Origin of the sequence: Kitasatospora acidiphila (assembly GCF_006636205.1) — a bacterium.
GTDB classification, from domain to species: domain Bacteria; phylum Actinomycetota; class Actinomycetes; order Streptomycetales; family Streptomycetaceae; genus Kitasatospora; species Kitasatospora acidiphila.
In genome coordinates, this window is record NZ_VIGB01000003.1 from 3152501 (window position 1) to 3267843 (window position 115343).

Sequence of the window (115343 nt, forward strand, 5' to 3'; positions counted from 1 at the left end):
CCGTCCGCGCAGATGCGTGTCCGGTGCTCCCTGCCGAGCGACTAGAGAACAGTACGCCCCGCTCGCGGCTGATGCAAACAGTGCCCGGCCACCGATGCGGCCGACTCCCCGCTCCAGGTTTCCGCGCAGGCTCGCCCCGACCCAACCCTTGAGCGATCGCTCAAACCTCTGCCATAGTGACCGCCAGGCAGTTGAGCAGTCGCTCAAAAGCACTCGGGGAACGGAACTGCCATGCCCAGCACCGTCCGACGACCGAAACCTCTCTACGTCGAGACCCTGATCGCTGCGGACCAGGAACTCGTCTGGAACCTGACCCAGCTCCCGCAGCACCATCAGCGCTGGGACGCGCGCTTCACCCGGATCAGTTACCTCCCGTCCACGGACCCTGCCGCACCGGTGCGCTTCCGCTATGTCCTCGGCCTCCCGGAGAGGGCGAGCAGAACGGCCAGGGCGAACGAACCGATCGAGGGACCGCGCCGCGGGCCGCGGTTGACCGGCGTCGGCATCACGACGGCTGATCGCTGCCGCCCGGACGGCAGCCGGATCAGCGCGCTGCGATTCCGTGCCGACAGCGCGCTGTCACCGCTCGGCGAGGGCGCGGGCTACTGGCGCTACCGGGCCGATCCGGCGGGCGTCAGGTTCAGCACCGGCTACGACTACCGGCCCTGGCCCGGCCGCCTGGGCGCCGCGGCGGACCGATGGTGCGTCCGCCCGCTGGTCGGCTGGCTCACCGCCTGGTCCTTCGACCGGCTGCGGCTCTGGGCCGAGCGCGGCATCCCGCCCGAGCGTTCGCGTCGGCAGGCGACCGCCGAGGTGATGGCCCGGTCATCGGCGGTCGTGCTGGCGGCTCTGCTTCTCGGCCCGGCCGCCGGCCTGCCGCTGCTGGCCCTCGTTCTACTCCTGCCCCCGCTGCCGGACACACCCGCCGCCCGACGGTGCCGGCGGCAGCCGGCAAGCCGCGCCAGCGCCCGGGCTCCGCGCCTGCTCACCACCCTGGAGGATCCGTGACCACGACCACCGGCATGACCACGCCCGTCACCGCGGCCGCCCCGGCCACGGCCACCGAGTCGATCTTCCGCCGAGCGATCGGACCGGCCTTCGAACTCCTGCACCCGCAGATGCAGCGGCGGTTCGGCTTTTCCAGCGAGTCCAAGATCGCCTGCCTCGGTACCGGCCGGATGGAGCAGGTCTGGCACGGCTCGAACCTGCTACGACCGTTCCTGCGCTTGGGTGCGACCCGCAATCTGCTCTTTCCGGAACAGGGCCGGGACATCGACTTCACCATCGCCAACTACGCGTACCGCGACCGGTTCGGTCGGGAGACGGTCACCTTCGTCAGGACCTTCCAGTTCACCCGGCCGCGCCGCTTCGACGCCACCATGGTCGCCTCGGACCGGCACCCGAAGCTGGTGCTCGACTATCTGGGCACCCATCAGCACATCGCCGCCGACCTGCGGTTCCGCGTCACCAGGAGCGGCGGTCTGCTGATCACCTCGCAGGACCAGCGGTTCACCGGCCTGCCCGGCGCACCGCGCTGCCCCGCGATGGTCACCGGCCAGGCCCGCGTCCACGAGTGGTTCGACGACCGGGCCGACTGCTTCCGGATCAACGTGCAGGTGACCAATCCCGTCCTCGGGCCGGTGATCGGCTACGCGGGCTCGTTCCGGGCCGAGTTCATACCGGTGACGGACGCAGCCGCGATCCCGCACCATGTGCGGCCGGTGCGCGAGCAGGCCCGGAGCTGAGGCATGCGCACCTGCCCGAGTCACGCGTGGCCCAGGGTGCCGCCGACCCGGCCGATACCCTGCTCGGCATGAGCGACACACGGGAGCGCCTGATGGCGGCCGCGATCAGCCTGATGAAGCGGCAGGGGATCTCGGGTGTCTCGGCGCGCACGATCGCCGCCGAGTGCGGGGCCAACCAGGCGCTGGTCTTCTACCACTTCAAGACGGTCGAGGGCCTGCTCGCCGCGGCCGCGGTGCGGGAGACCGAGAACCGGCTGGCGCTGTACCGGCCGGCGCTGGCGGCGGCGGGCTCGCTGCGCGAACTGCTGCGGGTCGGCCGTGAGCTGCACGAAACCGAACGGGCCGACGGATCGGTCGCGCTGCTGGGCCAGTTCCTGGCGGGAGCCTCCACCTATCCGCAGTTGGCCGAGGCGAGCGTGGCGGCGCTTCGGTTGTGGACCGATGAGGTGGAGGCGGTGCTGCTGCGGCTCTTCGCGGACCATCCGCTGGCCGAGCTGCTGGACCTGCCGGGGCTGGCCCGTGCGGTGTCGGCCTCGTTCATCGGCCTGGAGCTGTACGAGGGCGTGGACCCGGCGGGTGCGGCAGCGGCCTTCGAGGCGCTGGACCGGTTGGGCGTGCTGGTCGAGGTGGTGGACGGGCTGGGCCCGGTCGCGAACCGCGCGGTCCGGGTAGCGCTGCGGCGCAGCGCTACCCGGACCGCGAACGGCGGCTGAGCCCGGTCAGCTGTTGGTCGGGAACCCGAGGTTGATCCCGCCGTGCGAGGGGTCCAGCCAGCGCTGGGTGACCGCCTTGCCCCGGGTGAAGAACTGCACGCCGTCCGCGCCGTAGGCGTGCGCGTCGCCGAAGAGCGAGGCCTTCCAGCCGCCGAAGGAGTAGTAGGCGACGGGGACCGGGATCGGCACGTTGATGCCGATCATGCCGACCTCGACCTCGTGCTGGAAGCGCCGGGCGGCGCCGCCGTCGTTGGTGAAGACGGCCGTGCCGTTGCCGTAGGGGTTGGCGTTGATCAGCGCCAGGCCCTCCTCGTAGGAGGAGACCCGGACCACCGAGAGGACGGGGCCGAAGATCTCGTCGGTGTAGACGGACATGCCCGGCTTGACGTGGTCGAACAGGGTCGGGCCGAGCCAGAAGCCGTCGGCGGTGGAGTCGCCGTTGGCGTCCTCGGCCGTGATCAGGTGCTTTCGGCCGTCGACGACCAGCTCGGCGCCGTCGGCGAGGCCGGACTCGACATAGGCGGTGACCTTGTCCCGGTGCTGGCCGGTGACCAGCGGGCCCATCTCGGAGTCGCCGTTGCAGCCGGGGCCGACCTTGAGGCCGGCCATCCGCTCCTTGATCCTCTCGACCAGTTCGTCACCGATCGGGTCGACCGCGACCAGCACCGAGACCGCCATGCAGCGCTCACCGGCCGCACCGAAGCCGGCGTTGACCGCGGCGTCGGCGCTCAGCTCCAGGTCGGCGTCGGGGAGCACCAGCATGTGGTTCTTGGCGCCGCCGAGCGCCTGCACCCGCTTGCCGTAGCGCGTGCCGGTCTCGTAGACGTAGCGGGCGATCGGGGTGGAGCCGACGAAGCTGACCGACTTGATGTCGGGGTGCTCCAGCAGCCGGTCGACGGCGACCTTGTCGCCGTGCACCACGTTGAACACCCCGTCCGGCAGCCCGGCCTCCTGCCACAGCCGGGCGAGGAAGTTCGCCGCCGAGGGGTCCTTCTCGGAGGGCTTGAGCACCACGGTGTTGCCGGCCGCGATGGCGATGGGGAAGAACCACATCGGCACCATCGCCGGGAAGTTGAACGGCGAGATGACGGCGACCGGGCCGAGCGGCTGCCGGATCGAGTAGACGTCGATCCCGGTGGAGGCCTGCTCGGTGAAGCCGCCCTTGAGCAACTGCGGGATCCCGCAGGCGTATTCGAGGACCTCCTGGCCGCGGGCGAGCTCGCCGAGCGCGTCCGAGTGGACCTTGCCGTGCTCGGAGACGATCAGCGCGGCCAGTTCGTCCTTGCGGGCGTCGAACAGCTCGCGGAACTTGAACAGCACGGCGGTGCGCCTGGCGAGCGAGGTGTGCCGCCACTCGGCGAACGCGGCGGCAGCGGCGGCCACCGCCTGGTCGACCTCGGCCACCTCGGCGAAGTCCACCTGGCCGGTGGTCCGACCGGTGGCCGGGTCGTAGATGTCGCCGCGGCGGGGCGCCGCGCCGGCGGTCGGCACCGGGGCGCCGCCGATCCAGTGGACGACATGCTTCTCAGCGGGCTTGGTCACGGTGCTCTGCCTCCAGATCGCGGGCTCTCACTCCAGTCTGGCCACCCCGCGCAGGCCACTCAACGAGCACACTGACGGGGATCGCCCTTTTGGCCTTACATCCCGTAGGGCCCATCGGTCTGCCGCCGCCTCACAGATGCTCACCGGACTCGGCGAGCGCGGCGGCCGCCTCGTGCAGCACCAGCTCCAGCAGCATCGGATCGGTCAGCGCCCCCGACCCGTCGGGCGGCACCAACCAGTGCAGCCCCCGCTCGCCACGTCGGGGGTGCGGCACCATGATCCAGCTGCCGTCGCCCGCGGCCCGGACCCCGGTGCCGATCCAGCGGGCCGCCGTGCCGGCCGGTACGAAGAAGGCCACCGTGTCATAGCCCGGATCGAACAGCACGGGGCCGGCACCCGGCAGTCCGTCCAGCAGCCGCTGGGACGGCCGGCCCAGCCGGCCGGGGACGATCAGCACGTCCCAGCACCGGCCGGCGGGCAGCAGCGCGGTGCCGAGCGCCGACCGCTCCCACTCGCGCCGGCAGGCGTCCGGATCCGGTGCGGCGGCGACCAGCCAGGCCACGGCGTCGGCAGGTGGGGTGATGTCCACGGGTCTCCTCGCTCCGCTCGCCGGCGGGCTTCTGGCAGCCGCCGTCACCAGCAGGAGAGCGAGCCGGGCCCCGGCTCTTACACGGGTTCCGGGACCGCGTCAGCCCCGATCGCCGAAGACCGTGCGGTGCCAGTCCTTCCGGGCCACCGCCGTGGTGTCGTACATGACGTGCTTGACCTGGGTGTACTCGTCCAGCGAGTACTGCGACATGTCCTTGCCGTACCCGGAGGCCTTGTAGCCGCCGTGCGGCATCTCGCTGATGATCGGGATGTGGTCGTTCACCCAGACGCACCCGGCCGCCAGCTCCCGGGTGGCGCGCAGCGAGCGGTGCACGTCGCGGGTCCAGGCGGAGGCGGCCAGGCCGTACGGGGTGTCGTTGGCCAGCCGCAGTCCCTCGTCGTCGGCGTCGAAGGGCAGCACCACCAGCACCGGGCCGAAGACCTCGCCCTGCACCACCTCGCTCCGCTGGTCCGCGCCGGTGATCAGGGTGGGCAGGTAGTAGGCGCCGCGGGTCAGGTCGGTGCCGTCGTGGCCGACGCCGGGCCGCTCGCCGCCGGTGACCACGGTGGCGCCGTAGCCGCGGGCCCGCTCGACGAAGCCGGCCACCCGGTCGCGGTGGGCGAACGAGACAAGCGGGCCGAGGTCGGTCCGCGGGTTGTGCGGGTCGCCGAGCCGGATCCGACCGAACAACTCGGCGACGCCGGCCACGAAGTCGTCGTACAGCGGGCGCTGCACATAGGCGCGGGTCGCGGCGGTGCAGTCCTGGCCGCTGTTGATCAGCGCGCCGGCCACCGCTCCGTGCACCGCCGCCTCCAGGTCGGCGTCCTCGAAGACCACGAACGGGGCCTTGCCGCCGAGCTCCAGATGGGTGCGCTTGACGGTGGCGGTGGCCAGCTCGGCGACCCGCTTTCCGACGACGGTGGAACCGGTGAACGAGACCATCGCGACGCCGGGGTGGCCGATCAGGTGCTCGCCGGCGTCCCGACCCGCACCCGTGACCACGTTGACCACGCCGTCCGGGATCCCGGCCGCGGTGCAGGCGCGCGCGAACATCAGCGAGGTGAGCGGGGTGAGCTCGGCGGGCTTCAGCACCACGGTGTTGCCGGCCGCGATGGCCGGCAGGATCTTCCAGGCGGCCATCTGCAGCGGGTAGTTCCAGGGCGCGATGGAGCCGATCACGCCGATCGGCTCGCGCCGCACGTAGGAGGTGTGGTCGCCCGAGTACTCGCCGGCCGCCTTGCCCTCCAGGTTGCGGGCGGCGCCGGCGAAGAAGGCCGTGTTGTCGATGGTGCCGGGCACGTCGAACTCGGTGGACAGCTTGATCGGCTTGCCGGTCTGCGCGGTCTCCACCCGGGCGAAGTCCTCGGCGTGCTCGGCCAGGATCGCGCTCAGTCGCAGCAGTGCCTCGGAGCGGGCACCGGGGGTGGCGCCGGCCCACTCGGGCAGGGCGGCGGTGGCGGCGGCCACGGCGGCGTCCACGTCGTCGGTGGAGGCGAGCCGGATCCGCTGGACGCTGCTGCCATCGGCCGGGTTGACCACGTCGAACGGCTCGTAGCCGCTACCGGCGCCGGCTCTGCCGCCGATGTACTGCGCGCCGTCCTCGAAGTTGCTGAGCTCCATGGGTCGGGTTCTCCTCCATCGGGTTCGTGCCGCCGACCCTGCCCGTCGCCGCCGACCCGGGCAAGGGACACACCGACAGTCGCACCGCGAAGCGGTTTACACGGTGGAAGCCTCCTGACGGAGTGACAGGTCGTCATCCGGATGCATGATTCAGCTGACAACCTGTTTCCCTCGTCAAGGAGGCACCGCCGTGCTGCCCACCGTCGCCCGAGTGCTCGACCTTGATGTGATGCGGCGCGGCCTGCCGCAGGTGGTGGCGGCTGCCGACCGGCTGGACCGTCCGGTGCGCTGGGTGCACGTCAGCGAGCTGCCTGACGTGGCGGGGATGCTGCAGGGCGGGGAGCTGGTGCTGACCACCGGGATCGCGCTGCCCGAGGACCGCGAGGGGCTGGCCCGCTACGTCCGGGAACTGGTGGAGGTGGGCGCGGTCGGTCTGGTGGTCGAGTTCGGCCGCCGCTACTTCGACACGCTGCCCCGGGCCCTGGTGCACGCCGCCGAGCAGCGCGGCCTGCCGCTGGTGGTGCTGCGGCGGGAGATCCGGTTCGTCGCGGTGACCGAGGCGGTGCACGCCCTGGTGGTGAACGCGCAGCTGGAGCAGCTGCGGGCGTCCGAGGCGGTGCACCAGGTCTTCAACGAGCTGGCGGTGGAGGGTGCCGAGCCGACCGAGGTGCTGCGCCAGATCGCCCGGATGGCCGGGCACCCGGTGGTGCTGGAGAACCTCAGCCACCAGGTGCTGGCGCACGACCCGGCCGGGCGCACCGAGGACGAGCTGCTGGAGCACTGGGAGCGCCGCTCGCGGGCGGTCCGGCCGACCGGGCGGACCGGCCATGATCCGCGCAGCGGCTGGCTGGTGACCGCGGTGGGGGCACGCGGCGAGGACTGGGGGCGGCTGGTGCTGGTGGGCGATCCGGGCCCGGTGCCCGGCGAGGCTCCGCACCCGGCCGCGATGCTGCTGGAGCGCGGTGCGGCGACGCTGGCGCTCAACCGGCTGCTGGTGCGGGACCGGGAGAGCCTGGAGCGGCAGACGCATCGCACGCTGCTGTCCGGGATCCTGACCCACGCCCTGACCGTCTCCGAAGTGGCGCTGCGCGCCCAGGCGTTGGGGGTGCCGCTGGAGGGGCGGCGGCTGGTCGGGGTGGTGCTGCGGCGGCGCGGCGGACAACTGCCCGCGGCGCTGGAGGCGCAGGCCAGGCTGCGGGACTTCACCGAGCTCGCGGCCGGCGCGGCCCGTGGCAGCCGGCTTTCGGCGCTGGTCGGGGCGCTGGATGACGAGGGGGTGGGGCTGCTGATCGCGCTGGGCTCGCAGCAGGACGAGCACAGTTCGCTGGAGGCGTTCGCGGCGACGCTGCGCCGGATGGTGGCGGACAGCCGGACGGCCGCGGACGGCGCACGGGAGGCGGCCGGCGGTCGGGAGGCGGCCGCACCGGTGGTGGCGGTGGGCTCCTCGGTGGGGTCGGTGCGGGATGCCCGGCGGACCCTGATGGAGGCCACCCAGGTCGCGGATGCCGCACTGCACGACGCACCGGGGGCGCGCTCGGCCTCCTACTACCGGCTGCCGGACGTCCGGTTGCGCGGCCTGCTGCATCTGCTGCGCGACGATGCCCGGCTGCAGACCTATGTGGAGCGGGAGTTGGGTCCGCTGCTGGCCCATGACGCCGAACACGGCTCGCAGCTGGTGCAGTTGCTGCGGATCTACCTGGAGCAGGGGCGCAACAAGTCGGCCGCGGCAGACGCAGCGCATCTGTCGCGGCCGAGCTTCTACGACCGGCTGCACAAGGTGGAGCGGATCCTGGCGGTCGACCTCGACCAGGTGGAGTCCTGCCTCTCGCTGCACGTCGCCCTGCTGGCACTGGACGCCGTGCGGCGCTGACGGTACGTCAGTTCATGAGTGCGTCGGCCGCGTTTAGCGCCTCGTCCAGCACGGCCAGGCCGGCGCGGGCCTCCTCGGCGGTGACGGTGCACGGGGGCACCACATGGAACCGGTTCATGTTGATGAACGGCCAGAGCCCGCGCTTCTTGCAGGCGGCCGCCAACTCGGCCATCGGCGCGTTGGCGGCGCCGGCCGCGTTGTAGGGGACCAGCGGTTCCCGGGTGGCGCGGTCGCGGACCAGGTCGAGCGCCCAGAAGACGCCGAGCCCGCGCACCTCGCCGACCGACGGGTGGCGCTCGGCCAGTTCGCGCAGACCGGGGCCGAGCACGGTCTCGCCGATCCGCCGGGCGTTCTCCACGATGCCCTCCTCGGCCATCGCGTTGATAGTGGCCACGGCGGAGGCGCAGGCCAGCGGGTGCCCGGAGTAGGTGAGGCCGCCGGGGAACGGGCGGTCGGCGAAGGTGGCGGCGATCTCGGCGCTGATCGCCACGCCGCCCAGCGGCACGTAGCCGGAGTTGACGCCCTTGGCGAAGGTCAGCAGGTCGGGGGTGATCCCCCAGTGGTCGGCGGCGAACCAGGCGCCGGTGCGGCCGAAGCCGGCCATCACCTCGTCCAGGATGAAGACGATGCCGTAGCGGTCGCAGATCTCCCGGACGCCGGCCAGGTAGCCGGGCGGCGGGATCAGGACGCCGGCGGTGCCGACGACGGTCTCCAGGATGATCGCGGCCACGGTGTGCGGGCCCTCGAAGGCGATCACCTGCTCCAGGTGGGCGAGCGCGCGCTCGCACTCCTGTGCCTCGTTCTCGGCGTGGAAGGCGGAGCGGTAGGGGTACGGGCCCCAGAAGTGGACGACGCCCGAGGTGCCGGTCTCGTTGGGCCACCGGCGCGGGTCACCGGTCAGGGCGATCGCGTTGGCGGTGGCGCCGTGGTACGAGCGGTAGGTGGCGAGCACCTTCTGCCGGCCGGTGTGCAGCCGGGCCAGCCGGATCGCGTTCTCGTTGGCCTCGGCGCCGCCGTTGGTGAAGAAGATCTTGTCCAGGTCACCGGGGGTGCGCTCGGCGATCAGCCGGGCCGCCTCGCTGCGGGGCTCGACCGCGAAGCCCGGGGCCATGGTGCACAGCGCGGCCGCCTGCTGCTGGATCGCGGCGACCACCTTGGGGTGCTGGTGGCCGATGTTGGTGTTGACCAGCTGGGAGGAGAAGTCGAGGTAGCGGTTGCCCTCGTAGTCCCAGAAGTACGAGCCCTCGGCGCCGGCCACCGCGAGCGGGGCGATCTGGGCCTGGGCGGACCACGAGTGGAAGACGTGCGCGCGGTCGGCGGCCGTGACGGCCTGCCCGGCGGCGGGGTCGGCGGTGGGGAAGCTCATGTCCGCCAGCCTAGGTAAGCGCCGGTGCGGCGGGCAGCGGCATGGTGTCAGGTGGTCGGCGGAGGGGGCTGACACTGTGCAAAGGGGCCCGGGGGGGTTCGCACCCCCCGGGCCCCAGTGGCTAACCGATCATCAGATCGCGGTCATGCTGCGCCTGATGGTGATGACCCGCTAGATCGCGGTCATCACGTGCTTGACGCGGGTGTAGTCCTCGAACCCGTAGGAGGAGAGGTCCTTGCCGTAGCCGGACTTCTTGAAGCCACCGTGCGGCATCTCGGCGACCAGCGGGATGTGGGTGTTGATCCAGACACAGCCGAAGTCCAGCCGGCGCGACATCCGCATCGCCCGGGCGTGGTCCTTGGTCCACACCGATGAGGCCAGCGCGTACTCGACGCCGTTGGCGTACGACACGGCCTGGTCCTCGTCGGTGAACTTCTGCACCGTGATGACCGGGCCGAAGACCTCCTGCTGGATGATCTCGTCATCCTGCAGCAGGCCGGACACCACGGTCGGGGCGTAGAAGTAGCCGACCTCGCCGACCCGGTGGCCACCGGCCTCCACCTTGGCGTGGGCGGGCAGCCGCTCGATGAAGCCGGAGACCTGGGCGAGCTGGTTGGCGTTGTTCAGCGGACCGTAGAGCACGTCCTCGTCGTCGATCCCGCCGGTCTTGGTCTCTCCCGCGGCCTTGGCCAGCGCGGTGACGAAGGCGTCGTGGATCGACTCGTGGACCAGCACCCGGGTGGCGGCGGTGCAGTCCTGGCCGGCGTTGAAGAAGCCGGCCACCGAGATGCCCTCGACCGCCTCGGCGATGTCGGCGTCCTCGAAGACCACCACCGGGGCCTTGCCGCCGAGCTCCAGGTGGACCCGCTTGACGTCCTTGGCGGCGGACTCGGCCACCTGGATGCCGGCCCGGACCGAGCCGGTGATGGAGGCCATCGCCGGAATCTGGTGCTCGACCATCAGCTTGCCGGTCTCCCGGTCACCGCAGAGCACGTTGAAGATGCCGGCCGGCAGCTCCAGCTCGGCGATCGCGGCGCCGACGATCTCGGCCAGCAGCACGGTGGAGGCCGGGGTGGTGTCGGAGGGCTTGAGCACCACGGCGTTGCCGGCGGCGATGGCCGGGGCGAACTTCCAGACCGCCATCATCATCGGGTAGTTCCACGGCGCCACCTGGGCGCAGACGCCGACCGGCTCGCGGCGGATGATCGAGGTCATACCGTCCATGTACTCACCGGCGGCCTTGCCCTCAAGCAGCCGGGCGGCACCCGCGAAGAACCGGATCTGGTCGACCATCGGGCCGATCTCCTCGGACTTGGTCAGTCCGCGCGGCTTGCCGGTGTTGCGGCACTCGGCGTCCACCAGCTCGTCGGCGCGAGCCTCGACACCGTCGGCGATCTTCAGCAGCAGCTTCTGCCGGGTGGACGGAGTGGCGTCCCGCCAGGTCTCGAAGGCGGCCGCGGCCGAGGCCATCGCCGCGTCCACGTCCGCGGCGCCGGACAGCGGGGAGGTCGCGTACGCCTCACCGGTGGTCGGGTCGACGATCTGCAGGGTGCGGCCGTCGGCCGCGTCGACGAACTCGCCGTTGATGTAGTTGCGCAGCGTACGAAGGTCGCTCACGGGATTCTCCTACGGTCTGGGCCTGCGACGTTGCAGATTCCGCGCCAGGTTACCGCTGGCGTCGGGCCGCCGGGTGCGGATGGGCAGGTCCACTTTCGGGCGTGTGCACGTCGACACGGGTACGCGGCCAGGCTACCTCGCCTACTTCCGTTATCGACAGGGCCCATCGCCAAATGCCACGCAATCCGTTCCCGATCCGCAGTTGCTCGACGAAATCAGCAGGCCAACGGGTTGCGAATGCAGAAACGATCAGGCACAGTGGCCGCGTGGCCAACCGCGACCGGAACAGCAGCGTTCCCCTCGACTCCGTCTCCAAGGCGATCATCGAGCAGCTGCAGGAGGACGGCCGCCGCCCGTACGCGACCATCGGCAAGGCCGTCGGCCTCTCCGAGGCCGCCGTCCGGCAGCGGGTCCAGAAGCTGCTCGACCAAGGCGTGATGCAGATCGTCGCCGTGACCGACCCGCTCACCGTGGGCTTCACCCGCCAGGCGATGGTCGGCGTCACGGTCGAGGGCGACATCGAGCCGATCGCCGACGCCCTGGCCGCCATGGACGAGGTCGACTACGTGGTCTGCACCGCAGGCTCGTTCGACCTGCTGGCCGAGCTGGTGTGCGAGGACGACGAGCACCTGCTCGAAATGATCAACAAGCGCATCCGCGCGCTTCCCGGCGTGCGGAGGACCGAGAGCTTCGTTTACCTGAAGCTCCGGAAACAGACCTACACCTGGGGCACCCGATGAGCGCCGATCCGGCACCGAAGGACCTTTCGAAGGCCGCATACGACCACCTGTGGATGCACTTCACCCGCATGTCGTCGTACGAGAACTCCCCCGTCCCGACCATCGTGCGCGGCGAGGGCACCTACATCTGGGACGACAAGGGCCGCAAGTACATCGACGGCCTGGCCGGCCTCTTCGTGGTCCAGGCGGGCCACGGCCGCACCGAGCTCGCCGAGGTCGCGGCCAAGCAGGCCAAGGAGCTGGCCTTCTTCCCGATCTGGAGCTACGCCCACCCCAAGGCCGTCGAGCTGGCCGAGCGCCTGGCCAACTACGCGCCCGGCGACCTGAACAAGGTGTTCTTCTCCACCGGTGGCGGCGAGGCCGTCGAGACCGCCTGGAAGCTCGCCAAGCAGTACTTCAAGCTGATCGGCAAGCCGACCAAGTACAAGGTCATCTCCCGGGCCATCGCCTACCACGGCACCCCGCAGGGCGCCCTGTCGATCACCGGCCTGCCGGGCCTGAAGGCCCCGTTCGAGCCGCTGGTGCCGGGCACCCACAAGGCCCCGAACACCAACATCTACCGCGCCCCCGAGTACCTGGCGGGCCCGGACGGCACCGTCGACCCCGAGGCCTACGGCCGCTGGTGCGCCGACCAGGTCGAGGAGGCCATCCTCTTCGAGGGCCCGGAGACCGTCGCCGCCGTCTTCGTCGAGCCGGTGCAGAACGCCGGCGGCTGCTTCCCGCCGCCGCCCGGATACTTCCAGCGGCTGCGCGAGATCTGCGACCGCCACGACGTGCTGCTGGTCTCGGACGAGGTCATCTGCGCCTTCGGCCGCCTGGGCACCATGTTCGGCGCCGACAAGTTCGGCTACGTGCCGGACATGATCACCTGCGCCAAGGGCATGACCTCGGGCTACTCCCCGATCGGCGCCACCATCATCTCGGACCGGATCGCCGAGCCGTTCTACAAGGGCGACAACACCTTCCTGCACGGCTACACCTTCGCCGGCCACCCGGTGTCGTCCGCCGTGGCGCTGGCCAACCTCGACATCTTCGAGCGCGAGGGCCTCAACCAGCACGTGCTGGACAACGAGTCCCGCTTCCTGGGCACCCTGAACAAGCTGCGCGACCTGCCGATCGTCGGCGACGTCCGAGGCAACGGGTACTTCTACGGCATCGAGCTGGTGAAGGACAAGGTCACCAAGGAGAGCTTCAACGACGAGGAGACCGAGCGCGTGCTCTACGGCTTCCTCTCGAAGGCGCTCTTCGAGAACGGCCTGTACTGCCGTGCCGACGACCGCGGCGACCCGGTCGTGCAGCTGGCCCCGCCGCTGATCTCCGACCAGTCGACCTTCGACGAGATCGAGCAGATCCTGCGGACCAGCCTCTCCGACGCGTGGGCGAAGATCTGACGGAGCGTCCCTGACGCATCCGCCGTGCTTCTCTGACGCACCCTCCGCCGAAGGGCGGTTCCGCCGGCCACCTCCTCAGGGCCGGCGGGACCGCCCTTCGGTGTCTTCCGTGCTGGCGCGGTGTTTTTCTCAGACGATCGGCTGATGGTTCATCCGGGTATATGAGGATTTTGTGTGGTGTGCCGCAACCGCGCCGCGACCTTGTCGTTCTAATCTGACCACTGTCATCCCCTGCACCGTGCAGAACCCATCCGGACCGGCGGAGGAACACATGTCAGCGGCCCCGCCCGACAACGACGTGCTGTGGGCCCGGGGGATCGTCAAGTCCCACCACGGCACCCCCGCGCTGCGCGAGGTCTCGATCGGCATCCGCGAGGGCGAGGTGCTGGCCATCACCGGGGCCCGCGGCTCCGGCAAGTCCACCCTGCTCGGCTGCCTCTCCGCGCAGCTGCCGGTGGACTCCGGCGAAGTCTGGTTCAACAGCTCCCCGGTGCACACGCTCAGCCGGGCCGGCCGGGAGAAGCTGCGCCGCGACCGGTTCGGCTACGTCGGCTCCGAGCCCCAACTGGTGCCCGAACTGACGGCCCGGGAGAACGTCGCCCTGCCGCTGCTGCTGGCCGGCAGCGGCCACAAGGCCGCGTACCGCGCGGCCGACGACTGGCTGGAGCGACTCGACGTCAGCGACGCCGCCAAGCACCGCCCGATCGAACTGCTCCAGGGTCAGCGCCAGCGGATCGCGGTCGCCCGCGCGCTGGCCCCGCTCCCCGGGTGGTCTTCGCCGACGACCCGACCGCCCCGCTGCACCGCGAGGCCCGGGACCAGGTGCTGCGGATACTCACCAGCGCGGCCCGCTCCCACCGCCTCACCCTGGTCCTGGCCACTCACGATCCGGAGCTGGCCAAGTACGCGGACCGCTCGGTGGCCCTGGTCGACGGCCGCACCCCGGCCCGGCCACGCCGGTCCAACGCCCGGCCGCCACGCCCGCCATCGTTTCGCACTGATCGCTTCACACTGAGGACGCCGGTGTTCTACTTCCGCCTGGTCAGGGGCTACCGGTTGGTCGACCTCGGCCGCCTGCTGCTCACCGCCGCGGCCGCCGCCCTGGTCGCCGGCTTCCTGCTGCGCGCGCTCGGCCGGGCCCTCAGCGACCCGCCCGGCGCGCACCCGGCCATCGAACGGCTGCTCTGGTGCCTGCCCGCGCTGGCCGCGGTCGGCTGGTTCGCGGCGATCGCGGCCCGCGCCCTGCCCGTCCAGCGGCCCGAGCGGACGGCCGGGCTGGCCGCGGCCGGTGCCGGGCCGACCCGGTTGCGGCTGCTGATCGCCGGCGAGCTCGCCCTGGCCTGCGCGCTGGGTGCGGTGGTCACCCTGCTGGTCTTCCTGGTGCTGCGCAATGAGATCGCCGGTCCCTCGCTCGCGCCCGAGCTCGGCATGGGCGTCCCGCTGCCGACGGCCGCGCCGATCGCCCTGGTCACCGTGCTTCCCCTGGTCGGCGGGCTCGCGGCGGCCGTCGCCGTACCGGCGACCCAACCGCTGACGGACCGCCAGGAGCCGCTGCAGGCCCACCGCTTCGGGCTGCTCAGGATCATCGCCGCCGCCCTGCTGACGGTCGGCGGCACCCTCACCGAGCTCTACGCGCTGCGCCCGGCCGCCGCCGACGACCCGCGCCCGCTGCGGCTGCCCGCCGGCCTCGGCCACACCAGTGCCGTGCTGTTGGGCGCCTGGGCCACCGCCGTCCTCGGCGCGGCGCTGCTCACCGGACCGCTACTGGCCGGGTTCGGCCGGCTGCTGGCCCTCGGCCGGCCCACCCCGCGGCGGCTGCTGGCCGGGCGCGGGCTGACCGGCATCGCCCGCCGGCTCAGCGCCCCGCTGGCGGTGCTGGCGTTCACCGTGGCCGTGGTGCTGACCTCGGTGCGGCACTGGGTGGCCCCGGGCGCCGCCGGGACCGGGCCGCTGCCGGCCGCCGAGGCGCTGCTGCTCACCGGGTGCACGGTGGCGGCGGTGCTGGCCCGGCTCGCCGAGATCCGGGCCGCCCGACGCGGGGTGGTCGGCACCCTGCTGCGCCTGGGCGGCTCGCCGCGGCTGCTGTTCAGTGCGGCCCTGCTGCGCTGGTCGGTGGCCGGCCTGGTGCTGCTGGCCACCGGCGGGCTGACGGCGGCGCTGGGCGCCGGGATGCTCAGCCGATAGTCCGGCCGGCTGCTCAGCCGGCGACTTCTCAGCCCGCCGCCGCTCAGCCGGCCGCTACTCAGCCCGCTGCTTTCTCAGCCCGCCGCGGCGAGCTGACCGCAGGCGCCGTCGATCTCCTGACCGCGAGTGTCACGCACCGTGGTCGGCACCCCGTGCGACTCCAGCCTGCGGACGAACTCGCGCTCGTCCTCCGGGCGGGAGGCGGTCCACTTGGAACCGGGGGTCGGGTTGAGCGGGATCAGGTTGACGTGCACCCGGTGGTTCTTGATCAGCCGGCCGAGCAGGTCGGCCCGCCACGCCTGGTCGTTGATGTCCTTGATCAGGGCGTACTCGATGGACACCCGGCGACCGGACTTCTCCGCGTAGTACCAGGCCGCCTCCAGCACCTCGGAGACCTTCCAGCGGGTGTTCACCGGGACCAGTTCGTCGCGCAGCTCGTCGTCCGGCGCGTGCAGCGAGAGCGCGAGGCGGCAGCTCAGGCCCTCGTCGGCGAACTTGTGCATGGCCGGCACCAGGCCGACGGTCGAAACCGTGATGCCGCGCTGCGAGAGGCCGAAGCCGTCCGGCGCGGGATCGGTGAGCCGACGGATCGCGGCCAGCACCCGGTTGTAGTTGGCCAGCGGCTCGCCCATGCCCATGAAGACCACGTTGGACAGCCGAGCTTCGCCACCCGGGATGTCGCCGCTCTTGAGCGCCCGCATCCCGGACGCGATCTGCTCCACGATCTCGGCGGTGGACAGGTTGCGGGTCAGGCCGGCCTGCCCGGTGGCGCAGAACGGGCAGTTCATGCCGCAGCCGGCCTGCGAGCTGATGCACATCGTCACCCGGTCCGGGTAGCGCATCAGCACCGACTCGACCAGGGTGCCGTCGAAGAGCTTCCAGAGCGTCTTGCGGGTGGCGTCGTTGTCGCAGCTGACGTGCCGGACCACCGACATCAGCTCGGGCAGCAGCTGCTCGGTCAGCTTGGCACGGCTGGCCGCCGGGATGTCCGTCCAGCCCGCCGGGTCGTTCGAGAGCCGGCCGAAGTAGTGGTTGGCCAGCTGCTTGGCGCGGAACGGCTGCTCGCCCAGGTCGGCGACGGCCGCCTTGCGCTCGGCGGGGCTGAGGTCGGCGAGGTGTCGCGGGGGCTTGGCGCCGCGCGGCGCGACAAACGTGAGTTCTCCGGGTGCAGGCATGGTCCGTCCAGTGTCGCAGATGCGCGAAGGGTCCCGGACGGCGTGCCGTCCGGGACCCTCTTCCGCGCTGTCGTTCTCGGAACTCAGCCGCCGACGAAGGCGGTCAGCAGCAGCCAGACCACCGGGGCGGTCGGCAGCAGCGAGTCCAGCCGGTCCATGATCCCGCCGTGGCCGGGCAGCAGCGTGCCCATGTCCTTGATGCCCAGATCGCGCTTGATCATCGATTCGGCCAGGTCGCCGATGGTGGCGATCACCGCCGCGCAGCCGCCCAGGATCAGGCCCTGCCACCAGTGGCCGCCGTCGATCAGCCAGGACATCAGCAGCGCTCCGGCCAGCATCGAGAGCCCGATGCCGCCGGCCAGGCCCTCGCGAGTCTTGCCGGGGCTGATCGTCGGCGCCAGCTTGGTCCGGCCGAACTTGTACCCCACCGCGTACGCCCCGGTGTCACTGCAGATGGTGACCACCAGGAAGAGCACGATCCGCTGCGGCCCGTCGTGGGCGGAGAGCATCACGGCCACGAAGGACGCCAGGAACGGGACGTAGAAGGCCGTGAAGACGCCGGCCGTTATGTCCCGCAGGTAGTCCTCCGGCGGCCGGCTCATCCGCCAGATCATCAGTGCCAGTGCGGTCAGCGCCAACGACGCGGCGGCACCCTGCAGACCGATCCAGTAGGCGCTGGTCAGCATCGCCAGGCCGCCGAGCAGCAGCGGGGGCAGCGGAACCTCGATGCCCTTGCGCTCGGCCAGCCGGCTGGTCAGCTCCTTGACCCCGACCGAGGCCGCCGCCACCACGACGATCAGGAACAGCACCTTGACCACGAAGAGCGAGATGATGATCACCACGCCAAGGCTGAGCCCCACCCCTATCGCCGCGGGGAGGTTGCGGCCGCCCCGCTGCTTGGGGGGCTGCTGCGGCTCGGACTGGGCCACCTGACTCTCCTGCGCTCGGGGTCGGGCCCCCGCCGGACCGGCCGACCGCTCGGGGGCGGCCTGCGGCGAGGCGGGGGTCTGCGGGGTTGCGCCCCTGGAGCCTGGGGCGTGCGGGGCGTCGTTCATCAGACTTCGAGAAGCTCGGATTCCTTGTGCTTGAGCAGCTCGTCGATGGCCGCCACGTACTTCGCGGTGAGGTCGTCGAGCTCCTTCTCGGCGCGGCGCACCTCGTCCTCGCCGGCTTCCTTGTCCTTGACAAGCTTGTCCAGCGAGTCCTTGGCCTTGCGGCGGATCGCGCGCATCGAGACCTTGGCGTCCTCGCCCTTGCCCCGCGCCTGCTTGATGTACTCCTTGCGGCGCTCCTCGGTCAGCTGCGGCAGCACCACCCGGATGACGTTGCCGTCGTTGGTCGGGTTGACGCCGAGGTCCGAGTCGCGGATGGCCTGCTCGATGTTGCGCATCGCGCTCTTGTCGAAGGGCGTGATGACCGCCATCCGCGGCTCCGGCACGGCGAAGGAGGCGAGCTGGTTGATCGGGGTGAGCGCGCCGTAGTAGTCGGTGACGATCTTGTTGAACATCGCCGGGTGGACCCGGCCGGTACGGATGGCGGCGAAGTCGTCCTTGGCGACGGCGACGCTCTTCTCCATCTTCTCGTCGGCTTCGAGGAGGATCTCTTCGATCACGGTCTGCTCCCTGTCCGGTTGCCCGTGGCGCTCACCGCCCGTGGCGTACTGATAGGCCCCGCCAGGTCCGACGGGGCTCGGTTGACGACTGCTCAGGCCCGGACGGAATCCTGGCTGATGAGTGTGCCGATCTTCTCACTCCTGACGGCGCGAGCGATATTGCCCTCGGTCAGGAGCTCGAAGACCAGGATCGGCAGGCCGTTGTCCTTGCACAGCGTGATCGCGGTCAGGTCGGCCACCTTGAGATCGCGCGAGATCACCTCGGCGTACTCCAGCGCGTCGAACCGCACCGCGTCCGGGTTGGTCTTGGGGTCGGAGTCGTAGACCCCGTCCACACCGTTCTTGCCCATCAGCAGGACCTCGGCGTGGATCTCCAGGGCGCGCTGCACGGCGGTCGTGTCGGTGGAGAAGTACGGCATGCCCATACCGGCGCCGAAGATCACGACGCGGCCCTTCTCCAGGTGCCGGATGGCCCGCAGCGGCAGGTAGGGCTCGGCGACCTGGCCCATCGTGATGGCGGTCTGGACCCGGGTCTCGATGCCTTCCTTCATCAGGAAGTCCTGCAGGGCGAGGCAGTTCATGACGGTGCCCAGCATGCCCATGTAGTCCGAGCGGGCCCGGTCCATGCCGCGCACCTGCAGCTCGGCGCCGCGGAAGAAGTTGCCGCCGCCGATGACCACCGCGACCTCGGTGCCCTGCCGGACCACCGTGGCGATCTCTCGCGCGATCGCGTGGACGACGTCGGGGTCGACGCCGAGCCCGCCCCCGCCGGCGAACGCCTCGCCGGACAGCTTCAGCAGCACCCGACGGCGGGTGCCGTCCGGCGCGGTCTCCTGCGTCTCCTGCATGGACTTCTCCTTCTGCACCTGCTTGGTCACAGGCCCGGGGGTGCTCAGCTCCTGGCCTGCGTGTACACGAGAGGAGGCCACTGCCGCGGGAACCGGTACGGTCTCCTGCACGGCAATGGCCTCCTCGTCGTTCATGGTGCCGACTCACTGGGTCACAGTGGTGGCGGCGATTCCTACCTTAGGCGGGAACCGGGTGAACGTGGCTCAGGCGCCGACGCGGAAGCGGGCGAAGCGCTTGAGGGCGACGCCGTTCTCCTCCAGGACCTTGGCCACGGTCTTCTTGTTGTCCTTCGCGAAGGCCTGCTCCAGCACGGAGTGCTCCTTGACGAAGCCGGTCACGCGACCCTCGACGATCTTCGGCAGGGCAGCCTCCGGCTTGCCCTCCTCGCGAGCGGTGGCCTCGGCGACGCGGCGCTCGTTCTCCAGGTCCTCGGCCGGGATCTCCTCGCGGGACAGGTACTTCGGCGCGAAGGCGGCGATGTGCTGCGCGACGTCCTTGGCGACCTCGGCGTTCTCCTTGTCCAGCTCGACCAGGACGCCGACGGCCGGCGGCAGGTCGGGGCTGGTCTTGTGCAGGTAGACAGCGACGAAGCCGTCACCGGCGAACTGGGCGAAGCGACGGAAGACGATCTTCTCGCCCAGGTTGGCGTTGGCCTCGTCCACGAACTGCTGGACGGTCTTGCCGGCCTCGATCTCGGAAGCCAGGGCGGCGTCCAGGTCGGCCGGGGCGGTCTTGGCGACGTGCGCGGCGATCGCGTCGGCGACGGCGACGAACTTCTCGCCCTTGGCGACGAAGTCGGTCTCGCAGTTCAGCTCGACGAGGACGCCGGACTTCTTGTCCTCGGCGATCACGGCGGCGACGGCACCGTTGGAGGCGTCGCGGCCCTCGCGCTTGGCAACGCCCTTCTGGCCCTTGATACGGAGCAGCTCGACGGCCTTCTGGACGTCGCCCTCGGCCTCGTCGAGCGCCTTCTTGCAGTCCATCATGCCGGCGCCGGTGAGCTCACGGAGCTTCTTGACGTCCGCGGCGGTGAAGTTCGCCATGGTGTGAATCTCTTCTCGCGTCTCGCGTGTCTGCGGGGTGGGTGCGCCGGGGGCCCTGGTCAGGTCCCGGCACGTGGAGAAAGGGGCACCAGCCGGTCGGTACCGGCCGGCTGATGCCCCTCGCCCTCAGTGCGTCAGGCCTGCTCGGCCTCGGCGGCCGGAGCCTCGGCGGCCGGAGCCTCGGCGGCCGGAGCCTCGGCGGCGGGCGCCTCGGCAGCGGGGGCCTCGGCAGCCGGGGCCTCCTCGGCCTTCTGCTCGCCGGTCTTCAGGAGGTCCTGCTCCCAGTCGGCCAGCGGCTGGTCGGCACCCGGCTCGGCCTTGACGTCGCCCTTGGCGACACCGGCACGGGCCTTCAGGCCCTCGGCGACGGCGTCGGCGATCACACGGGTCAGGCGGGTGACGGAGCGGATCGCGTCGTCGTTGCCCGGGATCTTGTAGTCGACCTCGTCGGGGTCGCAGTTGGTGTCGAGGATGGCGACGACCGGGATGTTGAGCTTGCGGGCCTCGCCGACCGCGATGTGCTCCTTCTTGGTGTCCACGATCCACACCGCGCTCGGGACGCGCTGCATGTCGCGGATACCGCCGAGGGTCTTCTCCAGCTTGTCGTGCTCGCGCTGGAGGACCAGGAGCTCCTTCTTGGTCAGGCCGGAACCGGCCACGTCCGAGAAGTCGATCTCGCCGAGCTCCTTGAGGCGCTGCAGCCGCTTGTAGACGGTGGAGAAGTTGGTCAGCATGCCGCCGAGCCAGCGCTGGTTCACGTAGGGCATGCCCACGCGGGTGGCCTGCTCGGCGATGGCCTCCTGGGCCTGCTTCTTGGTGCCGACGAAGAGGATGCTGCCGCCGTGGGCAACGGTCTCCTTGACGAACTCGAAGGCGCGGTCGATGTAGTTCAGCGACTGCAGGAGGTCGATGATGTAGATGCCGTTGCGCTCCGTGAGGATGAAGCGCTTCATCTTCGGGTTCCAGCGGCGGGTCTGGTGACCGAAGTGGACGCCGCTCTCCAGCAGCTCCCGCATCGTGACGACGGCCATGGCCGTGCTCCTTGGGTGTTACGCCCGGCACACCGTTGCTGCCCCTCGGGCACTCGGCGGCTACCGGGTCTGCTCGGTTGTCCGTGCCGGTCGGGTGACCGCCACGCCTGACGCCCCGACGTGCCGAGCCGACCGGGCCTGCGCGGCGGACCGCGCCGGGCTCGGTGGGACCGAGCGGCACTCGCACGGGTGGGGCGGCTGGGCCGGGATTCCACCAGTGGCGGGGCGTGCGAAGTCGACCCGGGACACACCGGGTCGCGTGTGAAGTGTACGGGACGGCCCGCGTGACCGGCGACTCAACGGGTTTCGGGCGCGCTGGACCGGCCTCCGGAGGCCCCCGCGGCACCGGGTTATCCACGGTTATCCACAGGGGCGGGGTTGTCCACAGGTTCGCGGGTGGGCCTTGGCGGGCGGCGGGGTCGGGCGGAACCTCGGTGCCATGACGAACTGTCACCTTTGCTGGCCGGTGCCGCCGCCTCGGGCGCGGTGGGTGGTGGTGCTGCTGATGCTGCTCTTCGTGGTGCTGCTGCCCGGGAACGCGCCACCGGGTGCGGCGGCGCCCGCGGTGGCGCCGGGGGCGGTGGCGCCGGCGGGGCCTGCGGGGCCGGCTCTGGGGGCGGTGGTGGAGGGTGCGGTGGTGGGGGCCGGGCGGGCCTGGCCGGTCGGCGGGCCCCGTGGTGTGCTGCGCCGGTTCGAGGCGCCGCCGCAGCCGTGGGCGCCCGGGCACCGCGGGGTCGACCTGGCCGCCGAACCGGGCGATCAGGTGCGCGCCGCGCTGGCCGGGGTGGTCGCCTTCGCGGGTGAGGTGGCCGGGCGGCCGCTGGTCACCGTGCTGCACCCGGGCACCGGGGATCCGCCGCTGCGCACCAGCTACCTCCCGGTCGCCGACGGCCCGCCGGTCGGCACCGCGGTAGCGGCCGGCGACCCGATCGGGACGCTGGCGGACGGCGACGACCACTGCGGGGGCGGCTGCCTGCACTGGGGGCTGCTGCGCGGGAAGCGGTATCTGGATCCGCTCGCGCTGCTGGGCACCGGGCGGGCCCGCCTGCTCCCGCTGCGGCCGGGGGCCACCGCGCAGGCGTCAACCTCGGCCAGGCCGCCGGGCCACGCGCAGGCGTCAGCGCCGGTCAAGCCACCGGCGCGGGTGACGGCTCAGACGCCCGCCACGCCGCACCGGGCCAGCGTGACGGCGGCGTCCGCGATCTGCTCGCGCTCCGTGGGCGAGCAGTCCGCCGAGCGCCGGACCGCTGCCTCCACCAGGCCCTGCAGCAGCGCCGCGGTCAGCCGCGGCTCCTGGTGGCCCAGTGCGGCCAGGTCCTCGACGACCAGCTCGGTCAGGGCGCCGTGCGCTGTGCGGATCCGGGCTCGCGCCGCCTCGTCCAGCTCCAGCGTGCCGAGGGCGAGCACGGCGCGGTGCCGGGGGTCGCCGGCCAGCGCGAGCTGCCCGCGCACATAGGCCTCCAGGCGGGCGAGCGGATCGTCGGCGGCCGCCATCGCCGCCTCGATCTCGGCGGCCCAGAGCGGCAGGTCGAGCTCGCAGAGCCGTTCCACCACGTCGGTCCGGGAGCGGAAGTACTCGTACACCGAGGAACGGGCCAGCCCGGTGCGGGCGGCCAGCGCGGGGAAGGTCAGCGCCTCGGGGCCGCCCTCGGTCAGCAGCGCGCGGGCCGCGTCCAGCAGGGCGGTGCGCTGCCGCAGGCGGTGCTCGGCCAGGGTGGCGGCTCGGATCTTCGGCACGCCGCCCACTCTACGGAGGCGGCGGCGCCACTGGTCGGAGCGGGTGTGTCGGGCCGCCCCGAGCCGGCCCGGATCACAGTCAGTGCAGGTCGGAGTCAGTGCAGATCGGAGTCAGCGTAGGTCGGAGAGCTTGGCCCGGAGCTGGAGCACGGACTTGGTGTGGATCTGGCTGACCCGACTCTCCGTCACCCCGAGGACCTGTCCGATCTCGGCGAGGGTGAGGCCCTCGTAGTAGTAGAGCGTCACCACGATCTTCTCCCGGTCCGGCAGGGTGTTGATCGCACCGGCGAGCAGCTTGCGCAGTTCGCGGTCCTCGGCGACCACGACCGGGTTCTCGGCGCCGGTGTCCTCCAGCGTGTCCATCAGGCTCAGCCGCTCGCCACCGTCCCCGGCGGGGTGCAGCAGCTCATCCAGCGCCACCACGTTGGCCAGCGAGAGTTGGCTGAAAATCGCGTGCAGCTCTTCGACCGCGATGCCCATCTCGGCCGCCACTTCGGGCTCGCACGGCGTGCGGCGCAGCCGGGCTTCCAGGGCCGCATAGGTCCGTTCGACCGCCTTGGCCTTCTGCCGGATCGACCGGGGGATCCAGTCCAAGGCGCGCAGCTCGTCGATGATCGCTCCGCGAATGCGGCTGATCGCATAGGTCTCGAATTTGATCGCGCGGTCCGGATCGAATTTCTCGATCGCGTCGATCAGGCCGAACACACCGGAGGACACGAAGTCGGCCTGTTCGACGTTCGCCGGCAGGCCGACACCCACCCGGCCGGCCACGTACTTGACCAGCGGCGAGTAGTGGAGGATCAGCTGCTCGCGCAGCTTGGCGTCACCGCTGGCCTTGTAGGACCGCCACAGCGACTCCAGCGCACTGCGCGGAGGTGACGGGGACGGAGGCGGGGGCGCCGGTGCGGGCAGCCGGGCCGGCGGCGTGGTCGCCGGTTCCGCATGGCGCCGCGCACCCCGGCTCGGCGGCGGGACGGAGACCAGGCCGGTCGACGCAGCCCGCTGCCCCGCACTGCCCGCCCCCTCGGCCGTCGCGGGCTTCGCCGGCTGAACGTCGATGCCGGGACGCGCCTCGGTGCCGGATGCCCCCGGGGGCCGGCCGGCACTGGTCGCCCTGTGTCCGGGAATGTGTGTGGGCATACGTGGGTCTGCGCCGTTCTGCCGAGTCATGTGCTGATAGGGAAGCCATAGCGAGCGTAGCGTGATCAGGTCGATGCGCTGCGCTACCACCACCTGGCCGTCGCCCGATCCGGTGGCGTTCACTCCGTTGACCGAACGCCTGCGCCGCACCCCAGCGGGTGTGCGCACCGAGAAGCAGCGACCAGCGCCTTCCGTCGGACGAACACCTTCCGTTGACGGTGCGCCGGCCGTCAGCGGATCACCCTCCAGTGCGACCCCGCCCGCTGGACGAAGCCCAGCGAGCACAGCTCATAGAGCAGCTTGAGCACCTGATCGGATGTCAATCCGGTGCGCCTGGCCAGCTCCTCGGCCGGGGTGCCGGACGGCCCGGCCGGCATCGCCTCCAGCAGTTCGGCGGCCGGCCCGCGCAGCAGGTCGCGCGGCCGTGCCAGCGCCTGGTGCAGCGGTGCCAGGTCGGCACCGATCGAGCCGATCTGCTCGATCACCTCGGCTGCGCTGGTCACCAGCGTCGCACCGCCGCCGCGGATCAGCGCGTGCACCCCGTTGGAGAGCTCCGAGGTGACCGGCCCGCAGATGCCCATGGTGTGCCGGTTCAGCCCGAGCGCGCGCTGCGCCGTGCTGAGCGCACCACTGCGCTGAGCGGCCTCCACCACCACCGTCCCCCGGGTCAGCGCGGCGAGCACCCGGTTGCGCAGCACGAAGCGGAACCGGTTCGGGTGCTCCCCGGGCGGCAGTTCGCCGACCAGCTGGCCCTGCTCGCGGATCCGCTCGATCAGCCCGCTGTTGCCGCGCGGGTAGCGCACATCCACACCGCAGGCCAGCACCGCGACGGTCATCCCGCCGACCGCCAGCGCACCGCGGTGAGCTGCCGCGTCGATGCCGTAGGCCGCCCCCGAGCAGACCACCCAGCCGCGCTCCGCCAGGTCGGCGGAGAGCTCCGCGGCCACCCGGGCGCCGTACTCGGTGCAGGCGCGCGAGCCCACCACCGCGACCGAGCGCAGCGCGAGCAGCCGCAGCGACCCGCTGCCGAGCACCCACAGCCCGGTCGGCATCGCGTCACCGAGGTCCGCCAGTTGGCCCGGCCACTCCGCGTCCCCCGGTGCCAGGAACCGTCCGCCGAGCTCCCGCACCCGGGCGAGGTCCGCGACCGGGTCGGCCTCTGCCAATCGGCGCTGCAGCATGCCCAACCGCTCGGCGGTGAGCCGCAGTTCGCGGTGGCCCGCGCCAACTCGCAGCACTCGCACCAACTCGACGGCCGAGCGGCGACGCAACCAGCGGCCGACCACCGCGTTGCCCGGCTCCACCACCCGACTGAGTGCGACCCGCGCCAACCGCTCCTCCTCGCAGGCCGGCCCGGCCGAGGCACCGCACTCCAGATCGAGCGCCGCCTGCCCCGCCCCACCGGCGCCGGACACCACGGGCGACGACCCATCAGCAGGCACCGCAGCCACCTGGTCCACCCGCGCCAGGTGTTCCGCCCGGCCCTCCGCCGGCTGCCGACCAGCCGTCACAGCAACCCCCCTAGGCCACGCACCCCGCTGGGGAACCCCCGCCGCAGTGCCAGCGCGGTGCGCAGCTCGGCGACCCCGGGCGCGGCCCGGCCGGCCAGGTCGGCCACCGTCCAGGCGACTCGCAGCACCCGGTCCAGGCCGCGCGCCGTGAGCAGGCCGCGGTCCATCTCGCGCTCCACCTCGGTCAGCGCTCCCTGGTCCGGTCGCCACCGGGTGCGCAGCTCGCGCCCGGGCACCTGGGAGTTGGTCCGCCAGGGCGTGCCGGTGTACCGGTGCGCGGCACGCTCCCGGGCCGCCCTCACCCGCGCCGCCACCACCTCGGTGCGCTCCGCACGCCGGTCCCGCTCCAGCAACTCGCCCTTGGTGACCGGCTCGACCTGCACCCGCAGGTCCACCCGGTCCAACAGCGGCCCGGAGAGCCGCCCTTGGTACCGGCTCACCATCACCGGCGTGCAGTCGCACCCCTCACCGCGGCGCGAATACCGCCCGCAGGGGCAGGGGTTGGCCGCCAGGCAGAGCAGGAAGTTGGCCGGCAGCCGCAGCGACCCGGCGGACCGGGCGATCACCACCTCGCCGGACTCCAGCGGCTGCCGCAGCGCGTCCAGCACCCGGACCGGGAACTCCGGTGCCTCGTCAAGGAACAGCACCCCTCGGTGTGCCAGCGAGACCGCGCCCGGGCGGGGCAGTCCGCTGCCACCGCCGACGATCGCGGGCATGGTGGTGGAATGGTGCGGGGCGCAGTACGGCGGCAGGTCGACCAGCGGGCGACCGGGCGGCAGCAGACCCGCCACCGAGTGCACCGCCGTCACCTCCAGCGCCTCGGTCGTGGTGAGCGGCGGCAGCAGGCCGGGCAGGCGTTCGGCGAGCATGGTCTTGCCGGCGCCCGGCGGCCCCTTGAGGTAGATGTGGTGCCCGCCGGCGGCGGCGATCTCCAGCGCCCGCCGGGCCTCGAACTGCCCGGCGACATCGCCCATGTCGGGGCCGAACTCGGCGTCAGCGGTGCTGCGCCGCACCGCCGCGCCGGGCAGCAGCAGCCCGGCCATCAGCGGATCGGGCCCGCCGACCGCAGCGTCCGGCGGCTCATCGGGCACCGGTGCGTCGGTGAGCAGCGCGATCAGCTGGCGCAGGCTGCGCACCCCGAGCACCGAGACGCCGGGCACCAGGGCGGCCTCGGCGGCGGTCTGCTCGGCGACCACCACCTGCTTGTATCCGGCATCGGCGGCGGCCAGCACCGAGGGCAGAACCCCGCGCACCGGGCGGACCCGGCCGTCCAGCCCCAGCTCCCCGATGATCAGCAGATCGGCGATGGCCGGCGGAGGCAGCCGCTCGGCGGCGGCGAGCACCGCGCAGGCCACCGCGAGGTCGAAGCCGCTGCCGCTCTTGGGGACCGAGGCCGGGCTGAGCCCGACGGTGAGCTTGCGCTGCGGCCAGGACTCGCCGCTGTTGACCACGGCGGCCCGCACCCGATCACGGGCCTCGCTGAGCGCCTTGTCCGGCAGTCCGACCAGGGTGAACGCGGCGACGCCCGGTTCCAGGTCGGCCTGGACCTCGACCACCACGCCGTCCACCCCGACCAGGGCCACCGAGCACGTCCGGGCGAAGGCCATTCAGACCACCCCCCGCAGGTGCTCGACCCGGGCCGCTCCCCGGGCCCGGCTGACCACCGCGACCAGGTCGATCCGCACCCCGCCGGGCGGCAGCGGCGCCGGTCCGGGCACCGCGACCTCGGCCAGCCGGGCGAAGTGGGCCGGCCAGCGCTCGCTGAGCCAGCGCTCGGCGAGCACCCGCAACCGCTCACCGCGAGTCTGGTCCAGCGCCTCTTCGGGCCGTTGGAACCCTTGCTCGGAGCGGGTCTTGACCTCGCAGACGGCTACCGTGTCGCCCTCCAGGGCGACGATGTCCAGCTCGCCCTGGCGACAGCGCCAGTTGCGCTCCAGGATCCGCAGGCCGTCCCGCTCCAGGCGACGGGCGGCCACCTCCTCGCCGTACCGGCCGAGGGCCTGCTGTGCGTTCCGCACGGCGATCACCTCCGCTACGGAGAGTGCCGCGCCGCCCCCTGATGGTCCATCAGCTTCCGCGAAGCTGTGGATAACCCGCCCCCTGTGGACAACCGTGCCGCCGCCCGGAGACAGCGGCCGCAACGGTCCGAGGCCGCCTGACGACCGAAGACGGCTGAAGACGACCGCTGAAGACTACTGAAGACCACTGAAGACCACTGAAGACCGCGACACCCGGAGACAATCGCTGCGCCCAACACAGTCGCCGCGCCCAGAAACCGCACTGCCGCCCGGAGGCGCCCGAGGGCCGGGTCAGCTACCGAACCCCGCGTCGTCCGACGGCAGCTCCAGGTCGCTCTTGGCCAGTTCCTCGATGTTGACGTCCTTGAAGGTCAGCACCCGCACCTTGCGGACGAATCTGGCCGGCCGGTACATGTCCCACACCCAGGCGTCGGCCATCGAGACCTCGAAGAACACCTCGCCCTGCACCGAGTGCACCTGCAGCTCGTAGTCATTGGTGAGGTAGAACCGGCGCTCGGTCTCGATCACGTACTTGAACAGCCCGACGACGTCCTTGTACTCCCGGTAGAGCTTGAGCTCCATCTCGGTCTCGTACTTCTCGAGATCTTCCGCACTCATGCCGGCGTCCCCTCACTCGTCAGGTCCCACCCCATTGTGGCCCACGGCACCCCCGGTCAGAGGGTGACCGGGGCTACTGGTGGTCCCTCATTCAACAACCTTCCCAGCAGCTCCGCGAGCCGCACCGGGTAGACCTGCTCGGTGGTGGCACGCAGTTCGTCCAGCGTCCACCAGCGCGCCTCGGCGAGCTGCGGCCGCTCCTCGGGCTCGCTGCCGGAGGCGTCCAGGTGCACCTCACCGGGGCCGGTGCGGGCCAGGTAGAAGACCTGGTGCTGCCGGTAGTCCTGTCCGGCGTAGCTGAACTCGGCCAGGTCGACGGCGACCTGGGGACCCAGCTCGATCCCGGTGAGCCCGGTCTCCTCGGCCAGCTCGCGCAGCGCCGCCTCGCGCGGCTGCTCCCTGGGCCGCACCCCGCCGCCGGGCGTGAACCACCAGGTGAGGGTCGGCCTGGCCGGGTCGAAGCCGTGGAAGAGCAGCAGCCGGTCCCGTTCGTCGAGCAGCAGCACCCGGGCCGCGTCGCGCCGCCGGATCGGGCCCGCCATCAGCGCCGCCCCGCGATCCGCCGGGCCAGCCCGGCGACCGAACCGATCAGCGAGGTGAGCAGGATCAGCGCGGCACCCGCCACGGCCGCCCAGAACTCGGTCTCCAGCGGCCCGGACCGGCCCGCCGTGGGGCGGCCGAGGGCGGCGAACGCGGTGGTCGGCGCATGCATCCCGATGCGTGACGGCGGCCAGACGGTCGCCTCGACCCTGGCCTGCACCGCGGAGTCCGGCACGGTGCCGGAGGCCAGCCCCAGGTGCACCCGGGAGTCCTGCGAGCCGGTGCGGTTGTCGCCGAGCACGAAGAGCCGGCCGGCCGGGACGGTGACGTTGAACGGGATCTGCGGTGCCAGGCCGGCCGGGGCCAGGTAGGGCTCGTCGATCGGGGTGCCGTTGACGGTGATCCGCTGCTGCGCGTCGCAGCAGACCACGGTGTCGCCGCCGACGCCGACCACTCGCTTGACCAGGGTGTCCTGCTCCCAGGCGGTGTCCTGGAAGACCACCACGTCGCCGCGGCCGACCGCGCTGCCGGAGACCGGCCGACCGGCCAGGGTGTCGCCGGGGTCGATCCCGGGGCGCATCGAGCCGGTGGGCACCTTGAAGAAGTGGTAGGTGACGCCGATCAGGGCCGTGCCGCCGATCATCAGCACCAGGCCGAGCGCCAGTGCGACGCCCTGCAGCACGGCGCCGAGCCGGCGGCGGGCGCTCCGCGGGGCCGGTTTGCGGGCGGCCGTGGTGCCGGGGGCTCCGGCGGCAACGCTGCTCATGCTTGACCGTCCTAGGTGCGAGAGCCGGACACGGCGGCGGGCCGTGGCACGTCCGAGCAGATTACTCGTCGGTACCACGGCCCGCGCAAGAGCCGAGCAGCTACCCGAGCCGGCGGCGCCGCAGCCACCAGGCCGCCGGCACCGCGCCGGCCGCGCCGAGCAGCGGCGGCGCGAACGGCAGGGCCGCCGAGGCCAGGCCCTTCTGGTCGAAGGTGTCGGGCACCGGCAGGGTCGTCCAGTGGCCGATCGGCCAGGCGATCACGAAGGCACGGCCGACCACGTCACTGTCCGGGACGGCACCGCCGCCGGGCTGGTCCATGTGGTACCGCGAGTCCAGCGAGTCGTCGCGGTGGTCGCCCATCACCCAGACGTGGTCCGGGGCCACCTTCACCGGGCCGAACGGCCGGTTGCCGCACGCGCCCAGCTCCGGGTTGCTGTTGTATACGTACGGCTCGTTGAGCGCCACGCCGTTCACCTTCAGCGGCCCGTTGCCCTCGCACTCGACGGTGTCGCCGCCGACCGCGACCACCCGCTTGATCAGGTCCTTCTCATTGGCCGAGGGCATCAGGCCGATGAAGCTCAGCACGTCCTGGATGCCGCGCACCACGGTGTTGGAGCTCTGCGTGGACGGCACCTCGTTCAGCCAGCCGCCCGGGTCGTGGAAGACCACCACGTCACCGCGCTCCGGCTTGGCACCGAACCACGGCGTCAGCTTGTCCACCAGCACCCGGTCGCCGACCTGGAGGGTGTTCTGCATCGACTCCGACGGGATCGAGAAGGCCTGGACGAAGAAGGTCTTGATGACCAGCGCCAGGACCAGCGCGATACCGACCAGGATCGGCAGTTCCTTCCAGAACGAGCGCTGCTTGCGCTCCTTCCGCGGCGGCCCGGTCGTCTCACCGGCCGCCGTCGGCGGAACCGGCAGCTCGCCCGCCGGGTAGTTCGGCTGGTCCGCCGGTTCGCCGTGGCCGCCCGCGCCGTCGGCGGGTTCCGCAGGCCCGCCGGACTCGGTGGACTGGGCCGTACGCCGGCCGGAGCCCTCGGGCTCGCCGGCCCCGCGGGCGCCGATCACCAGATCCCCCACGACTTCTCCTCCCTGCTGTGCGGACGACCTTCGTCCGCGGTCACCAGTGCCGCACAGCGGGCACCACGCCTGCTACTCCTGCACTTCTCTATCACCCCGGGCACCCTCTGCGGGGCTTCCCACACGGCGGGCGAGCGTAGCTGACGGGCCGCAGGCCCGACTCCGCGCCCGCGCCGCAGCACGGCTGGAGCGACGCCCAACAACCCCATAACGAGTGAGCGTTCCCGGGGATCCGGCCCACCGGCCGGAATTTTCGGCGGACCCTGGGCCGCCGGTCCGGAATAACCGGGCCGCGCGATGCCGCCGATCCGGTCGAACGGCCAGGCGATCATGAAGGCCCGTCCGACCACGTCGGAGAGCGGCACGGTGCCCTGGTCCGGCCCGGTCATGTGGTAGCGCGAGTCGGCCGACAGGTCGCGGTGGTCCCCCATCACCCAGAGCCGCCCCGGCGGCACGGTGATCCGGAACGGGATCTGCGAGGCCGGGTTCCCCTGGGCCAGGTAGGGCTCCGCCATCGGCGTGCCGTTGACGGTGATCCGCTGCTGCGCGTCGCAGCACACCACGGTGTCACCGGCGACTCCGATGACCCGCTTGATCAGATCGCCCCCGCCGGCCGAGGGCAGCAGCCCGACGGCGCTGAAGGCGCTCTTCACGCCGCGGGCGAGGGGCCCGTCGGTCTCCGGCTGCCGGTCGTTCTCCAGCCAGCCGCCGGGATCCTTGAACACCACCACGTCGCCGCGCCGGGGAGTGCTGCCGAACCACGGGGTCAGCTTGTCCACCAGCACCCGGTCGCCGATCGCGATGGTCTGCTCCATCGAGCCCGAGGGGATCACGAACACCTGGACGAAGAAGGTCTTCAGGGCCACCGCGATGGCCAGCGCCAGCACGGCGATCAGGGGCAGCTCCCGGAGCAGCGAGCGGCGACCGCGGCGGGTCGCCCGGCGAGCGGTGCGGCGGCGCTCGGCCCGCCCGCGGGCGGCGGGCGCCTCGGCGGACCCCGGCCCGGCGGTGGGCGCCGTCCTACCCCTGAGCCCCATGCGCACCGGTCCCCCCTGCCGCGGCGACGGCGGCGAAGCCGGCCGGACGGTCCAGGCCGTGCCAGCGGCCGAGCGGGAACAACACCAGGTCGGCCCGCCCGATCACCTTGCGCACCGGCACGAACCCGCCGCCCGGATCACCCAGATGGTCCCGGGAGTCCCGGGAGTCGCTGCGGTGGTCGCCGAGCACGAAGAGCTCACCTGGCGGCACCTGCACGTCGAAGCCGACGGTCGAGGGGGCGTCGCCCGGGAACAGGTAGTCGGACTCGGCCAGCGGCACGCCGTTGACGGTCAGGTGCTGGTCGCCGACCCGGTACGTCACCCGGTCGCCACCGACCCCGATCACCCGTTTGACGAAGATCGAGCCGTCGAACGGGCCGACGCCCAGCGTCGCGCCGAGCTTGCGCAGCGCGCCGCCGATCCCGGGCTGGTTGTCACCGCCGGGGACGAAGGAGTCGGTGCCGTCGAAGACCACGACGTCGCCGCGCCGCACGGTGCCGCCGAACTGGTAGGCGAGCTTGTCGACCAGCAGCCGGTCGCCGGGGCGCAGCGCGTTCTCCATCGAGGCGGACGGGACGGAGAAGGGCTGGGCCACGAAGGCGTTCACCAGCATCAGCACGCCGACGCAGACGGCCAGCAGCTTGGCCGCGAAACGCCAGTCCCAACCGGGCTCGGACTGCTCGCCCTCAGGCACCTGCTCGGGCTGCTCGGCCGCCCCCTCCGTCACGGATTCCGAAACGGGCTCCGTGACGGACCCCGCGATGGATTCCGAATCGGGCTCCGAAACGGCCGCGGACCGCGCCGGCTCCCGCGCACCCGGGGGTGCGAGGTCGCCGTCGCGGTCCGCGATCGGTTCGTGGGTGCTCATCGGGGCTGAGCTTAGCGGCCCCTTCTGAGCAGGCTGAACCCCCGGGGAGAACCGGGGGCCACGACTCAGCGCTCCCGCTTCTCCTTGATCTTCGCGGCCTTGCCGCGCAGGTCACGCAGGTAGTACAGCTTGGCGCGACGGACGTCACCGCGGGTGACGACCTCGATCTTCTCGACGACCGGGGTGTGCACCGGGAAGGTGCGCTCCACGCCGACGTTGAAGCTCACCTTGCGGACGGTGAAGGTCTCACCGATGCCCGCACCGTGGCGGCGGATCACGACGCCCTGGAAGACCTGGACACGGGAGCGGTTGCCCTCGATGACCCGGACGTGGACCTTCAGGGTGTCACCGGCGCGGAAGGCCGGGATGTCGGTGCGCAGCGAGGCCGCGTCGACAGCAGCGAGCTTGTTGCTCATGATGCTCTCCATCGCAGGCGCCACGGGCCGCCCACGGAAATTCGTCACAATGGGGTCTGTTGCGGGCCGCTTCGGCTGGCGGCGAATCCCCCGTGGCGGGGACGCCGGTCCACTGGCCCCCTCTCGGGGGTCGGGCGACAGACAACAGCGGCCTATTCTTCCACAGCCTCGGTCACGCCGAGAAATCGACCGGCCGCCTCGTCCCAGCGCAGGCCGAGCACGCTGAGCGCCTCGCGCTCCTTCTTGTCGAATCCGTCCTGCCGCCAGCGCGCCACCAGGTCGGGGCGGTTGGCCATGGTGCGGGCGAAGGCCTGCTCCCGGCGCCACCGGGCGATCTTGCCGTGGTTGCCGCTGAGCAGCACCTCCGGCACCGCGCGGCCGCGCCACTCGGCGGGCTTGGTGTAGACCGGGCCCTCCAGCAGGTCGGCCATCGCGCCGGGGGCGAAGGAGTCGTCCTGGTGCGAGGCGGCGTTGCCGAGCACGCCGGGCAGCAGCCGGGCGATCGCCTCGACCATCACCAGCACCGCGACCTCGCCGCCGGCCAGCACGTAGTCGCCGATCGACGCCTCCACCACCGGCATCCGAGTGGCGGCCTCATCGATCACCCGGCGGTCGATGCCCTCGTAGCGGGCCGGGGCGAACGCCAGCCAGGGCCGCTGGGCCAGCTCCTGGGCCAGCTCCTGGGTGAACGGCACGCCGCTGGGCGTGGGCACCACCAGGGTGGGCAGCTCGCCCTCGGGGCCGGCCGCGAGCACCGCGTCCAGCGCCTCGCCCCAGGGCTCCGGCTTCATCACCATGCCGGGGCCGCCGCCGTACGGGGTGTCGTCCACGGTGCGGTGCACATCGTGGGTCCAGGAGCGCAGGTCGTGCAGGTGCACGTCGAGCTGGCCGCGGGCCCGGGCCTTGCCGACCAGCGAGACGTTCAGCGGCTCCAGGTACTCGGGGAAGATCGTGACGACGTCGATCCGCATGCCGTGCCCGGGACTCTCAGTCATCGGTCCTGCTCCGGGCCGCCGTCGAGCTCGGCCTCGGCGAGGTCGATCAGCCCGGGCGGCGGGTCGATCACGCAGCGCTGGTTCTCGAGGTCGATCTCGGGCACCAGCTCGCTGACGAACGGCACCAGCGCCTCGCTGCCGTCCGGGCGCTTGACGGTCAGCAGGTCCTGGTAGGGCAGGTGGACCACCTCGGTGAGCTCACCGACCGGGGTGCCGTCGGTCAGCACCACGTCCAGGCCGATCAGCTGGTGGTCGTAGTACTCGTCCTCGTCCTCCGGCCGCTCGTCGGGGTCGACCTCCGCGATCAGCATGGTGTTGCGCAGGGCCTCGGCGGCGGTGCGGTCCTTGATCCCGGCGAACCGGATCAGCAGCTTGCCGCTGTGGACCTTGCCGGACTCCACGGTCAGCGGGCCGGTGGCGGCGGGGTCGGTGAGCAGTACCGCACCCGGGCCGAGCCGCAGTTCCGGCTCGTCGGTGCGGACCTCGACGAAGACGTCCCCCCGGATGCCGTGGGCGCGACCGATCCGGCCGACGACGAGCTGCACGGTTCCACTCCTGAATCTTGCTACTGGATCTTGCTGAGAACGGCGAACGGCCGGGACGCGCGAGGCGTCCCGGCCGTTCCGAGCAACGGTGGTGACCGTCAGCGGACGTTGTCCACGTCGACCAGGTCGACGCGGACATTGCGGCCGCCCAGCGCGCCCACCACGGTGCGCAGCGCCCGGGCGGTCCGACCGCCGCGACCGATCACCTTGCCGAGGTCATCGGGGTGCACCCGCACCTCGATGGTGTTCCCGCGACGCAGGTTGCGCGAGCGCACCTGCACGTCGTCGGGGTGCTCGACGATGCCCTTCACCAAGTGGTCCAGGGCGTCCTCGATCACGATCAGGCCTCGGTGGTCTCGGCGTCAGCCTCGACCTTGTCCGACTTCTTGGCCTTCGGGGTGATGGCGACACCGGTGGTGGCGTCCTCGAAGCCGGCGACGGCCTTGGCGAAGAGGTGCGAGAAGTCCTCGGTCTTCGGCTCGGCGACCTTCAGCGGCTCCGGAGCCGGCAGGCCCTTGAACTTCTGCCAGTCGCCGGTCAGCTTGAGGATGGCGAGCACCGGCTCGGTCGGCTGGGCGCCGACGGACAGCCAGTACTGGGCGCGGTCGCCGTCGACCTGGATCTTCGAGGGGTTGTAGGTCGGCTGGTAGATGCCGATCTCCTCGATCGCACGGCCGTCGCGCTTGGTGCGCGAGTCGGCGACGACGATGCGGTAGTGCGGGGAGCGGATCTTGCCGAGACGCTTGAGCTTGATCTTGACTGCCACTGGAGCGGTTCTCCTGGAGTTGACGTGGGTGAGCGACCGCGCGCCGCGTGGGGCTGCGGGGCCGGTCGTTCCGGTGACACGCCAGCCGGAAGGAGAGAGGGTCCTCGGCTGTCGGGTATCAGCTATCGATTGTGCCACATCACGCACGCCTCCCCCGACCGGGGCTCCGGGCCCGGCCGGGGTGAGGGCGACCTACGCGATGGAGCGCTTACGCGATCTTGAAGGGCTGCTGGCAGGCGCCGCAGACGATCGACGCCTGGGCCAGCACCGACGGCACCACCCGGACGTTGCGCCCGCAGCCGCAGACGGCCTTGACCCGGACGCCGCCGCCCGAGGAGCCGTGCCGCGCGGCCGGGCCGCGGAAGGTGCGCAGCACCCCGCCGTCGGCGGAGCCGGCGACGGCCTGCTGGTGGGCGCCGAGGGCGCGCTCGAGCCGCTCGATGGTGGCGGCGTAGCGCTCCTGGGTCTCGGCGAGCATGGTCACCTGGGAGAAGCCGCTGCTGGCGTGCGGCTCCACCGGGTGGGCCAGGCCCAACTCGGAGGCGAGCAACAGGAATCGGCGGTTGTGGTAGCGCCCGGCCCGGGAGGTGTCCCGGATCTCGCGGGCGGCGGCCAGACCGTGGGCGGCCTCGTGCAGCAGCCGCTCGAAACCGAGCGTGGTGCCGCAGGCCGACGATGACTCGCCGATCAGCGCCTCGGGCGAGGCGAGGTCGGGCAGGTCTCGGTGATAGGCCTGGATGTCGCTCCAGGCGGCGGCCAGTTCGGCCGCGAGGACGAGGGGCTGTGTCGTGCTCACGCTATACCAACGAGGGAATCGGTTCCGACGTTCCATTCCTGGGAGCCTGCGGGCAATTCCCCGGAAACTCCCAGCCGGGCGTGACAGTACCCGTGCTGAGTATTCGAATTCTGACGCAAGACCAACCCCCTCCGTTTTCTGCACCCGTCGATCATTCGCCGGGGCGGCCGAATCCAGGGCACAGCAGACGCCGTGCCGCGCTGGACGGCCCGGACCCCGTACTTTTTGACAGGGCCACGGGCCGTACACCGTACCGCTAGTTCGGCCGCGCTGGGAGCTGACTGGCCAGTAGACGGGACACCGTCACCTATTCAGTACGCGCGCGCGACAATCGCGATATTGCCGTCCTGGTCGTAAGAGGACGGGACCGAGCCGTCGGCGGCAACCAGGCAGCGAACCGACACGCCCTGCTCGGCCAGCTTGGCCTCGCCCTCCGGGCCGAGGTCGGCCCAGGAGATCCGGCCCAGCCGGTGGCCGCGGCCTCGACGCACTCGTCGAGGGTCTTGACGTCGACCGTGCGGGCCTCCCGGCGCTCCCGGGACTGACGCAGCAGCAGCGCCTGGTCCTCCTCCAGGATTCCGGGCAGCAGCGCGGCCAGGCCGTCGATCGACACCGGCTCCTTGCCGCCGGGGATCCGGCGGGCCAGCATCGCGGTGCCGGCCTCCAGGTCGCGCGGGCCGACCTCGATGCGCAGCGGTACGCCCTTGAGCTCCCAGTCCACCGCGCGGCGGCCGAACGGGGTGTCGGTGCGGTCGTCCACCACGGTGCGGATGCCGGCGGCCTCCAGCTTGGCGCCGATCTCGCGGACCTTGGCGATCACCGCGTCGTCGCCCTTGATGGCCAGCACCACGGCCTGCACGGCGGCCAGCCGCGGCGGCACCCGCAGACCGTTGTCGTCGCCGTGCGACATGATCAGGCCGCCGACCATGCGGGTGGAGACGCCCCAGGAGGTCTGCCAGACGTACTCGCGCTCGGCGCCCTGCAGCTGGTAAGTGGTGTTGAACGCCTTGGCGAAGTTCTGGCCCAGCTCGTGGCTGGTGCCCATCTGCAGCGCCTTGCCGTCGCCCATCATGCCCTCCAGGGTGAGGGTGTTGATGGCGCCCGCGAACCGCTCCTTGACGGTCTTTCGGCCCAGCACCACGTCGATGCCCAGGACGTTGGTCATGAAGTCGCCGTAGACATCGGTGTGGATCATCGAGGCGTAGTCGCGGGCGTCCTCGTAGCTGGCGTGGGCGGTGTGCCCCTCCTGCCAGAGGAACTCGGTGGTGCGCAGGAAGACCCGCGGGCGCAGCTCCCAACGGACCACGTTGGCCCACTGGTTGATCAGCAGCGGCAGATCGCGGTGGCTCTGCACCCACTTCGAGAAGTACTCGTTGATGATCGTCTCGGAGGTCGGCCGGACCACGACCGGCTCGTCCAGGTCCTTGCCGCCGCCGTGGGTGACCACCGCGAGCTCGGGGGCGAAGCCCTCGACGTGCTCGGCTTCCTTGGTCAGGTAGTGCTGCGGGATGAACATCGGGAAGTAGGCGTTCTGCGCGCCGGCCTTCTTGATCCGGCCGTCCAGCTCCTGCTGCATCCGCTCCCACAGGCCGTAGCCGTACGGTCGGATGACCATGGTGCCGCGCACCGGACCGTTGTCGGCCAGCTCGGCCTTGTTGATCAGATCCTGGTACCAGCGCGGGAAGTCGTCCGCCTGGGGGGTGAGAACGGGAGCCTTAGCCATGCGCCGAATCGTACGGGGTGGGGCGCTTGGAGCGTGAATCGATATCCGCACCCTGGCGCACCACCGGGAGTAGCGACAGCCCGGCGCGCTCCTCTGGACGCGGCGGCCGCACGGCGGTTCGCTAGAGCCGGGGCGCACGACTGCGGAGTTTCGGCACACCGACCCGATTTGGAGGCCCGCCCGATGGCTGTGGCGCACGGTACCGCCCTGGACCCGTCCAGGTCCCGATCCGGCTCGTCGGCCCGAGACTGGGCCGAGATCCAGGAGCGCACCCTGGTGCCGCTCTACGAGGCGGTGCACGAGCGGCTGGGAGTGGGCCCGGCCACCAGCCTGCTGGGGCTCGGCTGCCGCTCCGGGCTGGCCCTGCTGCTGGCCGCCGCCCGCGGCGCCCAGGTGGCCGGCCTGGAGCCGGACGGGCCGCTGCGCGAGCTGGCCCGGGCCCGCCGGCTACCGGTGGCCGCGCACCCCGGTGCCACCCGGACGGCGCATGCCGTGGTCACCCTGTTCGAGCCGCTGCGGCTGGGGTCCGACCCGCGCCGCACGGTCCGCGAGGCGCTGCGCCTCGTGCTGCCCGGCGGGGTGCTGGTGCTGGCCGGTCTGGACCCGGTCGCCACCGGGCGCGCGGCCGATGTGCTGGCGCCGGCCCGGCGGCGGGCCGGCGGGGCCCGGGTGCCGGACCCGCTGGACCCGGTCGGCGATCCGGAGGCGCTGGCCGCGGCGGCCGGTCTGCGCCTGATCGGCCGCGGCCACACCGACTGCCCGTTCGGCTATCCGGACCTGGACAGCGCGGTGCGCGGGCTGCTCTCCACCGGCTGGTACGACGCGGCGGTCGGCTTCGCCGGCGAGCTGCCGGCGGCCAAGGAGCTGGCCGAGGCGCTGCATTCGTTCACCCGGTCGGACGGCTCGGTCTGGCTGCCGGTGGGCGCGCGCTTCGTGCTGGCGGCGCGCGACTGACCCGCGGCCGCCGTCACGCGTTCGGGTCGTCCGCCGGGCGCGGGATGCCCGCGGCCCGGTAGGCCTCCGCCTCGTCCAGCGTCTCGGCCTCCAGCAGCGCCTCGGCCAGCGCGTCCAGCCGCAGGCGGTGCTCCTCCAGCTTGCGCACCGCATCCCGGTAGCACTCGGCGACGATCCGGCGGGCCTCCTCGTCCACCGCGTCCAGGGTGCTGGGCGCGGCGGCCAGGCCGTAGGCGCCCTGCGGGTCGTCGGGGATCGCGGTGAGCCGGCCGACCCGGTCGCTCATCCCCCACCGTCCGGCCATCCCCCGGGCCAGGTTGGTGACCTGCTGCAGGTCGCTCTCCGCGCCGGTGGTGATCACCCGTAGACCACCTGCTCGGCCGCCATGCCGCCGAGCGCCCCGATGATCCGCCCGCGCAGGTACTCCTCGGTGTACGAGTAGCGGTCCGCGTCCGGGGTGGAGAGGGTGACGCCCAGCGCCCGGCCGCGCGGCACGATGGTCACCTTGCGGACCGGGTCGGCCCCGGCTGCAGCATGCCGAGCAGCGCGTGGCCACTCTCGTGGTAGGCGGTGCGGCGGCGCTCCTCCTGCGGCATCACCAGCGGGCGGACGGCGCCCAGTTGGACCTTCTCCAGGGCGTCCGAGAGGTCGCGCTGGCCCACCGCGGCCTGCCGGCGGCGCACCGCCATCAGGGCCGCCTCGTTGACCAGGTTGGCCAGCTCGGCGCCGGTCATCCCGGGGGTGGACTTGGCCACCTCGGCGAGGTTGGTGCCCTCGGCCAGGGGCACCTCCCGGGCGTGGATGGCCAGGATCGCGGTGCGTCCGTCGCGGTCCGGCGGGCTGACGTTGACCACCCGGTCGAACCGGCCGGGGCGCAGCAGCGCCGGGTCCAGCACGTCGGCCCGGTTGGTGGCGGCGATCACCACCACGCCCTCGGAGCCGGAGAAGCCGTCCATCTCGGTGAGGATCTGATTGAGCGTCTGCTCGCGCTCGTCGTGCCCGCCCATGGCGTTGGCGCCGCCGCGTTTGCGGCCGATGGTGTCGATCTCGTCGATGAAGATGATCGCCGGCGCCACCTTGCGGGCCTCGTTGAAGAGTTCGCGGACCCGGCTGGCGCCGACCCCGACGATCATCTCGATGAACTCGGAGGCGGAGGCCGAGAAGAACGGCACCCCGGCCTCCCCCGCCACGGCTCGGGCCAGCAGGGTCTTGCCGGTGCCGGGCGGCCCGGACAGCAGCACCCCGCCGGGCATCTTGGCGCCCAGTCGGCGGTAGGCCTGCGGGTTCTTGAGGAAGTCGACCACCTCGGTCAGCTCGGCCTTGACCTCGTCGATGCCCGCCACGTCGGCGAAGGTGGTCCGCCGGCCCTCCTCGGGACCGACCGGCCGCGGCGGCGCCTTGCGGCCCAGCGGACCGCCCGCGAGTCCGCCGGCCATCCGCCGGGCCAGCAGCACCCAGACCGCGATCAGCAGCAGCATCGGAGCCAGTGAGATCAGCAGGTTGGCCAGGAAGCTGCGCTGCTGCACCACCGGCTGGGCGGTCACCTCGACGCCCTGTGCCTGCAGGGTGTTCCACAGGTTGTCGGCGGCGAACGAGGGCCGCTGGGTGGTGAAGTCGGTGTACGTGCCCTTGCCGTTGTCGGGCTTGGGCTCGGCGGCCTTGAGGTGGCCCTGGATCGCGTCGCCCTTGGCGTAGATCTTGGCGACGTGGCCCTGGTTCAGCTGGTTGATGAACTCGGTGTAGGAGATCGTGGTGCTCTGGCCGGAGCTGAACCGGCTCAGCAGGATGTCGCTGATCACGAAGACCACCAGCGCGGTGAGGACCAGCCCGATCCAGCCGCCCGGCATCTTGCGGCGCGGCGGCGGCGTGGGTGGCGGGGCGGGGCGCCCTCGGACCGCCAGGGCTGGTCCGGGTTCTGGCGCGGCGGCGCGGGTTCGGTCACAAATCGGACCTTACGGTCCTAAAAGCTGACGATCCATCAGCAACGCCGCCCCGTCGCTACTCCTCCTGCGCCCCCAGCGGCCGCCATTCCTCCGCGGTCAGCGCGAACCGCTCGTGGTCGCGCCAGGCGCCGTCCAGGAAGAGCATCCGCGGCGTGAAGCCCTCGTGCCGGAAGCCGAGTCGGCGGGCCAACGCGATCGACCGCTCGTTCTCCGGCTGCACGCTGATCTCCAGCCGGTGCAGCCCCAGCCCGCCGACCAGCTGGTCGGCGAAGCAGCGGTCCACCACCAGCCGCATCCCCTCGGTCATCCGGCCGGTGCCCGCATAGGGCAGGTAACTGTCGTAGCCGAGCGCGGCGTTGCAGAAACGTCCCATCACGATGTTGGAGACGTTGCACTTGCCGACGAAGCCGCCGTCCGCCCTGTCGATGATCAGATAGGTGCGCAGCCCCGGGCCCTGACGCTGCAGCAGGTCCGGCAGGCCGTCCGGCTCCACCGGGTTCCACTGCCCGATGTGGGCGGCCGACCGGCGCACCGTCTCGGCATACTGCTTGACATCGGAGGCCCTGGGCGGGCGGATGGTCACTCGGCTCATCCGAACATCATGGAGCATGCCGATGGCCCGCCAGCGAGCTGACGGGCCATCGGTACGACCGGTGGACCTAGAGCAGGTCCTTGATCTCCTTGGGCAGTTCGAAGTCGGCCGGGCCCTGGCCCGCGCCCAGTCCGAAGGCACCGCCCGGCTCCGCGCCGGCGCCGGGGCCCAGCGCCTTGCGGGCTGCGGCCTCCTGCTCCTGCTGGGCGCGCTTCAGCGGGTTGCCGGACTTGCGCTTGCCCTTGGCCTGCGCGGGCTTCTTGCCGGACTTCTTGCCGCCGCCGCCCATGCCCGGGATCCCCGGCATGCCGGGCACGCCCTTGCCGGAGGCCATCGCGGACATCATCTTGCGGGCGTCGAAGAACCGCTCCACCAGGTTCTTGACCTCGCCTACGCCGACACCGGCGCCCTTGGCGATCCGGGCCCGGCGGGAGCCGTTGATCAGCTCCGGCTCGGTCCGCTCGAGCGGGGTCATCGACTTGATGATCGCGCCGACCCGGTTGACGTCCTTGTCGTCGATGTTGTTGATCTGGTCGCGGATCTGGCCCATGCCCGGGAGCATGCCGAGCAGCTTGGAGATCGAGCCCATCTTCTGGACCTGCTCCAGCTGGGACAGGAAGTCGTCCAGGGTGAAGGCCTTCGGGCCGCCGCGCAGCTTGGCGGCCATCTTCTCGGCCTCGGCCTGCGAGAAGGTCTGCTCGGCCTTCTCGATCAGCGACAGCATGTCGCCCATGCCGAGGATCCGGGAGGCCATCCGGTCCGGGTGGAACGCGTCGAAGTCGTCGACCTTCTCGCCGTTGGAGGCGAACATGATCTGGCGGCCGGTGACGTGCGCCACCGAGAGCGCGGCACCACCACGGGCGTCGCCGTCCAGCTTGGAGAGCACCACGCCGGTGAAGTCGACGCCCTCGAGGAAGGCCTGCGCGGTGGTGACCGCGTCCTGGCCGATCATCGCGTCGACCACGAAGAGGACTTCGTCCGGGTTGATCGCGGCCCGGATGTCGGCGGCCTGCTGCATCAGCTCGGCGTCGATGCCGAGGCGGCCCGCGGTGTCGACGATGACGATGTCGTGCTGCTTCTGCTTCGCGTACTCGATCGAGTCGCGGGCCACCTTGACCGGGTCGCCCACGCCGTTGCCCGGCTCGGGGCCGTAGAAGGCCACCCCGGCGCGCTCGGCCACGATGTTCAGCTGGTTGACGGCGTTGGGGCGCTGCAGGTCGCAGGCGACCAGCAGCGGGGTGTGCTTCTGCTTCTTCAGCCAGTGGCCGAGCTTGCCGGCCAGGGTGGTCTTACCTGCACCCTGCAGACCGGCCAGCATGATCACGGTGGGGCCGGTCTTGGCGAACCGGAGTCGGCGGGTCTCGCCACCGAGGATGTTGATGAGCTCCTCGTTGACGATCTTGATGATCTGCTGGGCCGGGTTGAGCGCGCCAGACACCTCGGAGCCGAGCGCGCGCTCCTTGACCTGCTTGATGAAGGCCCGCACCACCGGCAGCGCGACATCCGCCTCCAGCAGCGCGATCCGGATCTCCCGGGCGGTGGCGTCGATGTCCGCCTCGCTGAGGCGGCCCTTGCCCCTCAGGTTCTTGAACGTCGCTGCGAGGCGGTCGGAAAGAGTGTCGAACACGTCGGTCGCGGGTCCCTTGCGGCATCGGTGTGAGTACGGTCGTCGCCCACCAGGGTATCCGGCCCGCCAGCAAAGGGCCCCAACCCGGTCAGCGCAAGGCCTGCTGCACCTGTTCGGCGAGGGCCCCGGCGGCGTCCGGCGCCAGCGGCCGGCCGGCCGCGTCGGTCAGGTAGAAGGCGTCCACCGCGTCCGCGCCCAGGGTGCTGACATGGGCGGTGCGCACCCGGGCGCCGGCCGCGTCCAGCGCCCGGCCGATCCGGTGCAGCAGCCCCGGGGCGTCGTGCGCCCGCACCTCCAGCACCGTCGCGGTGGCCGACGCGCCGCCGGGCGCCACGGTGACCACCGGCGGCGGCGGGGTGATGCCGCGCCGGCGCGGTGCGGCTGCGTCCCGCTCGGCCAGCCGGCGGCCGGTGTCCAGCGAGCCGTCCAGCGCCCGGCGCAGATCGGAGCGGAGCCGGTCCACCGCCGGCAGCTCGCCGAACTCGGCCGCCACCCGCCAGGAGAGCAGCAGCACCGGGCCGGCGCCGATCGGGTCCAGCTCGCACAGGTTCAGCGAGCGGACCGTCAGCCGGTTCAGCGCCAGCACCCCGGAGACGGTGCCGAGCAGCCCCGGTCGGTCCGGCACCGCCAGCGCCAGCTCCACCCCCATCGGCTCGCCCGCCAGCGGATCGTGCTCGGCGCGCAGCAGCAGCGCCGGCTCCCCGGTGCGGGCCGCCTCCACCGCCAACCGCTCCTCGGCCACGCAGACGGCCGCGGCGGGTCGAGCGGGTTCCGCGCCGGCCAGCACCGCGGCCACCCGGTGCACCAGCCCGGACACCAGCGAGGCCCGCCAGGCGCTCCACGCGGCCGGGCCGGTGGCCAGCGCGTCCGCCTCGGTGAGGGCGTGCAGCAGCTCCAGGTGGGTCGCGGTGCCGACCGTCTTGGCGATCAGCTCCACGGTCGCCGGGTCGTCCGGATCGCGCCGGGTGGCGGTCTCCACCAGGGTCAGGTGGTGGCGGACCAGCAGCGCCAGGGTCTCGGTGTCGTCGTGGTCGAAGCCCATCCGCACCGCCAGGTCGCGGATGATCACCTCGCCCGCCTCCGAGTGGTCGCCCGGCCAGCCCTTGCCGATGTCGTGCAGCAGCGCCGCCACCAGCAGCAGGTCGGGCCGGGCCACCCGGCGGGTCAGCGCGGCCGCCCGCACCGCCGTCTCGACCAGGTGGCGGTCCACCGTCCAGGTGTGCACCGCGTTGCGCTGCGGCCGGCAGCGCACCCGTTCCCAGTCCGGCAGCAGCCGGTCGATCAGTCCCTCCGCGTCCAGCGCCTCCCAGACCGGCAGGCCGGCCCGCCCCGCGCCGAGCAGGGTGACCAGCTGCTCCCGGGCCTCGGTGGGCCACGGCACCGGCAGCGCCCGGCACTCGGCGGCCAGCCGGCGCACCGTGGCGTGCGAGATGGGCAGCCCGTTCTGCGCGGCCGCGGCGGCGGCCCGCAGCGGCAGCACCGGATCGTCGGCCGGGCGGGCGGCCTGGGCCAGCACGGCCTCGCCGTCCTGCGCCACCACGCCCTCGGCCAGCGGCTCGCGCCCCGCCGCGACCCGGGCGCCGCCGCCGAACGGGCGCAGCAGGGCGCGCCGGCCGCGCGACCGGCGGCCGGCCAGCAACCGGTCCACGGACCACCAGGTCACCTCGCCCGCGTAGGCGATGGTCCGAGCCGCCCGGTAGACCTCGCGCAGCAGCGTGTCGGCGTCCAACACCCCGAGTTCGGCCGCCACTTGGTCCTGGTCCTGGAGCGCGAGCCGCTCGGTGGCCCGCCCGGTGGCCAGGTGCAGCGCGTCGCGCACGTCGCTGAGCCGCTGCCGGGCGGCGGCCAGTCCCTCGCGGGGTGCGTCGGCCAGCCAGGAGGCGGCGATGGCGTCCAGCTCCACCACGTCCCGCAGGCCGCCTCGGGCCTCCTTGAGGTCCGGCTCCAGCAGGAACGACAGCTCGCCGTGCCGCTCGGCCCGGGCCAGGCCGAGCTCGCGCAGCTCGGGCAGCCGTCTGGCCGCCGTGGCCCGCCAGTCGGCCAGCACCGCCGAGCGCAGCGCCGCGGTCAGGTCGGCCTCGCCGGCCAGGTGCCGGGCGTCCAGCAGGCCGAGTTGGGCCTTGAGGTCGGCGGCGGCCACCGACCGGGCTTCGGCGAGCTTGCGCACCGAGTGGTCGAGCTTCACCCCGCTGTCCCAGACCGGGTACCAGAGCCGCTCGGCGAGTTCGCCGACCGCGGCCCCGTCGTGCAGCAGCACCAGGTCGAGGTCGCTGCGCGGCGAGAGCTCGCCGCGGCCGTAGCCGCCGACCGCGACCAGTGCGGTGCCGGGCGGCGGGTCGGCCCGCTGGAACAGCGCGGCCAGCCAGTCGTCGGTGAGCCGGGCCAGTGCGGTGCGGCGGGCCTGTCCGGTCAGCTCCGGGTCGGCCAGCAGGGCGGACCTGGCCCGCTGGTGGGCGGCGGGGTCGGCGGGGTCGGTGGTCGTCACTGGGCCTCCCGGGTGGTGAACGCCGTCAGCGGACCCGCGAGTTGGTCGCGGGTCCGCTCAAGGAGCTTGGGGGAACGGTCGGTTACAGGGCGTCGGGGCCGCGTTCGCCGGTCCGGACCCGGACCAGGGTCTCCACCGGCACGCTCCAGACCTTGCCGTCGCCGATCTTGCCGGTGCGGGCCGCCGTCACCAGCACGTCGATCACGTCGTCGGCGTCGGCGTCCTCGACCACGACCTCTATCCGCACCTTCGGGACCAGGTCGACGGTATACTCGGCGCCCCGGTAGACCTCGGTGTGGCCGCGCTGCCGGCCGTAGCCGCTGGCCTCGGTGACGGTCAGTCCGTGCACGCCGAAGGACTGCAGCGCGTCCTTCACCGACTCGAGCCGGTGCGGCTTGACGATGGCGGTGATCAGCTTCATCAGGCGTCGACCTCGGTCTTCTCGGTGCTCTTGGACTTGGGCCCGGCGCCGGCGGCGACCGGGGAGCCGACGGTGCGGGCCAGCGCGGCGCCGACCGAGCTGAAGTCGTAGGCGGATTCGGCGTGTTCGGCCTGGTCGATGCCGGCCACCTCGACGTCCTCCGAGACCCGGAAGCCGATGGTCTTCTGGATCGCCTGGCCGATCAGCCAGGAGAGCACGAAGGAGTAGGCCGCGACCACGGCCACGCCCATGGCCTGCTTGCCGAGTTGACCGAAGCCGCCGCCGTAGAGCAGCCCCTTGGCACTCTGGCCGACGTGCCCGGTGGCGAACAGGCCGATCAGCAGCGAGCCGATCGCCCCGCCGACCGCGTGCACACCCACCACGTCGAGCGAATCGTCGAAGCCCAGGCGGTACTTGAGGCTGATCGCGGCGGCGCAGACGGCTCCCGCGATCAGGCCGATGGCCAGCGCGCCGAGCATCGAGACCGAGCCGCAGGCCGGGGTGATGGCGACCAGGCCGGCCACCGCGCCGGAGGCCGCGCCGAGCGAGGTGAAGGCGCCGTGCCTGAGCTTCTCGTAGGCCAGCCAGCCGAGCATCGCGGCGGCGGTGGCGATCTGGGTGTTCATGAAGGCCATGCCGGCCACGCCGTTGGCGGCCAGCGCCGAGCCGGCGTTGAAGCCGAACCAGCCGAACCAGAGCAGCCCGGAGCCGAGCATCACCAGCGGCAGGCTGTGCGGGCGCATCGGGTCCTTCTTGAAGCCGACCCGCTTGCCGAGCACCAGGCACAGCGCCAGGCCCGCGACACCGGCGTTGATGTGCACCGCGGTGCCGCCGGCGAAGTCGATCACGCCCTGCCGGTCACCCAGCCAGCCGCCGTGCCCGTTGTCGAAGAAGAACACCCAGTGCGCGACCGGGAAGTAGACGATGGTGACCCAGACCGCGATGAACAGCGCCCAGGCGCCGAACTTGGCGCGGTCCGCGATCGCGCCGCTGATCAGCGCCGGCGTGATCACCGCGAACATCAGCTGGAAGGCGGCGAACACGGTGACCGGGATCGAGCCGTTCAGCTCGTTCATCCCGATGCCGCGCATCCCCAGGTGGTCCAGGTTGCCGATCAGGCCGTGGAAGGCGTCGGTGCCGAAGCTGAGCGTGTAGCCGTAGAGCACCCACAGCACGCTGACGATCCCCAGCGCGATGAAGCTCATGACCAGCATGTTCAGCGTGCTCTTGACCCGGACCATGCCGCCGTAGAAGAAGGCCAGCCGGGGGTCATCAACATGACCAGGGCCGCACTGATGAGTACGAAGGCGGTATCGCCGCCGCTGAAGCCGTCCGGCATCGGCGTCTCCTCGTGGTGATGGCCGTGCCACCCGAGGGATTCCGTCCCATGTGATCCCGGGGTGTCGGCGATGAAGAGGAGAGTGCCGAAGACGGGTTTCGGTCAGTGCGGCTCGGTGTTTCGCGGCCGTGACACGGTTGACGGCCGCGTTACGGACGCGTGAACTGCGCCGGTCGCGGCCGCCTTGACCGATCAGACCGCCTCGTACTCGGGGATCTGCTCCACCACCAGATCGGCCAGCCGGTTGACGGCCGGGACGGAGCCGTAGTCCCGGGTGGCCGCCTCGGTGGTCTTGCGGACCCGGGTGTTCAGCCGCTCCGAGCGCACCTTGCCGGCGATCTCCACCGCCTGCTCCGTTATCACCGCGGCCTGCTCGGGCTCGCCCTGCAGCAGGTGGACGCTGGCCATGCCGACCAGGTTGAAGGCGTAGGTGCGGGTGTGGTTCTCCATGTCCTGGCGGAACAGGTTGACCGCGGTCTCCATGTGCGGGGCGGCCAGCGAGGCGTAGCGCGGGCTGCGGCTGGAGTGGTAGGCGAGGTCGCGGAACGAGTGGGCGTTCTCCGCGTACAGCTCGGCCTCGGAGAAGAACCGCAGCCAGTCCGGGGCCCGCTCGACCGGGCCGGCGTCGGTGAAGGTGTCCTCGGCCAGCCGGACCGCCCGGGCGCAGCGGTTGACCTCGCCGATGTTGGAGTAGGCGCGGGCCTCCATGGCGTAGAGCAGCGCCTGCTGGCGCGGGGTGGCGGTGTCCCGGCTGCCGTACTGGGCGAGGTGGATCAGCTCCAGGGCGTCCTCGCCGCGGTTCAGGTGGATCATCTGGCGGCTCATGTCGGTGAGGATCAGCGCGCCGAACGGCCGGTCGCCGGCCTCCTTGGCCGCGTGCAGCGCCAGCACGTAGTACTTCTGGGCGCTGGGGTGCATGCCCACGTCGTACGACATCCAGCCGGCCAGGTGGGCGAGTTCGGCGGTGAGCCGGAAGAGCCGCTGGGTGACGGCCGGCGGGTAGGTCTCCTGCAGCAGGTCCGTGACCTCGTGCAGCTGGCCGACCACGGCCTTGCGGCGCAGCCCGCCGCCGTTCTGCGCGTCCCACTGGCGGAACATCACCGTGGTCTGCTCCAGCAGTTGCAGCTCCGGCTCGGAGAGCCGCCCGGTGTACTGCTCACCGCCGTTGGCCGCGGTCAGGATCGGGGTCGGGTTGCCGTTCGGGCCGGGAGTGAGCCAGCGCTGCATCGGCTCGATCAGCGCCGCACCGGCCGTCAGGGCCAGCGAAGTGCCCAGGAAGCCACGGCGGTTGAGCATCAGGTCGCTGCGCGAGTACTCGCTGATCAGCTGCACCGTCTGCGGGCCGCTCCAGGGCAGGTCGACCCCGCCGCCGGCCACCGTGGAGACCGGCACGGCCACCCGCAGGCCCAGGTCCTCCTCGGAGACCACCGAGCCGAACCGCTCCGAGAACAGGTCGGACATGATCTTCGGGATCGGCTCGCGCGGCTGCTCGCCGTCCAGCCAGCGGCGCACCCGCGAGGTGTCGGTGCTGACGTGGTGGGCACCGAGCTGGCGAGCCTGCCGGTTCACCTGCCGGGCGAACTCGCCCTTCGACCACCCGCTGCGCGTGAACCACGCGGTGAGCTTCTCGTTGGGCTGTTTCTCTGCCATTGGGTCCACCTGTCCCGCCCGACCCCGCCGGGGTCCCCATTCTCGTTTCCCGCTCGGCACCGCACCCCTGCCGGGGCGTGATCCGAACGTAGCCCGCCGTGGGCCGTCCGGGGGATGCTTCCCCGAGAAACGCCACCATTCGCCACCCCCAGGAGTGAAGCGACGAACCGTCAGCGGCGCTTCACTGGAAGGCGGCCCTCCGCTCGGGGCTGCCCGCGCCACCCGGCGCACACCATCATCCGCGCGCCGCCCACCGTGAGGTCACGCCTGGGGGCAGAATTTTGACACAACGTCACGATCCCGTAACCGCCGGCAACCGAAATCTGTTGGGGAGGCATGGACAACCTGTTCGGCGATCTGAGGTTCGGCGTCCGCCGCCGCAGCCGCGCCACCGCGTGCCGGGCCGCGGCCGAGTACGCCGGCCGCTGGGGCTGGGCGGTGGCGCTCGGCGGACCCGCCCGGGTGCCGGCCGGACCGTGCCGCTGCGGCCGGCCGCACTGCGCCGCCCCCGGACTGCACCCGCTGCCCGGCGAGCCGGCCCGCGAGCTGGCGCCCGGCGCCACCCCGCACGAGGTGTGCGCGCTCTGGGACGGCAAGCGGGACGGCGCGGTGCTGCTGCCCACCGGGCGCTCCTTCGACGTGCTCGACGTGCCCGAGCCGGCCGGACTGCACGCCCTGGTCCGGCTGGAGCGGATGGGCACCCAGGTCGGCCCGGTGCTGGCCTCCGCCACCGGCCGGCTGCTGTTCTTCGTCGCCCAGGGCACCGCGGACAAGCTGCCCGACCTGCTCTACCGGATGGGCTGGGACGACGCCGCGCTGGACCTGGCCTGCCACGGCGCCGGCGGCTACCTCACCGCGCCGCCCACCGCGCTGCCCGGCCAGGGCGCGGTGCGCTGGCTGCGCCCGCCGTGCCGGGAGAGCGCGGTCCGCCCGCCGCAGGCCCGGCTGCTGCTCGGCACCCTGGCCTACGCCTGCCACCGCGGCCGGCAGCGCCGGCTGGCCGCCGAGCCGGCCTGGCTCGCCTCCTGACCGGGCGGTAGGGAGAAACGCCGCTGGGCCGCTCCCCCGTCGGGGAAGCGGCCCAGTTGCGCGGTCGGCGATCGGATCAGTCGCCGATCAGCGCGTCCACGAAGGCACCCGGCTCGAACGGCGCCAGGTCGTCGGCGCCCTCGCCCAGGCCGATCAGCTTGACCGGCACGCCCAGCTCGCGCTGCACCGCGACCACGATGCCGCCCTTGGCGGTGCCGTCCAGCTTGGTCAGCACGATGCCGGTGATGTCCACCACCTCGGCGAAGACCCGGGCCTGCACCAGGCCGTTCTGCCCGGTGGTGGCGTCCAGCACCAGCAGCACCTCGTTCACCGGGCCGTGCTTCTCCACCACCCGCTTGACCTTGCCGAGCTCGTCCATCAGGCCGGTCTTGGTGTGCAGCCGGCCGGCGGTGTCGATCAGCACCGTGTCGGCGCCCTCGGCGATCGCCTCCTTGACCGCGTCGAACGCGACCGAGGCCGGGTCGCCGCCCTCCGGGCCGCGCACCGTGCGGGCACCGACCCGCTCGCCCCAGGTCTGCAGCTGGTCGGCGGCGGCGGCGCGGAAGGTGTCGGCCGCGCCGAGCACCACCGTGCGGCCGTCGGCCACCAGGACCCGGCCGAGCTTGCCGGAGGTGGTGGTCTTGCCGACACCGTTGACGCCGACCACCAGGAGCACCGCGGGACGGCCGTCCTCCTGCTTGGCGGTGTGCAGCGAGCGGTCGGTGTCGGCACCGATCAGCTCGACCAGCTCGTCGCGCAGCAGACCGCGCAGCTCGTCGGGGCTGCGGGTGCCGAGCACCTTCACCCGGGTGCGCAGCCGCTCGACCAGCTCCTGGGTGGGGGCCACTCCTATGTCGGCGGTGAGCAGGGTGTCCTCGATCTCCTCCCAGGTGTCCTCGTCGAGGCGGTCCCGGGAGAGCAGGGTCAGCAGGCCCTTGCCGAGCGCGTTCTGCGAGCGCGACAGCCGCGAGCGCAGCCGCACCAGCCGGCCGGCGGTCGGCTCCGGCACCTCCAGCGCGGGGGCCTCGGTGACCTGCTCGGGGGTGACCTCGACCGGCTCGGCCGGGAGCTCGACCTCCTCGACGGTCTGCGCCGGCGCCTCGCGCGGCGGCGCGGCCTCGTCGCCGACGTGCGGCTCCTCGGCCTGCGGCGCGGGCGCCTCGGCCTTGGGCGCCGGCGGCGCGATGGTCGTCGTGGACTTCGGGGGCAGTTCCTTACGTCGTCTGCCACTGACGACGAGGCCGGCAACCGCACCAACGGCGATCACGGCGATGACTACGGCAAGGATCACGTATTCCACAAACAAGCTCCTTCGCACCGGGCTGGCTGGTGATCCTCGCGCCGGTGACGTTCCGCCACGCTACTGCTACGCTCTGCCGTGTACCGCTTGGTGCCGGTCAGGGCTTGGCCGTCATGAGGTCATCACGACCGAGTGAGAAGCCCTCTCGGCGACGAGAGGGAGGAGTCACAACCCTGCAAGTATCCGCGATTCGCGGCCGAAGCGGGGTCAGGCAGGCTGGACGGCCTTGCGCTGTTGTCGCATCGGTACCTTGCGCTCCCGGTGTTCTTCGCGCAGCCGCTGGCTGATCACCTGGGAGATGCCGTCGCCCTTCATGGTGACGCCGTACAGCGCGTCGGCGCACTCCATGGTCAGCTTCTGGTGGGTGATCACGATCAGCTGGGAGCTGTCCCGCAGCTCCTCCATGATCGCGATCAGCCGGCGCAGGTTGGTCTCGTCCAGCGCCGCCTCCACCTCGTCCATCACGTAGAACGGGCTGGGCCGGGCCTTGAAGATGGCGACCAGCATGGCGACCGCGGTCAGCGAGCGCTCGCCGCCGGAGAGCAGCGAAAGCCGCTTGACCTTCTTGCCGGGCGGGCGGGCCTCCACCTCCACCCCGGTGGCCAGCATGTCGTCCGGGTCGGTCAGCACCAGCCGGCCCTCGCCGCCCGGGAAGAGCCGCGAGAAAACGCCCTCGAACTGGGCGGCGGTGTCGTGGAACGCGGCCGTGAACAGCTCCTCGACCCGCTGGTCCACGTCCCGCACGATGTCCAGCAGGTCCCGGCGGCTGCGCTTGAGGTCCTCCAGCTGCTCGCCGAGGAACTTGTGGCGCTCCTCCAGCGCCGCGAACTCCTCCAGCGCCAGCGGGTTGACCTTGCCCAGCTGCTGGTAGGCCTTCTCGGCGGCACGCAGCCGCTTCTCCTGCTCGGCGCGGACGTACGGGCGCGGCTCGCCGGGCTGCTCCCCCTCCTCGGCCGGGGCCGGGGGCACCGGCTGGTCCGGGCCGTACTCGGCCAGCAGCGCCTGCGACTCGACGCCGAACTCCTCCAGCGCCTTGGCCTCCAGCTGCTCGATCCGCAGCCGCTTCTCGGCGCGCAGCACCTCGTCCCGGTGGCCGGCGTCGACCAGCTTGTCGAGTTCGTCCTTGAGCTCCCGGCCCAGCTCCCGGGCGGCCCGCAGCTCGGCCTCCCGGGCGGCGCGGGCCTGCTCGATGCCGGTGCGCTCGGCCTCGGCCCGGGAGGTGGAGACCTCCAGGCAGGCGAGCAGCTGCCGGGCGCCGGCCAGCACCGCGCCGGCCACCGCCGCCTCGTGCGCGGCCCGGCGGGCCCGGTCGGCGGCCCGGGCCCGGGCCTCCCGTTCGGCCTTGGCAGCGCGGTCCAGGCTGTCGGCGCGCCCCGCCAGCGAACGGACCCGCTCCTCATGGGTGCGGACCGCGAGCCGGGCCTCCAGCTCCTGCTGCCTGGCCTGCACGGACTGCTCGGCGAGCCGGTCGCGCTCGGCCTGGTCGGGCTCGTCGGCGTCCTGGTCGGCCAGCTCCTCGGCCACCGCCAGCCGCTCGGCCAGCTCCTCGGCGGCCCGCACCGCCGCCTCGCGGCCCTCCTCGGCGCGCTGCAGCGCCGCCGCCGCGCGCTCGGCCTCCCCGGTGGCGGCCCGGGCCTGGCCGCCCAGTCGGCCCAGCGCGCCGGCGGTCTGGGCGCGCTGCTTCTCGGCGCCGCGCTGCTCGGCGGCCAGCCGCTCCAGCTCGGCGGCGAGCTCCCGGCGCGCCTCCTTGGCCTGGGCGAGCCGCTCGGCGAGCTCGGCGCAGCGCTCGGTGAGCTCCTCGATCTGCCGGGCGGCGGCATCCACCGCGGCCTGGGTCTCCAGCTGGCTGGGCGGGCCGGCCGCGCCGCCCTGGGCGAAGCCGGCGGCCAGCAGGTCGCCCTCGGCGGTGACGGCGGTGAGCTCCGGGTGGGTGTCCAGCAGCTGCTGGGCGGCGTCCAGGTCGGCCACCACGGCGGTGTCCGCGAGCAGGGCGCGCACGGCGGGCAGCAGCTCGGCCGGGCCGGCCACCAGCTCGCCGGCCCAGCGGGCACCGGAGGGCAGGGCATCCCGAGGTGACGTGGTGTCAGGTGCGTCGGCGATCAGCAGCGCGGCCCGTCCGGCGTCCTCGGTGCGCAGCAGTCGCAGCGCCGCCACGGCGGTCGGCCGGTCGCTGACCGCGAGCGCGTCGGCGGCCGCGCCGAGCGCCACCGCCAGCGCCGCCTCGTCGCCCGGCGCCACGGTGAGCAGCGCCGCCGCCGGGCCGAGCAGTCCGGTCAGCCGCTCCCCGCCGCCAGCAGCGCGCCGGTGCCGTCCTTGCGGCGCAGCCCCAGCGCCAGGGTCTCGTGGCGGGCGGTCAGCGCGCTCAGTTCGCGCTCGGCGGCGGCGGCCGCCTCGCGGGCACCGCTGACCTCGCGTTCCGCGCCGGCCAGCCGGTCCCCCGCCTGCCCGTGCGCCGCCTCCAGCTCCTGGTCGCCGCTCTCCAGCTCGGCCACCTGGTCGCGCAGTTCGTGGTACTCGGCGCCGGCCGCCTCGGCGCGTGCCGCGGCCTCGTCGCGGGCCGCGGTCAGCCGCTCGATCTCGGCCTCGGCGCCGGCCGCCCGGGAGGCCGCCGCGGCGGCCTGCCCCTGCAGTCGGGCCAGCCCCTCGCGCCGGTCGGCGGCGGCCCGGGCCGCGGCGCGCAACCGCTGCTCCTCGGCGGCCAGTTCGCGCTCCGACTCGGCGCGGCGGGCCACCGCCTCGTCCAGCGCCTGCTGGGCCGCCTCCAGGGCCTCGGTGAGCGCGGCCTCCTCCTCGCGGACCCGTTCGGCCTCGGCGGCCAGCTCCTCGGGGTCGCGGCCGCGCCGCTCCGGCTCGCCGCCGCTGGTGGCGTGCCGCACCCTGGCCTCGGCCAGCCCGATGGTGCCGCGGGTCCGCTCGCCCAGGGCGGCCAGCTGGTACCAGGCGGTGCGGGCGGTCTCCAGGCGCGGCCCGAGCTGTTCCACCTGGGCTTCCAGCACGGCCTCGCGCTGCCGGGCGGCCAGCAGGTCCCGCTCCACCGCGTCCCGGCGCTGCCGCAGTGCCTGCTCGTCGGCGGCCTCGGCCTGGACCGCCTGGCGCAGGGTCAGCAGATCGTCGGCGAGCAGCCGCAGCCGGGCGTCGCGCAGCTCGGCCTGGATGCCGGCGGCCCGCCGGGCGATCCGGGCCTGGCGGCCCAGCGGTCCGAGCTGTCGGCGCAGTTCGGCGACCAGGTCCTGCACCCGGTTGAGGTTGGCGGCCATCGCGTCCAGCTTCCGCAGCGCCTTCTCCTTGCGCTTGCGGTGCTTGAGCACCCCGGCGGCCTCCTCGATGAAGGCCCGGCGGCCCTGCGGGTCGGCGTGCAGCACCGAGTCGAGCCGGCCCTGGCCGACGATCACGTGCATCTCCCGGCCGATGCCGGAGTCGGAGAGCAGTTCCTGGATGTCCAGCAGCCGGCAGGTCTGGCCGTTCAGCGCGTAGTCGCTGCCGCCGTTGCGGAACATGGTGCGGGTGATCGTCACCTCGGCGTAGTCGATCGGCAGGGCGCCGTCGGTGTTGTCGATGGTGAGGCTGACCTCGGCCCGGCCGAGCGGCGGCCGACCGCTGGTCCCGGCGAAGATGACGTCCTCCATCTTGCCGCCGCGCAGCGACTTGGCACCCTGTTCACCCATGACCCAGGAGAGCGCGTCGACCACATTGGACTTGCCCGAGCCGTTCGGGCCGACCACGCAGGTGATGCCGGGTTCGAAGCGCAGCGTGGTCGCCGAGGCGAAGGACTTGAAGCCGCGCAGGGTCAGGCTCTTCAGGTGCACCCGTGAGACTGTAATCGCCGCCGTCGCCCGGTTTCGGTCGGCCGGGCCGTGGGCAGCCTGAGGAAAACACAGCTGGAGGTGGGTGGCTGGCGCGGTGCTGCTTCAGCGGCTGCCTTGGCGGAAACCGCGGTGGAGGGTGCAGTGGAAGGCACGAAGGGACGCCGCTGACGACGTCCCTGATGATCGCGTCCCGAGGTGTCGCGTCGGTGCGCGGCAGAAATCGGCCTGCGCGACAAAATCGGCCGGTGTCTAGCCGGTCGATTCGATCCTGAATATTCAGGTGAGTGCGGGCTCCCGCTGCCCAAGATCGATGCTGTCGAGCAGGGAGTGCTCGGCAGCGACAGCGACGAGCGCGTTGTTCTCGGCCTGCATCCGAACGAGTTCGGCTTCCAGGTCCAGGACGCGCTGCTGCAGCCGCCGCATCTCGGAGAGCATTCGCGGGTCGGGGCCGCCGACGTACCCGAGAAGCGCCTTTGCCATGATGAATGGTCCTCCACGCTGAGTGACCGAACCGGTACGGTACAGGTCGAGGGGAAGGGATGACGCACGCGCTGCACGACAAGGGCAGTGCCGGCTCGGCACCACAGGTCAGACACCGTGGTTATGCGGCCACAGGGCATGACCTTGCTCAAAATCGCCGTCACGTGCGCGGGCTTCCAGCGTCTCACCAAAGACCGTACGGGTCAACACGATCACCGCGCGCTACAACGCCGCTGTCACCTGCATGGCGGTTGACTCACGCCATGGGCAGCGGCGAACACACCGCAGACTGCGGTGGATCACTGCACGATGCGGAGTCAACCACGGACGGAGCGAAATGGCAACCGTCGAACAACACGGCTTGACACCGGCCCCAACACCGCATGACCGCCCGGTCGCCCGGCGGACCCGGTCGGCCGACTCGGTCAGCGGATCGCGAAGCCGTCGTAGCCGGGCCGCAGCTCGCCCCAGATCTCGGTCACCCCGGTGACCCGTCCGGGGGTACCGGGGCCGCGCAGCAGCTCCAGCAGCCGCTCGCAGTCCGCCCGGGTGCCTTGGGCGACCACCTGGACCCGCCCGTCCGAGAGGTTGGAGGTGTAGCCGGTGAGGCCGCCGATCTCCAGCGCGCGGGCCCTGGTCCACCAGCGGAAGCCGACCTCCTGGACCCTGCCGCGCACCCAGGCGGTGGCTCGGACGTGCTCGTGCATCCGTCGATTATGCCCGTGGCCCGCCCGCTCAGGAGGAGGAGCGGACGGGCCACGGGCATCGGCCGGGTGGCGGGCCTACCAGTCACCACCGCCACCGAAGTCGGAGCCGCCGCCGAAGTCCCCGCCCCCGAAGTCGGAGCCGCCGCCGAAGTCGGAGCTGTTGAAGCCGCCGAAGTCGTTGCTGTTGAAGTCGCCGCCGGAGAAGTCGCCGCCCTCGTAGCGCTCGTGACCGCCGTCGAAGCCGCCGTCGAACCCGCCGTCGCCGTAGCCGTAGGCCGGCGGGCCCGAGAAGACCGAGCCCAGCATGGTGCCGACCAGCAGACCGGGCAGCAGACCGGAGCCGTAGCCGCCGAAGTAGCCGCCCGCCCACGGGCCGTAGACCGGGCCGGCGTTCCAGTACGGCTGCGGACCCTGGTCGGTCTGCACGGTGCGGATCGCCGGGTCCAGGCCGCTGGCCAGCCGCATCGCGTCGTCGGCGCAGACCGGCACCTGGCGCGGCGCGCCGCCGGCCGGCGACCACATCGCGTCCTGCATCGAGGGGCCGTGCCGCGGGTCGAAGAAGCACGGCGGACGGCGCTCGGGCAGCGCCCGGCCCTCGCGGCGGGCCGCCAGGGTGGCCAGCGAGAACCGGCCGTCCTCCAGCGCGGTGGTGACCGCGGTGACGTCCTCGGGCCGGGTGGCCGCGTCCATCAGCTTCTTGGCGCTCTCGTAGGAGTCCAGCGCGCGGGTGTAGTCGGCGCGCTGGGCGTCGTCGGCGCTCGGCGAGCCGGGGTTGAAGTCCAGCCGCTCCAGCTCCTCTCCGAAGGCGGTGATGTCCTCGTCCACCACGGTGCGCAGCGCCCGCAGCTCGTTGGCCTGCTTCTCGGCCTTGCGCTTGCGGGAGCGGCGGACCAGCAGGAAGGCGCCGACGCCGACCAGGGCGAGCAGCACCAGCGGCACCACGATCATCGCGGCGCTGAACTTGGACGAACCGGGCGCGTGGCCGGAGACCTTCGGCGCGGCGTTGGTGACGAAATCGGTCAGTGTGCCGTTGATGTCACCGTGGTGCGAGTCATAGGCGGCCTGAGCGTAGTTCCGCGCGGTCTGGCCGTTCAGCGCGCTCGAGTCGGCCCGCACGCCGAACTGGTCGCCGCGCCAGACGGCGTAGACACCGGTGATGCCCGCCTTGGTGCGCAGGTCCTGGAAGACGCTCTTCGCCGGGTACTGCGAGCTGTCCGGGACGACGGCCACCATGATCGGCTTGTCGGCGTCCTTGATCTTCTTGGTCAGGGCGTCGGCCTGGGCCTGGGAGAACCGGCCGGTCATGGCCGGGTCGACGTAGACCTTGCCTTGCTTGAGGGAGGCGGCGGCGTCGTCCAGCCCGCCGGACGCCATGGCGGTGCCGGGCAGGAGCAGGAGCAGCAGCCCGACCAGGACGGCCAGGACTGCCGCCGGGCCGCCCGCCCGGGAGCGGCGAAGAACGATTCTCATACTTCAGACGCTACCGGGCCGTTCACCGGACCGATCAGGAGCACCCGGTTCCGGACCCCCGGCCGCCAACCCGCCGGGCCCGCCAACTCCGCGCTCCGGCAAGGTGTTTGCGATGTCCGCCAAGGAACTCTCAAAACCGGGTCAAGAGTCTTTCTCTTACGCAATAGTTACGTTCGCCACTCGGCGGACCGCCCAAGGGACGAGGTCGGGAATCATGGCAGGGCAACGGGCTTCCTCGGTCACCGGTGACGCAGCAGCGCCCCCACCCGCGGCCGGAGCCGGGGGCGGGCCGCGCTGCCCGGTCCGCGCCGGACCGCGGACGGGCCGGGCGCCGGGCGGATCGGAGCCCGGGCCCTGGCGCGCGCCAGGTACCGCGCCCACTGCCGGGCCCGGCGGCTGACCTCCGGGCAGGTGCTGACCGTCTCACTGGGCCTGCCGGTGGTCGGGGCGCTCGCCGACGAGCTGCGCGGCTCCGCGCCGGCCGGCGTCTTCGGGGTGCTCACCGTGGCCGGCGCCGCGGCCGGGGCCTGGCTGGCGACCCGGGCCGGCTGGTGGTGGGTGGTCAGCGCGATCGCGCCGGTGGTGCTGGCGACCACGGCCGGCGTCGAACTGCTGGCCCAGGGTGAGCGCTACGGCGATGCCAAGGCCCTGGCCGCCGGGGCCGCCAGGTGGGCCGTGCAGGGGTTCCCGGTGATGATCACGGCGATGGCGGCGGCCGGGGCCGCGATCGGGCTGCGGGTGCTGTGCGAACGCCGCAGCCGCCCCAGGCGTGTTCTCGGGGCCGACGGCGACAGGGCATAGTGGGGATCACACCCCCCATCAGGAGTACTTGTGATCATCGGCTTGGTGACCGCGATCGCGGCCTCCACCTGCTACGGACTCGGCTCGGTACTGCAGGCCGTCGGCTCCCGCCGCTCGGCCCGCCAGGAGGCCGCCGAGCAGCCCGACCGGCAGCGCACCGAGCACGGCGGTCCGAGCCTCAACTCCACCGCCAAGGCCGTGGTCACCTGGGAGTTCCTGCTCGGCACGGTGCTGGACTTCGTCGGGTTCGCGCTCGCGGCGCTCGCCTCCCGGCTGCTGCCGCTCTTCCTCTCCCAGACCGTGATCAGCGCCAACCTGGTGATCACCGCGCTGGCCAGCGTCAAGATGCTCGGCCTGCGGCTGCGCCGGCCGGAGTGGGCGGCGATCGGCACGGTCTGCGGCGCCCTGGTGCTGCTGGCCATCGCCGCCGGCCCCGAGGGCCACACCCACACCCCGGTCGGCAGCCACTGGCTGCTGCTGCTGATCTCGGTGCTGCTGATCTCCGGCGGCACCCTGCTGGTGCGCCGCCTGGGTGCGAGCGGCGCAGTGGTGGCCGGGCTGGTCTCCGGCCTGCTCTTCGGGGCGCTCGGCATCGGGGTGCGGGTGCTCGGCGGCATCAACCCGTTCGACCTCGGCACGCTGCTCAGCGACCCGGCACTGTACGCGATCATGGTCGGCGGCCTGGGCGGGATGTACCTGCACACGGTGGCGCTGCAGGTCGGCTCGGTGAACGGCGCGACCGCCGCCCTGGTGGTGGGCGAGACCGTGGTGCCCGGCGTGGTCGGGGTGGTCTGGCTGGGCGACGCGACCCGGGCCGGCCTGACCTGGCTTGGCCTGCTCGGCTTCGTGCTCGCGGTGGTCGGCGCGGTCGCGGTGGCCCACTACGGCGAGGGCGAGGGCGCGCTGCACCCGGAGGCCAGGGAGCCCGAACCCGCGCGCTGACGGTGCGTCAGGAGGTGCGCTGGCGCGGCAGGCGCTGGCAGCGCGGGCAGAAGTAGCTGGAGCGGTTCATCCAGGCCGCCCGGCGGATCGGGGTGCCGCAGCGGTAGCAGGGCTCGCCCTCGCGCCCGTAGGCGTCCAGCGAGCGGGAGAAGTAGCCGCTCTCGCCGTTGACGTTGACATAGAGGCTGTCGAAGCTGGTGCCGCCGACGGCCAGCGCGGCCGCCATCACGTCCCGGGCGTTGGCCAGCAGGGTGGCCGCCAGCGGACGGGTCAGGGTCTCGGTGGGGCGGTCGTAGTGCAGCTTGGAGCGCCACAGCGCCTCGTCGGCGTAGATGTTGCCGACGCCGCTGATCAGCGACTGGTCGAGCAGCGCCCGCTTCACGGTGCTGCGCTTGGCGCGCAGGGCGGTGAAGAACGCGGCGTCGTCGAAGAGCGGGTCCAGCGGGTCGCGGGCGATGTGCGCGAGCGCGGCGGGCAGGCCCTGCGCGTCGGTCTCGTCGACGGCCAGGTGCCCGAAGGTGCGCTGGTCCACGAAGCGCAGCTCACGGCCGCCGTCGGTGAACCGCAGCCGGACCCGCAGATGGGTCTCGTCGGGGACGGCCGGGTCCTGCACCAGCAGCTGGCCGCTCATCCCGAGGTGCCCGAGCAGCGCGCTGTGACAATCCCCTCCGGCTTCGTCGACCGGCAGCCACAGGTACTTGCCGCGCCGCTGGGCCGGGCCCAGGGTGCGGCCGGTCAGCCGGGCGGCGAACTCCGGACCGCCGCCGGTCTGCCGGCGCACCGCGCGCGGGTGGCAGATCTCGACCTCGGCCACGGTGCGGCCACAGACCCAGCTGTCCAGGCCGCGCCGGACCACCTCGACCTCGGGGAGTTCGGGCATGGCCGGCTCACCGCCCTCAGGCGGCGGGGGTGGACGGGTCGCCGTACTTGGCCTTGATGGCCCGCCAGGCGCTCTCCGCGGCCTTCTGCTCGGCCTCCTTCTTGGAGCGGCCGGTGCCGCTGCCGAAGGCCTCGCCGGCCACTCGGGCCGCGGCGTTGAAGGTCTTCTCGTGGTCCGGACCGGACTCCTCGACCACGTACTCCGGCACGCCGATGCCCACCTGGGCGGTCAGCTCCTGCAGGCTGGTCTTCCAGTCCAGGCCGGCGCCCAGCTGCGAGGACTCCGCGATCAGCGGGTCGAACAGCCGGTGCACGAACTCGGTGGCGGCGTCCAGACCCTGGTCCAGGTAGACGGCGCCGATGATCGCTTCGACGGTGTCCGCGAGGATCGAGGACTTGTCACGTCCGCCGGTGCCCTCCTCGCCCTTGCCGAGCCGGATGAACGCGCCGAGGTCCAGGCCTCGGCCGACCTCGGCCAGCGCGCGCGAATTGACCACTGCGGCGCGCAACTTGGCGAGTGTGCCCTCCGGGACATCCGGGTGGATGCGGTAGAGGGTGTCGGTCACCACCAGGCCCAGTACCGAGTCGCCCAGGAACTCCAGGCGCTCATTGGTGGGCAGACCGCCGTTCTCGTAGGCGAACGAGCGGTGTGTCAGGGCACGTACCAGAAGGGCGCGCTCAAGTGTGTACCCGAGGCGCCCTTCCAGGACGTCGTATGCCGTCGAAGCCGGCCCGCTGCCCTTAGCCCCGTTGCCGGGAGACGACTTGCGGGAGGAGTGAGCGTCCGACATCGATCGATGCACCCCGCCGATCAGACCGAGAGGACCTGGCGACGGTTGTACGTGCCGCAGCTCGGGCACGCGATGTGCGCAAGCTTCGGCTCGTGGCAGCGGTCGCACGCGACGAGCGCGGGGACGGCAGCCTTCCAGTTGCTACGGCGGTGGCGCGTGTTGCTGCGCGACATCTTCCGCTTCGGAACAGCCACGGCTACTTCTCCTGGTTCTCGGCGAGACCCTCACGGGTGTCGCTGTTCTCGTCACCCTCGTCGCCGTGGCCGGCGGAGAGTCCCTGCAGAGCCGCCCACCGGGGGTCGACGGCATCGTGGTGGTGGTCCGGGTCCTCGTTGAGCAGCGCCCCGCAAACGGAGCACAGGCCCAGGCAGTCTTCCCGGCACACCGGCTGCAGCGGCAGTGCGAGCACCACCGCGTCACGCAGCACCGGTTGCAGGTCGAAGAAATCGCCCTCCAACCGGTAAGTCTCATCCTCGTCCTCGTCGGACTCGTCGTCCTTGGAGGCCGCCCGGCCGCGCTCGTCGGTCTCCGGGTAGTAGTACAGCTCCTGGAACTCGACGTCGAGTTCGTCCTCGACCGGCTCCAGGCAGCGCACGCACTCGCCCGTCACATCGGCCTCGGCGGTGCCCGTGACGAGCACTCCCTCGACCACCGACTCCAGCCGCAGGTCCAGCGCGATCTCGCTGCCGACCGGAACGCCGATCACGTCCTCGATGCCGAAGCCCTCGGGCGCCGGAAGGGTGCGGGACACCTGGCGCATCGAGCCGGGGCGACGGCCGAGCTCATGCGTGTCGAACACGAGCGGGTCGCGATGGTCGAGGCGGTTCACGGTTCCTGACTTCCTGGCGGCGGGCGCATCCCTGCGGCGCGCGGTGGGGGCGGTGTGGTCCGGGTCACGCACGAGGGGTGCGCGGGCAGCCGAACGGTCCGGCAATCAAAGGGCCGGAGTGGTCAGCGTACCCGAGGTCGGGCCCAGGCCCAACTTCGCACCCCTGGACGCCATCGGCTCAGCGGCCGCCGAGCTCGCGCAGCCTGGTCATGTCGATCATGCTGGTGTCGAAGAAGCTGGTCTCGTCCAGGGCCGGCTGCTGGGCGGCGCCCTGCTGGTAGCCCTGGTACTGCTGCGGCTGGTAGCCGGGCTGCGGGGGACCTGGTAGCCGCCGGCCGGCTCCGGGTAGCCGGCGCCGTAGCCGGCCGCGTACGGGTCGGCGTGCTCGGGCTGCTGGTAGCCGTACTGGCCGTGGCCGTAGGCCGCCGCGGCGGGGTCGTAGGCGCCGCCGTACGGATCCTGGTACTCCCCGCCCGGGTAGCCGGCCACGGCCGGCTGCTGGGCCGGATAGCCGCCCTGCTCGGCGCTCTGCGGCCACCCGCCCTCGGTGGCGCCCTGCTGCCCCGGCCAGGCCGCGGCGGCCGGCGGCTGCTCCGGCTCGCGGTACCAGGGCCGCTCCTCTTCGCCGTCCCCGGCGAAGCCGGCGGCCACCGCCTCGGCCCGGTCCTTCTGCTCCTGCGCCTCGTCGGCGAGGGCGAGGTAGGCGGCGAGCTCGTCGATCGGCTTCTTGCCGAGCAGCTTGTCGCGGCCCCGGCCGACCGCCTCCAGGGTGCCGCTGAGCACCGTCTGCAGGGTGGCCAGCTTGGCGTCGACGTACTCGTCGACCTCCGGGCTGGGGCTGGTGTGCGGCTGGAACTCCTCGCCGTCCTCGGCCTCGTAGCCGCCCGCGCCGCGCAGCTTGTCGCGGCCGCGGCCGACCGCGCCGAGCGTCTTGGTGAGCACCACCTCGAAGTTGGCCAGCTTCGAGTCGACGTAGTCGTCGGCCTCCTGGCGCTTGACCGCGACCTCCTCGCGGGCCTCGGCCAGGATCGTGTCGGCCTCGGCCTGGGCCCGGCGGACCACCTCGGTGTCGGAGATCAGCGAGCCGCGCTCGGCGTGCGCGCCCTGGATGATCCGCTCGGCCTCCCCGCGGGCGTCGGCCACCATCTGCTCGTGGTCCGCCATCACGGACTGCGCCTGCGCGAGCTCGGCGGGCAGCCCCTCGCGCAGCTCGCGCAGCAGTGCGACCAGCTCGGCCCGGTTCACCACACAGGACGCCGACATGGGCATCGACCTGGCGCTCTCGACCACGCCGATGATCTCGTCGACTCTGTTCTGCACGTCCACGGGGCTTCCGTCTTTCCGTGAGTACCGCGGGGCGGGGATACCGACTGTACGTCAGAATCCCCGCCCCCTCCTCACTGCGCGGCGGCCCGCTCGGCGATGCGGTCCACCAGGCGGCGGTGCACCGTGGGGGGGATCAGGTGCGAGACGTCCCGCCCGTAGCCGGCGACCTCCTTGACCAGGGTCGACGAGAGGAAGCTGTAGGTCGGCGAGGTGGGCATGAACAGGGTGTCCACGCCGGTCAGGCCGCGGTTCATCTGCGCCATCTGCAGCTCGAAGTCGAAGTCGCTGACCGCGCGCAGGCCCCTGACGATGGCGGGGATGTCGCGCTCCAGGCAGAAGTCCACCAGCAGGCCCTGGTGCGACTCGGCCTTGACGTTGCCGTACGCCGCGCAGGTCTCCTCGATCATCTCGATCCGCTCCTCGACGCTGAACAGCCCCCGCTTGTTCGGGTTGATCAGCACCGCGACGTACACCTCGTCGTAGAGCTTGGAGGCCCGTTCGATGATGTCGAGGTGCCCGTTGGTGATCGGGTCGAAGGACCCCGGACAGACGGCGCGGCGCATTTCGGTGGTGTCCCTTTCGGCAGGTCGCTGGTCGCTGCGGAGCTCGGCGGGGGCGGGCCTCAGACGGCCTGTCCGTACCAGAGCGTGCCCTCGCCGTAGCGGCGGGAGCGGAGCGCGTCGAATCCCCCGGGCCAGGCGAACTCGCCGCCCCGGGTGCTGCGTTCCACGGTGACGAGTGCGTCGTCCGTGATCCAGCCCCCAGCCCGTAGTGTGATCAGCATCTCGCGCACCTCGGCGTCGGTCACCGCGTACGGCGGGTCCAGGAAGACCAGGTCGAACGGGGTCTGCGGCGCCGGGCCGGCCACCACCCGCTCGGCCCGCTCGGCCCGCACCTCGGCGCCGGGCAGGCCGACCGTCTTCACATTGGCCCGGACCACCCGGGCCGCCGCCGCGTCCGCCTCCACCAGCAGCACCTGCGCGGCGCCCCGGGAGAGCGCCTCCAGGCCGACCGCGCCGGAGCCGGCGTACAGGTCGAGCAGCCGGGCCCCGGTCAGGGTGCCGCGCAGCGACTCCAGGGTGGAGAACATCGCCTCACGGGCCTTGTCGGAAGTCGGCCGGGTGCCCCGGCCGGGCGGGACGGCCAGCCGGCGGCCGCCGGCCGCCCCGGCGATGACGCGGGTCATACCCATCCTTCGTGCGATCGGTCTCGGGTACGACCACGCTATACGGGGCGACCGGCGGCCCGGGCGACGGGTTACTCCTGCGGGGTTGCGCCGAGCAGGGCCGGCGAGGCGTACCGCGACCAGGACAGGCAGCCGTCCGGGGGGCAGTACTCGGGGCGGCGCGGGTCGTGGCCGAGCTCGCGCAGCTTGGTGCGGACGGAGTCGGGCGTGCGGCCGAAGCGGGCGGCGATCCGGGCGATGGTCTCGCCCTCGTGGAACCGCCGGGTCAGCTCCTCCTCGTGCTGCGGCACCCAGGGGGCGCCGTGGCCGGGGTAGAGCTCGCGCAGCACATCGCGGTCGGGGATCGGCTCGGAGACGTCGGCCACGATCGCCAGTGCGCGCAGCGCCCGGTTGAGGGCGATCCGCAGGTTGGCGACGTCCTCCACCGGGAGGCGCAGCCGACCGCTGGCCAGCGGGGTGGCCGCGGCCCCCTCGCGCCAGCCGGTCAGGGTGAGGGTGACCTCGCGGTCGTCGTCGCTGGCCAGTTCGACCCGGAAGACCTTGTCGCCCAGCGGAAGCTCGTTGAGATGACGGAATGCCATGTGAGAACCCCCAAGTGTCGCGCCAGGAACGCATGTTGGCTGCGTCCTGAACACCTTCATTCTCCCTCGGGGCACTGACAATCCGGCCTGCCCGGCCTGCCGCGAAGGGCCCGGTCAGCCCTTCTCCAGATAGGCCGCGCGGTCCTCGTCCAACAGCCCGGCCAGCTCGGCGCGCAGATCCTGATGGTCCGTCAACTCCGGGTCGGCGGCGACCAGTCGGGCCGCCTCCTCACGGGCCGCGGCGATCACCTCCTCGTCGTCCAGCACCGAGAGCACCTTGAGCGAGGAGCGCACGCCGGACTGGGCCTGGCCCAGCACATCGCCCTCGCGGCGCTGCTCCAGGTCGATCCGGGAGAGCTCGAACCCGTCCAGGGTGCCGGCCACCGCGTCCAGCCGGGCCCGCGCGGCGGAGCCGGCCGGCATCTCGCTGACCAGCAGGCACAGGCCCGGCGCGCTGCCCCGGCCCACCCGGCCGCGCAGCTGGTGCAGCTGGGAGACCCCGAACCGGTCGGCGTCCATGATCACCATCGCGGTGGAGTTGGGCACGTTGACGCCCACCTCGATCACCGTGGTGGCGACCAGCACGTCGACCTGGCCGGCCGCGAACCGGCGCATCACGTCGTCCTTCAGCTCCGGGGCGAGGCGGCCGTGCAGGATCTCCAGCCGCAGCCCGGCCAGCGGGCCCTTGGCCAGCATCTCGGCGGTCTCCACCACTGAGAGCGGCGGACGCCGCTCGTCACTGCCCGCGCCGGTGTCCTCGCCCGTCAACTCCTCCAGGTCCTCGGGGGCCTTGCGCTTCTTCTTCGCCGCCTTGGGGTCGTCCTCCTCGTCGCCGATCCGCGGGCAGACCACATAGGCCTGGTGGCCCTTGGCCACCTCCTCGCGGACCCGCTCCCAGGCCCGGGCGAGGAAGTTGGGCTTCTCCAGGGCCGGCACCACATGGCTGGAGATCGGCGAACGGCCGGCCGGCAGCTGGTCCAGCACCGAGGTCTCCAGGTCACCGAAGACCGTCATCGCGACCGTGCGCGGGATCGGGGTGGCGGTCATCACCAGCAGGTGCGGCGGCTGGCCGCCCTTGGCGCGCAGCGCGTCCCGCTGCTCCACGCCGAACCGGTGCTGCTCGTCCACCACCACCAGGCCGAGGTCCTGGAACTGCACCTTGTCCTCGATCAGGGCATGGGTGCCGATGGTGATCCCGGCGTTGCCGCAGGCCATGTCGGAGAGCATCCTGCGGCGGGCCGGCATGCCCATCGATCCGGTCAGCAGCGCCACCTTGGTGCCGATCTCCGCCCCGCCGAGCATCCCCGCCTCGGCCAACTCCCCCATCATCTCCACGATCGAGCGGTGGTGCTGCTGGGCCAGCACCTCGGTGGGCGCCAGCAGCACCGCCTGCCCGCCGGCGTCCACCACGGCGAGCATCGCGCGCAGCGCCACCAGCGTCTTCCCCGAACCGACCTCGCCCTGCAGCAGCCGGTGCATCGGGTGCTCGGAGGCCAGGTCGGCGAAGATCTCCTGGCCGACCGCCTGCTGGCCCGCGGTCAGGGTGAACGGCAGCTTGGCGTCGAAGGCCTCCAGCAGGCCGCCGGTGCGCACCGGGCGGGGCTTGGCCGGCAGTGCCCCGGCGGCGGCCCGGCGCTGGGCCAGCGCGATCTGCAGCACGAAGGCCTCGTCCCACCGCAGCCGGTCCTTGGCCCGCTCCAACTCGCCCCGGCTGCGCGGGCGGTGGATCAGCTCCAGGGCCTCGGGCAGCCCGATCAGGCCGCGGTCGGCGCGCAGTTCGGCGGGCAGCGGTTCGCCGACCTCGTCGAGCCGGGTGTCCAGGGCCAGTTCGACCGCCTTGGCCAGCTTCCAGCTGGGCAGTTGGGCGCTGGCCGGGTAGACCGGGATCAGCCGGCCGGCGAACTGCTTCGCGGTGCTGGAATCGGCCTCCTCGTCGAGGAGCTGGTAGTCCGGCGAGGCCAGCTGCCTGGTCCGGTTGAACAGCCCGACCTTGCCCGCGAACAGGCCCTGGGCGCCCGGCCGCAGCTCCTTCTGCCGCCAGCCCTGGTTGAAGAAGACCAGGGTGAGCTTGCTGCGCCCGTCGGTGACGATCACTTCGAGGCGGTCGCCCTTGCGGCCGCGGAACGGGATCAGCGTCACCTTCTCGATCCGGGCCAGCACGGTGACGTGCTCGTCCACCTGGAGGTCGTCCAGGCTGGTCAGCTCGCCGCGCTCGGCGTACCGGCGCGGGTAGTGGTGCAGCAGGTCGCCGACCGTGCGCAGCTTGAGGCTGTCGGCGAGCACCTTCGCGGTGCGGTCGCCGACCAGCTTGGTCAGGGGTTCGTCGAGAGCGGCCATCACGCCCTATGGAACACCACGGAACGGACAGCCGGGCGGCACTACTCGACCCCGATGAGCAGCGGCGCGCACTCCGGGCCGCCCTCGAAGACCGACACGTCGACCTCCGGGCGCTGCCGCCGGGCGTGCGCCACCAGCCGGTCGGCCAGCCCCTGCGGGGCGCCGTCGCCGAGCACCAGGGTGACCAGCTCGCCGCCGGCCGCCAGCATCCGGCTCAGCACCTCGGCGCCGGTCTCGGCGATCCCGGTGCCGATCACCGCCACGTCCCCGTCGATCAGGCCGAGCACGTCGCCGGCCTGGCAGACCCCGGCCATCGTCCAGGACTGCCCCTCGGCGATCGCCAGCTCGGCGTAGCGGGTGGCGCCGGCCGCGGAGGTCATCGCCACCACGTCCTCGTCGAACCGGCGGCCGGCCTCGTGCACCGCGAGCGCGGCCAGGCCCTGCACCGGCGAGCGGGTCGGCAGCACCGCGATCCGCAGGCCCTCCTCGCGCAGCTGATCGGCGGCGGCGCCGGCGCCGGCCCGCAGCTCCGGGTCGTTGAGCAGCAGGATCACCTCGCGGGCCGCGCAGCGGCGGACCGCCTCGACCAGCTCGCTGCTGGACGGCGGGGCGTCCGGGTCGGCGGGCAGCACCGCGGCGCCGGCCGAGCGGCACAGCTCGGCCAGGCCGGCCCCGGTCACCACGCTGAGCACCGCGCGCTCGGCGGCGGGCTCGGCGGCCGCCCCGCCGCGGGCCCCGGCGCGGGCCGCGGCCTCGGCGAAGTGGGTGATCCGGATCCGGTGCGGGCGGCCCGCCTCGACGCCTGCCTCCACCGCGGCGCCGGCGTCGTCCACGTGGACGTGCACGTTCCACAGCCCGTCGCCGCCGCCGACCACCAGCGAGTCGCCGAGCCCGGCCAGCCGGGCCCGCAGCCGGGGCAGCGTCTCGTCCGGCGCGTCCAGCAGGTAGATCACCTCGAAGGCGGGGTGGCCGGGCAGCCGCTCGGGCTCGCCACAGGGAGCATGAGTGGGCGGCAGGTCCTCGCCGAGCGCCACCGGGCCCATCGGCTGCTGGCCGGCCACCGCGTCGGCCAGCGCGCCCAGCACCGCCACCAGGCCCCGGCCGCCGGCGTCCACCACCCCGGCCCGGGCCAGCACCGAGAGCTGCTCGGGGGTGCGCAGCAGGGCGTCGCGGGCGCTGCGGTGGGCGGCGCCGGCCACCTCGGCCAGCGGGCCCCGGGTGCGGGCGGCGTCCTGGGCGGCCTGGCCCGCGACGGTCAGCAGGGTGCCCTCGACCGGCTCGGAGACCGCCTGGTAGGCGGCCTCGGCGCCACGGACCAGGGCGTCGCGCAGCGCCTGCGGGCCGCCGCCGTCCGCCGCCAGCACCTCGGCCACCCCGCGCAGCAGCTGGGCCATGATCACCCCGGAGTTGCCCCGGGCGCCGATCAGCGCGCCGTCGGCCATCGCCCGCGCCGCCTGGCCCAGCGCGGGGGCCGCGGCGCCGTCGAAGCAGTGCTCCACGGCGGCGGTGGCGGACTCCACGGTCAGGTACAGGTTGGTCCCGGTGTCCCCGTCCGGTACCGGGTACACGTTCAGCGCGTCGATCTCCTCGCGGGCCTGGCCGAGGGCGGAGAGCGCGAGGCGGCACCAGGTGCGGACGGCGGGGGCGTCGAGCGTGTCCAGCACCGGGGCTCCTCGGGTGAACGGGACGGGAATCGGGGGTGGGCCTTTTGGGCAGGTTATCCAGGCCTGGGCAGGTTATCGCCGGTGGTGGCCCCGGTCCGCTGCGGGAGTGATCAAGCGACCGGCCATGGTAGTTTCGTGGAGGCGGAGCAGTCGTTGTATGCTGCTCCGGTTGCCTGGAACAAGCCGGGCTGCCCCCTTGACCCGATCAGGTCCACGCAGAGTGGTCCGGGTGGATCAGCCGGGGTTTTCGAACGTAATTGATTCTGAAGTCTTGGAGTGACTCCTGTGGCTGCCAACTGCGACGTCTGCGGCAAGGGGCCGGGCTTCGGCAACAACATCTCCCACTCGCACCGCCGTACCCGCCGTCGTTGGAACCCCAACATCCAGACGGTGCGCGCTGTGATCGGGCGTACGCCGAAGCGGCTCAACGTGTGCACCTCGTGCATCAAGGCCGGTAAGGTCTCGCGCTGACGCGCAGACCGGTACGCCGGTCCTCTTTCAGCAGGCCGGTCCATCCTCGCGGATGGGCCGGCCTGCTGCTTTTCCCGGAAATGCCGGCCGGTGCCGGAGCCCGGCCGGCCAGTGACGCATCCTGGCCGGTGCCGGGTCCCGGCTAGTGACGGGTCCCGGCTAGTGACGGGTCCGCCACCCGTGGTCGACCGGGCCGATCCCGGCGCCGAGCGCGAAGCCGCCGCGGATCGCACCGGTGACGTACTCCTTGGCCGCCGCCACCGCCTCCGGCATCGGGCTGCCCTTGGCGAGCTCGGCGGCGATCGCGCTGGCCAGCGTGCAGCCGGTGCCGTGGGTGTGCCGGTTGTCGTACCGCGGCGACCGGAACCAGTACTCCTCGCCGTCCCGGCCGGCCAGCAGGTCGGCGGCCTCCCCCGGCAGGTGCCCGCCCTTGACCAGCACCCAGCGCGGGCCGTGCGCCAGCAGGGCGTCGGCGGCCGGGCGCATCTCGCCCTCCTCCAGCACCGTGATGCCGGTGAGCTGCGCCACCTCGTGCAGGTTGGGGGTGGCCAGGGTGGCGTGCGGCAGCAGCCGGTCCCGGACGGTGGCCACCGCCTCGGCGGCCAGCAGCGGATCGCCGTGCTTGGAGACGCCGACCGGGTCCACCACGACCGGGGCGGGGCAGTCGGCGAGCAGCTCGGCGACCGTCTCCACCAGCGTCACCGAGGCCAGCATCCCGGTCTTGACGGCCTGCACCCCGATGTCGTCCACCACACTGCGGTACTGCGCCCGCACCGCCTCGGCGGGCAGCTCCCAGTAGCCCTGGACGCCGAGCGAGTTCTGCGCGGTGACGGCGGTGAGCACGCTCATCCCGTGCACGCCGAGGGCCAGCATGGTCTTCAGGTCGGCCTGGATGCCGGCGCCGCCGCCCGAGTCGGAGCCGGCGATGGTGAGGACCCGTGGGGGTGCGGAAACGGCCATGCCCCTAATCTAGCCGCGCCCCGCGAGCTGCCCGGACCGGCCCGACGCCTCGGGACCCGGCTCAGAGCACCGACTCGCACTCCGCCCACAGCTCGGGCGGCACGGTCTTCAGCCGGGTGATCGCCTCCTCCACCGGCACCAGCTTGATCTCGGTGTTGCGCAGCGCGGTGAAGTGGCCGAACAGGCCCTGGTGGACGGCCTCCACGGCGTGCCAGCCGAACCGGGTGGCCAGCACCCGGTCCCGGGCCGTGGGGGTGCCGCCGCGCTGGGTGTGGCCGAGGATCACCGGGCGGGCCTCCTTGCCGAGCAGGTCCTCCAGCTCGTCGGCCAGCCGGGTGCCGATGCCGCCGAAGGTGCGGTGCCCGAACTGGTCGACCCCGCCGTGGTCGAAGAGCATGGTGCCGGGCACCGGGACGGCGCCCTCGGCCACCGCGACGATGGCGAACTTCTTGCCGCGGGCGAACCGCTCCTCGATCATCCGGGCCACCGTCTCGATGTCGAACGGCTTCTCCGGGATCAGGATGCCGTGCGCGCCGCCGGCGATGCCGGCGGTCAACGCGATCCAGCCGGTGTGCCGGCCCATCAGCTCGACCACCAGCACCCGCTGGTGGGATTCGGCGGTGGTCTTCAGCCGGTCGATCGCCTCGGTGGCGACGTGCACCGCGGTGTCGAAGCCGAAGGTGGCGTCGGTGGCGTCGATGTCGTTGTCGATGGTCTTGGGCACCCCGACCACGGGCAGCCCGGCGTCGCTGAACTTCCGGGCGGCGGCCAGGGTGCCCTCGCCGCCGATGGCGATCAGCGCGTCGATGCCCAGGTCGGCGGCCAGCTGATGGGCGTGCGCCACCGCCCAGTCGATCTTCTCCCGGTGCACCCGGGCGGAACCGAGGATGGTGCCCCCCAGGGTGAGCAGACCGGTGACGTCGTCGTGCCCGACCACCCGGGCGCGGCCCTCGATCAGGCCGCGGAACCCGTCCTCGATGCCCAGGATCTCGTCACCGTGCACATCGAGACCCCGGTGCACCACCGATCGGATCACCGCGTTCAGCCCGGGACAGTCACCACCGCTGGTAAGGACACCGATACGCATGGTGGCCAGGTTAGCCAGCTCAGTCGGCGAAGTGGTCCCAACCGGCCGTGCGGTTCCAGGGCGCGCCGTCGACGGTGACCCGGCCCCGGGTGCCGGGGCGGGCCTTGTCGGCGACCTTGCCGACCACCCGCCAGCGGGCCGGCAGCTGCGCGCCGGCCGGGAAGGTGGCCGCGATCGCGTGGTCCTCGCCGCCGGAGAGCACCCAGACCAGCGGGTCCACCCCGACCGCCTGCCCGATGTCGGCCATCTGCGCGGGGACGTCGAAATCGGCGGCCCGCAGGTCGATGTCCACCCCGCTGGCGGCCGCGACATGGCCCAGGTCGGCCACCAGGCCGTCGCTCACGTCGACCATCGCGGTGGCGCCCAGCTCGCTGGCGGCCGGCCCGGCGTGGTACGGCGGCTCGGGGCGGCGGTGCGCCTCCACGAAGGCGCGCGGCGAGCGGAAGCCGCGGGCCAGCACGCTGAGCCCGGCGGCCGACCAGCCCAGCCAGCCGGTCACCGCGACCACGTCGCCCACCTGGGCGCCGGAGCGGGTCACCGGCGCCCGGCCCTGCAGGTCGCCCAGGGCGGTGATGGCCAGGGTGATGGTGTCGCCGCGCACCACGTCGCCGCCGACCACCGCGGCGCCGGCCACCTGGCACTCGTCGCGCAGACCGTCCATCAACTCGGTGGCCCAGGTGGTGGGCAGGTCGGCCGGCACCACCAGGCCGAGCAGCAGCGCGGTCGGCACCGCGCCCATCGCGGCGACGTCGGCCAGGTTCTGCGCGGCGGACTTGCGGCCCACGTCGTAGGCGGTGGACCAGTCCCGGCGGAAGTGCCGGCCCTCGATCAGCACGTCGGTGGTGGCGACCACCCGGCCGTCGGGCGCCTTCACCACGGCGGCGTCGTCGCCGGGGCCGAGCTCCACCGCCGGGGTCGGCGTCAGCCGGGCGGTGAGCTGACTGATCAGGCCGAACTCGCCGAGCTCGCCCACGGTCCCCTGCATCTGCCGTCCTCTCGCGCGTTTCCGGTGCGGTCACGGGAACGCGGCGCGCTCCCCGCGCGAAGCGTACGCCCACCGCGACGCGGCGGGTCTCCCCTACCGGGGCCGGGGCGCGGTAGCGTGGTGATCCAGTCTTCTTCCGTAGCGCCCCCGCGCCGCCACCCACCCTGCGCGGGGCGCGTTCGCTCGATGCGTCACCCCGGTAGTCGTGCACACCACCCCAGCCGCAGGGAGGTCCTCCGTGGTACAGGCATACATTCTGATCCAGACCGAAGTGGGCAAGGCCAGTGCAGTGGCCGAGACCATCGCCAAGATCGAGGGCGTCATCACGGCCGAGGACGTGACCGGTCCCTATGACGTGATCGTCCGCGCCGAGGCGGACAGCGTGGACGAGTTGGGCCGCATGGTGGTCGCGAAGATCCAGAAGGTCGACGGCATCACCCGGACGCTCACCTGCCCGGTGGTCCACATCTGACCCGCCCGGTCCGCTCCCGGCCGCCGCACCCGCTGTCCGGGTGCGGCGGCCGGGGGCTACCCGTGGGCGGCGGGGGTCAGCGCAGGCCGGTGGAGCGGCGCAGCGCGGCCTGCAGCAGCCGGTCGATCAGCTCGCCGTAGGGCACGCCGGTGGCCTCCCACATCTTCGGGTAGGCCGAGATCGGGGTGAAACCGGGCAGGGTGTTGACCTCGTTGACCACCCAGCGGCCGTCCTCCAGCAGGAAGAAGTCGACCCGGGCCAGGCCCTCGCAGCTGAGCGCCTCGAAGGCGGCCACCGCCTGGCGGCGGATCTCGGCGGTCTCCTCCTCGGTCAGGTCGGCGGGGATCCGCACCTCGGAGGAGTCGATGTACTTGGCCTCGAAGTCGTAGAACTCGTAGCCCTCGCCGACCAGCACCTCGGCCGGCAGGCTGGCCCGCGGGCCGTCCTCGAACTCCAGCACACCGCACTCGATCTCACGGCCCGCCAGCATCGCCTCGACGATCACCTTGGGGTCGTGCCGGCGGGCCTCGGCGATCGCACCGTCCAGCTCGGCCAGGTCCTTGACCTTGGTGATGCCGATGCTGGAGCCGGCCCGGCAGGGCTTGACGAAGACCGGCAGGCCGAGCGCGGCGACCCGCTCCCGGGCGGCGGCGCGGCCCTCCTCGCTCTCCCAGTCACGCGGCCGGATCATGGTGTACGGGCCGACGCCGATGCCGAACGACTGCAGCACCCGCTTGGTGTACTCCTTGTCCATGCCGACCGCGCTGGCCAGCACCCCGGAGCCGACGTACGGCACACCGGAGAGCTCCAGCAGGCCCTGCAGGGTGCCGTCCTCGCCCCACGGGCCGTGCAGCAGCGGCAGCACCACGTCGACCTCGCCGAGCACCTTGGGTGCGGCGCCGGGCTCGGTCCAGACCACCTCGCGGGAGGCCGGGCTGGCGGGCAGCGCCAGCTGGCCCTCGGCGGACTCGGCGACCCGCTCGACGTCGGGCATCTCGCCGCCCTCGATGGCCATCCGGTCGGGCTCGTCGCTGGTCAGCGCCCAGCGGCCCTCCTGGGTGATGCCGACCGGCAGCACCTCGTAGCGGTCGCGGTCGATCGCGCGCAGCACGCTGGCGGCGGTCACCACGGACACGCCGTGCTCGGAGGAGCGGCCGCCGAAGACGATCGCGACGCGCGGCTTTGCCGCCTGGCTCGGGGAGTGCGATTCGATGCTCATATCGAAGCCGAGACTACCGTGCGGTTGTTTCGATCCGGGTCAACGCGGTTCGGGTCAGCGCCGTTCGGGCTTCGCCGAGCGCGCCATCAGGTCCTTCATCACCGCGTGCGGCGGCCGGCCGTTGTGCACCACGTCGACCACGGCCGCCACGATCGGCATCTCGACGCCGTTGCGCCGGGCCAGGTCGAGCACCGACTCGCAGGACTTGACGCCCTCGGCGGTCTGCTTGGTGGCGGCGATGGTCTGCTCCAGGGTCATGCCGCGGCCCAGGTTGACGCCGAAGGTGTGGTTGCGGGAGAGCGGCGAGGAGCAGGTGGCCACCAGGTCGCCCATCCCGGCGAGGCCGGAGAAGGTCAGCGGGTCGGCGCCGAGCGCCACCCCGAGCCGGGTGATCTCGGCGAGCCCGCGCGTCATCAGGGTGGCCTTGGTGTTGTCGCCCAGACCCATCCCGTCGGCCATCCCGACCGCCAGGCCGATCACGTTCTTGACCGCCCCGCCGAGCTCGCAGCCGATCACGTCGGTGTTGGTGTACGGGCGGAAGTACGGTGTGTGGCAAGCCTGCTGGAGCCGCTGGGCGACCTTCTCGTCGGCGCAGGCGACCACGCTGGCGGCCGGCTGGCGCTTGGCGATCTCGGGCGCCAGGTTGGGTCCGGAGACCACCGCGACCCGGTCCGCGCCGACCCCGGCGACCTCGCGGATCACCTCGGTCATCCGCTTGACGGTGCCGAGTTCGATGCCCTTCATCAGCGAGACCAGCACGGTCCGCTCGCCGAGCAGCGGCGCCCAGGCGGCCAGGTTCTGCCGCAGCGTCTGGGACGGCACGGCGAGCACCGCGAAGTCGGCGCCCGCCAGCGCGACGGCCGGGTCGGTGGTCGCGGTGATGCCCTCCGGCAGCTCGATCCCGGGCAGGTACTCGGGGTTGGTGCGGGTGGCGTTGATGGTGTCCACCAGCTCCTTGCGGCGGCCCCACAGGCTCACCTCGCAGCCCGCGTCGGCCAGGATCATGGCGAACGGGGTGCCCCAGGAGCCGGTGCCGAAGACGGCGCAGCGGGTCATCTACTCGTTCTCCTCGTTCACGTTCTTCTCGTCCGCGCCCTTCGCGACGGCGGCGCTCTTCTCGGCGGCGTTCGTCTCGGCGGCGTTCTTCTCAGCGTTCTTGTCGGCGTTCTTGTCGGCGGCGGCGGCCTTCTTGGCCGCCGCGCTCTTCCTGGCCGCCTTGCGGAAGTCGTAGCGCTCGGCGGGGGCCTGCTCGCCGCGGATGTCCTCCAGCACCGCGGTGATCGCGGCCATGATCTCCTCGGTCGCCTCGCGCAGCACCTGGGTGGTCAACTCCTGCCCCTGGAACCGGCTCAGGTCGACCGGCGGACCGGCCTTGACGATCACCTTCTTGCGCGGGAAGAGGCTCACCTTGGCCTTGCCGCCGCCGAGTCCGCGACCGTAGGGCGGCACGACCTCATGGGCACCCCAGTGCGCGACCGGGATCACCGGCGCCCCGCTCATCAGCGCCACCCGGGCCGCACCGCTCTTGCCGGTCATCGGCCACAGCTGCGGATCCCGAGTGATCGTTCCTTCCGGGTAGAACTGGACCACCTGGCCGCGGTCGATCGCGTCGATGGCCGCCCGGAACGCCTGGGCGGCGTCGGTGGTGTCGCGGTAGACCGGGATCTGGCCGGTCTTGCGGAGCATGAAGCCGATGAACGGCAGGGTGAACAGCGAGGACTTCGCCAGAATGCGCGGCGGGCGGCCGCTGTTGTACTGGAAGTGCGCGTAGACCACCGGGTCGAAGGCCGAGTTGTGGTTCACCACGGTGATGAATCCGCCTCGCTCGGGGAAGTTCTCCCACCCCCGCCAGTCGGGCTTCACCAACGCGGTCAGCACCGGCTTCACCAGCACCGCGGCGAAGCGGTACCAGACTCCGTAGTCCGCGTTGCCGAATCGGGCGTACGAGCGGCGGGCCACCCCAGGTCCTCCTCGTGTGGTGCGGCAACGTGAGGTGCCGCGGTTTCATCGGGCTCGTTGGTCACTTCCGCCGGTCATCCTCGCACGGGGGTGCACTGGCGACCGTCGACGGGCCGACAGCAGAATGGCGACGATGCCGCCGATGACTCCTCCGCAGCCCGAACTGCCCGTGCCGCAGCCCACCGTACGCCCCGGCGCGCGGTGGAGCCTGGTCCTGCCGGTCAAGACGCTGGCCCGGGCGAAGACCCGGCTCGCGCCGTTCGCCGGGGCGCACCGGCCGCGGCTGGCGCTGGCCTTCGCCCTGGACACGGTGACGGCCGCGCTCGCCTGTCCGGCCGTCGCCCAGGTGCTGGTGGTCTCCAAGGACCGCGAGGCGGGGGCGGCGCTGGCCGCGCTCGGCGCGCTGGTGCTGGCCGACGAACCGGGCGACGGGCTCAACGAGGCGCTGTCGCACGGCGCGGACCAGGCGCGACGGCTGCGCCCCGACGCGCCCCTGGCCGCGCTCTCGGCCGACCTGCCGGCGCTGCGGGCGGCGGAGCTGACCCGGGTGCTGGGCGCGGTCCCGCCCGGGGAGCGCGCGTTCCTGGCGGACGCCCCGGGCGAGGGCACCACCCTGCTGGCCTGCGCCGAGGGCCGGCGCCTTGACCCGGCCTTCGGCGGCGCCTCCCGGCTGCGCCATGCGGCCGGCGGCGCCCGCGAGCTGATCCTGCCCGGTGTGCCGTCGGTGCGCCGGGACGTGGACACCGCCGCCGACCTGGCCGAGGCGCTGGCCCTCGGGGTCGGCCCGCACACCCGGGCGGCCGCCGCCGCACTGGTCTAGGGCCGCTCTTATGGCTCATGCCGGACGCCCTGACCCATGGGAGAGGCCCTGGGCAGCCCTATGCTGGGCGGCATGCAGGCCACCGCGTTCACCTTCGACCCCGCCACCCACGAGGGCTCCGTGCTGCTCGACGACGGCACCCCGGTGCCGTTCGACGCCGCCGCGTTCGAGGCGGGCGGCCTGCGGCTGCTGCGCCCCGGTCAGCGGGTGCGGATCCGCACCGAGGGCAGCGGGGAGCAGCGCCGCGTGGTGTTCGTCACGCTGCAGACCTTCCCTGACCCGCAGCAGGGCTGACGCCCCGTCAGCTGTCGGTCCGTCAGGAATGCTTCGGACACGCCACGAAACCGCCGCGGCGGCCCGTCCCTTGATCGGGAGCGGGCCGCCGCGGCGGTTTGCCGGGTCCTGCTTGACCTGCCACCGGATGCCTCAACGGCACCCGACCGTGCGTTACTTCGCGGCGGTCTTGCGCGCGGTGGTCTTGCGCGTGGTGGTCTTCTTCGCCGGGGCGGTCTTCTTGGCCGTGGTCTTGGCCGTGGTCTTGGCCGCGGTCGCCTTGGCGGTGGTGGTCTTCTTGGCCGCGGTCTTGGCCGTGGTCGCCTTCTTGGCAGCCGTGGCGGTGGTCTTCTTCGCCGCGGTGGTCTTGGCGGTGGTGGCCTTCTTCGCCGCGGTGGTCTTCTTGACGGCGGTCGCCTTCTTGGCAGCGGCCTTCTTCGCCGGAGCGGCCTCGGCGGCAGCCGCGGCGCGCTTGGTGGCGGCACGCTTGGCGGCGGCGGTGGCGGCGACGCCGGCCTTGCCCGGGGTCAGCGAGCCCTTGGGGCCTTCTTGACCGAGGGGCCTTCCTTCGGGAGCTTCTTGCTGCCGCTGACCAGGTCCTTGAAGCCCTGGCCGGGGCGGAAGCGCGGCACCGCGGTCTTCTTGACCTTGACGCGCTCACCGGTCTGCGGGTTGCGGGCGAAGCGCGCGGAGCGCTCCACCTTCTCGAAGGTGCCGAACCCGGTGACCGAGACCCGGTCACCGGCCACAACGGCACGCACCATGGTGTCGAGCACTGCGTCGACGGCCTCTGCGGCAGCCTTGCGACCACCCAGCTGCTCGGCCACCGCTTCGACAAGCTGAGCCTTGTTCACGTCTTCCCCTTCAGAAACGGGCGCCGGATGATTCCATCCGTTCAATTCGCACGTTAGGCATGTATTTGCGGACTTTCAATTACCAAACGCGCGAATCACCCTAGTGTCGCAATGGATTTGCGCGTCTGTGACCTCAGCCGCGGGGCGGGTGCCCTCGTCCAGGTCATGCACAAAGCGACTCAACCGCCGTGCCGCCTCCGGGAGATCGCGCTTGGCGGTCTCGGTGACGATCAGCAGTTGCCGGGCGAGAGCGGTCTTTGCTTCAGCGGACACGTGGAGCGCGTGCACGCGGGCGTGAGCCTGCTTCAACCGCTCTGCCACTAGCGCGTAGAGCGCTGCGACTTCCGGGTCATCCGGCACCTCGTCGACGGCGTCGACGGAGGTCTCGATGTCCAGCCGATCGTCAATTCGACTCTCGGGATCCCGGGCCACGAACTCCGATGACGCGGGATCGCCGCCCGCGTACGGAGGTTCATGGTGCCGGTGCATGCTCTGATTGTGCCATCAACTCGGAGTTGTGACGCGCGGGCCCCGGTGTTCCGGCAAATCGACGCACTATCCGGGCCGCACTCCTGACCCGGTGTGAGGAGTGAACTCCCCCCCGCTACGAGCGATGGCCCGCTCCCCGGGAAGGGAACGGGCCATCGGATTGCGTGAGGTCAGGCAACCGGCTGGGTGCGGGGCTTGAAGCCCGGCCGGGACGCCTCGAACGCCGCGATGTCATCAGCGTTCTGCAGCGTGATGCTGATGTCGTCCAGGCCGTTGAGCAACCGCCAACGCACGTTCTCGTCCAGCTCGAACGGCGCAGTCACGCCCGCGGCGCGCACCTCGCGCGCCTCCAAGTCGACGGTGATCTCGGCATTCGGGTCGGCCTCGGTCAGCTCCCAGAGCCGCTCCACGGTCGCCTGCGGCAGCACCACGGTCAGCAGCCCGTTCTTCAGCGAGTTGCCGCGGAAGATATCGGCGAAGCGGGACGAGATCACCGCCTGGAAGCCGTAGTTCTGCAGCGCCCAGACCGCGTGTTCACGCGACGATCCGGTGCCGAACTCAGGCCCGGCCACCAGCACCGTGGCCCCCCGCCGCTCGGGCCGGTTCAGGATGAACGACTCGTCCCTGCGCCAGGCTTCGAACAGGCCGTCCTCAAAACCCGTGCGGGTGACCTTCTTGAGCCAATGGGCGGGGATGATCTGGTCGGTGTCCACGTTGCTGCGGCGCAGCGGAACGGCCCGACCGGTGTGGACGGTGAACTTCTCCATGGCTCAGACCTCCGCGGGGACGTTGGCGGTGAGATCGGCGGGTGCGGCCAGTCGGCCCAGCACCGCGGTGGCGGCGGCGACCTGCGGGGAGACCAGGTGGGTGCGGCCGCCCTTGCCCTGCCGGCCCTCGAAGTTGCGGTTCGAGGTGGAGGCGCAGCGCTCGCCGGGGGCGAGCTGGTCGGGGTTCATGCCCAGGCACATCGAGCAACCCGCGTGCCGCCATTCGGCGCCGGCCGCGGTGAACACCTTGTCCAGGCCCTCCTCGACGGCCTGCAGGGCGACCCGCACCGAGCCCGGGACCACCAGCATCCGTACGCCGTCGGCGACCTGGCGGCCCTCGATGACCGCCGCGGCGGCGCGCAGGTCCTCGATCCGGCCGTTGGTGCAGGAGCCGACGAAGACCGCGTCGACCGCGACCTCGCGCAGCGGGGTGCCGGCCGCCAGGCCCATGTAGGCCAGGGCGTTCTCGGCGGCGATCCGCTCCTGCGGGTCGGCGAAGCCGGCCGGGTCCGGCACGGCGGAGCCCAGCGGGGCGCCCTGGCCCGGGTTGGTGCCCCAGGTGACGAACGGCGTCAGCTCGCTCGCGTCGATCACGACCTCGGCGTCGAAGACCGCGTCCTCGTCGGTGGCCAGGGTCTGCCAGTACTCGACGGCCGCGTCCCAGTCGGCGCCCTGCGGGGCGTGCGGGCGGCCCTGGAGGTAGTCGAAGGTGGTCTGGTCCGGGGCGATCATGCCGGCCCGGGCGCCCGCCTCGATGGACATGTTGCAGATGGTCATCCGGGCCTCCATCGACAGGCTCCGGATGGCCGAGCCGCGGTACTCCAGGACGTAGCCCTGGCCGCCGCCGGTGCCGATCCTGGCGATGATCGCCAGGATCAGGTCCTTGGCGGTGACGCCCTCGGGCAGCTCGCCCTCGACCGTGATCGCCATGGTCCTGAACGGGGCCAGTGGCAGCGTCTGGGTGGCCAGCACGTGCTCGACCTGGCTGGTGCCGATGCCGAAGGCCAGGGCACCGAAGGCGCCGTGGGTGGAGGTGTGGGAATCGCCACAGACCACGGTCATGCCGGGCTGGGTCAGTCCCAGCTGCGGTCCCACCACGTGGACAACGCCCTGCTCGACGTCGCCCAGCGAGTGGATCCGGACACCGAACTCGGCGGCGTTGCGGCGCAGGGTCTCCAACTGCACCTTGGAGACCGGGTCGGCGATCGGCTTGTCGATGTCCAGGGTCGGGGTGTTGTGGTCCTCGGTGGCGATCGTGAGGTCGGTGCGGCGGACCGGGCGGCCGGCCAGGCGGAGGCCGTCGAAGGCCTGCGGGCTGGTCACCTCGTGCAGCAGGTGGAGGTCGATGTAGAGCAGGTCGGGCTCGCCCTCGGCGCGCCGGACGACATGGTCGTCCCAGACCTTCTCTGCCAGTGTCCGTCCCATCGCGTTCCCTCCAGCCGGCCGCTCTGCCGGCCTGATCGTGGTCGTGGGGGTGCCCGTTCTCCGGGGGTTTGTCCCGGACTGCTTCCCAGAGTGACGCGTTTCGCGAGAGTTTGAACTTGCGTCTCGCCTACTGAGACTGCAGTATCGTTGCATGGACAACACTAGCGGCGTCGGCGTTCTCGACAAGGCCGCTCTGGTGCTCAGCGCACTGGAGTCGGGCCCCGCCACGTTGGCGGGGCTGGTCGCCGCCACCGGTCTGGCGCGGCCCACGGCCCACAGGCTCGCCGTCGCACTCGAACACCACCGCCTGGTCACCAGGGACATGCAGGGCCGGTTCATCCTCGGCCCCCGACTCGCCGAACTCTCCGCCGCCGCGGGCGAGGACCGGCTGCTCGCCACCGCGGGCCCGGTGCTGACCCACCTGCGCGACGTCACCGGCGAGAGCGCGCAGCTCTACCGCCGCCAGGGCGAGATGCGGATCTGCGTCGCGGCCGCCGAGCGGCTCTCCGGTCTGCGGGACACCGTCCCGGTGGGCTCCACGCTGCCGATGAAGGCCGGGTCGGCCGCCCAGGTGCTGCTGGCCTGGGAGGAGCCCGAGCGGCTGCACCGCGGCCTGCAGGGCGCCCGGTTCACCGCGACGGCGCTGAGCGGTGTGCGGCGGCGCGGCTGGGCGCAGTCGATCGGCGAGCGGGAGCCCGGCGTGGCGTCCGTCTCCGCACCGGTTCGCGGGCCCTCCAACCGGGTGGTGGCGGCCGTCTCGGTCTCCGGGCCGATCGAGCGGCTGAGCCGCCACCCGGGCCGGCTGCACGCCCAGGCCATCGTGGAGGCCGCCAACCGCCTCAGCGAGGCGCTGCGGCGCGGCTGACCCGCGACGAACGGCAGCGGGGCCGCACACCGGTTCACGGTGTGCGGCCCCTCGCTTTTCCGCGGCCTTTTTGGTTCCTGCGGCCTTCTGGTTCCTGCGGCCTTCTCGTTCGGCCGCATCCCGGTTCCCGCCGACATCCCGGAAAACAAAAAAGCCCCCGCATCGGGGGCTTTCCATTCACTGGCTGGGATACCAGGACTCGAACCTAGACTAACTGAACCAGAATCAGTCGTGCTGCCAATTACACCATATCCCACAGCAATCGGCCGATGGCCCACGCCAAGGCGTAGGGCACCACCGGCCGACCTGCTCGTACCCCCGACCGGATTCGAACCGGCGCTACTGCCGTGAGAGGGCAGCGTGCTAGGCCGCTACACAACGGGGGCTTCCCTGCGATGCGGGACGGATCCCGCACTGCGTACCCCCGACCGGATTCGAACCGGCGCTACTGCCGTGAGAGGGCAGCGTGCTAGGCCGCTACACAACGGGGGCTCCTGCTATGCAATTCACTGTGTCAGACACGCAACTCGCATTGCGTACCCCCGACCGGATTCGAACCGGCGCTACTGCCGTGAGAGGGCAGCGTGCTAGGCCGCTACACAACGGGGGCTTGCTGTTTCCGCATCACTGCGGGTACTGCGCTGGGGTACCAGGACTCGAACCTAGACTAAATGAACCAGAATCACTCGTGCTGCCAATTACACCATACCCCATCAGAACTCAACCCCCTTCGGGGTCTTGCTCAGATGTTCGCACCGCGGTCCGGGGGAGTGTTCCCGGCGAGGTCTCTGGTCCCTCTCCGTTGCCCTCCCGGGCGGCGCAGAAAGAACATTACCCGACGCGTGGCCCGGCTCCAAAATCGATAACCGCAGGCAGGCCGGGCGGCGGCCGCGGACCTGGTCACGGCGGGGTGCCGGGACCAGGTCCGCGGGCGGCTCAGGCCGCCGGCAGGGCGTCCAGCGCCTTGCCGAGGCGGCGCAGCGTCTCGGCGCGGCCGAGCAGCTCCATCGACTCGAACAGCGGCGGCGAGATCCGGCGGCCGGTGACGGCCACCCGCAGCGGCGTGAAGGCGAACTTGGGCTTGATGCCCAGGCCGTCCACCAGCGCCTCGCGCAGCACGGCCTGGATCGGCTCCGGGGTGAAGTCCGCCAGCGCCTCCAGGGCCTTGATGCTGGCCTCCAGCACCGGGCGGGCGTCCGCGGTGAGCGCCTTGGCGGCGTCGGCCTCGTCGACCGCGAAGGCGGCCGGGTCGACGAAGAGGAAGCCGAGCATGTCGACCACCTCGGACAGCACCACCATGCGCTCCTGGGTGAGCGGCGCGGCCTTGCCCAGCAGCTCCAGCTGCGCGGCGGTCGGCTCGGCCGGCAGCAGGTCGGCGGCCTGCAGGTACGGGACCAGCCGCTGCGCGAAGTCCTCCGGCTGCAGCAGCCGCAGGTGGTCGGCGTTGATCGACTCGGCCTTCTTCAGGTCGAAGCGGGCCGGGTTGGCGTTCACCTTGCTGATGTCGAAGGCCGCCACCAGCTCCTCCATGGAGAACCGGTCCCGGTCCTCGGCCAGCGACCAGCCCAGCAGCGCAAGGTAGTTGAGCAGGCCCTCGGGCAGGAAGCCGCGCTCCCGGTAGAGGTTGAGGCTGGCCTGCGGGTCGCGCTTGGAGAGCTTCTTGTTGCCCTCGCCCATCACATACGGCAGGTGGCCGAAGCGCGGGGTGGCGCCGCTGCCCACGCCGATGTCGGCGAGCGCGGCGTAGAGCGCGATCTGACGCGGCGTGGAGGAGAGCAGGTCCTCGCCGCGCAGCACGTGGGTGATGCCCATCAGCGCGTCGTCCACGGGGTTGACCAGGGTGTAGAGCGGTGCGCCGTTGGCCCGCACGATGCCGTAGTCCGGCACGTCCTTGGCGTCGAAGGTGACGGTGCCACGGACCAGGTCCTCGAAGGTGAGCGGCTGGTCGGGCATCCGGAACCGCAGGATCGGCTGGCGGCCCTCGGCCCGGTAGATCGCCTTCTGCTCGTCGGTGAGGGTGCGGCACAGGCCGTCGTAGCCGGACGGCAGGCCGGCGGCGCGGGCCGCCTCCCGACGGGACTCCAGCTCCTCGGTGGTGCAGAAGCACTCGTAGGCGTGGCCGGCCTCGTGCAGGCGGCGGGCGACGTCGGCGTAGACGTCCATCCGCTGGGACTGCCGGTAGGGCTCGTGCGGGCCGCCGACCTCGGGGCCCTCGTCCCAGTCGAAGCCGAGCCAGCGCATCGCGTCCAGCAGCTGCTGGTACGACTCCTCGGAGTCGCGCGCCGCGTCGGTGTCCTCGATCCGGAACACCAGCGTGCCGCCGTTGTGCCGGGCGAACGCCCAGTTGAACAGCGCCGTGCGGACCAGGCCGACATGCGGGTTGCCGGTCGGGGAGGGACAGAAACGGACCCGGACGGTCGGGTCGGCCGCGACGGAGCCGCTAGTGGATGCGTTAGCCACGCTTGATCACCCTGTTGGTGAGAGTGCCGATGCCTTCGATGGAGACGGCGACTTCGTCGCCGACGTTGAGCGGTCCGACACCCGCGGGGGTGCCGGTGAGGATGACGTCGCCCGGGAGCAGCGTCATGGCCTCGGAGATGTGCGCGATCAGCTCGGGGATGCCGTGCAGCATGAGCGAGGTGCGCCCGGTCTGCCGCAGCTCCCCGTTGACCGTGCAGGTGACGGCCAGGTCGGCGGGGTCGAGTTGGGTCTCGATCCACGGCCCGAGCGGGCAGGAGGTGTCGAAGCCCTTGGCCCGGGCCCACTGGCCCTCGCGCTGCTGGATGTCGCGCGCGGTGACGTCGTTGGCGCAGGTGTAGCCGAAGACCACCTCGGGCACCCGCTCCACCGGCACCTCGCGGCACATCCGGCCGATCACCACGGCCAGTTCGGCCTCGTGCTGGACGTCGGAGGAGAACGGCGGGTAGGCGATCGACTCGGTCGGGCCGATCACCGCGGTGTTCGGCTTGAAGAAGGTCAGCGGGACCTCCGGGACCTCGTTGCCGAGCTCGGCCGCGTGCGCCGCGTAGTTGCGGCCGACCGCCACGATCTTGCTGGGCAGCATCGGGCTGAGCAGCCGCACCTGGTCCAGCTGGTAGACCTCGCCGGTCGGTTGGGCGTCGCCGAACGGGTGCCCCGCGATCGCGTGCACCCGCAGCGACTCGGGTTGGGTGGAGTCGCCCTCGACGATGCCGAAGGAGACGCTGCCCGCGGCCGCTCCTTCACGGACTGAGAACCTCGCGATACGCACGCTGGGCGACCTTTCCGGTACTGGGGTCGATTCCGCTCCAGGCTATCCCCCGCAGAACGGCCGAGGGCGCCGCCACCAGCGGTGACGGCGCCCGATAAGCGGCTGAGCTGCGACGCAGCGGAGGGTGGGGGTCGCCGAGATGGGGGTCCCCCCGGCCGAAGGCTGGGGGAGAGGCGGCACCCGCCTGCAGCGGAGGAGCAGCTCAAAGAGCGACCAGGAAAGGCCGAGTGTGCCGGGGTCAGGCCTGCTGCTGCTCCGGAACGGTCATGAGCTTGGTGCGGCGCGGGTTGGCCGTGCTCTTCGGCAGCTCGGTCGAGTACTCGACGGGCTCGCCGACGACCCGGGCGCCCGGCAGCTGGCTGAAGTCCTCCAGCGAGGCCAGGGTCGTCCGGCGGGGGTTCGCCGTCGAACGGGAGCCGAGAGTCGACGGGTTGGCCGACTTGGCCGGCATCTGGGACATCGCTTCACACCTTCGGATCGGGGACGGACAGCCGGCGCGGGCGTCCGCCGGGACTCAACAGCCAGGGTAGGGACCTCTTTCCACAGCGGCCGTGACCAAAGCTACACATTCGCCTGTGAGTTTGCTCACAATTGCGCCGACGGGGCCCGCAATTTGGATATTTCACCCAAGAAGTAAATTCCGACAATCCCGGCGGAACGGAAATAGCGGATGCCCGGCGGGCCGACCCGTTCGAGCTCGTCGAACGGCCAGCTGTCCGAAAAGGGCCGTATTAACGGGCCTGGCCACACCGTCTGTGAGGCCCCGCGCGCGGTCGGTAGCACGGTGCGGCGCCTCACCCCGCCCCTTGTTGGAGTTCCCCTGCTGTGCTGGAATGCCACGAACCGCCTCAGGTCTACCCATGGCGGCCGCGGCGCATACCCGGATCGGCCGGGTTCGCCGACGACATCGAGAACTCGACACCGCCCCGGCCTCGCCCAGGGCGCCCGGTCCAGAGGTTGCGACGCCAGTGCAGGGACGTTTCAAAAGGGGTAGCGGCGCCGCGGGCCAGGCCGAGTCGCCGGATCCCCTCGCTGCCCCCCACCTGTCGGAGGCGGACACCGCCACGGGCGACCGGCCGAACGGCGGTGCGCCCGAACAGCCGGAGCCGGAGACCGACCGCGATCCGGACGAGAGCGGCCAGCCCTCCCAGCCCCGGCTGCGCAGTTCGCTCAACCGCCGCCGCGCCACCGGCGCCGGCCGACTGCGGATGCGCAACTGGCGGATCCGCAGCCGCCTGATCGCCCTGCTGCTGCTCCCGGTGGTGGTCGCGCTGGTCCTCGGCGGCCTGCGCATCAGCAGCTCGACGCAGAGCTCCCAGCAGCTGGCCCAGATGGCCAACCTGAGCGACCTGGCGGTCAAGGCCACCCAGCTGGCCGACGCGCTGGAGACCGAGCGCGACATCAGCGCCGGCCCGCTCACGATCAACCCGAACGCGCAGGACGACGACGTCAACGCGGCGCGGAAGACCACCGACGACCTGACCAAGGCCTACTACGACCGCGCCGACTCCTTCGACAACCACGACCTGTCGGGCGGCAACTCCCTGCTGCTGCAGGTCCGCACCGACATGGGCCTGCTGTCGGACTTCCGCAAGAACGCCTACACCCAGGTCAACAACATCGAGGCCACGGTCGCGTCGTACGACACGGTCATCAAGGACCTGCTCTCGATCAGCCAGGACATCGCCCTCGGCTCCAACTCCCCCGACCTGGTCACGGCCACCCGGGCCCTCGAGCAGTTCTCGCTGGAGAAGGAGGCCACCTCCGAGCAGCGCGCGCTGATCGCCGCCGCGCTGGCCCGCCAGCCCAGCCCCGACATGTCCAACTCGGACCAGAGCTTCGGCGTCCGTCTGCAGACCGCCGACCGGAACGCCGCCGCCAACTTCAACTCGATCTACGGTGCCGGCGCCGCCGCGAAGCTGCGCCAGCGGCTCACCCTCAACACCGAGATCAACGCGGCCGACCGCTACGCCGGCCAGGTGCTGCAGACCAACGGCATCAGGCAGGCCGACCCGCGCTCCTACAAGGACTGGTACGACCAGGCCACCACCAAGATCGTCGCCGAGCGCGCGATCGAGAACCAGCTGCTCGAGGAGCTCAAGGGCAAGGCCCAGTCGCTGCAGCAGCAGGCCGACCAGGACGTGGTCATCAACAGTGCGCTGATCGTGCTGGTGCTGCTGTTCGCCGTGGGCGGCGCGGCGCTGATGGCCCGCTCGATGGTGCGCTCGCTCACCAAGCTGCAGAACGCGGCCGAGGACGTCGCCGAGCGCCGGCTGCCGGAACTGGTCAAGACGCTCTCCGAGACCGACCCGCAGGACGTCGACGTCACCGTCGACCCGGTCGGCATCGACTCGGCCGACGAGATCGGCCACGTCGCGCACGCCTTCGACATGGTGCACAGCGAGGCGGTCCGACTGGCCGCCGAGCAGGCGCTGCTGCGCGGCAACATCAACTCGATGTTCACCAACCTCTCGCGCCGCAGCCAGGGCCTGATCCAGCGTCAGCTCTCGCTGATCTCCGAACTGGAGAGCCGCGAGGCCGACCCCGACCAGCTGGCCAGCCTCTTCAAGCTGGACCACCTCGCCACCCGCATGCGCCGCAACGGCGAGAACCTGCTGGTCCTCGCGGGCGAGGACCCGGGCCGCCGTTGGACCCGGCCGGTCCCGCTGGTCGACGTGCTGCGCGCCGCCGCCTCCGAGGTGGAGCAGTACGAGCGCATCGAGTTGGCCGCCGTGCCGTCCGCCGAGGTGGCCGGCCGCGTCGTCAACGACCTCGTCCACCTGCTCGCCGAGCTGCTGGAGAACGCCACTTCGTTCTCCAGCCCGCAGACCCGGGTGCGGGTCACCGGCCACGCCCTGCCGGACGGCCGGGTGCTGGTCGAGATCCACGACACCGGCATCGGCCTGAGCCCGGACGACCTGGCCGAGATCAACGAGCGGCTGGCCAACCCGCCCACGGTGGACGTCTCGGTCTCCCGCCGGATGGGCCTGTTCGTGGTCGGCCGCCTGTCGCTGCGCCACGGCATCCGGATCCAGCTGCGCCCCAGCGACTCCGGTGGCACCACGGCGCTGGTCATGCTGCCGATCGACGTCACCAACTCCGGTGAGCGGCGCGGCGAGCGCCCGAACAACGCTTCCAAGGGCCAGCGCGGGGCCGGCCCGACGCCGCGCCAGCAGCGCACCCTGCCGGCCGGCGCCGAGGGTGCGGGCCTGCCTACGCGCCCCGCGCCGGCGCTCGGCCAGGGCGGCGGGCCGGGCGCGGCCGGCGGTCGGCCGCAGCTCGCCCAGGGCCCGGCGGCCACCCAGGGCCCGGGCGCGCAGGCTCCGGGCGCGCAGGCTCCGGGTGCCCAGCCCGGCCGGCCGGGTCAGCCCGGCGGGCCGTCGGCCCCGACCGGCGGGCTGCCCACCGCAGGGCTGCCGACCAGGGAGGTCGGCCAGTCGCTGCGCGAGGGCGCGTTCTCCCAGCAGCCGGGCGGCTCCGGCCTGCCGCAGCGCGGCACCGGTCTGGGGAGGCCGCGGGGCGCCGCCACCGAGCAGCCGCAGCACGGCCGGGCGGACGGCCTGCCGCAGGGCCGGCGGCCGCGCACCGACGTCGGCCCGCAGGGTCGCCCCGGCGGTCTGCCGCAGCGCCCGGCCGGCCCCGACTCCGGCCGCCCGCAAGGCCAGCCGCAGCCCCAGCACCCCCAGTTGCCGCAGCAGCAGCCGCAGCAGCCCCGACTGCCCCAGCAGCAGCCGCAGTTGCCCCAGCAACAGCAACAGCAGCCGCAGCCGGTCGCCGAGGTGCCCGGTCCCCGACCGTGCCGCAGCCGGTGCTCGGCGCCCCCGAGCCCGCGCCGCTGGCCCGGCCGCGGTTCGAGGCCAGCCAGATCGACCCGCGTGACCCGCTGGGCCTGGGCCTGGTCGAGCCGGTGCTGCCGAGCGTCGACGCCCCGCAGCCGCACCGCGGCCCCGAGGCCCGCGCCCCGCAGCCGCAGCAACCGGCCGCCGGGCACCAGCAGTTCGCCCCGCAGCAGGCCCAGCCGGCGCTCCCGCCGCGCTCCCCCGAGCACGGCCAGCCGCTCGGCGAGGATCCGGCGTTCCGCAACGGCGGTGCCAGCCGGATGGCCTCGGTGCAGGTGAACCGCCCTGACGCCGACCAGTCGCAGCAGGCCCGCCAGCGCGGGTACCAGCCGCAGCGGCCGGGCACCAGCGCGCCGGGCCACCCCCAGCCGGGCACCGGTGGGCCGGAGCAGCAGCCCTTCGGCGGCCGTCCGGCCCAGGAGCGGCAGCCGCAGCACGAGGGGGGCGAGGCGCCCTGGCGTTCGTCCGCCAACGACGAGCGCTGGCGGCGGGCCGAGCAGCTGCGCTCGCCCAGCTCGGACGGCGTCACGCTCTCCGGGCTGCCCCGCCGGACCCCGCAGGCCAACCTGGTGGCCGGCACCGCCGAGGCCTCCCCGCTCACCGGGCCGCAGGTGTCCCGGGCGCCGGAGGAGGTGCGCGGGCGGCTGACCAACCTGCGCCGCGGCATCCAGCAGGGTCGCCGGGCCGGCTCCGAATCGGGTCAGCCGACCGGGCAGTTCCCGGCGGCGGACGGCCGGTCGGACGGCTTCGGCGGACCCGCCGGTGACGTTTCAGCAAATGGCGGCTACCGTTCTCCCGCACCGGAGGGCAACGACTTCGGGCAGCCGGGCGGCAACGGCTTCGGCAACCACAACCAGGAGCGTTGAGTTGAGTCAGATGAGTCAGGCAGCCAGCAACCTGAACTGGCTGATCACCAATTTCGTGGCGAACACCCCCGGGGTGTCGCACACGGTGGTGGTCTCCGCTGACGGGCTCCTGCTCTGCATGTCCGAGGGCTTCCCCCGGGACCGCGCCGACCAGTTGGCCGCGGTCGCCTCCGGCCTCACCTCCCTCACCTCCGGCGCCAGCCGGATCTTCGAGGGCGGCGAGGTCAACCAGACCGTGGTCGAGATGGAGCGCGGTTTCCTCTTCCTGATGGCTGTCAGCGACGGGTCCTCGCTCGCCGTACTGGCCGCCCCCGACTCCGACATCGGCCTTGTCGGTTACGAGATGGCCCTGCTCGTCGACCGAGCCGGTGCCGTCCTCACTCCCGCCCTGCGCGCGGAACTCCAGGGCAGCCTCCTGCACTGACCGGGAGTCACTTCACCGTCCGTCGGACCCGACTGCGCACCCCGGGTCCGGCGCCACACCCCACAGCTGACTCAGCATCAGCCGCAGCGCAAGGAGGATCCAGATGACCCCGCCCCCGACACCGGCCGGTTCATACGGCAACGGGTACGGCTCCGGTTACGGTGACCAGGGCAACGGCGGTTACGAGCAGCAGCCGCTGGTCCGGCCGTACGCCATGACCGGCGGCCGGACCCGCCCGCGCTACCAGCTCGCTCTGGAGGCGCTGGTCTCAACCACCGGCACCGCCCGCACCGGCGGCCTGCTGCCCGAGCACCAGCGGATCGTCCAGCTGTGCCAGGAGGTCAAGTCGGTCGCGGAGATCTCCGCGCTGGCCGGGGTTCCGCTGGGGGTGGCCCGGATCCTCGTCGCCGACCTGGCCGAAGCCGGCCTGGTCGCCATCCACCAGCCCGCCGCCGCCGGCGAGTCGGGCGGAACGCCGGACGTCACGCTGCTCGAAAGGGTCCTCAGTGGACTTCGCAAGCTCTAGCCCCGCCACCCGGGCCACCACCTCGGCGAAGATCGTCGTCGCGGGCGGCTTCGGCGTCGGCAAGACCACGCTGGTCGGCGCCGTCTCCGAAATCAACCCCCTGCGCACCGAAGCCGTCATGACCAGCGCCTCCGCCGGCATCGACGACCTCACCCACACCGGCGGCAAGACCACCACCACCGTCGCCATGGACTTCGGCCGCATCACCCTCGACGAAGACCTCATCCTCTACCTCTTCGGCACCCCCGGCCAGGACCGCTTCTGGTTCATGTGGGACGACCTCGTCCGCGGCGCCATCGGCGCCGTCGTCCTCGTCGACACCCGCCGCCTCGCCGACTGCTTCCCCGCCCTCGACTACTTCGAGAACTCCGGGCTCCCCTTCGTCGTCGCCCTCAACGGCTTCGACGGCTACCAACCGCACACCCCCGACGAAGTCCGAGAAGCACTCCAACTCGGACCCGACACCCCCATCATCACCCTCGACGCCCGCCGCCGAGACAGCGCCAAGAGCGCCCTCATAACCCTGGTCGAACACGCACTGCTCGCCAGATTGCGGTAACGGAAAGCGGGGACCTCGGGATCGAGGTCCCCGCTGTGTATCGCATAACGGTTCGGTAGGCATTTCGGACGTTTTCTGCACCGAGCGTAGTGGTTCGAGTGCGCTCGGCTCATGAGTCCTGGCTGATTGGTCGGCCCTGTTGACGAATGTCCGAATTGTTCTCCGGCGGGCAGCCCGCCGGGCCTGTTTTGTCCCCTCCCCTTGCACGTGCTGAAATTCCAGCTACCCCGAAGTCACCACAGGCAGTTCCACCCAGCAGCGGGCTGCGGCCCGGGGTAAGCCGCTGGATTGATCCATGGCCGCTGAGCGGCCGAGAGGTTGTTGTCGAGTGAGGCGTAAGCAGCCAGTCACCCCGCAGCGGCGCCCCGAGCCCCGCGATGACCGCAGCGCCCAGAGCAACGCCGGTTTCTCCGCCTTCACGGCGAAGTCCGAGCAGCAGGGCCTGCCCGGCGGGCCGAACGGCGCCCAGAGCGCCGCCCGTCCGACCACCGGCCCGGCGACCGAGACCCTGGAGAACGGCGACGACCGCCAGGGCTCCGGCAGTCGGTACGAGTTCCTGGCCTTCCGTAACTGGCGAGTGCCGACCCGCCTGATCGCCATTCTGCTGATCCCGGTCGTCATCGGCCTGGTCTTCGGTGGCATGCGTGTCAACAGCTCCTTCAGCAGCTATCTACGCGCGGCACATGAGGAGAAGGCCGCCGAACTCGCCCGCGCCGCCACCGATCTGGCCGACGCGCTGGAGAACGAGCGCGACCTGACCATGATCCCGCTCACGACCGGCTCGGACCCGCAGGGTCAGGTGGCCAAGTACCGCGGCCTCACCGACCAGGACCTGCAGAAGTACACCGCCGCCTACAACGCCGTCGTCAAGGACAACGACGCCGAGCTGGCCCGGCGCAACTACTCGGCCCAGGTGGGCCTGGCCAACCTGCAGCACCTGCGGGACAACGCCTACAAGCCCGAGCTGTACGCCAGCGCCACCCAGGCCGCGTACTCGGCGATGATCGACCCGCTGCTGGCCTTCGACAACTCCGTCGGTACCGGTAGTGCCGCCGGTGTGGCCCGTGGCCGCGCGATCTACGCCATCTCGCTCGCCAAGGCCTCCTCCTCCAGCCAGCGCGACCTGATGCTGCAGGTGATGGTCGGTTCGGCGATCGACCGCAACACCCACGAAGAGAACTCCGACCTGATCCAGGACCTGCTGGTCTCGGCGAAGCTCGAGGGTGTCTCGATGACCGAGTTCACCAACGGCTCCAGCCCCGCCGACGCGGGCGTCTACGCCAACCAGCTGGTCGCCCAGGACGCGGCCGACAAGAGCGCGCCGCTGCGGATGCCCGACGGCGTCACCCTGCCGAGCATGACCGGCATGATGGGCCTCGCCATGGGCTTCTCGGACGCCGCCCAGATCGGCCACCAGAACGGCGACGCCCAGGCCGCCGCCGAGCTCGCGGCCTCCCAGCAGGCCGGTCTGGTGCCGGCCAACTGGCTGCAGGCCACCGGCAGCCACATCAAGCCGCTGCGCGGCACCGAGTCGGCGCTGCTCGACAGCGTGGTGCAGGACGCCACCAACACCAAGGACAACGCCCAGTCCGACGCCATCCTCAACTCGGCGATCGTGATCGGCGCGCTGGCCCTGGCCGGTCTGCTCACCGGCTTCATCGCCCGCTCGATGATCCTCGGCATGCGCGTCCTGAACACCTCCGCGCTGCAGATCGCCAACCACCGCCTGCCCGACCTGGTCGAGAAGCTCTCCAAGACCGACCCGGACCGGGTCGACACCAACGTCGAAGAGATCGCCCTCTGGGGCAAGGACGAGATCGGCGAGGTGGCCCGCGCCTTCGACCAGGTCCACCGGCAGGCGGTCGCACTCGCCGCCGAGCAGGCCCTGCTCCGAGGCAACCTGAACGCGATCTTCTCCAACCTGTCGCGCCGCAGCCAGAGCCTGATCCAGCGCCAGCTGGCACTGATCACCGACCTGGAGAACAACGAGGCCGACCCGGACCAGCTGGAGAACCTCTTCAAGCTGGACCACCTGGCCACCCGTATGCGCCGCAACGGTGAGAACCTGCTGGTTCTCGCCGGTGAGGAGCCGGGCCGCCGCTGGAACACCCCGGTGCCGCTGGTCGACGTGCTCCGCGCCGCCGCCTCCGAGGTGGAGCAGTACGAGCGCATCGAGCTCTCCGGCATTCCGGAGGCCGAGGTCGTCGGCGCCGCCGTGACCGACCTCGTCCACCTGCTCGCCGAGCTGCTGGAGAACGCCACCTCGTTCTCCAGCCCGCAGACCCGGGTCACCGTCAACGCGGCCCGGCTGCCGGACGGCCGCGTGCTGGTCGAGATCCACGACAAGGGCATCGGCCTCAGCGCCGAGGACTTCGCCGAGATCAACGAGAAGCTGGCCGATCCGCCCACCGTCGACGCCTCGATCTCGCGCCGCATGGGCCTGTTCGTGGTCGGTCGGCTCTCCGACCGCCACAACATCCGGGTCCAGCTGCGTCCCTCCGGCGAGTCGGCCGGCACCACCTCGCTGGTCATGCTTCCGGCCGGCCTCACCCACATGCGGGCGATGCCGGAGCCGGAGGAGGAGTTCACGGTCTCCCGGATCTTCAACGACCAGGGCGCCGACCAGTGGGGGCAGGACGCGTTCCCGGCCCAGCCCACCGCGGCCGAGCTCGGCTTCGACGACAACCTGTCGGCCGGCGGCAACTCCGGCGGCTTCAGCCCCGCGCTGGACTCGATGCAGCGCACGCTCCGCCTGGAGCAGCGCCGCAAGAACGTGCTGGAGTCCGGTCCCGATGTCCACGAGCCGGCCCAGCAGCCGGGTCGCACCGGCGGCCCGGGCGAGTTCGCCCCCGGCGGCTACCCGCAGCAGGGCGGCCACCAGGACCAGTACGGCCAGCAACCGGAGTACGTGGACGCCGAGTTCGTCGAGAGCGAGCCGGAGTACCAGGGCTACCAGCAGCAGCCGCAGCCGTACCAGCAGGAGAGCTACTACGCCGAGCCGGGCTACGGTCAGGCCACCCGCCAGGACCAGTACGGCCAGCAGAACTACTACGGCGAGCAGCAGCAGCCGCAGCCGCAGCAGTACGCCGAGTACCAGCAGTACCAGCAGGGTTACCAGGAGCCCGCGCGGTTCGACGGCTTCTCGCCCCGGACCGCCGAGCGGGCCGGCGGCCACCCGTACCCCGAGCAGGCTCCGGCGCTGCCGGCCGCGCCCCAGCCGCCGGCGACCCCGGCTGCTCCGGTCGCTCCCGCTGCCCCGGCTGCCCCGATCGCCAACCGGCAGCAGAACATGCTCGGTTCCGGCCTGCCGCAGCGCCGCCCCGGCGAGCAGCTGGCCGCCGGTGGCGCCGGGCCGAGCGCCCGGGCGATCGGTACCCCGAACCGCGGCGAGCAGCCGAACTGGTTCACCGGTGCCAAGGACACCTCCGGCATGGCGGGCGACGACTCGCGCAGCCACGTGGTGTCCGGGCTGGGTGCCTCCGGTCCCACCGGACCGACCACCGCAGCCTGGCAGGGCGCCAACGACGACAGCTGGCAGCGCGCCGAACAGCTGCGCGAGCCGGCCGCCGGCGGGGTGACCGGTGCCGGTCTGCCGCGCCGGGTGCCCAAGCAGAACCTGGTGCCCGGTAACGCCAAGCCCGCGAGCGTCGACGGACCGCAGGTCTCCCGCAGCCCCGAAGAGGTGCGCGGACGCCTGACCAACCTGCGTCGCGGTGTCGAGCAGGCTCGCATCGCAAGTGGTGACCCGAGCACCACCGGAAGCTTCCGGATCGACCCCCAAGACATGTCCCGGCCGGGCCGGACCGGGCTGGGACAGCCGAACAACAGCACCGATCTCTTCGGCGGCTCGAACCACCAGGAGCGTTGAGTTGACTCAGATGAGCCAGGCCGCACAGAACCTGAACTGGCTGATCACCAATTTCGTGGACAACACCCCCGGGGTGTCGCACACGGTGGTGGTCTCCGCTGACGGGCTCCTGCTCGCCATGTCCGAGGGCTTCCCCCGGGACCGCGCCGACCAGTTGGCCGCGGTCGCCTCCGGCCTCACCTCCCTCACCTCCGGCGCCAGCCGGATCTTCGAGGGCGGCGAGGTCAACCAGACCGTGGTCGAGATGGAGCGCGGTTTCCTCTTCCTGATGGCTGTCAGCGACGGGTCCTCGCTCGCCGTACTGGCCTCGCCGGACTCCGACATCGGCCTCGTCGGTTACGAGATGGCCCTGCTCGTCGACCGAGCCGGTGCCGTCCTCACCCCGGCCCTGCGCGCGGAACTCCAGGGCAGCCTCCTGCACTGAGGCGTCCGCCGCGTGCTGATGTTGTGTCAGACACCACCCCGGTGCTGGCATGCCGTCAGCTCCGTAGTACTTGTAGTATCCAGCCGCCCGGTCCGGGTCCGCTTCGGCGGACTCGGCTTCGGGCGTTGTACGGCCCCTCGCACCACCGGCCGCGCCACGCCACGCACGTCGCACCGCACCGCAGCATCCTGTGAGGAGAGGAACCGTGACACCGCCCGACGAAAGCCAAGGCCAGTACGGCGTGCCGTATCCGGGGACCGGCCATGACGCGTTCGGGATTCCCGGCGCCGCGCAGGGTCTCGGCTACGGCCAACCGCAGTACGGCGAGGAGTACGGACAGTTCGGCAGCCAGGACCAGCTGTACCAGCAGCAGGCCCAGGACCAGGGAATGCCGCAGGCCGTACCCCAGCCGACACCGGGATACCGGCCCATCCCCGCCCCGGCGCCGTCCTACGACGAGCCCGAGGACGAGGACGCCGGTCCGCTGATCCGGCCGTTCGCGATGACCGGGGGTCGCACCCGGCCGCGGTACGAACTGGCCCTGGAGGCGCTGGTCTCCGCCAATGTCGACGAGGATCGCCTGGCCACGCTGCTGCCCGAGCACCAGCGGATCTGCACCCTCTGCGCCACCGAGGTGAAGTCGGTGGCCGAGGTGTCCGCGCTGCTCTCGCTGCCGCTGGGGGTGGCCCGGATCCTCGTCGCCGACCTGGCCGAAGCCGGCCTGGTCGCCATCCACCAGCCCGCCGCCGGGGGCGAATCCGGCAACCAGCCCGACGTCACGCTGCTCGAAAGGGTCCTCAGTGGACTTCGCAAGCTCTAGCCCCGCCACCCGGGCCACCACCTCGGCGAAGATCGTCGTCGCGGGCGGCTTCGGCGTCGGCAAGACCACGCTGGTCGGCGCCGTCTCCGAAATCAACCCCCTGCGCACCGAAGCCGTCATGACCAGCGCCTCCGCCGGCATCGACGACCTCACCCACACCGGCGGCAAGACCACCACCACCGTCGCCATGGACTTCGGCCGCATCACCCTCGACGAAGACCTCATCCTCTACCTCTTCGGCACCCCCGGCCAGGACCGCTTCTGGTTCATGTGGGACGACCTCGTCCGCGGCGCCATCGGCGCCGTCGTCCTCGTCGACACCCGCCGCCTCGCCGACTGCTTCCCCGCCCTCGACTACTTCGAGAACTCCGGGCTCCCCTTCGTCGTCGCCCTCAACGGCTTCGACGGCCACCAGCCCCACACCCCCGACGAAGTCCGAGAAGCACTCCAACTCGGACCCGACACCCCCATCATCACCCTCGACGCCCGCCGCCGAGACAGCGCCAAGAGCGCCCTCATAACCCTGGTCGAACACGCACTGCTGGCTCGACTGCGGTAGCCACCGGTTTGTGGCAGGGGCCCCGCGGGTGTGCGGGGCCCCTTTTTGACGACCGGTCAGTTGCTGAGTGTCCGTCAATCCTCCGGGGTGACACCGGCCTTGAGCAGGCTGTAGGTGTAGGCGTCCTGCAGCGCCACCCAGGAGGCGGCGACCACGTTGTCGGCCACCCCGACGGTGGACCAGCTGCCGGTGCCGTCGGTGCTCTCGATCAGCACCCGGGTGCGCGAGCCGGTGCCGTGCTGGCCCTCCAGGATGCGGACCTTGTAGTCGGCCAGCTCCAACTGGGCCAGCTGAGGGTAGATCCGCTCCAGCGCCGCGCGCAGCGCCTTGTCCAGGGCGTCCACCGGGCCGTTGCCCTCACCGGTGGCGATCATCCGCTCGCCCTTGGCCCAGAGCTTCACGGTGGCCTCGTTGGCCCCCGCACCGTCCGGGGTCTGCTCGCTGATGGTCCGCCAGGACTCCAGCGTGAAGAACTCCGACGGGCGGCCGAACACCTCGTCGCGGAGCAGCAGTTCGAAGGAGGCGTCGGCGGCCTCGTAGGTGTAGCCCTGCAACTCCTGCTCCTTGACCCGGGCCACCACCCGGCCCGCCAGCTCGCGGTCGCTGGAGAGGTCGTAGCCGAGCTCCCGCCCCTTGAGCTCGATCGAGGCCCGGCCCGCCATGTCGGAGACCAGCATCCGCATGGTGTTGCCGACCAGCTCGGGGTCGATGTGCTGGTACAGGTCCGGGTCCACCTTGATCGCCGAGGCGTGCAGACCGGCCTTGTGCGCGAAGGCCGAGAAGCCGACGTACGGCTGGTGGGTGGACGGCGTCAGGTTGACCACCTCGGCGATGGCGTGCGAGATCCGGGTCATCTCGGCCAGCTTGCCGGGCGGCAGCACCCGGCGGTCGTACTTGATCTCCAGGGCGCCGACCACCGGGAAGAGGTTGGCGTTGCCCACCCGCTCGCCGTAGCCGTTGGCGGTGCACTGCACATGGGTGGCGCCGGCGTCCACCGCCGCCAGGGTGTTGGCCACCGCGCAGCCGGTGTCGTCCTGGGCGTGGATGCCGAGCCGGGCGCCGGTGGCGGCCAGCACGTCGGCCACGACCTCCCGCACCGAGCCGGGCAGCATCCCGCCGTTGGTGTCGCAGAGCACCACCACGTCGGCGCCGGCCTGGTGCCCGGCGCGAACCACCTCCAGCGCGTAGTCGCGGTTGGCCCGGTAACCGTCGAAGAAGTGCTCGCAGTCGATGAAGACCCGGCGGCCCTGCGCCTTCAGGTGGCTGACGCTGTCCCGGACCATCTCCAGGTTCTCGGCCAGCGTGGTGCGCAGCGCCAACTCCACGTGCCGGTCGTGCGACTTGGCGACCAGGGTGATCACCGGGGCGCCGGAGTCCAGCAGCGCGGCCAGCTGCGGATCGTCCGCCGCGCTGCCGCCGGCCCGCCGGGTGGCGCCGAACGCGACCAGCTGGGCGTGCTTGAAGTCGAGCTCCGCCCGGGCGCGGGCGAAGAACTCGGTGTCCCGGGGATTGGCCCCCGGCCAGCCCCCCTCGATGTACCCGACCCCGAAGTCGTCCAGATACCGGGCGATGATCAGCTTGTCCGCCACCGTGAGGTTGATCCCCTCGCGCTGCGCGCCGTCGCGCAGGGTGGTGTCGAACACGTGGAAGCTGTCGTCGGGGCGTGCACTGCCGTCGGTCATGGCTCTGGGTTCTCCGTTCGCGGAGTTGCTGCTGCCGATATCGAGTCCCCCCGGCTCCACTGTCCGCCCTCCCGCGCGCCACCCGGAAACCGTTCCCCCCTGATGGGCGGGGGCGGAGTTCCAAGTCCTACCCGCTCGGCATGTGGTGGGCCGACCGGGCAAAACAAAAGACCCCTCGCGGGTGCGAGAGGTCTGCGCGCGGGTCTGAGGACACGGTGGTCGCCCCGCGGGTTCACCACGGAACGGTCACTGCGGACCGGCGCGCCTGCTGCTAATAATCAGCGAAAGCGAGGACACGCTTGCAGTCTTGCACAGGTTCACGGAGTGGGTCGGGACGTCTCGCGATGCGGGACGGGTGTCGGTCTCAGAAGAGGTCGCCGGTGTCGAGCGCGAAGGAGAAGGGGCGGGGAGGTCGAGAGGGTCGCCGATCTTGACCGGGACGATGCTCAGGTACTCGCCGTCCTCGGGCTCACTGTGCAGAATCACCTGGTCTGCCTTGCGGTCGACCAGCAGGTAGAGCGGGATGCCGGCGGCGGCGTAACCGGTCCGCTTCTCTTCGCGGTCCTTGCGAAGACGGCTGGACGTGACCTCGAGGACCATCAGCACACCCTCGGGCCGCCACCAGGAATCCGCGCCGGAGAAAGCGCCACGCTTCGTGAAGGTTCCGTCCGGGATATAGCGCCCAGCGGGCACGATCAGGCCCTTGGTGGGCGCGAAGTCGACAGTCCCCTTCGGGCTGTTGCCGGCGACCTGGAATGCGATCCGTCCGATCGCGGTCTCGTGCTCGCCGTCCGGCGGTGGGGTCACGACGATCTTCCCCTCGATGAGCTCGGCCTTGAACCCCGGAGGGGTCTCCAACGCCAGGAAGGCATCGAGCAGTTCGCACTCACCGGGGAAATCGGCCACGTCATGCGTCAGCGCGCTCATGCCCCCTCCTTCCAGTCCACACAGCTCAACGAGTGCGTCACTTCGAGGTTACCCATCCCCGGGCGCCCCGCTCTGGTGAGGCGCCCGGGTGCGGTGCGTCGTCAGCCCTTGACGATCGGGTGGCGCCAGCCGTGGGTGTCCTCGACCGTGCCGGCCTGGATGCCGAGCAGGCGCTCGCGCAGGCGCATGGTGACCGGGCCGGGCTCGCCGGTGCCGACGGTCCAGTCCGCACGGGTGGACTTGACCGAGCCGACCGGGGTGATCGCGGCGGCGGTGCCGCAGGCGAAGACCTCGGTGAGGGTGCCGTCGGCGTTGCCCTGCTTCCACTCGTCGGTGGAGATCTTGCGCTCCTCGGTGGCGTAGCCGAGGTCGGCGGCGACGCTGAGCAGCGAGTCGCGGGTGATGCCGGGCAGCAGCGCGCCGGAGAGTGCCGGGGTGACGACCTTCGCGTTCTCCCCCTCGCCGAAGACGAAGTAGAGGTTCATGCCCCCCATCTCCTCGATCCACTTGTGCTCGGCCGCGTCCAGCCAGACCACCTGGTCGCAGCCCTGGGCCGTGGCCTGCGCGAAGGCGACCAGCGAGGCGGCGTAGTTGCCGGCGCACTTGGCCGCGCCGGTGCCGCCGGGCGCGGCGCGCACGTACTCCTCGGAGAGCCAGACCGAGACCGGCTTGACGCCGCCCGGGAAGTAGGCGCCGGCCGGGGAGGCGATCACGATGAAGATGTACTCGTTGGCCGGGCGGACGCCCAGGCCGACCTCGGTGGCGAACATGAACGGACGCAGGTAGAGGCTCTGCTCCGGCTGGTTCGGCACCCAGCCGCGGTCCTGCTGGACCAGCAGCTCGACGGCCTCCACGAACGCCTCGGCCGGCAGCTCCGGCATCGCCAGCCGGCGGGCCGAGGCCTGGAAGCGGGCCGCGTTGGCCTCCGGACGGAAGGTGGCGATCGAGCCGTCGGGCTGGCGGTAGGCCTTGAGGCCCTCGAAGATCGCCTGCCCGTAGTGCAGGGTCATGTTCGCCGGGTCGATCTCCATCGGCGCGTACGGGGTGAGCTGGGCGTCGTGCCAGCCGCGGCCCTCGGTCCAGCGGATGGTGACCATGTGGTCGGTGAAGATCCGGCCGAATCCGGGGTTCGCCAGCCGGGCCTCGCGCTCGGCCGCGGGCAGCGGGTGCGCGGAGGGCTTGAGCTCGAACGTGATGGGCGCCTGGGTGGGCGTGGTCATGGCTTCAGTCCTTCACCGTGGGGTTGGTCAGGGCCGAGCCGCCATCTGTGCGTGAACGCAGAACGGCACGACCCACTGTTGATAGTCGCATCTCAGGGGCCGTGCCGAACAGCTGTCGGGGTTGTGAGTGCCTCTCAGCCGGCCCGTCAGCCGGATACTCGGGCCGCGAGCGCGTCGCCGACCTGCGAGGTGCTGCGGGCGTCCGGGCCGCGCTCGGCCAGGTCGGCGGCGACCGCCGCCTCGACCCGGGCGGCCTCGGCGGCGTAGCCGAGGTGCTCGAGGAGCATGGCGACCGACAGCACGGTGGCGGTCGGGTCGGCCTTGCCCTGGCCCGCGATGTCCGGGGCGGAACCGTGCACGGGCTCGAACATCGACGGGTAGGCGCCGGAGGGGTTGATGTTGCCGCTGGCCGCCAGGCCGATGCCACCGGTGACGGCGGCGGCCAGGTCGGTCAGGATGTCGCCGAACAGGTTGTCGGTGACGATCACGTCGAACCGCTCGGGCTGGGTGACGAAGAAGATCGTCGCGGCGTCGACGTGCAGGTAGTCGGTGCTGACCTCGGGGTACTCCGCGGCGACCTGCTGGAAGATCCGGGCCCACAGGTGGCCCGCGTGCACCAGCACGTTGTTCTTGTGCACCAGGGTCAGCTTCTTGCGCGGCCGGGCGGCGGCGCGGCGGAACGCGTCCCGGACGACCCGCTCGATGCCGAACGCGGTGTTGAGGCTGACCTCGGTGGCCACCTCCTGCGCGGTCCCGGTGCGCAGCGAGCCGCCGTTGCCCACGTACGGGCCCTCGGTGCCCTCGCGGACCACCACGAAGTCGATTTCAGGTCGTGTCGGAGACGCGCTGTCGGGCTGGTGTCCCGCCAGCGGGGACTTCGCCCCCGGCAGCAGCTTGCCCGGCCGCAGGTTGACGTAGTGGTCGAAGGCGAACCGCAGCTTCAGTAGCAGCCCGCGCTCCAGCACCCCGGACGGCACCGACGGGTCCCCGATCGCCCCGAGCAGGATCGCGTCGTGCTCCTTGAGCGACGCGAGCGTCTCGTCCGACAGGGTCTCCCCCGTCGCGTGGTAGCGCCGGGCCCCGAGGTCGTACTCGGCGGTCTCCAGCTTGACGTCGGAGGGAAGGACGGCGGTCAGCACCTTGAGACCTTCGGCCACCACCTCCTGGCCGATGCCGTCACCGGGGATCACTGCGAGACGAAGGGTGCGAGACATGATGGAGACGGTACTCCTGGTCTCGGGGGGTGACATCTAGTGTCCATTATTCGGACTCGAGGTCAGTGTCAGATCGATGGCTGCCGGGAACGGGCGGGTGGTTCTCACCTCGTCGTACTGGACGGCCTCGGCGCCGTACCGCCCGGTGGCGGAGTCGAGTTCGTAACACCGGACCACCGCGCGAGTGCCCTCACGCTCCACCCACCACAGGTGGGGGACACCGGCAGCGGCGTAGTCCGCCGGGGTGGCTCGCCGCACCTCGGCGGGCCAGGTGGATGGCATCACCTCGATGGCGAGCAGCACCCGAGACGGATTCAGTCCACCCCGTCGCGTGACGGTCAGATCCGGCGTCAGGCGGGCTGCCCCATGGCGAATCTCCTCCGACGTGCTCGACACCTCCCACCCCTGTGGAGCCAGCGCCCGCAGTCCGTGGTCCAACTGGCTGCGAGTCAGCTCCTGGAAGACAGTGCTCGGGCTGCGGAAATACAGCCGGCCGTCGAGCAGCTCGGTGTGCGGCGGCAGATCCTCCAGGCGGTCCAGATCCGCTGCCCGCCAGCCCCCGGCGGGTGTCCGAGCCCACTCGGGCAATGGATCGATTGCTCCCATGCGAGGGATTCTGGCGGCGCCCTCCCAGGCTGCCCGGCGGCTTCGAGCCCGGATTCACCCGAACGTGTCCAGGTCGCCGTGGACGCTGTCCGCCAGGTGGGCCCGGTGGCGCCGCCGGGCCCGCACGACCTACTGACCTCAGTGCCCGGTGGAGCCGCCGTTGTCGCGGCGGTCCAGGGAGCGCTGCAGGGCGGCTGCGCAGGCGGCGCTGGTGTCGGGGGTGGCGAGGGCGAGGCCGCGCCGGCGGCGGCGGGCTGCCGCGGTGGTGCCGGCCGCGGCCGGGGCGTTGTCGCGGGCGTGCAGGTTGGTGGTGAGGGGCATACCGGGCTCCTGGGTTCGCGGACGCCGCAGCGGCGTCGGAGGAGGGAAGAGGAGGGGTGGTACGCCTGGCGGGGATCGCCCGCCGCACTGCGTACGTGCACACACGGCCCGCGGCTCGCCGGACGAACGGTGGGTCCGGGAGCGGGTACGCCGGGTGCCATTTCACGGTACGCCCGCGCCCGGCGGCTGTCTCTACATTTAGTTGGATTTCCTAGTATCTGAGACGGCGGCGCTCCGGACCGCCGGCCGCCAACGGGCTCAACTCCCCAAAGGACAAGGCCCGGACCGCGCAGCGCGGTCCGGGCCCCGGGGGCTGAGAAGGCGTCAGCCGAGATCCACCGAACGGGCGAACTTGGCGCCGATCTCGGCCGCGATCTCGGCGAGCACCTCCTGCGGGATCTGGGTGTCGACGGTGATCGAGGCCAGCACGTCATTGGTGGTGCCGTCGCGGGAGACCTGCATGCCGGCGATGTTGATGCCGGCGTCGCCGAGGATCCGGCCCAGGGTGCCGACCACGCCGGGGCGGTCGTCGTACTTGAAGAACGCCATGTGGTCGGTGAGCGCGATGTCGACCTCGAAGGCGTCCACGCCGACGATCTTCTGCTGCAGCTTGGGGCCGGAGAGGGTGCCGGAGATGGCGATCTCGGAGCCGTTGGCCAGGGTGCCGCGCACGGTGATCACGTTGCGGTGCTCGGCGCTCTCGCTGCTGGTGGTCAGCCGCACCTCGACGCCTCGCTCCTGGGCGAACAGCGGGGCGTTGACGTAGGACACGGTCTCCGCCACCACGTCCTCGAACACGCCCTTGAGCGCCGAGAGTTCGAGCACCTTGACGTCGTGCTGGGTGATCTCGCCGCGCACCTCGACGTCGAGCCGCACCGCCACCTCGCCGGCCAGCGCGGTGAAGATCCGGCCGAGCCGCTCGGCCAGCGGCAGCCCGGGCCGGACGTCCTCGGCGATCACGCCGCCCTGCACGTTGACCGCGTCCGGAACCAGCTCGCCGGCCAGCGCCAGGCGGACCGACCTGGCGACCGAGATGCCGGCCTTCTCCTGCGCCTCGTCGGTGGAGGCGCCCAGGTGCGGGGTGGCCACCACGTTGTCGAAGGTGAAGAGCGGGGAGTCGGTGCACGGCTCCTTGGCGTAGACGTCCAGGCCGGCGCCGGCCACCCGGCCCTCCTTGAGGGCGCTGAGCAGGGCCGCCTCGTCGATGATGCCGCCGCGGGCCGCGTTGACGATCCGCACCGTCGGCTTGACCTTGTGCAGCGCCTCGTCGCCGATCAGGCCGATCGTCTCGGGGGTCTTGGGCAGGTGCACGGTGATGAAGTCGGCGACCTCCAGCAGCTCGTCGAGCGAGAGCAGCTTGACGCCCATCTGGGCGGCGCGGGCGGCCTGGATGTAAGGGTCGTAGGCGACGATCTTCATGCCGAAGGCCGACATCCGCTGGGCCACCAGCACGCCGATCCGGCCCAGGCCCACCACGCCGAGGGTCTTCTCGGCCAGCTCGACACCGGTGTACTTGTTGCGCTTCCACTCGCCGGCCTTGAGTGCGGAGTTCGCGGGCGCGATGTTGCGGGCCACCGAGATCAGCAGGCCGCAGGCGAGTTCGGCGGCCGTGACGATGTTGGATGTGGGCGCGTTGACGACCATCACGCCGGCCTTGGTGGCGGCGGAGACGTCCACGTTGTCCAGGCCGACGCCGGCCCGGGCGACCACCTTGAGCTTCTTGGCGGCGGCCAGCGCCTCGGCGTCGATCCGGGTGGCGGAGCGGATCAGGATGGCATCGACGTCCGCGATGGCGGTCAGCAGCTCGGTGCGGTCGGCTCCGTCGCAATGCCGGATCTCGAAGTCCGGGCCCAGGGCGTCTACGGTCGCCGGCGACAGCTCTTCGGCGATCAGCACCACGGCGTTCTTGGAAGTGACAGTGCTCACGACAGTTCGTCCTTACTGTCCGGTTCTCCCCGCCGCGGGCATCGGCCGGCGCAGACACGTGGGAGGCGTGACCGGCTCGTTGCGGTCCGGCGGACATGGGGGTTTGGTGGCATGCCGCGTGGATAGACGCACGACGCTGTGGGCCTGACGCGCACTCGGAAGTGTATCGACGGACCGGGGGTTTCCTGCTCCCGTGCGGCGAAATCACCCGCACGGGACCAGACGGCTTGTACAGGGGGGACGGGACCGCCCGGACGGTCCCGTCCCCATGCTGCCGGCTGCCGGATCAGGCCTCCTTGACCCAGCTCATCAGCTTGCGCAGCTCGCGGCCGGTGGTCTCCAGCAGGTGGTCCGAGTCGGCCTTCTTGTACTCGTTGTACTTGGGCAGGCCGGCCTTGTACTCGGCGATCCAGGTGTTGGCGAAGGTGCCGTCCTGGATCTCGGCGAGGACCTGCTTCATCTCGGCCTTGGTGGCGTCGGTGATGATCCGCGGGCCGGTGACGTAGTCGCCCCACTCGGCGGTCTCGGAGACCGACCAGCGCATCTTCTCCAGGCCGCCCTCGTACATCAGGTCGACGATCAGCTTCAGCTCGTGCATGCACTCGAAGTAGGCGATCTCCGGCTGGTAGCCGGCCTCCACCAGGGTCTCGAACCCGGCCTTGACCAGGGCGGCGGTGCCGCCGCAGAGGACGGCCTGCTCGCCGAACAGGTCGGTCTCGGTCTCCTCGGTGAAGGTGGTCTTGATGACGCCGGCCTTGGTGCCGCCGATGCCCTTGGCGTAGGACAGCGCCAGGTCGAAGGCCTTGCCGGTGGCGTCCTGCTCGACCGCGACGATGCACGGCACGCCGCGGCCCTCCTCGTACTGGCGGCGGACCAGGTGGCCCGGGCCCTTCGGGGCGACCATGCAGACGTCGACGTCGGCCGGGGGCTTGATGAAGCCGTAGCGGATGTTCAGGCCGTGCCCGAAGAACAGCGCGTCGCCGGCCTTCAGGTTGGGGGCGATGTCCGCCTCGTAGACGTCGGCCTGGACCGGGTCCGGCACCAGGATCATGATGACGTCGGCCTCGGCCGCCGCCTCGGCCGCAGTGGTCACCCGCAGGCCGGCCTCCTCGGCCGCCGCACGGGACTTGGACTCCGGCTTCAGGCCGACCCGGACGTCCACACCCGAGTCACGCAGCGACAGCGCGTGGGCGTGGCCCTGGCTGCCGTAGCCGATGACCGCGACCTTGCGGCCCTGGATGATGGACAGGTCGGCGTCGTCTTCGTAGAACAGCTCGGCCACGGTGGGCTTTCTCCTTGCGTGTATCGCGTCGGTGTCCAGTCACCGTACGCGTGGGTTAAGGGGTTTCAGGGGGTGTCGCGCGCAGCGTGTCCTTCGCGCAGCGTGTCCTTGGAAGGGTGGGGGCGGGCGACAGGAGGGAGCGGTTTACGCGCTGCGGTCCAGGGCGCGCAGCGACCGGTCGGTGATCGAACGGGCACCGCGCCCGATCGCCACCAGGCCGGACTGCACCAGCTCCTTGATGCCGAAGGGCTCCAGCATCCGCAGCATCGCCTCCAACTTGTCGGAGCTGCCGGTCGCTTCGATGGTCACGGCGTCCGGCGACACGTCCACGGTCTTGGCGCGGAAGAGCTGCACGATCTCGACGACCTGGGACCGGGTCTCGTTGTCCGCCCGGACCTTGACCAGGACCAGTTCCCGCTGGATCGCAGCGGACTGGTCGAGCTCGACGATCTTTATCACGTTGACCAGCTTGTTGAGCTGCTTGGTGACCTGCTCCAGGGGCAGGTCCTCGACGTTGACCACGATGGTCATCCGGGAGACGTCCGGATGCTCGGTCGCGCCGACGGCGAGGGAGTCGATGTTGAAGCCCCGACGGGAGAACAGCGCGGCCACCCGGGCCAGCGCGCCGGGCTTGTTCTCGACCAGGACGGAGAGGGTGTGCTTGGACATGGCTTCTGGGTTCCCTTGGTCCGTTGGGGCGTCAGTCGAGGTCGTCGCCGAAGTCGGGGCGCACCCCGCGGGCGAACAGGATCTCGTCGTTGCTGGTGCCGGCGGCGACCATCGGCCAGACCATCGCGTCCTGGTGGACGATGAAGTCGATCACCACCGGGCGGTCGTTGATCTCCATCGCCTGCTTGATCACCGCGTCCAGCTCCTCGGGGCGCTCGCAGCGCAGGCCCACGCAGCCCATCGCCTCGGAGAGCAGCACGAAGTCGGGGATCCGGGTGCCCTGCGGCGGCGGGGCGACGCCGTCGTGGTCGGGGCCGGCGTGCAGCACGGTGTTGGAGTACCGCTGGTTGTAGAAGAGGGTCTGCCACTGGCGGACCATGCCCAGCGAGCCGTTGTTGATGACCGCGACCTTGATCGGGATGTTGTTGAGGGCGCAGGTGACCAGCTCCTGGTTGGTCATCTGGAAGCAGCCGTCGCCGTCGATCGCCCAGACCTCGGTGTCCGGCCGGCCCGCCTTGGCGCCCATCGCGGCCGGCACCGCGTAGCCCATGGTCCCGGCGCCGCCCGAGTTCAGCCAGGTGGCCGGCTTCTCGTAGCTGATGAACTGCGAAGCCCACATCTGGTGCTGGCCCACGCCGGCCGCGTAGATGGCGTCCGAGCCGACCAGCTGCCCGATCCGCTCGATCACCTGCTGCGGCGACAACTCCCCTGCGGGGGCCGGGTCGTAGCCCAGCGGGTAGGTCTTCTTCCACTCGTTGAGCTTGGCCCACCAGTCGCCGTAGTCGCCCTGGTGGCCGGCCTCGTGCTCGGCCTGGACGGCGACGATCAGGTCGGCCAGCACCTCGCGGGCGTCGCCGACGATCGGCACGTCGGCCGGGCGGTTCTTGCCGATCTCGGCCGGGTCGATGTCCGCGTGCACCACCTTGGCGCCCGGTGCGAAGGAGTCCAGCCGGCCGGTGACCCGGTCGTCGAAGCGGGCGCCGAGGGTGAACAGCAGGTCGGACTTCTGCAGCGCGGTGACCGCCGGGACGCTGCCGTGCATGCCGGGCATGCCCAGGTGCTGCGGGTGGCTGTCCGGGAACGCGCCCAGCGCCATCAGGGTGGTGACCACCGGTGCGCCGGTCAGCTCGGCCAGGATCCGCAGCTCCGCGGTGGCCTGCGCCTTGAGCACGCCGCCGCCCACGTAGAGGACCGGGCGCTTGGCGTTGACCAGCAGCCGGGCGGCCTCCCGGATCTGCTTGGCGTGCGGCTTGGTGACCGGGCGGTAGCCGGGCAGCGCCATCTCGACCGGCCAGCGGAAGGTGGTGGTGGCCTGCAGCGCGTCCTTGGCGATGTCGACCAGCACCGGGCCGGGGCGGCCGGTGGCGGCGATGTGGAAGGCCTCCGCGATCACCTGCGGGATCTCGGCCGGGTCGGTGACCAGGAAGTTGTGCTTGGTGATCGGCATGGTGATGCCGCAGATGTCGGCCTCCTGGAAGGCGTCGGTGCCGATCGACGCCGAGGAGACCTGGCCGGTGATCGCCACGATCGGCACCGAGTCCATGTAGGCGTCGGCGATCGGGGTGACCAGGTTGGTGGCGCCCGGGCCCGAGGTGGCCATGCAGACGCCGACCTTGCCGGTGGCCTGTGCGTAGCCGGTGGCCGCGTGGCCGGCGCCCTGCTCGTGGCGGACCAGGATGTGGCGGACCTTCGCCGAGTCCATCAGCGGGTCGTAGGCCGGCAGGATGGCACCGCCCGGAATGCCGAAGATGGTGTCCGCGCCCACGGCTTCGAGGGAACGGATGAGCGACTGCGCGCCGGTCATCGTCTCGACGACCACGGGGGTGCCTTGGGAGGGGCGGCCGGGTGGTCCCCGCGGCGGGGGGATGCCGTGTGCTCGGTCATCTGCCTGTCTTCCTTCGCCGGTTCGGCTGTCCGCTTCATCCCATTTTCGGATGGAATGAGCGGAAGGGGCAACGGTGTTTCACGCGGTGTTCATCGGTGCGACAGCAACAAAAAACCCCTCGTGCCCAAGGGCATGCGAGGGGTGGCGCGTCGGTCTGTGTCGAGTGGGGCGATCTGTGGCCCGCTCAGCCGACGCGCCCGCCAAGTACGAGAATTCGGGTGCGCATGGCACCGACCTTCCTCCCGACCGGCATCCGGTGTCAAGCAGGCGGGATGGCAGTCTCACCATGCGGACCAACGATGGACGGCCGGCCGTCCGCCGCCGAGAGGTAGGCGTGCCGGGCCGAGACCGCTCCCACCGGCCTGGGCAGCGGATACAGCCTACGCACCAGGGCCCGCCGCAGGCGGAACTCGTCCAGCGGCTGGGCGAACGCCAGCCCCTGGCCCTGCCGGCAACCCAGCTCCTGAAGCACCGTCACCTGACGCGGCTGGTCCACCCCCTCGGCGGCGGTGACCAGGCCGAGCTCCCGGCCCAGCCGCAGCGCATGGCCGGCCAGTGCCCGGCTGCGCGGCGAGTCGGCCACCTCCTGCACCACCGAGCGGTCCAGCTTCACCCCGTCGAACGGCAGCTTGGCGAGCGCGCCCAGCGAGCCGCTGCCGGTGCCGAACCCGGCCAGCGCCGTGCCCACCCCGAGCCGGCGCAGCGCGGCCAGCCGGCGGCCCAGCTCGTCCGCCGTGCCGTCCGGGCAGAGCCGGGCCAGCTCGATCACCAGCCGCCCGCACGGCAGCCCGCTGTCCCGCAGCGCCCCGGCGATGGTCTCGTACACCCCGGGCGCGCAGAGCCGCTCGGCGCTCAGCCGCACCGTGACCGGCACCGCGCCGGAGCCCGGCCGGCTGCCCGGCCCGCCGTCGTCCACCCCGCGCAGCGCGGCCTGGGCGATCGCCTGCTCCAGCAGCCAGCGGGCGAACCGGGTGGCCGCGTCACCCTGCTCGGCGCCGCGCAGGAACTCCGCCGGGGTGAGCAGCAGGCCCTGCGCCGAGCGCCACCGGGCCAGCGCCTCCAGCCCGGTGACCGCGCCGGTGCGCAGGTCCACCACCGGCTGGTGGTAGAGCGCGAAGCCGCCCTCCCGGACGGCGGCCCGCAGCCGGGTGTCCAGCTCCTTGCGGCGGTCCAGGTCGGCCCGCATGCCGGGACTGTAGAGCACCACCCGGCCCTTGCCCTCCGACTTGGCCCGGTACATCGCCAGGTCGGCGTCGCGCATCAGCTCGTCGGCCAGCACGCCCGGGTCGGCCGGCGCCGCGTCCGGCTCGGCCCACTGCGGCTCGAAGGCGATCCCGATGCTGGCGGCCACGCCCAGTTCGGCGCCGCCGATCCAGTACGGCTCGGAGAGCGCGTGCCGCAGCCGCTCGGCCAGCTCCTGCACCCGCAGCCGGCCCAGCTGACCGGCGACCAGCACCGCGAACTCGTCGCCGCCGAACCGGGCGACCGTGTCGCCGGCGCGCACGGTGGCCTGCAGCCGCCGGGCCGCCTGCACCAGCAGCTGGTCGCCGGCCTGGTGCCCGGCGGTGTCGTTGACCGCCTTGAAGCCGTCCAGGTCGAGGAAGAGCACGGCCACCGCGGCATCCCGGTACGGGTGTTCGCGGGCACCCTCGCCGCGCGGATCGCCACCGCCCTGGCCGCCGCCGAGCGCGGCTCGCAGCCGCTCGGCGAAGAGCGCCCGGTTGGGCAGGTCGGTGAGCGGGTCGTGGAATGCGTTGTGCTGCAACTGGGCCTGCAGCCGCACCCGTTCGGTGACGTCCCGGCTGTTCAGGATCAGCCCGTCGCGGTACCGGTTGACGGTGGACTCGACGTGCAGCCACTCGCCGCCGCCGGCCCGGATCCGGCACTCCACCCGGGCGCTGGGCTCGCCCGGGCGGGCCGCGGCCGGCGCCGACGGATGGCCGTCCGGGCGCCTGGCCAGCAGCTGGCTGCGGGCCAGGAACCGGCGCACCTCGCCGACCACCCGCTCGGCGTCCTGCGGGTGCACCAGGTCCAGCAGCCGGCCGCCGACCAGCTCCTCGGGATCCCGGCTGTAGACGCCGAGCGCGGCCGGCGACACGTAGGAGAGCACCCCGTCGGCCCCGATGATCATGATGACGTCGCTGGAGCCCTGCACCAGGGAGCGGAAGTGCGCCTCCTTCTGGGCGAGTTCCTGAGCCAGCGACAGGTTGTCCAGCAGCATGATGCCCTGACGGACGATCAGTGCCAGGCCGACCGTGCAGGCGACCACGATCACCACCCGGTCCATCGGACGACCTCCGAGGGCGTTGTAGAGGATGCCGGCGCAGCAGACCGAGGCCGCGGCGTACGGGGTCAGCGCGCTGAAGGTGGAGGCCACCCGGCGGCGCGGCAGGCCGCCGCCCGCGGGATGCAGCCGGCGCGGGCTGGGGCGCCGCCAGCGGGACGTCCAGGGCGCGTAGGCCAGGATCAGGGAGCCGGTGAACCAGCCGGCGTCCAGGATCTCCCCCGAGTGGTAGGTGTCGCGCAGCGCCGGCGAGCTGTAGAGCGCGTCGCACACCACGGTGACCGCCAGCCCCAGCATCGCGTTGTGCACCGCGGCCCGGTTGCCCTCCCGGCAGCGGAACCGCATCCCGACCACCAGCGAGACCATCATGATGTCCAGCACCGGATAGGCCAGGCCGAGCGCCAGCCGCAGCGGGTTGTCCACCTCGCCCTCGGCGGTCTGGCCCAGCGCCAGGCTCCAGCTGAGCGTGAACAGCGAGCCGGCCACCAACCAGCCGTCCAGCAGCAGGCAGAGCCAGGCGGCCGCGCCGCGCGGGCGCTGGGCCAGCACCAGCAGGCCCAGCACGGCCAGCGGCGCGAACGGCAGGAATGCGTAGTCGGCGATCGAGTCCTGCGGCAGCGGGGTGCGCAGCACCACCTCGTACCAGCCCCAGGTGCCGTTGCCGACCGCCAGGGTGGCCGAGGAGAGGCCGAACAGCAGCCAGGCCCCGCGGGTCTGCCCGGGCACCGTGCAGCCGCGCATCAGGCAGGAGAGCGCGGCCGCCAGCGCGGCGCCGGCCAGCCCGAAGTCCCCCATGAAGCACGCCAATGGGTGCGAGCCCCAGCCGAAGGCGGCGCCCAGCGCATAACCGAGGCAGAGCATCCCGAGCAGGAGGGCCAGACGACGGCCGACCAGTAGGGGCAGGCGGGTGACGCCCGCCGGCGGCGCGGTCGACACACCGTCAGACCTGGGGCTCACCCGGCACCTCCCCCTCTGTTCCCAGCCGGGACCCTACACCACTCCGGTCACTCAATGACACATACACTCAACTTAGAGTAATGGTCCGAGAGTAGGGATATGCACCCGCTTCCACCAGATCGGCCCGGTTGGGAGTAGCGCACACGCGGGGGCACGCGCGGGGGAACACGTGCGTCCATGCGCCGCCTACGCGCCGGACCCGACCGGCTGCAACGGCTCGGCGGCCGGGAAGAGCCGCAGCCGGTGGGCCAGTGCCGCGGCCTCGCCCCGGCCGGAAACCTCCAGCTTGGCAAGGATGTTGGAGACGTGGACGCTGGCCGTCTTGGGCGAGATGAAAAGTTCCTCGGCGATCTGGCGATTGGTGCGGCCCTCCGTCAACAGGCGCAGCACATCGGTCTCCCGAGGCGTGAGATGGAACGCGGCAGCACCGTCTGGCTCACTCTGCTCGGCGCGCGCCCCCATGGGCGCCCCCACGGGCGCCTGGGACCTGCTGCGCGCCACCCCGACCCGGTCGATCAGGCGGTCGATCTCCCGGCCCAGCCAGGCATCGCCCAGCCGGTCAGCCAACTCGGCGGCCTCGCACAGCAGTTCGCCGGCCTGCTCGCGCTGCCCGGCCGCCGCCAGGGCTCCGCCGGCCCCCAGCAGCGCGTGCACCAGCGGATAGGGCAGGCCGGTGGCCCGCAGCGGCTCGATCGCGGCCTGCCAGTGCGACGGGGTGTCGGTGCCGACGGCCCGGGCCAACTCGGCCTCGGCCAGCCGCACCCAGCCGTGGTGCAGCGGAACCACCGGGCGCTGCGCGGCCAGCCGCTCGGCGATCCGGGCCAGCACCGCCGAGCGGTCCTGGTCCGCCGAGGGCAGCCCACGCGAGTCGGCCTCCACCGCGGCGGCCCGGGCCAACAGCGGCAGCAGCCGGCTGTCCTTCGGGTCGGAAGGGTCGTCCAGGGTGGCCAGCAGCGCCGCCCTCGCCCGCAGCGGCCGCCCGGACCGGCCGGCCAGGTCCACCGCCAGCCGGGCGGCCGGCACCTCGTGCTGCGACTGGTCCTGCTCCACCGCGGCCGCGGCCCGCGCCAGATGCTGCTCCACGGCCGCCAGGTCGCCGCGCAGCAGCGCCAGTTCGCCGCGCAGCCGGTGCAGGAAGGAGGCGTGGGCCTCGGCCCGGCCGGCGCCCTCCCACTCGGCCAGCACCTCGGCCGCCTCGGCCTGCCGGCCGACCAGCAGCAGGCACTCGGCCAGGTTGCCGGCCAGGATCGCACCGGTGTTGCGCAGCAGCCCGAGGTCGCCGGCCACCGCCAGTCCCTCGCGGGCCAGTTGGACCCCTTCTTCGGCCCGGCCCAGGTGCCCGAGCATGCTGGCCAGGTTGTTCAGCCCCCGGGTGAGCAAGTCAGGCACGGCGAGCCGGCGGGCGCCCTCGATCGCCTCGCGCAGGGTGGCGACGCCCCGCTCGGGGTCGCCGAGTTCGGTGTAGAGCGAGCCGAGGGTCATCTGGGCGTGCAGCTCGACGCTGGTCGCGCCGACCTCGCGGGCGATCGCCACGGCCCGCTCGGCCAGCACCACATCGGCCTCGGCCGGGCGGTACAGCATCGTCTGGCCGACCGCCAGCGAGAAGACGTCGGCCTGCACGGCCGACGGCTCACGGCCCTCCACCAGGCGCAGCGCGTGCGTCAACTCCTCGGCGTAGCCGCGCCGGTTGAGGTGGCCCAGCATCCGGGCCCGGTTCATCCGGAACCAGGCGGCGCGCAGCGGGTCCTTCGCCTCGTCCACCAGTTTGAGGGCGCGCTTGGCCAGGCTCACCCCGCGCTCCCGGTCGCCGGCCCGCCGGGCCGCGACCACCGCCTCGGCCAACACGTCGACCAGCCGCAGCTGTTGGCAGTCGTCGTCATTGACCGGGCCCGGGTCGCAGGAACAGGGCGGGTAGGTCTCGGCCCAGTCGTGCGGGCGCAGCGTGGTCGCCAGCACCTCGTCGTCGACCTCGTCCCAGATCTCCAGGGCCCGCTCCAGCATCCGCAGTTGCTCGGCGAAGGCGTTGCGGCGGCGGGCGGCGCGGGCCGCGTCCAGCGCGCTGGGCAGGGCGCGGGCCGGATCGTGCGCGTGGTACCAGTAGTTGGCCAGCCGGGCCGGGCGCTCGGCGCCGTGCACCAGGGTGGGATCGGCGGCCAGGGCGGTGGCGAACCGGCGGTTGATCCTGGTCCGCTCACCGGGCAGCAGGTCGTCGGAGACGGCCTCGCGGACCAGCGCGTGCCGGAACCGGTAGCCTTCGCCGTCCTTGTCCGGCTGCAGGATGTTGGCGCCGACGGCGGTGCGCAGCGCGTCCAGCAGCTCGTCCTCGCTGCCGTCGAGCACGGCGGCGAGCAGTTCGTGCTCGATCCGCGAACCGCCCTCGGCCGCGGTCCTGACCACCCGCTGGGTGGCCTCCGGCAGCGCCTCGACCCGCACCAGCAGGATCTCCCGCAGCGAGTCGCTGAGGCCCACCGAGCAGCCGCCGGTGTAGGAGCAGGCCAACTCCTCGACGAAGAACGGGTTTCCCTCGGAGCGGTGGTGGATCCGCTCCACCAGCTGCCGGTCCGGGGTCTCGGTGCCGAGGATGCCGGCCAGCTGGGCGGCCACCTCCTGGTGGCCGAACCGGTCCAGCTCCAGTCGCTGCACGGTGCGTTGGCGCTCCAGCTCGACCAGGAACGGGCGCAGCGGGTGGCGGCGGTGCAGGTCGTCGCTGCGGTAGGTGGCGCAGATCAGCACCCGGGAGCTGTGCAGGGTGGCGATCAGGTAGCCGAGCAGCTCCCGGGTGGAGCGGTCCGACCAGTGCAGGTCCTCGATGGCCAGCACCAGGGTGTGCTCGGCGCCGAGCCGTTCGAAGAGCCGGCCGATGTGCTCGAACAGCCGGGCCCGGCCGTACTCGTCGTTGGGCTCGGCATCGGTCTCGCCGAACTCCGGCAGCACCCGGGAGAGGTGGCCCTCCATGCCCTCGGCGGCGCGGGCCAGCTCCGGGCCGAGCCGGCGGTGCAGCCGGCGCAGCGCGGTGACCAGCGGTGCGTACGGCAGGCCCTCGGCGCCGACCTCCAGGCAGTTGCCGAGCATGGTGACGGTGCCGGCCGCCTCCGCCTGGGCGAGGAACTCCTCCAGCAGCCGGGTCTTTCCGACCCCTGCCTCGCCCCGACCAGCAGCGCCTGCGGCTGGCCCTCCCCCGCCCGACGCAACGCCGCGCCCAGCGCAGCCAGTTCGCTGCCTCGACCGACGAAGACCGGGCTGACCGACATCTGCTCCACGGCGCTGAGCATGCCATATACGGCTGACGCCGGACCATGGGATATCGCCGACGGTGAAACGGGAGCGGGGAGAGCACCCTGGGTGCTCTCCCCGCTCCTGCTGTCGGCCACCTCGATCGGCTCCGCTGCTCCCCTCGTGCCAGCGGTGCCTGGGCCGTCGGTCAGCACTCGGCAGCCGCGGCGGCGCGGTGGGTCCGGCGCAGGCCGGCCAGGCGGCCGAGCCGCAGGCCCCGGTCGGTGCGGTTGGCGCGGTTGGCGCGGCGGGCCTCGGTCACCAGGCGCTCGTTGGCGGCGGCGGCCTGCAGCTCGGCGGTGCGCTGGCGGAAGAGTTCGAACTCCATGACGTGGTCCCCTGTGGTCTCGTCGTCTCTGTCTCTGTTGACACTTAGAGACTCCTCCCCCAGGGGGGTGCGCCACATCGGCAGCATGCCCGATCTTGCGGGGCCTCAGGTCCTTAGGAGCGTACGGAAAAACAGTGCGGCCACCCCTAAGGCCTTAGGGGTGGCCGCACCTCAAGGTACTCAGGCGCCCAGGCGCTCCAAG

95 protein-coding genes, 5 tRNA genes and 9 pseudogenes (1 of these 109 cut by a window edge) are annotated in these 115343 nt (G+C 72.2%); 26 read left to right on the forward strand and 83 right to left on the reverse strand.

Annotated elements, in window-relative coordinates; translation table 11 throughout:
* Positions 1-231: 231 nt before the first annotated feature.
* The 3 genes from E6W39_RS14840 to E6W39_RS14850 all read left to right on the forward strand — a co-directional run bounded on the left by E6W39_RS14840 (position 232) and on the right by E6W39_RS14850 (position 2458).
* A complete protein-coding gene (locus E6W39_RS14840) occupies positions 232-1008 on the forward strand; it encodes a hypothetical protein (protein ID WP_141633944.1) in 777 nt (258 codons plus the stop codon).
* Between the two features lie 14 nt (positions 1009-1022).
* Positions 1023-1745 (forward strand): DUF4166 domain-containing protein, encoded by a 723-nt coding sequence (locus E6W39_RS14845; RefSeq protein WP_141637748.1) that lies wholly within the window; start codon positions 1023-1025, stop codon positions 1743-1745.
* Positions 1746-1813: 68 nt separating this feature from the next.
* Positions 1814-2458 carry a TetR/AcrR family transcriptional regulator gene (locus tag E6W39_RS14850; RefSeq protein ID WP_141633945.1) on the forward strand — a complete coding sequence of 215 codons (645 nt, stop codon included), beginning with the start codon at positions 1814-1816 and terminating at the stop codon, positions 2456-2458.
* 6 nt (positions 2459-2464) lie between these two features.
* Here the strand turns inward: E6W39_RS14850 and E6W39_RS14855 are convergent, their stop codons facing one another.
* The 3 genes from E6W39_RS14855 to E6W39_RS14865 form a co-directional block, all read right to left on the reverse strand.
* On the reverse strand, positions 2465-4000 hold the full coding sequence (locus tag E6W39_RS14855) for a CoA-acylating methylmalonate-semialdehyde dehydrogenase (RefSeq protein WP_141633946.1): 1536 nt from the start codon (positions 3998-4000) through the stop codon (positions 2465-2467).
* A 130-nt stretch (positions 4001-4130) separates the two neighbouring features.
* Positions 4131-4583 (reverse strand): hypothetical protein, encoded by a 453-nt coding sequence (locus tag E6W39_RS14860; RefSeq protein WP_141637749.1) that lies wholly within the window; start codon positions 4581-4583, stop codon positions 4131-4133.
* A 105-nt stretch (positions 4584-4688) separates the two neighbouring features.
* Positions 4689-6209 (reverse strand): gamma-aminobutyraldehyde dehydrogenase, encoded by a 1521-nt coding sequence (locus E6W39_RS14865; RefSeq protein WP_141633947.1) that lies wholly within the window; start codon positions 6207-6209, stop codon positions 4689-4691.
* Positions 6210-6399: 190 nt separating this feature from the next.
* Between E6W39_RS14865 and E6W39_RS14870 the strand changes: the two genes are divergently transcribed.
* A complete protein-coding gene (locus tag E6W39_RS14870; protein ID WP_141633948.1) occupies positions 6400-8079 on the forward strand; it encodes a PucR family transcriptional regulator in 1680 nt (559 codons plus the stop codon).
* Between the two features lie 7 nt (positions 8080-8086).
* Here E6W39_RS14870 and E6W39_RS14875 read toward each other — a convergent pair whose 3' ends face one another.
* Complete coding sequence (locus E6W39_RS14875) at positions 8087-9445, reverse strand: aspartate aminotransferase family protein (RefSeq protein WP_141633949.1); 1359 nt, start codon at positions 9443-9445, stop codon at positions 8087-8089.
* Between the two features lie 171 nt (positions 9446-9616).
* Positions 9617-11062 (reverse strand): gamma-aminobutyraldehyde dehydrogenase, encoded by a 1446-nt coding sequence (locus tag E6W39_RS14880; protein WP_141633950.1) that lies wholly within the window; start codon positions 11060-11062, stop codon positions 9617-9619.
* Positions 11063-11328: 266 nt separating this feature from the next.
* On the opposite strand from E6W39_RS14880, the gene E6W39_RS14885 reads away from it, so the two are divergent.
* From E6W39_RS14885 to E6W39_RS39350, 4 genes and pseudogenes are all read left to right on the forward strand, one after another.
* The gene (locus E6W39_RS14885) at positions 11329-11802 is read left to right on the forward strand and encodes an Lrp/AsnC family transcriptional regulator (protein ID WP_101382386.1); all 474 of its coding nucleotides are present in this window, start codon (positions 11329-11331) and stop codon (positions 11800-11802) included.
* The gene (locus E6W39_RS14890) at positions 11799-13193 is read left to right on the forward strand and encodes an aspartate aminotransferase family protein (protein ID WP_101382385.1); all 1395 of its coding nucleotides are present in this window, start codon (positions 11799-11801) and stop codon (positions 13191-13193) included. The genes E6W39_RS14885 and E6W39_RS14890 overlap by 4 nt, the downstream gene beginning before the upstream one ends.
* 271 nt (positions 13194-13464) lie before the next feature.
* Positions 13465-14141, forward strand: a pseudogene (locus E6W39_RS14895) (ABC transporter ATP-binding protein); the annotation flags it as partial.
* Between the two features lie 75 nt (positions 14142-14216).
* Positions 14217-15377, forward strand: coding sequence for a hypothetical protein (locus tag E6W39_RS39350; RefSeq protein WP_181799753.1), 1161 nt, complete (start codon positions 14217-14219; stop codon positions 15375-15377).
* Positions 15378-15451: 74 nt separating this feature from the next.
* Here E6W39_RS39350 and rlmN read toward each other — a convergent pair whose 3' ends face one another.
* The 6 genes from rlmN to rpsB form a co-directional block, all read right to left on the reverse strand.
* On the reverse strand, positions 15452-16552 hold the full coding sequence (rlmN, locus tag E6W39_RS14905; RefSeq protein WP_141633951.1) for a 23S rRNA (adenine(2503)-C(2))-methyltransferase RlmN: 1101 nt from the start codon (positions 16550-16552) through the stop codon (positions 15452-15454).
* Between the two features lie 83 nt (positions 16553-16635).
* Entirely contained in the window at positions 16636-17481 is an 846-nt protein-coding gene (locus tag E6W39_RS14910) for a phosphatidate cytidylyltransferase (protein ID WP_407658389.1), read from the reverse strand.
* 125 nt (positions 17482-17606) lie between these two features.
* Positions 17607-18164 carry a ribosome recycling factor gene (gene frr / locus E6W39_RS14915; protein WP_141633953.1) on the reverse strand — a complete coding sequence of 186 codons (558 nt, stop codon included), beginning with the start codon at positions 18162-18164 and terminating at the stop codon, positions 17607-17609.
* A gap of 92 nt (positions 18165-18256) precedes the next feature.
* The gene (pyrH, locus tag E6W39_RS14920) at positions 18257-19012 is read right to left on the reverse strand and encodes a UMP kinase (protein WP_101385292.1); all 756 of its coding nucleotides are present in this window, start codon (positions 19010-19012) and stop codon (positions 18257-18259) included.
* 204 nt (positions 19013-19216) lie between these two features.
* Entirely contained in the window at positions 19217-20056 is an 840-nt protein-coding gene (gene tsf / locus E6W39_RS14925) for a translation elongation factor Ts (RefSeq protein WP_141633954.1), read from the reverse strand.
* Positions 20057-20190: 134 nt separating this feature from the next.
* Positions 20191-21087, reverse strand: a complete 897-nt coding sequence (gene rpsB / locus E6W39_RS14930; RefSeq protein WP_141633955.1) for a 30S ribosomal protein S2 — start codon at positions 21085-21087, stop codon at positions 20191-20193.
* Positions 21088-21592: 505 nt separating this feature from the next.
* Between rpsB and E6W39_RS44145 the strand changes: the two are divergent.
* Positions 21593-22090 (forward strand): annotated as a pseudogene (locus tag E6W39_RS44145) (peptidoglycan DD-metalloendopeptidase family protein); the annotation flags it as partial.
* A 149-nt stretch (positions 22091-22239) separates the two neighbouring features.
* Here E6W39_RS44145 and E6W39_RS14940 read toward each other — a convergent pair.
* The 18 genes and pseudogenes from E6W39_RS14940 to proS all read right to left on the reverse strand — a co-directional run bounded on the left by E6W39_RS14940 (position 22240) and on the right by proS (position 37647).
* Positions 22240-22800, reverse strand: a complete 561-nt coding sequence (locus E6W39_RS14940; protein ID WP_141637750.1) for a TetR/AcrR family transcriptional regulator — start codon at positions 22798-22800, stop codon at positions 22240-22242.
* 135 nt (positions 22801-22935) lie between these two features.
* Entirely contained in the window at positions 22936-23808 is an 873-nt protein-coding gene (gene whiG / locus E6W39_RS14945; RefSeq protein ID WP_407658614.1) for an RNA polymerase sigma factor WhiG, read from the reverse strand.
* Positions 23809-24194: 386 nt separating this feature from the next.
* Positions 24195-25406, reverse strand: a complete 1212-nt coding sequence (gene dprA / locus E6W39_RS14950) for a DNA-processing protein DprA (RefSeq protein ID WP_141633956.1) — start codon at positions 25404-25406, stop codon at positions 24195-24197.
* A gap of 65 nt (positions 25407-25471) precedes the next feature.
* The gene (locus E6W39_RS14955; RefSeq protein ID WP_141633957.1) at positions 25472-27082 is read right to left on the reverse strand and encodes a YifB family Mg chelatase-like AAA ATPase; all 1611 of its coding nucleotides are present in this window, start codon (positions 27080-27082) and stop codon (positions 25472-25474) included.
* Positions 27083-27493 carry a YraN family protein gene (locus E6W39_RS14960; RefSeq protein ID WP_141633958.1) on the reverse strand — a complete coding sequence of 137 codons (411 nt, stop codon included), beginning with the start codon at positions 27491-27493 and terminating at the stop codon, positions 27083-27085.
* Between the two features lie 291 nt (positions 27494-27784).
* Entirely contained in the window at positions 27785-28111 is a 327-nt protein-coding gene (locus E6W39_RS14965; protein WP_101382377.1) for a DUF2469 domain-containing protein, read from the reverse strand.
* Positions 28112-28167: 56 nt separating this feature from the next.
* Entirely contained in the window at positions 28168-28653 is a 486-nt protein-coding gene (locus E6W39_RS14970; RefSeq protein WP_141633959.1) for an NUDIX hydrolase, read from the reverse strand.
* Positions 28653-29417, reverse strand: a complete 765-nt coding sequence (gene lepB, locus E6W39_RS14975) for a signal peptidase I (RefSeq protein ID WP_141633960.1) — start codon at positions 29415-29417, stop codon at positions 28653-28655. The genes E6W39_RS14970 and lepB (E6W39_RS14975) overlap by 1 nt, the downstream gene beginning before the upstream one ends.
* A 100-nt stretch (positions 29418-29517) precedes the next feature.
* Positions 29518-30501 (reverse strand): signal peptidase I, encoded by a 984-nt coding sequence (gene lepB, locus E6W39_RS14980; protein WP_141633961.1) that lies wholly within the window; start codon positions 30499-30501, stop codon positions 29518-29520.
* A complete protein-coding gene (gene lepB, locus E6W39_RS14985; protein ID WP_141633962.1) occupies positions 30486-31538 on the reverse strand; it encodes a signal peptidase I in 1053 nt (350 codons plus the stop codon). The genes lepB (E6W39_RS14980) and lepB (E6W39_RS14985) overlap by 16 nt, the downstream gene beginning before the upstream one ends.
* On the reverse strand, positions 31522-32406 hold the full coding sequence (lepB, locus tag E6W39_RS14990) for a signal peptidase I (protein ID WP_141633963.1): 885 nt from the start codon (positions 32404-32406) through the stop codon (positions 31522-31524). Before lepB (E6W39_RS14990) ends, lepB (E6W39_RS14985) begins: the two co-directional genes overlap by 17 nt.
* Positions 32407-32471: 65 nt before the next feature.
* Positions 32472-32822 (reverse strand): 50S ribosomal protein L19, encoded by a 351-nt coding sequence (gene rplS / locus E6W39_RS14995; protein ID WP_141633964.1) that lies wholly within the window; start codon positions 32820-32822, stop codon positions 32472-32474.
* Between the two features lie 152 nt (positions 32823-32974).
* Complete coding sequence (gene trmD / locus E6W39_RS15000) at positions 32975-33793, reverse strand: tRNA (guanosine(37)-N1)-methyltransferase TrmD (RefSeq protein ID WP_141637752.1); 819 nt, start codon at positions 33791-33793, stop codon at positions 32975-32977.
* Between the two features lie 20 nt (positions 33794-33813).
* A complete protein-coding gene (rimM, locus tag E6W39_RS15005) occupies positions 33814-34362 on the reverse strand; it encodes a ribosome maturation factor RimM (RefSeq protein ID WP_141633965.1) in 549 nt (182 codons plus the stop codon).
* 98 nt (positions 34363-34460) lie between these two features.
* Entirely contained in the window at positions 34461-34700 is a 240-nt protein-coding gene (locus tag E6W39_RS15010; protein WP_101382370.1) for an RNA-binding protein, read from the reverse strand.
* Positions 34701-34702: 2 nt separating this feature from the next.
* Positions 34703-35128 carry a 30S ribosomal protein S16 gene (gene rpsP / locus E6W39_RS15015; protein WP_101382369.1) on the reverse strand — a complete coding sequence of 142 codons (426 nt, stop codon included), beginning with the start codon at positions 35126-35128 and terminating at the stop codon, positions 34703-34705.
* Between the two features lie 208 nt (positions 35129-35336).
* Complete coding sequence (locus tag E6W39_RS15020) at positions 35337-35924, reverse strand: hypothetical protein (RefSeq protein ID WP_101382368.1); 588 nt, start codon at positions 35922-35924, stop codon at positions 35337-35339.
* Positions 35925-36235: 311 nt separating this feature from the next.
* Positions 36236-37647: pseudogene (gene proS, locus E6W39_RS15025) on the reverse strand (proline--tRNA ligase).
* Positions 37648-37830: 183 nt separating this feature from the next.
* Between proS and E6W39_RS15030 the strand changes: the two are divergent.
* Positions 37831-38601, forward strand: a complete 771-nt coding sequence (locus E6W39_RS15030) for a class I SAM-dependent methyltransferase (protein WP_141633966.1) — start codon at positions 37831-37833, stop codon at positions 38599-38601.
* A 13-nt stretch (positions 38602-38614) separates the two neighbouring features.
* On the opposite strand, the pseudogene ftsH reads toward E6W39_RS15030, so the two are convergent.
* The 7 genes and pseudogenes from ftsH to nsdA form a co-directional block, all read right to left on the reverse strand.
* A pseudogene (gene ftsH, locus E6W39_RS15035) lies at positions 38615-40543 on the reverse strand (ATP-dependent zinc metalloprotease FtsH).
* Between the two features lie 56 nt (positions 40544-40599).
* On the reverse strand, positions 40600-41136 hold the full coding sequence (locus E6W39_RS15040) for a GNAT family N-acetyltransferase (protein ID WP_141633967.1): 537 nt from the start codon (positions 41134-41136) through the stop codon (positions 40600-40602).
* 67 nt (positions 41137-41203) lie between these two features.
* Positions 41204-42763: a signal recognition particle protein gene (ffh, locus tag E6W39_RS15045; RefSeq protein ID WP_141633968.1), complete on the reverse strand. Its 1560-nt coding sequence runs from the start codon at positions 42761-42763 to the stop codon at positions 41204-41206.
* An 88-nt stretch (positions 42764-42851) separates the two neighbouring features.
* On the reverse strand, positions 42852-45248 hold the full coding sequence (locus E6W39_RS15050; protein ID WP_141633969.1) for a [protein-PII] uridylyltransferase: 2397 nt from the start codon (positions 45246-45248) through the stop codon (positions 42852-42854).
* Positions 45249-45330: 82 nt separating this feature from the next.
* Entirely contained in the window at positions 45331-45669 is a 339-nt protein-coding gene (locus tag E6W39_RS15055; protein WP_101382362.1) for a P-II family nitrogen regulator, read from the reverse strand.
* A pseudogene (locus tag E6W39_RS15060) lies at positions 45669-47008 on the reverse strand (ammonium transporter). Before E6W39_RS15060 ends, E6W39_RS15055 begins: the two are co-directional and overlap by 1 nt.
* A gap of 192 nt (positions 47009-47200) precedes the next feature.
* A complete protein-coding gene (nsdA, locus tag E6W39_RS15065; protein WP_141633970.1) occupies positions 47201-48658 on the reverse strand; it encodes a transcriptional repressor NsdA in 1458 nt (485 codons plus the stop codon).
* A gap of 336 nt (positions 48659-48994) precedes the next feature.
* Between nsdA and E6W39_RS15070 the strand changes: the two genes are divergently transcribed.
* Positions 48995-49687: a bifunctional DNA primase/polymerase gene (locus E6W39_RS15070; protein WP_141633971.1), complete on the forward strand. Its 693-nt coding sequence runs from the start codon at positions 48995-48997 to the stop codon at positions 49685-49687.
* Positions 49688-49763: 76 nt separating this feature from the next.
* Here the strand turns inward: E6W39_RS15070 and ftsY are convergent, their stop codons facing one another.
* The 5 genes and pseudogenes from ftsY to E6W39_RS15095 all read right to left on the reverse strand — a co-directional run bounded on the left by ftsY (position 49764) and on the right by E6W39_RS15095 (position 57450).
* Positions 49764-50987: a signal recognition particle-docking protein FtsY gene (gene ftsY, locus E6W39_RS15075; RefSeq protein WP_141633972.1), complete on the reverse strand. Its 1224-nt coding sequence runs from the start codon at positions 50985-50987 to the stop codon at positions 49764-49766.
* 207 nt (positions 50988-51194) lie between these two features.
* Positions 51195-54793, reverse strand: a pseudogene (smc, locus tag E6W39_RS15080) (chromosome segregation protein SMC).
* 276 nt (positions 54794-55069) lie between these two features.
* Positions 55070-55273 (reverse strand): hypothetical protein, encoded by a 204-nt coding sequence (locus tag E6W39_RS15085; RefSeq protein WP_101382356.1) that lies wholly within the window; start codon positions 55271-55273, stop codon positions 55070-55072.
* Between the two features lie 425 nt (positions 55274-55698).
* A complete protein-coding gene (locus E6W39_RS15090) occupies positions 55699-55980 on the reverse strand; it encodes an acylphosphatase (protein ID WP_141633973.1) in 282 nt (93 codons plus the stop codon).
* Positions 55981-56055: 75 nt separating this feature from the next.
* Positions 56056-57450, reverse strand: a complete 1395-nt coding sequence (locus tag E6W39_RS15095) for a hypothetical protein (protein ID WP_141633974.1) — start codon at positions 57448-57450, stop codon at positions 56056-56058.
* A 411-nt stretch (positions 57451-57861) separates the two neighbouring features.
* On the opposite strand from E6W39_RS15095, the gene E6W39_RS15100 reads away from it, so the two are divergent.
* Together E6W39_RS15100 and E6W39_RS15105 are read left to right on the forward strand one after the other, a co-directional pair.
* Positions 57862-58251, forward strand: a complete 390-nt coding sequence (locus E6W39_RS15100; RefSeq protein WP_141633975.1) for a hypothetical protein — start codon at positions 57862-57864, stop codon at positions 58249-58251.
* A 30-nt stretch (positions 58252-58281) separates the two neighbouring features.
* On the forward strand, positions 58282-59193 hold the full coding sequence (locus tag E6W39_RS15105; RefSeq protein ID WP_141633976.1) for a hypothetical protein: 912 nt from the start codon (positions 58282-58284) through the stop codon (positions 59191-59193).
* Between the two features lie 7 nt (positions 59194-59200).
* Here E6W39_RS15105 and mutM read toward each other — a convergent pair whose 3' ends face one another.
* The 10 genes and pseudogenes from mutM to E6W39_RS15155 all read right to left on the reverse strand — a co-directional run bounded on the left by mutM (position 59201) and on the right by E6W39_RS15155 (position 68786).
* Complete coding sequence (gene mutM / locus E6W39_RS15110; protein ID WP_141633977.1) at positions 59201-60073, reverse strand: bifunctional DNA-formamidopyrimidine glycosylase/DNA-(apurinic or apyrimidinic site) lyase; 873 nt, start codon at positions 60071-60073, stop codon at positions 59201-59203.
* 16 nt (positions 60074-60089) lie between these two features.
* Complete coding sequence (gene rnc, locus E6W39_RS15115) at positions 60090-60863, reverse strand: ribonuclease III (RefSeq protein ID WP_141633978.1); 774 nt, start codon at positions 60861-60863, stop codon at positions 60090-60092.
* Between the two features lie 20 nt (positions 60864-60883).
* Entirely contained in the window at positions 60884-61057 is a 174-nt protein-coding gene (gene rpmF / locus E6W39_RS15120) for a 50S ribosomal protein L32 (protein WP_101382349.1), read from the reverse strand.
* Between the two features lie 2 nt (positions 61058-61059).
* The gene (locus E6W39_RS15125; RefSeq protein ID WP_141633979.1) at positions 61060-61692 is read right to left on the reverse strand and encodes a YceD family protein; all 633 of its coding nucleotides are present in this window, start codon (positions 61690-61692) and stop codon (positions 61060-61062) included.
* A gap of 178 nt (positions 61693-61870) precedes the next feature.
* Positions 61871-63018 (reverse strand): annotated as a pseudogene (locus tag E6W39_RS15130) (ATP synthase F0 subunit B).
* A 71-nt stretch (positions 63019-63089) separates the two neighbouring features.
* Positions 63090-63581: a pantetheine-phosphate adenylyltransferase gene (gene coaD / locus E6W39_RS15135; protein ID WP_101382346.1), complete on the reverse strand. Its 492-nt coding sequence runs from the start codon at positions 63579-63581 to the stop codon at positions 63090-63092.
* A 59-nt stretch (positions 63582-63640) separates the two neighbouring features.
* A complete protein-coding gene (rsmD, locus tag E6W39_RS15140; protein ID WP_267286755.1) occupies positions 63641-64351 on the reverse strand; it encodes a 16S rRNA (guanine(966)-N(2))-methyltransferase RsmD in 711 nt (236 codons plus the stop codon).
* The gene (locus E6W39_RS15145) at positions 64276-64785 is read right to left on the reverse strand and encodes a hypothetical protein (RefSeq protein WP_141633981.1); all 510 of its coding nucleotides are present in this window, start codon (positions 64783-64785) and stop codon (positions 64276-64278) included. Before E6W39_RS15145 ends, rsmD begins: the two co-directional genes overlap by 76 nt.
* Positions 64786-64899: 114 nt before the next feature.
* A complete protein-coding gene (gene recG / locus E6W39_RS15150; RefSeq protein ID WP_141633982.1) occupies positions 64900-67122 on the reverse strand; it encodes an ATP-dependent DNA helicase RecG in 2223 nt (740 codons plus the stop codon).
* A 41-nt stretch (positions 67123-67163) separates the two neighbouring features.
* Positions 67164-68786 (reverse strand): DAK2 domain-containing protein, encoded by a 1623-nt coding sequence (locus E6W39_RS15155; protein ID WP_141633983.1) that lies wholly within the window; start codon positions 68784-68786, stop codon positions 67164-67166.
* A gap of 285 nt (positions 68787-69071) precedes the next feature.
* Here E6W39_RS15155 and rpmB point away from each other — a divergent pair, with 285 nt between their 5' ends.
* Positions 69072-69257: a 50S ribosomal protein L28 gene (rpmB, locus tag E6W39_RS15160; RefSeq protein WP_035846000.1), complete on the forward strand. Its 186-nt coding sequence runs from the start codon at positions 69072-69074 to the stop codon at positions 69255-69257.
* Between the two features lie 159 nt (positions 69258-69416).
* Here the strand turns inward: rpmB and thiD are convergent, their stop codons facing one another.
* From thiD to E6W39_RS15175, 3 genes are all read right to left on the reverse strand, one after another.
* Entirely contained in the window at positions 69417-70217 is an 801-nt protein-coding gene (thiD, locus tag E6W39_RS15165; RefSeq protein WP_141633984.1) for a bifunctional hydroxymethylpyrimidine kinase/phosphomethylpyrimidine kinase, read from the reverse strand.
* A gap of 61 nt (positions 70218-70278) precedes the next feature.
* Positions 70279-71304 carry a 6-phosphofructokinase gene (locus E6W39_RS15170; RefSeq protein ID WP_141633985.1) on the reverse strand — a complete coding sequence of 342 codons (1026 nt, stop codon included), beginning with the start codon at positions 71302-71304 and terminating at the stop codon, positions 70279-70281.
* Between the two features lie 19 nt (positions 71305-71323).
* Entirely contained in the window at positions 71324-72289 is a 966-nt protein-coding gene (locus E6W39_RS15175; RefSeq protein WP_141633986.1) for a thiamine-phosphate kinase, read from the reverse strand.
* Positions 72290-72527: 238 nt separating this feature from the next.
* Here E6W39_RS15175 and E6W39_RS15180 point away from each other — a divergent pair, with 238 nt between their 5' ends.
* Positions 72528-72761 (forward strand): Lrp/AsnC family transcriptional regulator, encoded by a 234-nt coding sequence (locus E6W39_RS15180; RefSeq protein ID WP_141633987.1) that lies wholly within the window; start codon positions 72528-72530, stop codon positions 72759-72761.
* A gap of 76 nt (positions 72762-72837) precedes the next feature.
* Here E6W39_RS15180 and E6W39_RS15185 read toward each other — a convergent pair whose 3' ends face one another.
* From E6W39_RS15185 to E6W39_RS15195, 3 genes are read right to left on the reverse strand one after another with little or no spacing between them, the layout of a single operon-like run.
* Positions 72838-73980 carry a D-alanine--D-alanine ligase family protein gene (locus tag E6W39_RS15185; protein WP_141633988.1) on the reverse strand — a complete coding sequence of 381 codons (1143 nt, stop codon included), beginning with the start codon at positions 73978-73980 and terminating at the stop codon, positions 72838-72840.
* A 54-nt stretch (positions 73981-74034) separates the two neighbouring features.
* Positions 74035-75036: an NAD(P)H-dependent glycerol-3-phosphate dehydrogenase gene (locus tag E6W39_RS15190; RefSeq protein WP_141633989.1), complete on the reverse strand. Its 1002-nt coding sequence runs from the start codon at positions 75034-75036 to the stop codon at positions 74035-74037.
* Positions 75037-75939: a lysophospholipid acyltransferase family protein gene (locus E6W39_RS15195; protein ID WP_141633990.1), complete on the reverse strand. Its 903-nt coding sequence runs from the start codon at positions 75937-75939 to the stop codon at positions 75037-75039. It lies immediately after the preceding gene.
* Between the two features lie 142 nt (positions 75940-76081).
* Between E6W39_RS15195 and cofC the strand changes: the two genes are divergently transcribed.
* Together cofC and E6W39_RS15205 are read left to right on the forward strand one after the other, a co-directional pair.
* Complete coding sequence (gene cofC, locus E6W39_RS15200; protein WP_141633991.1) at positions 76082-76759, forward strand: 2-phospho-L-lactate guanylyltransferase; 678 nt, start codon at positions 76082-76084, stop codon at positions 76757-76759.
* 72 nt (positions 76760-76831) lie between these two features.
* Positions 76832-77053, forward strand: a complete 222-nt coding sequence (locus E6W39_RS15205; RefSeq protein ID WP_101385285.1) for a hypothetical protein — start codon at positions 76832-76834, stop codon at positions 77051-77053.
* A gap of 153 nt (positions 77054-77206) precedes the next feature.
* Here E6W39_RS15205 and E6W39_RS15210 read toward each other — a convergent pair.
* The 4 genes and pseudogenes from E6W39_RS15210 to leuC all read right to left on the reverse strand — a co-directional run bounded on the left by E6W39_RS15210 (position 77207) and on the right by leuC (position 80567).
* A pseudogene (locus tag E6W39_RS15210) lies at positions 77207-77886 on the reverse strand (HU family DNA-binding protein).
* A 75-nt stretch (positions 77887-77961) separates the two neighbouring features.
* Positions 77962-78375 (reverse strand): SCO5555 family protein, encoded by a 414-nt coding sequence (locus tag E6W39_RS15215; RefSeq protein ID WP_407658390.1) that lies wholly within the window; start codon positions 78373-78375, stop codon positions 77962-77964.
* Between the two features lie 170 nt (positions 78376-78545).
* The gene (gene leuD, locus E6W39_RS15220) at positions 78546-79142 is read right to left on the reverse strand and encodes a 3-isopropylmalate dehydratase small subunit (RefSeq protein WP_141633992.1); all 597 of its coding nucleotides are present in this window, start codon (positions 79140-79142) and stop codon (positions 78546-78548) included.
* A gap of 3 nt (positions 79143-79145) precedes the next feature.
* Positions 79146-80567 (reverse strand): 3-isopropylmalate dehydratase large subunit, encoded by a 1422-nt coding sequence (gene leuC / locus E6W39_RS15225; protein ID WP_141633993.1) that lies wholly within the window; start codon positions 80565-80567, stop codon positions 79146-79148.
* A gap of 151 nt (positions 80568-80718) precedes the next feature.
* On the opposite strand from leuC, the gene E6W39_RS15230 reads away from it, so the two are divergent.
* The gene (locus E6W39_RS15230; RefSeq protein ID WP_101382330.1) at positions 80719-81432 is read left to right on the forward strand and encodes an IclR family transcriptional regulator; all 714 of its coding nucleotides are present in this window, start codon (positions 80719-80721) and stop codon (positions 81430-81432) included.
* Between the two features lie 181 nt (positions 81433-81613).
* On the opposite strand, the gene E6W39_RS15235 is transcribed toward E6W39_RS15230, so the two are convergent.
* From E6W39_RS15235 to E6W39_RS15270, 8 genes are all read right to left on the reverse strand, one after another.
* Positions 81614-81688: transfer RNA gene (locus E6W39_RS15235), tRNA-Gln, on the reverse strand.
* A gap of 57 nt (positions 81689-81745) precedes the next feature.
* Positions 81746-81818: transfer RNA gene (locus E6W39_RS15240), tRNA-Glu, on the reverse strand.
* 33 nt (positions 81819-81851) lie between these two features.
* A tRNA-Glu gene (locus tag E6W39_RS15245) sits at positions 81852-81924 on the reverse strand.
* Positions 81925-81969: 45 nt separating this feature from the next.
* Positions 81970-82042, reverse strand: a tRNA-Glu gene (locus E6W39_RS15250).
* Between the two features lie 31 nt (positions 82043-82073).
* Positions 82074-82145 (reverse strand) — tRNA-Gln (locus E6W39_RS15255).
* 223 nt (positions 82146-82368) lie between these two features.
* Entirely contained in the window at positions 82369-83892 is a 1524-nt protein-coding gene (gltX, locus tag E6W39_RS15260) for a glutamate--tRNA ligase (protein WP_141633994.1), read from the reverse strand.
* A complete protein-coding gene (locus E6W39_RS15265) occupies positions 83885-84682 on the reverse strand; it encodes a fumarylacetoacetate hydrolase family protein (RefSeq protein ID WP_141633995.1) in 798 nt (265 codons plus the stop codon). Before E6W39_RS15265 ends, gltX begins: the two co-directional genes overlap by 8 nt.
* A gap of 238 nt (positions 84683-84920) precedes the next feature.
* Positions 84921-85142: a hypothetical protein gene (locus E6W39_RS15270; RefSeq protein ID WP_228718165.1), complete on the reverse strand. Its 222-nt coding sequence runs from the start codon at positions 85140-85142 to the stop codon at positions 84921-84923.
* Positions 85143-85650: 508 nt separating this feature from the next.
* Here E6W39_RS15270 and E6W39_RS15275 point away from each other — a divergent pair.
* The 8 genes and pseudogenes from E6W39_RS15275 to E6W39_RS15310 all read left to right on the forward strand — a co-directional run bounded on the left by E6W39_RS15275 (position 85651) and on the right by E6W39_RS15310 (position 96567).
* Positions 85651-89387: pseudogene (locus E6W39_RS15275) on the forward strand (nitrate- and nitrite sensing domain-containing protein).
* A 10-nt stretch (positions 89388-89397) separates the two neighbouring features.
* Positions 89398-89811, forward strand: coding sequence for a roadblock/LC7 domain-containing protein (locus E6W39_RS15280; protein ID WP_101382325.1), 414 nt, complete (start codon positions 89398-89400; stop codon positions 89809-89811).
* Between the two features lie 103 nt (positions 89812-89914).
* A complete protein-coding gene (locus E6W39_RS15285) occupies positions 89915-90337 on the forward strand; it encodes a DUF742 domain-containing protein (protein ID WP_141633996.1) in 423 nt (140 codons plus the stop codon).
* A complete protein-coding gene (locus tag E6W39_RS15290) occupies positions 90318-90896 on the forward strand; it encodes a GTP-binding protein (RefSeq protein WP_141633997.1) in 579 nt (192 codons plus the stop codon). Before E6W39_RS15285 ends, E6W39_RS15290 begins: the two co-directional genes overlap by 20 nt.
* A 328-nt stretch (positions 90897-91224) precedes the next feature.
* Positions 91225-94764: a nitrate- and nitrite sensing domain-containing protein gene (locus E6W39_RS15295; protein WP_228718167.1), complete on the forward strand. Its 3540-nt coding sequence runs from the start codon at positions 91225-91227 to the stop codon at positions 94762-94764.
* A gap of 10 nt (positions 94765-94774) precedes the next feature.
* A complete protein-coding gene (locus tag E6W39_RS15300; protein ID WP_073926035.1) occupies positions 94775-95188 on the forward strand; it encodes a roadblock/LC7 domain-containing protein in 414 nt (137 codons plus the stop codon).
* A gap of 205 nt (positions 95189-95393) precedes the next feature.
* Positions 95394-96008 (forward strand): DUF742 domain-containing protein, encoded by a 615-nt coding sequence (locus E6W39_RS15305; RefSeq protein ID WP_228718168.1) that lies wholly within the window; start codon positions 95394-95396, stop codon positions 96006-96008.
* Positions 95989-96567 (forward strand): GTP-binding protein, encoded by a 579-nt coding sequence (locus E6W39_RS15310; RefSeq protein WP_141633998.1) that lies wholly within the window; start codon positions 95989-95991, stop codon positions 96565-96567. The genes E6W39_RS15305 and E6W39_RS15310 overlap by 20 nt, the downstream gene beginning before the upstream one ends.
* A 74-nt stretch (positions 96568-96641) precedes the next feature.
* Here the strand turns inward: E6W39_RS15310 and cimA are convergent, their stop codons facing one another.
* From cimA to gatB, 14 genes are all read right to left on the reverse strand, one after another.
* A complete protein-coding gene (gene cimA / locus E6W39_RS15315; protein WP_141633999.1) occupies positions 96642-98249 on the reverse strand; it encodes a citramalate synthase in 1608 nt (535 codons plus the stop codon).
* A 246-nt stretch (positions 98250-98495) separates the two neighbouring features.
* Positions 98496-99176, reverse strand: a complete 681-nt coding sequence (locus tag E6W39_RS15320; protein WP_323809032.1) for a Uma2 family endonuclease — start codon at positions 99174-99176, stop codon at positions 98496-98498.
* Positions 99177-99277: 101 nt separating this feature from the next.
* The gene (locus tag E6W39_RS15325) at positions 99278-100396 is read right to left on the reverse strand and encodes a branched-chain amino acid aminotransferase (protein WP_141634000.1); all 1119 of its coding nucleotides are present in this window, start codon (positions 100394-100396) and stop codon (positions 99278-99280) included.
* Positions 100397-100542: 146 nt separating this feature from the next.
* Positions 100543-101610, reverse strand: coding sequence for a 3-isopropylmalate dehydrogenase (locus E6W39_RS15330; protein WP_141634001.1), 1068 nt, complete (start codon positions 101608-101610; stop codon positions 100543-100545).
* A gap of 36 nt (positions 101611-101646) precedes the next feature.
* On the reverse strand, positions 101647-102216 hold the full coding sequence (locus E6W39_RS15335; protein WP_141634002.1) for a Uma2 family endonuclease: 570 nt from the start codon (positions 102214-102216) through the stop codon (positions 101647-101649).
* A 138-nt stretch (positions 102217-102354) separates the two neighbouring features.
* Positions 102355-102537 (reverse strand): hypothetical protein, encoded by a 183-nt coding sequence (locus E6W39_RS15340; RefSeq protein WP_141634003.1) that lies wholly within the window; start codon positions 102535-102537, stop codon positions 102355-102357.
* 324 nt (positions 102538-102861) lie between these two features.
* The gene (gene serA, locus E6W39_RS15345; protein WP_228718169.1) at positions 102862-104463 is read right to left on the reverse strand and encodes a phosphoglycerate dehydrogenase; all 1602 of its coding nucleotides are present in this window, start codon (positions 104461-104463) and stop codon (positions 102862-102864) included.
* A 286-nt stretch (positions 104464-104749) separates the two neighbouring features.
* The gene (gene ilvC / locus E6W39_RS15350) at positions 104750-105745 is read right to left on the reverse strand and encodes a ketol-acid reductoisomerase (RefSeq protein ID WP_141634004.1); all 996 of its coding nucleotides are present in this window, start codon (positions 105743-105745) and stop codon (positions 104750-104752) included.
* Positions 105746-105889: 144 nt separating this feature from the next.
* Positions 105890-106414, reverse strand: coding sequence for an acetolactate synthase small subunit (gene ilvN / locus E6W39_RS15355; RefSeq protein ID WP_101382314.1), 525 nt, complete (start codon positions 106412-106414; stop codon positions 105890-105892).
* A gap of 31 nt (positions 106415-106445) precedes the next feature.
* Positions 106446-108218, reverse strand: a complete 1773-nt coding sequence (locus E6W39_RS15360) for an acetolactate synthase large subunit (RefSeq protein ID WP_267286756.1) — start codon at positions 108216-108218, stop codon at positions 106446-106448.
* A 340-nt stretch (positions 108219-108558) separates the two neighbouring features.
* On the reverse strand, positions 108559-111444 hold the full coding sequence (locus E6W39_RS15365) for a putative bifunctional diguanylate cyclase/phosphodiesterase (protein ID WP_141637757.1): 2886 nt from the start codon (positions 111442-111444) through the stop codon (positions 108559-108561).
* Positions 111445-111726: 282 nt separating this feature from the next.
* Positions 111727-114975, reverse strand: coding sequence for a helix-turn-helix transcriptional regulator (locus tag E6W39_RS15370; RefSeq protein ID WP_323809151.1), 3249 nt, complete (start codon positions 114973-114975; stop codon positions 111727-111729).
* Positions 114962-115141 (reverse strand): hypothetical protein, encoded by a 180-nt coding sequence (locus tag E6W39_RS15375; protein ID WP_141634006.1) that lies wholly within the window; start codon positions 115139-115141, stop codon positions 114962-114964. Before E6W39_RS15375 ends, E6W39_RS15370 begins: the two co-directional genes overlap by 14 nt.
* Before the next feature lie 180 nt (positions 115142-115321).
* Positions 115322-115343, reverse strand: the end of a protein-coding gene (gene gatB / locus E6W39_RS15380; RefSeq protein WP_181799696.1) for an Asp-tRNA(Asn)/Glu-tRNA(Gln) amidotransferase subunit GatB. The gene runs 1472 nt beyond the window's last position; only the last 22 of its 1494 coding nucleotides appear in the window; its start codon lies off the right edge, out of view — the gene reads right to left on this strand; its stop codon occupies positions 115322-115324.

Bases quoted from the DNA above. Each gene is read 5' to 3' on its own strand.
- cimA (WP_141633999.1), bottom strand. From the start codon at position 98,249: ATGACCGACGGCAGTGCACGCCCCGACGACAGCTTCCACGTGTTCGAC.
- E6W39_RS14845 (WP_141637748.1), top strand. From the start codon at position 1,023: ATGACCACGCCCGTCACCGCGGCCGCCCCGGCCACGGCCACCGAGTCG.
- mutM (WP_141633977.1), bottom strand. From the start codon at position 60,073: ATGCCCGAACTCCCCGAGGTCGAGGTGGTCCGGCGCGGCCTGGACAGC.
- E6W39_RS15365 (WP_141637757.1), bottom strand. From the start codon at position 111,444: ATGCTCTGCCTCGGTTATGCGCTGGGCGCCGCCTTCGGCTGGGGCTCG.
- E6W39_RS15330 (WP_141634001.1), bottom strand. From the start codon at position 101,610: ATGTCTCGCACCCTTCGTCTCGCAGTGATCCCCGGTGACGGCATCGGC.
- E6W39_RS14965 (WP_101382377.1), bottom strand. From the start codon at position 28,111: ATGAGTGCGGAAGATCTCGAGAAGTACGAGACCGAGATGGAGCTCAAG.
- E6W39_RS15320 (WP_323809032.1), bottom strand. From the start codon at position 99,176: ATGAGCGCGCTGACGCATGACGTGGCCGATTTCCCCGGTGAGTGCGAA.
- E6W39_RS15085 (WP_101382356.1), bottom strand. From the start codon at position 55,273: ATGGCAAAGGCGCTTCTCGGGTACGTCGGCGGCCCCGACCCGCGAATG.
- leuC (WP_141633993.1), bottom strand. From the start codon at position 80,567: ATGGGACGGACACTGGCAGAGAAGGTCTGGGACGACCATGTCGTCCGG.
- trmD (WP_141637752.1), bottom strand. From the start codon at position 33,793: ATGCGGATCGACGTCGTCACGATCTTCCCCGAGTACCTGGAGCCGCTG.
- thiD (WP_141633984.1), bottom strand. From the start codon at position 70,217: ATGGCCGTTTCCGCACCCCCACGGGTCCTCACCATCGCCGGCTCCGAC.
- rnc (WP_141633978.1), bottom strand. From the start codon at position 60,863: ATGTCGGACGCTCACTCCTCCCGCAAGTCGTCTCCCGGCAACGGGGCT.
- E6W39_RS15185 (WP_141633988.1), bottom strand. From the start codon at position 73,980: ATGAGCATCGAATCGCACTCCCCGAGCCAGGCGGCAAAGCCGCGCGTC.
- E6W39_RS15215 (WP_407658390.1), bottom strand. From the start codon at position 78,375: ATGCACCGGCACCATGAACCTCCGTACGCGGGCGGCGATCCCGCGTCA.
- leuD (WP_141633992.1), bottom strand. From the start codon at position 79,142: ATGGAGAAGTTCACCGTCCACACCGGTCGGGCCGTTCCGCTGCGCCGC.
- E6W39_RS15090 (WP_141633973.1), bottom strand. From the start codon at position 55,980: ATGCACGAGCACGTCCGAGCCACCGCCTGGGTGCGCGGCAGGGTCCAG.
- E6W39_RS14840 (WP_141633944.1), top strand. From the start codon at position 232: ATGCCCAGCACCGTCCGACGACCGAAACCTCTCTACGTCGAGACCCTG.
- pyrH (WP_101385292.1), bottom strand. From the start codon at position 19,012: ATGCAGGAGACGCAGGAGACCGCGCCGGACGGCACCCGCCGTCGGGTG.
- E6W39_RS15360 (WP_267286756.1), bottom strand. From the start codon at position 108,218: ATGACCGGCGCGCAGTCGCTCATCCGTTCCCTCGAAGCCGTGGGCGCG.
- cofC (WP_141633991.1), top strand. From the start codon at position 76,082: ATGACTCCTCCGCAGCCCGAACTGCCCGTGCCGCAGCCCACCGTACGC.
- E6W39_RS15285 (WP_141633996.1), top strand. From the start codon at position 89,915: ATGACCCCGCCCCCGACACCGGCCGGTTCATACGGCAACGGGTACGGC.
- E6W39_RS15070 (WP_141633971.1), top strand. From the start codon at position 48,995: ATGGACAACCTGTTCGGCGATCTGAGGTTCGGCGTCCGCCGCCGCAGC.
- E6W39_RS15030 (WP_141633966.1), top strand. From the start codon at position 37,831: ATGGCTGTGGCGCACGGTACCGCCCTGGACCCGTCCAGGTCCCGATCC.
- E6W39_RS15095 (WP_141633974.1), bottom strand. From the start codon at position 57,450: ATGAGAATCGTTCTTCGCCGCTCCCGGGCGGGCGGCCCGGCGGCAGTC.
- E6W39_RS15300 (WP_073926035.1), top strand. From the start codon at position 94,775: ATGAGCCAGGCCGCACAGAACCTGAACTGGCTGATCACCAATTTCGTG.
- E6W39_RS15335 (WP_141634002.1), bottom strand. From the start codon at position 102,216: ATGGGAGCAATCGATCCATTGCCCGAGTGGGCTCGGACACCCGCCGGG.
- nsdA (WP_141633970.1), bottom strand. From the start codon at position 48,658: ATGGCAGAGAAACAGCCCAACGAGAAGCTCACCGCGTGGTTCACGCGC.
- lepB (WP_141633960.1), bottom strand. From the start codon at position 29,417: ATGAGCAGCGTTGCCGCCGGAGCCCCCGGCACCACGGCCGCCCGCAAA.
- lepB (WP_141633963.1), bottom strand. From the start codon at position 32,406: ATGAGCACCCACGAACCGATCGCGGACCGCGACGGCGACCTCGCACCC.
- E6W39_RS15055 (WP_101382362.1), bottom strand. From the start codon at position 45,669: ATGAAGCTGATCACCGCCATCGTCAAGCCGCACCGGCTCGAGTCGGTG.
- E6W39_RS14865 (WP_141633947.1), bottom strand. From the start codon at position 6,209: ATGGAGCTCAGCAACTTCGAGGACGGCGCGCAGTACATCGGCGGCAGA.
- rlmN (WP_141633951.1), bottom strand. From the start codon at position 16,552: ATGCCTGCACCCGGAGAACTCACGTTTGTCGCGCCGCGCGGCGCCAAG.
- E6W39_RS15175 (WP_141633986.1), bottom strand. From the start codon at position 72,289: ATGCAGGGGACCGTGGGCGAGCTCGGCGAGTTCGGCCTGATCAGTCAG.
- E6W39_RS15190 (WP_141633989.1), bottom strand. From the start codon at position 75,036: ATGACCCGCTGCGCCGTCTTCGGCACCGGCTCCTGGGGCACCCCGTTC.
- rpsB (WP_141633955.1), bottom strand. From the start codon at position 21,087: ATGGCCGTCGTCACGATGCGGGAGCTGCTGGAGAGCGGCGTCCACTTC.
- rplS (WP_141633964.1), bottom strand. From the start codon at position 32,822: ATGAGCAACAAGCTCGCTGCTGTCGACGCGGCCTCGCTGCGCACCGAC.
- E6W39_RS15325 (WP_141634000.1), bottom strand. From the start codon at position 100,396: ATGACCACGCCCACCCAGGCGCCCATCACGTTCGAGCTCAAGCCCTCC.
- E6W39_RS14955 (WP_141633957.1), bottom strand. From the start codon at position 27,082: ATGGCCTTCGCCCGGACGTGCTCGGTGGCCCTGGTCGGGGTGGACGGC.
- lepB (WP_141633962.1), bottom strand. From the start codon at position 31,538: ATGGGGCTCAGGGGTAGGACGGCGCCCACCGCCGGGCCGGGGTCCGCC.
- E6W39_RS15040 (WP_141633967.1), bottom strand. From the start codon at position 41,136: ATGAGCCGAGTGACCATCCGCCCGCCCAGGGCCTCCGATGTCAAGCAG.
- tsf (WP_141633954.1), bottom strand. From the start codon at position 20,056: ATGGCGAACTTCACCGCCGCGGACGTCAAGAAGCTCCGTGAGCTCACC.
- E6W39_RS15170 (WP_141633985.1), bottom strand. From the start codon at position 71,304: ATGCGTATCGGTGTCCTTACCAGCGGTGGTGACTGTCCCGGGCTGAAC.
- E6W39_RS15270 (WP_228718165.1), bottom strand. From the start codon at position 85,142: ATGTCCCAGATGCCGGCCAAGTCGGCCAACCCGTCGACTCTCGGCTCC.
- recG (WP_141633982.1), bottom strand. From the start codon at position 67,122: ATGGCCGCTCTCGACGAACCCCTGACCAAGCTGGTCGGCGACCGCACC.
- E6W39_RS14970 (WP_141633959.1), bottom strand. From the start codon at position 28,653: ATGGCGGGCCCGATCCGGCGGCGCGACGCGGCCCGGGTGCTGCTGCTC.
- coaD (WP_101382346.1), bottom strand. From the start codon at position 63,581: ATGCGCCGCGCCGTCTGTCCGGGGTCCTTCGACCCGATCACCAACGGG.
- E6W39_RS14875 (WP_141633949.1), bottom strand. From the start codon at position 9,445: ATGAGCTTCCCCACCGCCGACCCCGCCGCCGGGCAGGCCGTCACGGCC.
- E6W39_RS15145 (WP_141633981.1), bottom strand. From the start codon at position 64,785: ATGGCATTCCGTCATCTCAACGAGCTTCCGCTGGGCGACAAGGTCTTC.
- E6W39_RS15230 (WP_101382330.1), top strand. From the start codon at position 80,719: ATGGACAACACTAGCGGCGTCGGCGTTCTCGACAAGGCCGCTCTGGTG.
- E6W39_RS14890 (WP_101382385.1), top strand. From the start codon at position 11,799: ATGAGCGCCGATCCGGCACCGAAGGACCTTTCGAAGGCCGCATACGAC.
- E6W39_RS15340 (WP_141634003.1), bottom strand. From the start codon at position 102,537: ATGCCCCTCACCACCAACCTGCACGCCCGCGACAACGCCCCGGCCGCG.
- E6W39_RS15205 (WP_101385285.1), top strand. From the start codon at position 76,832: ATGCAGGCCACCGCGTTCACCTTCGACCCCGCCACCCACGAGGGCTCC.
- E6W39_RS15280 (WP_101382325.1), top strand. From the start codon at position 89,398: ATGAGTCAGGCAGCCAGCAACCTGAACTGGCTGATCACCAATTTCGTG.
- ilvN (WP_101382314.1), bottom strand. From the start codon at position 106,414: ATGTCCAAGCACACCCTCTCCGTCCTGGTCGAGAACAAGCCCGGCGCG.
- E6W39_RS15375 (WP_141634006.1), bottom strand. From the start codon at position 115,141: ATGGAGTTCGAACTCTTCCGCCAGCGCACCGCCGAGCTGCAGGCCGCC.
- E6W39_RS14850 (WP_141633945.1), top strand. From the start codon at position 1,814: ATGAGCGACACACGGGAGCGCCTGATGGCGGCCGCGATCAGCCTGATG.